Origin of the sequence: Pontibacter sp. HSC-14F20, from assembly GCF_019599265.1 — a bacterium.
In the GTDB taxonomy this organism is placed as follows: Bacteria; Bacteroidota; Bacteroidia; order Cytophagales; family Hymenobacteraceae; genus Pontibacter.
In genome coordinates this window covers 115,343-229,329 of record NZ_JAHZTC010000003.1, presented here as the reverse complement: position 1 = coordinate 229,329, position 113,987 = coordinate 115,343, and the positions used below count along the sequence as shown (strand labels likewise).

The 113,987-nt window shown below is 49.9% G+C and carries 107 protein-coding genes and 2 tRNA genes (1 of these 109 cut by a window edge); 54 read left to right on the top strand and 55 right to left on the bottom strand.

Annotated features, from left to right (window positions below; translation table 11 throughout):
* Window positions 1-47 precede the first annotated feature (47 nt).
* From K3G39_RS04910 to K3G39_RS04900, 3 genes are read right to left on the bottom strand one after another with little or no spacing between them, the layout of a single operon-like run.
* Entirely contained in the window at window positions 48-536 is a 489-nt protein-coding gene (locus K3G39_RS04910) for a GNAT family N-acetyltransferase (protein WP_220625055.1), read from the bottom strand.
* A gap of 10 nt (window positions 537-546) precedes the next feature.
* Window positions 547-1,176: an HAD family hydrolase gene (locus tag K3G39_RS04905; protein ID WP_220625054.1), complete on the bottom strand. Its 630-nt coding sequence runs from the start codon at window positions 1,174-1,176 to the stop codon at window positions 547-549.
* A 35-nt stretch (window positions 1,177-1,211) separates the two neighbouring features.
* Entirely contained in the window at window positions 1,212-1,580 is a 369-nt protein-coding gene (locus K3G39_RS04900; protein WP_255593990.1) for a nuclear transport factor 2 family protein, read from the bottom strand.
* Window positions 1,581-1,698: 118 nt separating this feature from the next.
* On the opposite strand from K3G39_RS04900, the gene K3G39_RS04895 reads away from it, so the two are divergent.
* Complete coding sequence (locus K3G39_RS04895; RefSeq protein WP_220625052.1) at window positions 1,699-2,322, top strand: YdcF family protein; 624 nt, start codon at window positions 1,699-1,701, stop codon at window positions 2,320-2,322.
* Window positions 2,323-2,469: 147 nt separating this feature from the next.
* Here K3G39_RS04895 and K3G39_RS04890 read toward each other — a convergent pair whose 3' ends face one another.
* Entirely contained in the window at window positions 2,470-2,757 is a 288-nt protein-coding gene (locus tag K3G39_RS04890; protein ID WP_220625051.1) for a DUF1330 domain-containing protein, read from the bottom strand.
* A 172-nt stretch (window positions 2,758-2,929) separates the two neighbouring features.
* Between K3G39_RS04890 and K3G39_RS04885 the strand changes: the two genes are divergently transcribed.
* The gene (locus K3G39_RS04885; protein WP_220625050.1) at window positions 2,930-3,472 is read left to right on the top strand and encodes a DinB family protein; all 543 of its coding nucleotides are present in this window, start codon (window positions 2,930-2,932) and stop codon (window positions 3,470-3,472) included.
* Window positions 3,473-3,484: 12 nt separating this feature from the next.
* Here the strand turns inward: K3G39_RS04885 and K3G39_RS04880 are convergent, their stop codons facing one another.
* The 5 genes from K3G39_RS04880 to pgk all read right to left on the bottom strand — a co-directional run bounded on the left by K3G39_RS04880 (window position 3,485) and on the right by pgk (window position 8,003).
* On the bottom strand, window positions 3,485-4,468 hold the full coding sequence (locus K3G39_RS04880) for an ABC transporter ATP-binding protein (protein ID WP_220625049.1): 984 nt from the start codon (window positions 4,466-4,468) through the stop codon (window positions 3,485-3,487).
* A 3-nt stretch (window positions 4,469-4,471) separates the two neighbouring features.
* Complete coding sequence (locus tag K3G39_RS04875) at window positions 4,472-4,858, bottom strand: SRPBCC domain-containing protein (RefSeq protein WP_220625048.1); 387 nt, start codon at window positions 4,856-4,858, stop codon at window positions 4,472-4,474.
* A 23-nt stretch (window positions 4,859-4,881) separates the two neighbouring features.
* Window positions 4,882-5,097 (bottom strand): VF530 family DNA-binding protein, encoded by a 216-nt coding sequence (locus K3G39_RS04870; RefSeq protein ID WP_220625047.1) that lies wholly within the window; start codon window positions 5,095-5,097, stop codon window positions 4,882-4,884.
* Between the two features lie 85 nt (window positions 5,098-5,182).
* Window positions 5,183-6,391 carry a porin gene (locus K3G39_RS04865; RefSeq protein WP_220625046.1) on the bottom strand — a complete coding sequence of 403 codons (1,209 nt, stop codon included), beginning with the start codon at window positions 6,389-6,391 and terminating at the stop codon, window positions 5,183-5,185.
* Window positions 6,392-6,803: 412 nt separating this feature from the next.
* Complete coding sequence (gene pgk, locus K3G39_RS04860; RefSeq protein WP_220625045.1) at window positions 6,804-8,003, bottom strand: phosphoglycerate kinase; 1,200 nt, start codon at window positions 8,001-8,003, stop codon at window positions 6,804-6,806.
* A 567-nt stretch (window positions 8,004-8,570) separates the two neighbouring features.
* Between pgk and K3G39_RS04855 the strand changes: the two genes are divergently transcribed.
* From K3G39_RS04855 to K3G39_RS04835, 5 genes are all read left to right on the top strand, one after another.
* Complete coding sequence (locus tag K3G39_RS04855) at window positions 8,571-9,215, top strand: transposase (RefSeq protein WP_220625044.1); 645 nt, start codon at window positions 8,571-8,573, stop codon at window positions 9,213-9,215.
* A 381-nt stretch (window positions 9,216-9,596) separates the two neighbouring features.
* Window positions 9,597-12,323 (top strand): D-alanine--D-alanine ligase, encoded by a 2,727-nt coding sequence (locus tag K3G39_RS04850; protein WP_220625043.1) that lies wholly within the window; start codon window positions 9,597-9,599, stop codon window positions 12,321-12,323.
* Window positions 12,324-12,518: 195 nt separating this feature from the next.
* Window positions 12,519-13,295 carry a PASTA domain-containing protein gene (locus K3G39_RS04845; protein WP_220625042.1) on the top strand — a complete coding sequence of 259 codons (777 nt, stop codon included), beginning with the start codon at window positions 12,519-12,521 and terminating at the stop codon, window positions 13,293-13,295.
* 51 nt (window positions 13,296-13,346) lie between these two features.
* On the top strand, window positions 13,347-15,158 hold the full coding sequence (locus K3G39_RS04840) for a T9SS type A sorting domain-containing protein (protein WP_220625041.1): 1,812 nt from the start codon (window positions 13,347-13,349) through the stop codon (window positions 15,156-15,158).
* Window positions 15,155-15,457 (top strand): rhodanese-like domain-containing protein, encoded by a 303-nt coding sequence (locus tag K3G39_RS04835; protein WP_220625040.1) that lies wholly within the window; start codon window positions 15,155-15,157, stop codon window positions 15,455-15,457. The genes K3G39_RS04840 and K3G39_RS04835 overlap by 4 nt, the downstream gene beginning before the upstream one ends.
* Before the next feature lie 516 nt (window positions 15,458-15,973).
* On the opposite strand, the gene K3G39_RS04830 is transcribed toward K3G39_RS04835, so the two are convergent.
* Both K3G39_RS04830 and K3G39_RS04825 read right to left on the bottom strand, forming a co-directional pair.
* A complete protein-coding gene (locus K3G39_RS04830; protein ID WP_255593983.1) occupies window positions 15,974-17,260 on the bottom strand; it encodes a site-2 protease family protein in 1,287 nt (428 codons plus the stop codon).
* The gene (locus K3G39_RS04825; RefSeq protein WP_220625039.1) at window positions 17,247-17,879 is read right to left on the bottom strand and encodes an HAD family phosphatase; all 633 of its coding nucleotides are present in this window, start codon (window positions 17,877-17,879) and stop codon (window positions 17,247-17,249) included. The genes K3G39_RS04830 and K3G39_RS04825 overlap by 14 nt, the downstream gene beginning before the upstream one ends.
* A 91-nt stretch (window positions 17,880-17,970) precedes the next feature.
* Here K3G39_RS04825 and K3G39_RS04820 point away from each other — a divergent pair.
* Both K3G39_RS04820 and K3G39_RS04815 read left to right on the top strand, forming a co-directional pair.
* A tRNA-Ile gene (locus K3G39_RS04820) sits at window positions 17,971-18,044 on the top strand.
* A gap of 1,810 nt (window positions 18,045-19,854) precedes the next feature.
* Window positions 19,855-20,397 (top strand): hypothetical protein, encoded by a 543-nt coding sequence (locus K3G39_RS04815; protein WP_220625038.1) that lies wholly within the window; start codon window positions 19,855-19,857, stop codon window positions 20,395-20,397.
* Window positions 20,398-20,482: 85 nt separating this feature from the next.
* On the opposite strand, the gene K3G39_RS04810 is transcribed toward K3G39_RS04815, so the two are convergent.
* The 6 genes from K3G39_RS04810 to K3G39_RS04785 all read right to left on the bottom strand — a co-directional run bounded on the left by K3G39_RS04810 (window position 20,483) and on the right by K3G39_RS04785 (window position 26,548).
* Window positions 20,483-20,881 carry a hypothetical protein gene (locus K3G39_RS04810; protein ID WP_220625037.1) on the bottom strand — a complete coding sequence of 133 codons (399 nt, stop codon included), beginning with the start codon at window positions 20,879-20,881 and terminating at the stop codon, window positions 20,483-20,485.
* 79 nt (window positions 20,882-20,960) lie between these two features.
* Complete coding sequence (locus K3G39_RS04805) at window positions 20,961-22,217, bottom strand: DUF6371 domain-containing protein (protein ID WP_220625036.1); 1,257 nt, start codon at window positions 22,215-22,217, stop codon at window positions 20,961-20,963.
* 125 nt (window positions 22,218-22,342) lie between these two features.
* Complete coding sequence (locus tag K3G39_RS04800; protein WP_220625035.1) at window positions 22,343-23,578, bottom strand: hypothetical protein; 1,236 nt, start codon at window positions 23,576-23,578, stop codon at window positions 22,343-22,345.
* Between the two features lie 206 nt (window positions 23,579-23,784).
* The gene (locus tag K3G39_RS04795; protein WP_220625034.1) at window positions 23,785-24,105 is read right to left on the bottom strand and encodes a helix-turn-helix domain-containing protein; all 321 of its coding nucleotides are present in this window, start codon (window positions 24,103-24,105) and stop codon (window positions 23,785-23,787) included.
* An 88-nt stretch (window positions 24,106-24,193) separates the two neighbouring features.
* Entirely contained in the window at window positions 24,194-25,243 is a 1,050-nt protein-coding gene (locus tag K3G39_RS04790) for a hypothetical protein (RefSeq protein WP_220625033.1), read from the bottom strand.
* Window positions 25,244-25,291: 48 nt separating this feature from the next.
* A complete protein-coding gene (locus K3G39_RS04785) occupies window positions 25,292-26,548 on the bottom strand; it encodes a tyrosine-type recombinase/integrase (protein ID WP_370627193.1) in 1,257 nt (418 codons plus the stop codon).
* A 202-nt stretch (window positions 26,549-26,750) separates the two neighbouring features.
* Here K3G39_RS04785 and K3G39_RS04780 point away from each other — a divergent pair.
* Window positions 26,751-26,814, top strand: a tRNA-Met gene (locus tag K3G39_RS04780).
* A gap of 309 nt (window positions 26,815-27,123) precedes the next feature.
* Entirely contained in the window at window positions 27,124-27,561 is a 438-nt protein-coding gene (locus K3G39_RS04775; RefSeq protein WP_220625031.1) for a hypothetical protein, read from the top strand.
* A gap of 295 nt (window positions 27,562-27,856) precedes the next feature.
* Here K3G39_RS04775 and K3G39_RS04770 read toward each other — a convergent pair whose 3' ends face one another.
* From K3G39_RS04770 to K3G39_RS04750, 5 genes are all read right to left on the bottom strand, one after another.
* Entirely contained in the window at window positions 27,857-29,254 is a 1,398-nt protein-coding gene (locus K3G39_RS04770) for a SusD/RagB family nutrient-binding outer membrane lipoprotein (protein WP_220625030.1), read from the bottom strand.
* Window positions 29,255-29,265: 11 nt separating this feature from the next.
* Entirely contained in the window at window positions 29,266-32,490 is a 3,225-nt protein-coding gene (locus K3G39_RS04765) for a SusC/RagA family TonB-linked outer membrane protein (RefSeq protein ID WP_220625029.1), read from the bottom strand.
* A gap of 177 nt (window positions 32,491-32,667) precedes the next feature.
* Window positions 32,668-32,859, bottom strand: a complete 192-nt coding sequence (locus tag K3G39_RS04760; RefSeq protein ID WP_220625028.1) for a CsbD family protein — start codon at window positions 32,857-32,859, stop codon at window positions 32,668-32,670.
* A 77-nt stretch (window positions 32,860-32,936) separates the two neighbouring features.
* On the bottom strand, window positions 32,937-34,622 hold the full coding sequence (locus K3G39_RS04755; protein WP_220625027.1) for a response regulator: 1,686 nt from the start codon (window positions 34,620-34,622) through the stop codon (window positions 32,937-32,939).
* Between the two features lie 36 nt (window positions 34,623-34,658).
* Window positions 34,659-37,103 carry a bifunctional aminotransferase class I/II-fold pyridoxal phosphate-dependent enzyme/GNAT family N-acetyltransferase gene (locus tag K3G39_RS04750; RefSeq protein WP_220625026.1) on the bottom strand — a complete coding sequence of 815 codons (2,445 nt, stop codon included), beginning with the start codon at window positions 37,101-37,103 and terminating at the stop codon, window positions 34,659-34,661.
* 67 nt (window positions 37,104-37,170) lie between these two features.
* Here K3G39_RS04750 and K3G39_RS04745 point away from each other — a divergent pair, with 67 nt between their 5' ends.
* Entirely contained in the window at window positions 37,171-37,572 is a 402-nt protein-coding gene (locus K3G39_RS04745) for a hypothetical protein (protein ID WP_220625025.1), read from the top strand.
* 53 nt (window positions 37,573-37,625) lie between these two features.
* Here K3G39_RS04745 and K3G39_RS04740 read toward each other — a convergent pair whose 3' ends face one another.
* The 3 genes from K3G39_RS04740 to K3G39_RS04730 form a co-directional block, all read right to left on the bottom strand.
* On the bottom strand, window positions 37,626-40,121 hold the full coding sequence (locus K3G39_RS04740; RefSeq protein ID WP_220625024.1) for a TonB-dependent receptor domain-containing protein: 2,496 nt from the start codon (window positions 40,119-40,121) through the stop codon (window positions 37,626-37,628).
* A gap of 695 nt (window positions 40,122-40,816) precedes the next feature.
* A complete protein-coding gene (locus K3G39_RS04735) occupies window positions 40,817-41,230 on the bottom strand; it encodes an OsmC family protein (protein ID WP_220625023.1) in 414 nt (137 codons plus the stop codon).
* A gap of 63 nt (window positions 41,231-41,293) precedes the next feature.
* Window positions 41,294-42,013, bottom strand: a complete 720-nt coding sequence (locus K3G39_RS04730; protein ID WP_220625022.1) for a hypothetical protein — start codon at window positions 42,011-42,013, stop codon at window positions 41,294-41,296.
* Between the two features lie 170 nt (window positions 42,014-42,183).
* Between K3G39_RS04730 and hpf the strand changes: the two genes are divergently transcribed.
* The 4 genes from hpf to K3G39_RS04710 all read left to right on the top strand — a co-directional run bounded on the left by hpf (window position 42,184) and on the right by K3G39_RS04710 (window position 44,614).
* Entirely contained in the window at window positions 42,184-42,489 is a 306-nt protein-coding gene (hpf, locus tag K3G39_RS04725) for a ribosome hibernation-promoting factor, HPF/YfiA family (protein ID WP_220625021.1), read from the top strand.
* 105 nt (window positions 42,490-42,594) lie between these two features.
* On the top strand, window positions 42,595-43,377 hold the full coding sequence (locus K3G39_RS04720; RefSeq protein WP_220625020.1) for an SDR family NAD(P)-dependent oxidoreductase: 783 nt from the start codon (window positions 42,595-42,597) through the stop codon (window positions 43,375-43,377).
* Between the two features lie 37 nt (window positions 43,378-43,414).
* Window positions 43,415-44,068 (top strand): DsbA family protein, encoded by a 654-nt coding sequence (locus tag K3G39_RS04715; RefSeq protein ID WP_255593977.1) that lies wholly within the window; start codon window positions 43,415-43,417, stop codon window positions 44,066-44,068.
* 186 nt (window positions 44,069-44,254) lie between these two features.
* Window positions 44,255-44,614 carry a DUF1801 domain-containing protein gene (locus tag K3G39_RS04710; protein WP_220625019.1) on the top strand — a complete coding sequence of 120 codons (360 nt, stop codon included), beginning with the start codon at window positions 44,255-44,257 and terminating at the stop codon, window positions 44,612-44,614.
* On the opposite strand, the gene K3G39_RS04705 is transcribed toward K3G39_RS04710, so the two are convergent.
* A complete protein-coding gene (locus tag K3G39_RS04705; RefSeq protein ID WP_220625018.1) occupies window positions 44,601-45,527 on the bottom strand; it encodes a cation diffusion facilitator family transporter in 927 nt (308 codons plus the stop codon). The two genes, K3G39_RS04710 and K3G39_RS04705, sit on opposite strands and share 14 nt — an antisense overlap.
* A 117-nt stretch (window positions 45,528-45,644) precedes the next feature.
* Between K3G39_RS04705 and K3G39_RS04700 the strand changes: the two genes are divergently transcribed.
* From K3G39_RS04700 to K3G39_RS04685, 4 genes are all read left to right on the top strand, one after another.
* Entirely contained in the window at window positions 45,645-46,325 is a 681-nt protein-coding gene (locus K3G39_RS04700; RefSeq protein WP_220625017.1) for a response regulator transcription factor, read from the top strand.
* On the top strand, window positions 46,322-47,719 hold the full coding sequence (locus K3G39_RS04695; protein WP_220625016.1) for an ATP-binding protein: 1,398 nt from the start codon (window positions 46,322-46,324) through the stop codon (window positions 47,717-47,719). The genes K3G39_RS04700 and K3G39_RS04695 overlap by 4 nt, the downstream gene beginning before the upstream one ends.
* A gap of 150 nt (window positions 47,720-47,869) precedes the next feature.
* Window positions 47,870-49,441, top strand: coding sequence for a SulP family inorganic anion transporter (locus tag K3G39_RS04690; protein WP_220625015.1), 1,572 nt, complete (start codon window positions 47,870-47,872; stop codon window positions 49,439-49,441).
* 14 nt (window positions 49,442-49,455) lie between these two features.
* The gene (locus tag K3G39_RS04685) at window positions 49,456-50,082 is read left to right on the top strand and encodes a carbonic anhydrase (RefSeq protein ID WP_220625014.1); all 627 of its coding nucleotides are present in this window, start codon (window positions 49,456-49,458) and stop codon (window positions 50,080-50,082) included.
* Between the two features lie 442 nt (window positions 50,083-50,524).
* Here K3G39_RS04685 and K3G39_RS04680 read toward each other — a convergent pair whose 3' ends face one another.
* Window positions 50,525-51,148 (bottom strand): porin family protein, encoded by a 624-nt coding sequence (locus tag K3G39_RS04680; RefSeq protein ID WP_220625013.1) that lies wholly within the window; start codon window positions 51,146-51,148, stop codon window positions 50,525-50,527.
* Between the two features lie 192 nt (window positions 51,149-51,340).
* A complete protein-coding gene (locus K3G39_RS04675; protein ID WP_220625012.1) occupies window positions 51,341-52,342 on the bottom strand; it encodes an SWFGD domain-containing protein in 1,002 nt (333 codons plus the stop codon).
* A gap of 434 nt (window positions 52,343-52,776) precedes the next feature.
* On the opposite strand from K3G39_RS04675, the gene K3G39_RS04670 reads away from it, so the two are divergent.
* Window positions 52,777-53,178: a hypothetical protein gene (locus K3G39_RS04670; protein WP_220625011.1), complete on the top strand. Its 402-nt coding sequence runs from the start codon at window positions 52,777-52,779 to the stop codon at window positions 53,176-53,178.
* Window positions 53,179-53,218: 40 nt separating this feature from the next.
* Here the strand turns inward: K3G39_RS04670 and K3G39_RS04665 are convergent, their stop codons facing one another.
* The gene (locus tag K3G39_RS04665; protein ID WP_220625010.1) at window positions 53,219-55,666 is read right to left on the bottom strand and encodes a type IA DNA topoisomerase; all 2,448 of its coding nucleotides are present in this window, start codon (window positions 55,664-55,666) and stop codon (window positions 53,219-53,221) included.
* Between the two features lie 112 nt (window positions 55,667-55,778).
* Between K3G39_RS04665 and K3G39_RS04660 the strand changes: the two genes are divergently transcribed.
* Window positions 55,779-56,000 (top strand): DUF2905 domain-containing protein, encoded by a 222-nt coding sequence (locus K3G39_RS04660; protein WP_220625009.1) that lies wholly within the window; start codon window positions 55,779-55,781, stop codon window positions 55,998-56,000.
* 65 nt (window positions 56,001-56,065) lie between these two features.
* Window positions 56,066-56,830 carry a YdcF family protein gene (locus tag K3G39_RS04655; RefSeq protein ID WP_220625008.1) on the top strand — a complete coding sequence of 255 codons (765 nt, stop codon included), beginning with the start codon at window positions 56,066-56,068 and terminating at the stop codon, window positions 56,828-56,830.
* 20 nt (window positions 56,831-56,850) lie between these two features.
* Here the strand turns inward: K3G39_RS04655 and K3G39_RS04650 are convergent, their stop codons facing one another.
* Complete coding sequence (locus K3G39_RS04650; RefSeq protein ID WP_220625007.1) at window positions 56,851-58,215, bottom strand: NAD-dependent succinate-semialdehyde dehydrogenase; 1,365 nt, start codon at window positions 58,213-58,215, stop codon at window positions 56,851-56,853.
* A 256-nt stretch (window positions 58,216-58,471) separates the two neighbouring features.
* Between K3G39_RS04650 and K3G39_RS04645 the strand changes: the two genes are divergently transcribed.
* From K3G39_RS04645 to K3G39_RS04625, 5 genes are read left to right on the top strand one after another with little or no spacing between them, the layout of a single operon-like run.
* The gene (locus K3G39_RS04645) at window positions 58,472-59,092 is read left to right on the top strand and encodes a DUF2064 domain-containing protein (RefSeq protein ID WP_220625006.1); all 621 of its coding nucleotides are present in this window, start codon (window positions 58,472-58,474) and stop codon (window positions 59,090-59,092) included.
* Between the two features lie 59 nt (window positions 59,093-59,151).
* On the top strand, window positions 59,152-59,487 hold the full coding sequence (locus K3G39_RS04640; protein WP_076422597.1) for an arsenosugar biosynthesis-associated peroxidase-like protein: 336 nt from the start codon (window positions 59,152-59,154) through the stop codon (window positions 59,485-59,487).
* Window positions 59,488-59,490: 3 nt separating this feature from the next.
* Complete coding sequence (gene arsS, locus K3G39_RS04635) at window positions 59,491-60,555, top strand: arsenosugar biosynthesis radical SAM (seleno)protein ArsS (protein ID WP_220625005.1); 1,065 nt, start codon at window positions 59,491-59,493, stop codon at window positions 60,553-60,555.
* 7 nt (window positions 60,556-60,562) lie between these two features.
* Entirely contained in the window at window positions 60,563-61,081 is a 519-nt protein-coding gene (locus tag K3G39_RS04630) for a rhodanese-like domain-containing protein (protein ID WP_220625004.1), read from the top strand.
* Window positions 61,074-61,679 carry a TIGR04282 family arsenosugar biosynthesis glycosyltransferase gene (locus K3G39_RS04625; protein ID WP_220625003.1) on the top strand — a complete coding sequence of 202 codons (606 nt, stop codon included), beginning with the start codon at window positions 61,074-61,076 and terminating at the stop codon, window positions 61,677-61,679. The genes K3G39_RS04630 and K3G39_RS04625 overlap by 8 nt, the downstream gene beginning before the upstream one ends.
* A 3-nt stretch (window positions 61,680-61,682) precedes the next feature.
* Here K3G39_RS04625 and K3G39_RS04620 read toward each other — a convergent pair whose 3' ends face one another.
* The gene (locus K3G39_RS04620) at window positions 61,683-62,849 is read right to left on the bottom strand and encodes a murein L,D-transpeptidase (protein ID WP_220625002.1); all 1,167 of its coding nucleotides are present in this window, start codon (window positions 62,847-62,849) and stop codon (window positions 61,683-61,685) included.
* A gap of 203 nt (window positions 62,850-63,052) precedes the next feature.
* On the opposite strand from K3G39_RS04620, the gene K3G39_RS04615 reads away from it, so the two are divergent.
* Entirely contained in the window at window positions 63,053-63,736 is a 684-nt protein-coding gene (locus K3G39_RS04615; protein WP_220625001.1) for a DUF2461 domain-containing protein, read from the top strand.
* Window positions 63,737-63,820: 84 nt separating this feature from the next.
* On the opposite strand, the gene K3G39_RS04610 is transcribed toward K3G39_RS04615, so the two are convergent.
* The 5 genes from K3G39_RS04610 to K3G39_RS04590 all read right to left on the bottom strand — a co-directional run bounded on the left by K3G39_RS04610 (window position 63,821) and on the right by K3G39_RS04590 (window position 69,114).
* Window positions 63,821-64,237: a hypothetical protein gene (locus K3G39_RS04610; RefSeq protein WP_220625000.1), complete on the bottom strand. Its 417-nt coding sequence runs from the start codon at window positions 64,235-64,237 to the stop codon at window positions 63,821-63,823.
* Between the two features lie 121 nt (window positions 64,238-64,358).
* Complete coding sequence (locus K3G39_RS04605; protein ID WP_220624999.1) at window positions 64,359-65,384, bottom strand: hypothetical protein; 1,026 nt, start codon at window positions 65,382-65,384, stop codon at window positions 64,359-64,361.
* A gap of 181 nt (window positions 65,385-65,565) precedes the next feature.
* Window positions 65,566-66,924 (bottom strand): hypothetical protein, encoded by a 1,359-nt coding sequence (locus tag K3G39_RS04600; protein WP_220624998.1) that lies wholly within the window; start codon window positions 66,922-66,924, stop codon window positions 65,566-65,568.
* On the bottom strand, window positions 66,921-68,402 hold the full coding sequence (locus K3G39_RS04595) for a cellulose synthase family protein (RefSeq protein ID WP_220624997.1): 1,482 nt from the start codon (window positions 68,400-68,402) through the stop codon (window positions 66,921-66,923). Before K3G39_RS04595 ends, K3G39_RS04600 begins: the two co-directional genes overlap by 4 nt.
* A gap of 19 nt (window positions 68,403-68,421) precedes the next feature.
* On the bottom strand, window positions 68,422-69,114 hold the full coding sequence (locus tag K3G39_RS04590) for a glycosyltransferase family 2 protein (RefSeq protein WP_220624996.1): 693 nt from the start codon (window positions 69,112-69,114) through the stop codon (window positions 68,422-68,424).
* 137 nt (window positions 69,115-69,251) lie between these two features.
* On the opposite strand from K3G39_RS04590, the gene K3G39_RS04585 reads away from it, so the two are divergent.
* Complete coding sequence (locus K3G39_RS04585) at window positions 69,252-69,740, top strand: peroxiredoxin (RefSeq protein ID WP_220624995.1); 489 nt, start codon at window positions 69,252-69,254, stop codon at window positions 69,738-69,740.
* A gap of 88 nt (window positions 69,741-69,828) precedes the next feature.
* Here the strand turns inward: K3G39_RS04585 and K3G39_RS04580 are convergent, their stop codons facing one another.
* The 4 genes from K3G39_RS04580 to K3G39_RS04565 form a co-directional block, all read right to left on the bottom strand.
* Window positions 69,829-70,425 carry a hypothetical protein gene (locus K3G39_RS04580; protein WP_255593975.1) on the bottom strand — a complete coding sequence of 199 codons (597 nt, stop codon included), beginning with the start codon at window positions 70,423-70,425 and terminating at the stop codon, window positions 69,829-69,831.
* A gap of 134 nt (window positions 70,426-70,559) precedes the next feature.
* Window positions 70,560-71,144 (bottom strand): hypothetical protein, encoded by a 585-nt coding sequence (locus tag K3G39_RS04575; RefSeq protein WP_255593974.1) that lies wholly within the window; start codon window positions 71,142-71,144, stop codon window positions 70,560-70,562.
* Window positions 71,145-71,287: 143 nt separating this feature from the next.
* A complete protein-coding gene (locus K3G39_RS04570) occupies window positions 71,288-71,527 on the bottom strand; it encodes a hypothetical protein (RefSeq protein WP_220624994.1) in 240 nt (79 codons plus the stop codon).
* Window positions 71,528-71,739: 212 nt separating this feature from the next.
* Window positions 71,740-73,089 (bottom strand): neutral/alkaline non-lysosomal ceramidase N-terminal domain-containing protein, encoded by a 1,350-nt coding sequence (locus K3G39_RS04565; protein ID WP_220624993.1) that lies wholly within the window; start codon window positions 73,087-73,089, stop codon window positions 71,740-71,742.
* A 238-nt stretch (window positions 73,090-73,327) separates the two neighbouring features.
* On the opposite strand from K3G39_RS04565, the gene K3G39_RS04560 reads away from it, so the two are divergent.
* From K3G39_RS04560 to K3G39_RS04505, 12 genes are all read left to right on the top strand, one after another.
* Window positions 73,328-75,580: a Tex family protein gene (locus tag K3G39_RS04560; protein WP_220624992.1), complete on the top strand. Its 2,253-nt coding sequence runs from the start codon at window positions 73,328-73,330 to the stop codon at window positions 75,578-75,580.
* 208 nt (window positions 75,581-75,788) lie between these two features.
* The gene (locus K3G39_RS04555) at window positions 75,789-76,427 is read left to right on the top strand and encodes a porin family protein (RefSeq protein ID WP_220624991.1); all 639 of its coding nucleotides are present in this window, start codon (window positions 75,789-75,791) and stop codon (window positions 76,425-76,427) included.
* Window positions 76,428-76,579: 152 nt separating this feature from the next.
* On the top strand, window positions 76,580-77,329 hold the full coding sequence (locus K3G39_RS04550) for a YgaP-like transmembrane domain (protein ID WP_220624990.1): 750 nt from the start codon (window positions 76,580-76,582) through the stop codon (window positions 77,327-77,329).
* Between the two features lie 143 nt (window positions 77,330-77,472).
* Window positions 77,473-78,081: a hypothetical protein gene (locus K3G39_RS04545; RefSeq protein WP_220624989.1), complete on the top strand. Its 609-nt coding sequence runs from the start codon at window positions 77,473-77,475 to the stop codon at window positions 78,079-78,081.
* Between the two features lie 134 nt (window positions 78,082-78,215).
* Window positions 78,216-79,124, top strand: a complete 909-nt coding sequence (locus tag K3G39_RS04540; RefSeq protein ID WP_255593973.1) for a membrane-binding protein — start codon at window positions 78,216-78,218, stop codon at window positions 79,122-79,124.
* Between the two features lie 103 nt (window positions 79,125-79,227).
* Window positions 79,228-79,950, top strand: a complete 723-nt coding sequence (locus K3G39_RS04535) for a head GIN domain-containing protein (RefSeq protein ID WP_220624988.1) — start codon at window positions 79,228-79,230, stop codon at window positions 79,948-79,950.
* Window positions 79,951-79,964: 14 nt separating this feature from the next.
* Window positions 79,965-80,558 (top strand): hypothetical protein, encoded by a 594-nt coding sequence (locus K3G39_RS04530; protein ID WP_220624987.1) that lies wholly within the window; start codon window positions 79,965-79,967, stop codon window positions 80,556-80,558.
* Window positions 80,559-80,778: 220 nt separating this feature from the next.
* Window positions 80,779-80,988 (top strand): hypothetical protein, encoded by a 210-nt coding sequence (locus K3G39_RS04525; RefSeq protein ID WP_220624986.1) that lies wholly within the window; start codon window positions 80,779-80,781, stop codon window positions 80,986-80,988.
* Between the two features lie 55 nt (window positions 80,989-81,043).
* Window positions 81,044-81,979: a M28 family peptidase gene (locus tag K3G39_RS04520; RefSeq protein ID WP_220624985.1), complete on the top strand. Its 936-nt coding sequence runs from the start codon at window positions 81,044-81,046 to the stop codon at window positions 81,977-81,979.
* 201 nt (window positions 81,980-82,180) lie between these two features.
* The gene (locus K3G39_RS04515; protein WP_255593972.1) at window positions 82,181-82,954 is read left to right on the top strand and encodes an outer membrane beta-barrel protein; all 774 of its coding nucleotides are present in this window, start codon (window positions 82,181-82,183) and stop codon (window positions 82,952-82,954) included.
* Between the two features lie 122 nt (window positions 82,955-83,076).
* Window positions 83,077-84,096 (top strand): SDR family oxidoreductase, encoded by a 1,020-nt coding sequence (locus K3G39_RS04510; protein WP_220624984.1) that lies wholly within the window; start codon window positions 83,077-83,079, stop codon window positions 84,094-84,096.
* 61 nt (window positions 84,097-84,157) lie between these two features.
* Complete coding sequence (locus K3G39_RS04505) at window positions 84,158-84,670, top strand: NUDIX domain-containing protein (RefSeq protein ID WP_220624983.1); 513 nt, start codon at window positions 84,158-84,160, stop codon at window positions 84,668-84,670.
* 71 nt (window positions 84,671-84,741) lie between these two features.
* Here K3G39_RS04505 and msrA read toward each other — a convergent pair whose 3' ends face one another.
* The 3 genes from msrA to K3G39_RS04490 form a co-directional block, all read right to left on the bottom strand.
* Entirely contained in the window at window positions 84,742-85,284 is a 543-nt protein-coding gene (gene msrA / locus K3G39_RS04500; protein WP_220624982.1) for a peptide-methionine (S)-S-oxide reductase MsrA, read from the bottom strand.
* Between the two features lie 96 nt (window positions 85,285-85,380).
* Window positions 85,381-86,079: a hypothetical protein gene (locus K3G39_RS04495; RefSeq protein ID WP_220624981.1), complete on the bottom strand. Its 699-nt coding sequence runs from the start codon at window positions 86,077-86,079 to the stop codon at window positions 85,381-85,383.
* Window positions 86,080-86,162: 83 nt separating this feature from the next.
* Window positions 86,163-88,046, bottom strand: a complete 1,884-nt coding sequence (locus K3G39_RS04490; RefSeq protein WP_255593971.1) for a glycoside hydrolase family 3 protein — start codon at window positions 88,044-88,046, stop codon at window positions 86,163-86,165.
* Between the two features lie 228 nt (window positions 88,047-88,274).
* Between K3G39_RS04490 and K3G39_RS04485 the strand changes: the two genes are divergently transcribed.
* The 4 genes from K3G39_RS04485 (at window position 88,275) to K3G39_RS04470 (ending at window position 91,366) form a co-directional block, all read left to right on the top strand.
* Window positions 88,275-89,060 (top strand): rhomboid family intramembrane serine protease, encoded by a 786-nt coding sequence (locus K3G39_RS04485; protein WP_220624980.1) that lies wholly within the window; start codon window positions 88,275-88,277, stop codon window positions 89,058-89,060.
* A 43-nt stretch (window positions 89,061-89,103) separates the two neighbouring features.
* The gene (locus K3G39_RS04480; protein WP_220624979.1) at window positions 89,104-89,826 is read left to right on the top strand and encodes a TVP38/TMEM64 family protein; all 723 of its coding nucleotides are present in this window, start codon (window positions 89,104-89,106) and stop codon (window positions 89,824-89,826) included.
* Window positions 89,827-90,224: 398 nt separating this feature from the next.
* On the top strand, window positions 90,225-90,737 hold the full coding sequence (locus K3G39_RS04475; protein WP_220624978.1) for a hypothetical protein: 513 nt from the start codon (window positions 90,225-90,227) through the stop codon (window positions 90,735-90,737).
* Between the two features lie 65 nt (window positions 90,738-90,802).
* Window positions 90,803-91,366: an HD domain-containing protein gene (locus K3G39_RS04470; RefSeq protein WP_220624977.1), complete on the top strand. Its 564-nt coding sequence runs from the start codon at window positions 90,803-90,805 to the stop codon at window positions 91,364-91,366.
* Window positions 91,367-91,426: 60 nt separating this feature from the next.
* On the opposite strand, the gene K3G39_RS04465 is transcribed toward K3G39_RS04470, so the two are convergent.
* Entirely contained in the window at window positions 91,427-91,618 is a 192-nt protein-coding gene (locus K3G39_RS04465) for a hypothetical protein (protein ID WP_220624976.1), read from the bottom strand.
* A 196-nt stretch (window positions 91,619-91,814) separates the two neighbouring features.
* Between K3G39_RS04465 and K3G39_RS04460 the strand changes: the two genes are divergently transcribed.
* On the top strand, window positions 91,815-92,819 hold the full coding sequence (locus tag K3G39_RS04460) for a sterol desaturase family protein (protein ID WP_220624975.1): 1,005 nt from the start codon (window positions 91,815-91,817) through the stop codon (window positions 92,817-92,819).
* Window positions 92,820-92,876: 57 nt separating this feature from the next.
* Here the strand turns inward: K3G39_RS04460 and K3G39_RS04455 are convergent, their stop codons facing one another.
* Window positions 92,877-93,311 (bottom strand): hypothetical protein, encoded by a 435-nt coding sequence (locus tag K3G39_RS04455; RefSeq protein ID WP_255593970.1) that lies wholly within the window; start codon window positions 93,309-93,311, stop codon window positions 92,877-92,879.
* A 129-nt stretch (window positions 93,312-93,440) separates the two neighbouring features.
* Window positions 93,441-94,571, bottom strand: coding sequence for a nucleoid-associated protein (locus K3G39_RS04450; RefSeq protein WP_255593969.1), 1,131 nt, complete (start codon window positions 94,569-94,571; stop codon window positions 93,441-93,443).
* A gap of 210 nt (window positions 94,572-94,781) precedes the next feature.
* Here K3G39_RS04450 and K3G39_RS04445 point away from each other — a divergent pair, with 210 nt between their 5' ends.
* The gene (locus tag K3G39_RS04445; protein ID WP_220624973.1) at window positions 94,782-95,462 is read left to right on the top strand and encodes a porin family protein; all 681 of its coding nucleotides are present in this window, start codon (window positions 94,782-94,784) and stop codon (window positions 95,460-95,462) included.
* 77 nt (window positions 95,463-95,539) lie between these two features.
* Here the strand turns inward: K3G39_RS04445 and K3G39_RS04440 are convergent, their stop codons facing one another.
* Both K3G39_RS04440 and K3G39_RS04435 read right to left on the bottom strand, forming a co-directional pair.
* Window positions 95,540-96,256 carry a response regulator transcription factor gene (locus K3G39_RS04440; RefSeq protein WP_220624972.1) on the bottom strand — a complete coding sequence of 239 codons (717 nt, stop codon included), beginning with the start codon at window positions 96,254-96,256 and terminating at the stop codon, window positions 95,540-95,542.
* Window positions 96,257-96,324: 68 nt separating this feature from the next.
* Complete coding sequence (locus K3G39_RS04435) at window positions 96,325-98,499, bottom strand: ATP-binding protein (RefSeq protein ID WP_220624971.1); 2,175 nt, start codon at window positions 98,497-98,499, stop codon at window positions 96,325-96,327.
* A gap of 142 nt (window positions 98,500-98,641) precedes the next feature.
* Here K3G39_RS04435 and K3G39_RS04430 point away from each other — a divergent pair, with 142 nt between their 5' ends.
* Both K3G39_RS04430 and K3G39_RS04425 read left to right on the top strand, forming a co-directional pair.
* The gene (locus K3G39_RS04430) at window positions 98,642-99,736 is read left to right on the top strand and encodes a T9SS type A sorting domain-containing protein (RefSeq protein WP_220624970.1); all 1,095 of its coding nucleotides are present in this window, start codon (window positions 98,642-98,644) and stop codon (window positions 99,734-99,736) included.
* A gap of 127 nt (window positions 99,737-99,863) precedes the next feature.
* Complete coding sequence (locus K3G39_RS04425; RefSeq protein ID WP_220624969.1) at window positions 99,864-100,859, top strand: alpha/beta fold hydrolase; 996 nt, start codon at window positions 99,864-99,866, stop codon at window positions 100,857-100,859.
* A 20-nt stretch (window positions 100,860-100,879) separates the two neighbouring features.
* On the opposite strand, the gene K3G39_RS04420 is transcribed toward K3G39_RS04425, so the two are convergent.
* On the bottom strand, window positions 100,880-101,107 hold the full coding sequence (locus K3G39_RS04420) for a hypothetical protein (protein ID WP_220624968.1): 228 nt from the start codon (window positions 101,105-101,107) through the stop codon (window positions 100,880-100,882).
* A gap of 203 nt (window positions 101,108-101,310) precedes the next feature.
* On the opposite strand from K3G39_RS04420, the gene K3G39_RS04415 reads away from it, so the two are divergent.
* On the top strand, window positions 101,311-101,682 hold the full coding sequence (locus tag K3G39_RS04415; RefSeq protein WP_220624967.1) for a hypothetical protein: 372 nt from the start codon (window positions 101,311-101,313) through the stop codon (window positions 101,680-101,682).
* Window positions 101,683-101,758: 76 nt separating this feature from the next.
* On the opposite strand, the gene K3G39_RS04410 is transcribed toward K3G39_RS04415, so the two are convergent.
* Window positions 101,759-103,165: a DEAD/DEAH box helicase gene (locus tag K3G39_RS04410; protein ID WP_220624966.1), complete on the bottom strand. Its 1,407-nt coding sequence runs from the start codon at window positions 103,163-103,165 to the stop codon at window positions 101,759-101,761.
* 295 nt (window positions 103,166-103,460) lie between these two features.
* On the opposite strand from K3G39_RS04410, the gene K3G39_RS04405 reads away from it, so the two are divergent.
* On the top strand, window positions 103,461-104,039 hold the full coding sequence (locus tag K3G39_RS04405; RefSeq protein ID WP_220624965.1) for a helix-turn-helix domain-containing protein: 579 nt from the start codon (window positions 103,461-103,463) through the stop codon (window positions 104,037-104,039).
* 138 nt (window positions 104,040-104,177) lie between these two features.
* On the opposite strand, the gene K3G39_RS04400 is transcribed toward K3G39_RS04405, so the two are convergent.
* Window positions 104,178-104,594, bottom strand: a complete 417-nt coding sequence (locus K3G39_RS04400; RefSeq protein ID WP_220624964.1) for a two-component system response regulator — start codon at window positions 104,592-104,594, stop codon at window positions 104,178-104,180.
* 2 nt (window positions 104,595-104,596) lie between these two features.
* The gene (locus K3G39_RS04395) at window positions 104,597-107,944 is read right to left on the bottom strand and encodes a PAS domain S-box protein (RefSeq protein ID WP_220624963.1); all 3,348 of its coding nucleotides are present in this window, start codon (window positions 107,942-107,944) and stop codon (window positions 104,597-104,599) included.
* Window positions 107,945-108,239: 295 nt separating this feature from the next.
* On the opposite strand from K3G39_RS04395, the gene K3G39_RS04390 reads away from it, so the two are divergent.
* Complete coding sequence (locus K3G39_RS04390; protein WP_220624962.1) at window positions 108,240-110,474, top strand: cation-translocating P-type ATPase; 2,235 nt, start codon at window positions 108,240-108,242, stop codon at window positions 110,472-110,474.
* Window positions 110,475-110,510: 36 nt separating this feature from the next.
* Entirely contained in the window at window positions 110,511-110,720 is a 210-nt protein-coding gene (locus K3G39_RS04385; protein ID WP_220624961.1) for a heavy-metal-associated domain-containing protein, read from the top strand.
* Window positions 110,721-110,771: 51 nt separating this feature from the next.
* On the opposite strand, the gene K3G39_RS04380 is transcribed toward K3G39_RS04385, so the two are convergent.
* The 3 genes from K3G39_RS04380 to K3G39_RS04370 all read right to left on the bottom strand — a co-directional run.
* Window positions 110,772-111,164, bottom strand: coding sequence for a transmembrane 220 family protein (locus K3G39_RS04380; protein ID WP_220624960.1), 393 nt, complete (start codon window positions 111,162-111,164; stop codon window positions 110,772-110,774).
* Between the two features lie 134 nt (window positions 111,165-111,298).
* Window positions 111,299-112,315 (bottom strand): type IX secretion system membrane protein PorP/SprF, encoded by a 1,017-nt coding sequence (locus tag K3G39_RS04375; protein ID WP_220624959.1) that lies wholly within the window; start codon window positions 112,313-112,315, stop codon window positions 111,299-111,301.
* A 6-nt stretch (window positions 112,316-112,321) separates the two neighbouring features.
* Window positions 112,322-113,987, bottom strand: partial view of a gliding motility-associated C-terminal domain-containing protein gene (locus K3G39_RS04370; RefSeq protein ID WP_220624958.1) — the final stretch only. 4,871 nt of this gene lie beyond the right edge of the window; 1,666 of the gene's 6,537 nt are visible here — the last part of the coding sequence; its start codon lies beyond the right edge, outside the window; the stop codon is at window positions 112,322-112,324.

Below are 113,987 nucleotides of genomic sequence, written 5' to 3'. Positions count from 1 at the left end.
CCTATATAGTGGTACGCAGCGTTTCAGCTTCAGTTTACGCTTTCAGATTAGTTTTTTTTCGAATTTCCGGACTCCTGCAAAGGCAGTACCATGTGTTGCGTAGCGGGCGTAAAACCCAGCGATTCCCAGAAGCGAACACCCTTCGGATTGTGCACGGACACCTGCAGTTCCAGGTGGTCTGCCCCCCGGTCGCTCAGCCACTTGCGGGCGGCTTCAAACAACTCTTTTCCAATCCCCTTGCCACGAAATTCCTCCCGCACTACCGTCTCGCCAATGTAGCCTTTGTCAGAAAGTTTGAAGCCCGCTGAGCCGTGCCGCAGACTGGCCACCAGCATACCTGCCCATATGTCATCGGACTGGTACACAAACACACGCGTGCTTTTGTCTTTGAGTCGATTGAGGAGTTCTGCCTTTAAGGCCTGCTCACTGCCCGGCTTATACCTGAACACGACGTGATAGGACTGTTGCATATCAAGCAGCAGGCGCCATAGCTCGTAGAGTTCATCAATATCATCAGGTTGGGCTTGGGAGATCATAACAGGGATATTAGAAAAGTGTGGTCAGGTCGCTGATGCGCTCCAGGCGGTGCTCGAACTCGCTTACCTCCCGGTAGCCATAGCTGGCATGAATAAACGGTACGCCCGCTTTTTGTGCGGCTTCCAGATCACCGGGGGTGTCGCCCACATACACGGGAGCCTGCAGATTGTTGCGCTCTACTATGTCTTTCAGGTTAATAGCTTTGGAGTTACCTGTTCGGCCGGAGCACTCGAAGTCACCAAAATACCTGCCCAAGTCGTGTCGCGCCAGAAAAGCCTCAATGTAGCCGTCCTGGCAATTGCTCACGATGAATAAACGGTACTTGCCGTGCAGGTACTCAAGTGTTTCTTCCAGACCCTCGTACAAATCGCCGCCGTTTTCCTGGATGCTGCGCATTTCTTCTTTCGCGCTTATCTCCATCAATTCCTGCTGCTGCGCAGGGCTCAGTTGCGGGAAAAGCATCGGGAAGATCAGGTTGTGCTGCGTGCCGGCAATAGAGCGGACCTTGTCGGGTGTGATCTCCTGAATCTGGAAGTCAACTTTCTTGCGGGCCGCTCTCCAGGCTTTGGCTACGGTTTCGGCGGCGTCCCAGAGGGTACCGTCCAGGTCGAATATGATACTGTCTATTTGGTTCGTCATCAATCAGGTATAAGTGTAGGTATGGCAGGTATAGATTATTGGTTGTGAGGCGGTATAAAAGTCACCTCCACGATCAGTCCGTCCTTTACGCGGTATACGGCAATGGCGTCGGTGCGTGGCTCGCCTTTTTTGCGCTGCACCTTCTCCTGGTCAATCACGACATCGCCCGCCACAATGCGGTTCACAATCTCGCAATGCAGATCCGGGGTGTTGGCAAACATAGCACTGTAACGTTTGTGCAGTTCGTCGCGGCCCTGGTAGGTGAGTATGCCCGGCTGGCGGTATACCTTCACGGTGTCGCTGAAGGCGCTGGCAAACAGGTCGATATCGCGGTTGTTGTAACCTTTGAGCTGCAGTTCAACAGGTTTTACAACGACAGGGGTTTGGGTTTTTGACTGGCTCATGGCGGTCATGCTACTAAATAAAAGAAAGGTAAAGGGTAGCAGAAATTTGATCATGCGCAAAATTAGGCAATTTTGCGAGTATATACCTTGCGCATTTCTGTTGCGTATAAGCGGAGCTATGATAGAAGAACTCATCATTCGCGCACTTTGCGATACTATACCTGACGAGTCGGTGGACGGCTTGTTTCTGTTCGGACAAACCGAAGATAACCAGCAGGCAGCTTTTGAAACGGCTCAGACTTTTTTGCAGAGCGGCCGCACCGATAAAGTGCTCTGCCTCGGCACCAAAGCCATGAGCGGCTACCCCGGTTTTGAGGTATGGAAAAAGGAGATGAAAAAGCGAGGTATAGGAGAGGAGCAGCTTATACCAGTTCCGGCTGTACCCGCCGCTACCGACCTGCTGCATACCTTGATCGAGGCAACCTCAATAGTGCGTTTCGCAAAGGAGCAGGGCTTCAAACGACTGGTCGTGACTGCGGCCCCTTTCCAGCAGCCCCGCGCTTTTATGACGGCCATCACGGCCGCCCTTCGTGAGTTTCCGGAGCTATACCTGTACAGCCTGCCCGGTAAGGCAATGCCCTGGCAGGAAGAAGTGACGCACTCGCAAGGCAAAGTAGAAGACACCCGCGCTGGACTCATAGCCGGAGAGATGGAGCGCATCCGCTGCTACCACAAACAAAATGACCTTATTTCGGTGAAAGAGGCGCTCGATTACCTGAACAGAAGGGGGTTGAACTGTTGATGATTAAATTGCTGCCCTTGAACGATTAACTTATCCCTCTCAAGTGAGGAATTTCGGTGCAGGATTCGGACAGGTTGTGACTTGTCCCTGCAGACCCGAACTCGCCTTTCAACAATTTAACCATCAACAATTTAGCAATTCAAAAAATTAAAACCCCTCCACTGCGATCATCTGGGTGCTGGAGGCACTTTGGCGCAGAACTTTTGCTGGAGCGTATTCATCAGAAGAGTGCCAGGCTTTGGCCTGCTCTATGGTTGGGAACTCCAGTACTACAATTCGGGTTGGGCTCCAGTCGCCTTCCAGGTTTTGAGGATTACCGCCGCGCACAATAAACTTGCCGTCGTAAGGCTGCAGCGAGCCTGGCGTCAGTTTTTTGTACTCCTCATAAGTAGCGTTGTCTGTTACGTCTATGTCTAAAATAATGTAAGCTGGCATAAAAATCAGGTATAGGTTATACAATAGGATGGCTGCATATTAGGTATAATCCGTGGATGGTGCAAACAGAAATTACGCTGGTCGTGGAGGTATAAGAGCCTTAAAAAGTCAGGTTAGGTAGACTGTTTATTGTTTGATTGCGTACATCGCTCATATACAAGCCCTTCATCTTATGACACAAACCAAGAACCTCGAAGTATGGCTACGCGGACCGCTGCCTGATGTACCCGCCTTGTTGCAACCGGTTGCGCATGCGTTGCTGCAGGCCCGTGAAGAAGTCGGAAGTTTTATGCAGGATTTTCCGGATGAACTGCTTTGGGAGCGGCCCGCCGGCGTAGCCTCGGTTGGCTACCACCTGCAGCACCTCACAGGTATACTGGAGCGCCTGTTTGTCTACGCCGGCGGTGAGCAGTTGAGTGAGCAGCAACTGGCCTCTCTGTATGCAGAAGGAAAGCCGGTAGGACAAGACAAACAGTCTGAAACGCTGGTGCAGAACTTTAACGAGCAGGTGGACAAAGCCATGGAGCAATTGCGGCAGACAGACGAAAGCAGCCTGACAGAAACCAGAAGGGTAGGGCGTGCGCAGGTAGAATCTACGGTGATGGGCCTGCTCTTTCATGCCGCCGAACACAGCATGCGGCACGTAGGACAACTGCTCGTTACAGCACGGGTGCTACGCGAGCGGGAAATAACGAATGGTAATATGGTCGACTGAGGCTATACCTGATCAGATAAAGCTCACATGCTCCCGCTCTACAGTCAGGTATACCTGATCGCCTGTGCCGGCAGGTATAGCCTGTGTTCTGACTGTGATGCTTATACCTGATAATTGTACCTGCACGTCATAAAACCCGCCATAGAACATCACTTTTTGCACGGTGCCAGTCAGGGTACCGCTGGTTTTATCAACAAACTTAAAATGCTCCGGGCGCATCAGCAGGTCGCGACCTTGATGGTCTATACCAAGCTTGGCTGCAAATTCCGAAGCGAAGTCAGCAGCTATAAGGTTGTAGCTGCCGAACAGTCCGGCGGTATAAGCATCTACAGGATGGCGGTATACCTGTTCAGGCGTGCCTTGCTGTATAATGCGGCCACCTTTTATCACAAGTATGCGGTCAGCCCAGGAGAGGGTGTCATGCGGGTCGTGGGAGATGAGAATGCAGGTGATGGCAAGCCGCTCAGTGATGTCGTGGATGACTTCTTTCAGTAATTCCTTGTGGCCTTTGTCGAGGTTGGAGTAGGGTTCGTCGAGCAGCAGCAAACTGGGCCAGGTACTGAGCAGGCGGGCCAAAGCGATGCGCTGGCGCTCTCCACCCGAAAGTTGATTGGTTTTGCGCTGCGCCAGGTGACTGATGCGGCATACCTCGTACAAAGTTTTTGCTTCGTCGCCTTGCAGCATGTTAGCGTAGCGCAGCACCTGCTCCACCCGTAAAAACTGCGGTAAGTCGTAATGCTGCGATAGGTAGGCTATGCCTTCATGACCCGGCACCAACTTGTCGTGCGGACCGATTATGCGATTGCCTTCAAAAGTGATGTGACCGGTGCTGGCCTGTACTAATCCGGCAATGGTTTGCAGCAAAGTGCTTTTACCAGACCCGGTTTCACCGGCTATCACAATTTTCTCATACTCGCCTTGCTCAAAGCTGATGGCGTGCAGCACGGTATGGCCGTCTTCTTGCACTCTGATGCCGGATACTTCTAAGAAACTCAAAACCTAGAACTCGTCCTCGTAAAACTCGATCAGGGCGCCGAAGTAGGCCTCATTCCAGCCTTCCACGATGTCGTCATAATCCTCGTCAGGTATGTTGATGTGTCGCAGTTCGGCGGAAGTGCCATGCTTGTGGGGGTGCAACTTAATGGTCACAATAGATTTATCTGCTTGCTCGCCGAAATACCACTCCTGCACCAGCATCTTTCCTTCCTCAAACTCCATATTTTTGCCCACGATGTTGCCTTCAAAAAGCGAGAACTCCGAGCCCGGTTCCGTCGACATTTCAGCCGGGTCGCCAGACCACAACTGGATCGTGTTGGGATTGGTCAGGGCTGCGTATACCTCTTCAGGATCAGCCGGAATGATATAATATTTCTTGTAGTCTTTCATGTTGATCACTTTCGAAATTGTCCCTAGCTGAAGGTTCTGATGTAGAGTTCTTCTACTTTCTGTCTCGCCCAGGGTGTTTTGCGCAAAAATTTCAGGCTGGAGTTGATGTTTGGGTTGCTGTTGAAACTGTTGATGTTGATCTTATACCCTAGCTCTTCCCAGCCATAATAGTCTACAAGTTGCACCAGTATGCGCTCAAGCGTTTTGCCGTGCAGGGGGTTATTTTTCTGTTCTTCCATACGGAGGTGTTTGGGCTTGCAAGTTCCACACATTATCGGGAATACGCAATTAAATTAGCAAAGGCCCGCTATACCTGCAAAAGGCTTATATGCCAAGCTCAATCTGTACACCGGCTGTCCAGTGGTAGTCGTTGTTGACAGACAAATAAGCATTTTGTGAATGATAGGCCACATTGCCCTGTACTTTCAAACGATGTGCGCGCAGGTACTTGGTCACGCCTGCCACATAAGCCTCCTCGGTGTTTTCAAAGGCGCTCACTTCTCTGTTTGGCGTGATGCGCGAGTAGCGGCCAGCCAGTTCCACATTATTTCGGAAGATGTAGCTCAGTTGGTAATTCTGCCCATATCCGGTCAGGATGTGGCGTTGCTCACCTGCAGCATTGAAAGTCAGCGGATTGTCTGCCTCCCGGGCCATAAACTCAGCATACAAGGCCATACCTCTGTACTTGAGCAAGCCATCGAAAATATAGGTCTGTATATCGGTTTGCTCGTACAGGTCGCGACCTGTTTGCGCGCCGGTGCGGCGGGCATCTTCGTTATGGCTCATACCTCCGGCCAGCGACAACTTGGGGCTCGGTTCGCGTTCCAGATCGCCTTCAAAGTAATCTCCTCCGTTGGTAAATTTACCCAGTGGCAGAATCTCCACACGTCCGGTATAGGCGAGCCCTTTGTCTGTTGAGAACACATTGCGACCCTCGCCAGAGGTAAGTGCGCCCTTGATCAGGTAATGAAAAGTGCCGAAACTATTGTTGTACACCGCCTGAAAACCAAAGTCGCGGTCAACGTTAAAGCCAACGTTCACAAGGGAGCGGTCAATAAACTGTTGTTCGCCTGAAGACACTACACGTTGCCGGTTGCCGGGTAGTTTGGTCTGCCCGAAGGCGAACTGCCACTTGTCGTTAGGCTTGTAGTACACCACAGCATCGCGCAGCAAGTTGGGACTGTTGTTGATGTTGGATTGATCGCGCATGTTCCAGTCCATGTCGCCGCGCGAAAAGGAAAGCTGAATGTTGTAGGTCAGCTTGGGCGAGTACATAAAACCCTCGAAACGCAGGCGCAGGCGGCGCACCCGCATTTCATATTGCGACACGCCAAGATCGTCGCTGGAGATTGAATTATACTTAGCCCGGCTCTGCATACGGAAGCGCATGTTAACCGAGAAGGAGCTATCGGGAGTCACGATACCTACACCGCGTTTAAAATTGAAAAGTGGAGGAGTGCCATCCGGCGACTGTGCCACAGCAACTGCAGGGCATGCCAGCACTAGCGCCAGCAACAGGGTATAAATTCTCATGTTAAGTTTTTTGCTCTTGTGAAATTCATCCGGGCTTCAGAGCTAAACAGGACCGGTGTAAAAAGGTATAGGTTTTAGTAATCAGTGAAATCCCCCGCTACTGAAGAGCAGCGGGGGATTTAAATTTTAATATTTATAGAAAGTACACGATTGTCATTCCCTTTATTCTAAATTTTCTGCTAAATCATGGCAATAAAGTTGAAAACTAAATTCCCCCATGAGGACAAGTGTGCACACGCGAGTCGAAACTTGCTTACGAAGTTCTTGTAGGGGTGTTGGAGCCTGTGTAAGCTCTTCACATCCAATTTTACACTCCCATAATCCCTTCAAAAAGTTAGTTTTTGTGACAACGTATCAGCTCTGTCAACTAAAGGGGCAAAAGGATACGGCACTAAAGCATTGGTTTCGACTATTAATAATCATCCCGTTCGATGGCAGCCACACCTGGCAAGGTCTTACCCTCCATGTACTCCAGCAGCGCACCACCACCAGTCGACACGTAAGACACGCGATCAGCGTAGCCTAGCTGGTTCACGGCGGCAGCAGAGTCACCACCACCAATCAGCGAGTAAGCACCGCGGCGGGTTGCGTCTACCACGGCTTCGGCCACAGCTTCTGTACCAACTGAGAAGTTCGACATTTCGAACACACCCATCGGACCGTTCCACAGGATGGTCTTAGAGTTGCGGATCACGTCGGCATACATTTCGCGGGCATTAGGTCCGATGTCAAGTCCCATCCAAAGTGGCTTGATGTGGTGACTGAGGGATGTGTCTACGTTGGCATCGTTGCTGAACTCGTCGGCGATGATGGAGTCAACCGGGATCATCAGATTCACGCCTTTTTCTCTTGCCATCGCGATGAGGCGGCCGGCCAACTCAACTTTATCTTCTTCCACCAGCGAAGAACCAATCTGGCCACCGTCTGCCTTCACGAAGGTATAGCTCATGCCACCACCAATCAGTAGGTTGTCTACGCGGTCCATCAGTTTCTCTATTATCAGGATCTTATCGGAGATTTTAGCTCCTCCCATAATGGCGGTGTAAGGGCGCTCGGCATTGTCCATTACGCGGCGGGCATTGTCGAGTTCAGCGTGCATCACATAACCCATCACTTTATCGTTCGGGAAATAGCGGGCGATCACAGCCGTAGACGCGTGCTCGCGGTGAGCAGTTCCGAAGGCGTCGTTCACATACACATCGCCTAGTGTAGAGAGTTCTCTTGCAAATTCCGAGTCGCCTTTCTCTTCGGCTTTGTGGAAGCGCAGGTTTTCGAGCAGCAGGATTTCGCCAGGCTGGAGATCTTTCGCCAATTGTGCCGCTTCAGGGCCTATGCAGTCAGTTGCAAACTTAACAGTGGCATTGAATTCTTTTGAAAGACGATCCACGAGGTGACGCAGCGAGTATTTTTCTTCCGGCCCGGTTTTCGGACGGCCCAGGTGCGACATCAGGATGACTGCGCCGCCATCGTCTAATATTTTCTGGATAGTTGGCACGGCCGCACGGATACGGGTGTCGTCGGTGATGCGGTAGTCAGCATCCAGCGGAACATTAAAGTCCACCCGGACGAGCGCCTTCTTGCCGGCAAAGTTATACGTGTCTACAGTTCTCATGATTTGTCTTTTTCGTTAGTCTTACTCGTTTTTCGTTTTTACGGAGTTTTTGTTTCCGGTAAGCGTAAATGGGTGTACAAATATAGCGAAAAGGGTATTCGTCTGAATCAGGATTTTAGGATTTGCAGGATTTTTACAGCCATAGGGTTCAACCGCCCGGTATTTTGTTATCCCACCCGCCGTTCCCCTACAAACAGGGGTGGGAGCGTGCACGATTAACATCCCCTGCCCCCTTCAAAGGAGGAATCTCTGTAACTGCCAGTTGTTAGGTATAGCTTTATAGCAAATTGCTCTGGCAGGTAAGCAAGACTAACTTTTACACTTACTATGAAGCAGATCGCTTAGCCAAGTGCACTTTACGACACTCCACTGTTGGGGGTGAAGGGGTCCCCCTGTCAAGAGCGGTCAGCGAGTGGGGTAGGGGCCCTCGATTTGGAGGGTCTTGTTTTTTTGCTTACTGGGGGTAGGGGCTCTCTATTTTTTCATTATCGAGGGCCCCTAGCCACTACTGTTCGAAACCTTGTCAAGTTCGTATTATGTAACGGGCATACATGAAAGGAGGCTGATATGAAGGCGAAGGATTTACTGGCATTTATCCCTGACCAGGACCTTGCTCAGCTGGCGGCCCGGACGCGGGTGGACCACCAGGTCAAGAAGCTCAGCGGGCGGGTGATGTTTCAACTGCTGCTGCTCTCGCTGTTGGAGGGGGGCAAAGCAAGCCTTCGGGTGATGGAGGAGCTGCTGGCCGTGGGGCAGCAGCCCGAGGGGATGACCCTCACCGTGCTGAGCGATGCCTGGGTGAGCTTCCGGGAAAAGCCCGGAAGCTACCTCGAAAAGCCCCTGCGCCTGGTCAAGGCCACCCTGGAATCGGGGGAGCAGATCTGCTTTGTCACCAACATCGCCTGGCTGGATGCCTACCAGGTGGCTGCCCTCTACAAGGAGCGCTGGCAGATCGAGGTGCTCATCAAGTTCTTAAAACAGCACCTGCAGCTCGAGCACCTGCTCACCCGGGATGTGAACGGCATCCAGGTCATGCGCTACATGACCCTGATCGTGGCCCTGCTGCTCATCGTCTACCGCAAGCTCAACAAGCTCGACAGCGACCGCCGCGCCAGGCTGCGCTTTGCCCAGGAATTGGACGTGGAAATAGTCAGACAGATCGTGCTGCTCTGCGGAGGGGACCCTGCCAAAATGGAAAAATTCGTCACTTGACAAGGTTTCGAACAGTAGTGCCCCCTACCCCCATCAAGGAAAAAAGTGAGTGCCCACCGCACAGGCGAAGCTATAAAACAAGTCGGTTTGATATACCTATAATTGCAGTTGCTAGAAAGCAAAGTAAGCTATACCTATACCTGGGCCAGAGACCCCACAATACCAGACACGAGGATAGACGCTCGCGGCAAGAGGTATAATACTCCCAACTGCCCGCCTGGCAAACCACCTTCCTCTTGGTTAAACATCGAATTTCTACACCACCTCCACCGTTATAGGTATAGCAAGCATCATAAATCCCGATTTTACTATGTAAATCCAAAAGCATCCTGTATCTTTTGCCCCTTAAAATACTGAGTGTATTTGTTACCTTTGCATACCATGAAAGTAGGAATAATATTTGGCGGACCATCCCGTGAGCGGGAGATTTCATTTGCAGGTGGCCGCACCGTGTACGATAACCTCGATAAAGCCCTTTTTGAAGCCGTTCCGGTGTTTGCCGACAGCCTTGGCAACTTCATTTTGCTGGACTGGCAGTACATTTATAAAGGCACTATCCGCGACTTTTATCCGCCAGTGGAGGCCCTGCCGGAGAGCGAGCACGGACTCCAGATTTACCTGGAGTCGCTGGGTGAGCTAAGTGTGGAGGAGCAGGACCGCATTATTGCGAGAGCCGGTAAGCGCCTGTTGCCACACGAATTCAAAAATCATTTCGACTTTGCTTTCCTGGCCCTGCACGGACCGTACGGCGAGGACGGCAGCATTCAGGGTTTGCTTGAATGGTACCATATTCCGTATTCTGGCTCAGGTATACTTCCCTCAGCGATAGGTATAGACAAAGCCGCGCAAAAGGAGATGCTCAAACAGCATGGCTTCCCGACGCCGGATTACCGCAAAGTGCAGTACGCTGAGTGGAAAGACGTAAACGACCGCCAACAGCTATTCGAGTCGCTGGTAGCGGATCTGGGTCTGCCGCTAGTACTCAAGGCACCGCATCAAGGTTCTTCGATTGGCGTTTCCATTGTGAAGGAGCACAACTATGACCTGTTCGAGCAGGGCATGGACCGTAGTTTCTTTACCAAGAATATTTACAAGGCGCAATGGCAGGCGCTGGGCGAGGAGAAGCAGGTGGCCAGCATGAAACAACTTGTGGATATCCGCGAGGGTATCGGCATGCCGGTGGTGCTGGAAAACGGCACAATCCTTTATCACCCGGAAGAGTTGCTGAACCACATCAACCATACCTTCGCCACAACCGATACCGAAACCATCGTGCTGACCAGCGTAGAGCATGAGCAGCAGGTGCTGGTAGAGGCTTTTATCAACGGACGTGAGTTCTCTTGCATCGTGGTGCAGGACGAAGCCAGTCAGCCGATTGCTTTGCCACCGACTGAGATCGTGAAGGGCAATGAAGTGTTTGACTACCGCTCGAAATACCTGCCGGGTCTGGCACGCAAGATCACACCGATCAATTTACCAAGCGATCAGATCCAGGAGATACGCAAAGCCTGTAGCAAACTGTTCGTCGACTTGGGCTTTAACGTGTACGCCCGTCTTGACGGTTTCATCACCGAGGAAGGCAATATTTTCCTGAATGATCCGAACACGACATCGGGTATGCTGCCATCGTCGTTCTTCTTCCACCAGGCAGCGGAAATCGGCTTGAACCCATCGCAGTTCCTGACTTACATCATCCGTACCTCCGTGGCCGAGCGCCTCAAGTCCGGTAAAGACACTGTGACGCTGACCAAACTGCTGAGCAAACTCGACAATGCCATCCGCGAGGAAAACGCCCATCGCCACGACAAGATCCGGGTGGGGGTGATCATGGGTGGTTATTCATCCGAAAGACATATTTCGGTGGAGAGCGGTCGTAACATCTACGAAAAGCTTTCTTCCTCTACTAAATACGAGCCACTACCGATCTTTTTGACGGGCAGCAACGAGGCGCACCGTCTGTACAGCATTCCGATCAACATCATGTTGAAAGACAATGCTGACGACATCAAGGAGAAAATCCATCACTTTGAGGAGGGCGGTAAGCCGCATCCTGTGCTGCAGGAGATCATTAGCGAAGCCGAAAGCATTACCCGCAAGTATACGGGCAAGAGCCTTGATGAACCGAGCCGTCTGACCTATAGCCAACTGCAGAACATGGTCGATGCCGTGTTCATTGCCCTGCATGGTCGTCCGGGTGAGGATGGTGCTTTGCAGCAGGAGCTCGAGAAGCTGTCTATACCTTACAACGGTTCCGGCATCAGCTCTTCGCAGATCACGATCAACAAGTACGAAACGAACGAGATCCTTGCCAAACATGGCGTGCCGGTAGCGCATCACCGCATGGCTTGGAAAGAGGACTGGCTGAAAGACAAAGAAGCTTTTTACCAGAGTCTTGAAACCGAGTTCCGATATCCGTTTATTGCTAAGCCGGCCGACGATGGTTGTAGCTCTGCCGTGAAAAAGATCAAAAACCGCGCGGAACTGGACGCTTTCACGACTCTGATCTTCCGTGAAATGGAGGAGCTGGACACGGAATGCGCCAGAACACTGTCGCTGGGCTTCAAAGAAGAATTTCCAAACAAGCAGGGCTATCTGGTGGAAACGCTCATCAGCAAAAATGGCGCAAAGCACTTCCTGGAAATTACCGGTGGCTTACTGACTACCTATGCACCGGATGGCACTGTGGCTTACGAAGTGTTTGAGGCATCCGAGGCACTGGCTGAAGGCGAAGTATTGTCGCTGGAAGAGAAGTTTCTGGCAGGAGAGGGGCAGAACATTACCCCGGCCCGTTATGCTGCTGATCCGGAGCGGCGTCAGAAAATTTCTGACCAGGTAAAAGAAGACCTGAAGTCAGTGGCCCAAATTCTGAACATTGAAGGCTATGCCCGCATCGACGCCTTTGTGCGCGTACTGGATAACGACGAGGTGGAGACGATCATCATCGAGGTAAACTCCCTGCCAGGTATGACGCCGGCAACCTGCATCTTCCACCAGACCGCCATTAACGGCTACAAGCCTTACGAGTTCATCGACCGCATCCTGACATTCGGTGTGGAGCGAAACGAGCGAACCAAGGAATTGGAAGGGTATAAATCGAGGAACGTGTAAGTTTAGAAATTAGTGATTGAGTGAATTAGTGATTCAAGGTTTAACTGAGTTTTTGGAAAAACGAATCTTTGTTCGACTAACTGTCTGAGTTAATTTATTATTTTCGGATATCTAAATTCACTAATCGCTCAGCCACTAAATCACTAAAACAAAATAAAAAAGTCCCGCAGGGGCAGACAATCAATAATAAATTAAATGTTAAAGACGAATTCATTTGTGGGGGTGCTGGTACATCTGGCTTTGATGGGGGTGATCGTGGCCGGGTTGATTTTCGGATTCTTCTACCTATACCTGCCGTCGGCCACCAACCACGGCGAGACTATTTCAGTACCGAAAATTACGGGCATGCAGCTGCCAGATGCGGAGCCATTTCTGGAAGAACAGAACCTGCGCTACTTCGTAAACGACTCCAGCTATCATCCGGAGTACAAGCCTTTTGAGATTATGACGCAAGATCCTTCACCGGGCTCCAAAGTGAAGGAGAACCGCAAGATCTACATCAGCATTAACATGAAAAACCCGCCGATGATCAAGATGCCAAAGCTGATTGACGGGTCCGTGAAAAATGCAGAGCTGATCCTCAAAAGTTATAACCTACGTCGCGGGAAAATAACCAATGTGCCTGATCTGCAGCATGGCGCCGTGCTGAAGCAGTTTGTGAACGGCAAGGAGATACAGCCGGGCGATCAGGTTCCGAAAGGCGCTGTAGTAGATCTGCATGTGGGCGATGGTTTGGGTAACACCGAGTTTGAAGTGCCAGATGTGGTAGGTATGCCACTCGACGAGGCTTCGGTACTACTGGTTGGCCAGAAACTACAACTCGGCAATATCATTTATGTGGCAGGCAGCGGTAAGCCGGACGGTACGATTGTACGTCAGCGCCCGATTGCTGATGTGAAAGCCAAGATACGAACAGGTGAGTTGGTGGACCTTTGGGTGGCCGGCGAAGAGCCTGTGCAAGGTATAGACTAACAGATGCGCCCGCTGCTCACCGTGGCGGGCGCATTTTATATAAGTTAAGGTATGGGTGTAAGACGGTTTCTGTTGACGATGGTACTGTTCTGCTGTGGCTCTTTTGCTTCGGCTCAGGGCGTACTGATGCCTTTACAACAGGACCCGCAGCGTATACCTGCCAGCAGTCCTTATCAACTCCGCACTGAGAACAACCCACTTTCGCTACCGTTTTTTGATGATTTCTCCGGAGTTATGATCACCCCTGATCCGGCTTACTGGATCAACGGCGGCACTTACGTAAACAATCGCTTCGCCCTTCGGCCGGTGACACGCAACGTAGCCACATTTGACGGACTCGATGCCCAGGGCAACCCTTATGGCAGTAACATCGCTGGTCCAACCGACACACTTACTTCACAGCCTATCCGGTTAGGAGGACTCACGCCAGCAGATTCTGTATACCTGAGTTTTTACTGGCAGTCTGGTGGACAGGGCAGTGCGCCGGAACGAAACAATAACAACCCTCGCTTTTTGCGCCTGGAGTTCAGAGATGCCGACAGCAACTGGGTACAGGTATGGCAGCAGACCGCGCCGGGGCTGGTGACGGAGTTTGCACAGGCTTGGGTAGCAGTTCGGGAGCAACGCTTTCTGCACGACGAGTTTCAGTTTCGTTTCCGAAGCGAAGGAATCCGCAACGCCCTGCGCGACGTCTGGAACCTGGACTACGTGGAGCTGGACCGCAACCGCCGCCAAGGCCAAAACGCGACCCGCGACGTCGGCATCAGCGAAAGCGTATCGGCGTTAATGGACTACAACGCAGTGCCCGCCCGTCAGTTTCTGGCTAAACCCGAGCTATACCTGCGCGACGAGATATCCGCCAGTCTGAATAACCTTGGCGACCTGCCAGGAGCCATTGCCTGGCGTGCATTTATACAGCAGGTTGGCGCTTCTCCGGTTGATACTTTTCTGCGTGAAGAAGGACTCATACCTGGCCAAGCACGCCAACACACCATAACCGCAACACCACGCATCAGCAATCTCAACCTCAATCCGGAGAGCTTTGTGCTGGAGCACGGTTTCTGGCTCGATACAAAAGAACAGAACGCCCGGCAGCTCGCCAACGACAGCACTCTGCAACGCACCACCTTCAGCGATTACTTTGCCCTGGACGATGGCACAGCTGAGGCCGGTTATAGTAGTCTCTATACCTATGGCAACACCCAGGTGGCGCAGCGCTTCGAAGTAGCTGCTCTGGATCAGGTACATGCATTCCGGGTGCATTTCCCGCAGGTGGGTGTGCAACATAACAACATCTCCATCGTCTTCCGCATTTGGGCTGATGACAACGGACGTCCCGGTCGCACCTTGCATGAGCAATCTTTTCAGGTGCAGCAGAATGAGGGACTCAATACTTTTTATGAAGTGGAGCTGAACCAGCCGGTTCCGGTTGAGGGTACTTTTTATGTTGGCTTTAGTCAACCCGCCACATTATTCCTCAATATTGGCTTTGACCGCAATGCCGGAACCACCGGACGCCTGTTTTACAACACAGTAGTGGGAGGCTGGCAGCAGGATTCTGTCAACGCAGGTGCTGTTATGTTGCGCCCTGTGATGGCCGGGCAGGCACTAGGTCTGGAAGAAGAGGCGCTTGAAGCAAGCTTTAAGGTGTACCCGAATCCCAATACTGGTATTTTACATTTCTCAGATTCCTACCGCTCTTTTTCGCTCTACGATGTAACAGGGCGAGAGATTCTGCGTCATACAGCAACAACATGGCAGGAACCGGTTCGCCTCCCAAGGCTTTCGCCGGGCTTATACACTATCCGCATAGAAACCGACCATCATACATTTATCACCAAACGCATCCTACTAAAATTATGATTACAACAGACATCACGGCCGAAGAACTCAAGGAGCGATTGGCCAATGGCGAAATGCCCGTTATCATCGACGTTCGCGAAGACTGGGAGCATCAGGAAAGCAGAATTGAAGGCGCACAAAACATCCCGCTGGGAGCACTGCCGCAACGCCTCGACGACCTAGAAGACTATAAAGACATGGAACTGATCGTGCATTGCAAGTCCGGCATGCGTTCGGCTTCTGCCAAGGCTTTTCTGCAGCAGCAGGGGTTCAAGCAGGTTCGTAACCTGGTTGGGGGAATTACTGGCTACCAGGGGTAAGAATGAGTATGGCGTGAGCGTTCTCGCTCTTGTCTGCTATGGAAGGGGCTTTTGGCCCCTTTTTCTTTTAGGTATTACTTGCTCTCGTTAATGTGGATTAGGCTGTTGCAGGTATAGCAACCCGTGTTGCTTTGTAGCAACAGCTTTATCTTTAGCAACCTGACTTGTTTTATAGCTTCGCCTGTGCGGCGGGCACTTACTTTTTGTCTTGACACAAAAATCGAGGGCCCCTACCCCCACTCGCTGAACGCTCTTGACAAGGGACCCCTTCACCCCCAACAGTGGAGTGTCGTTTGGTGCACCTGGTACAGGTGATCTATTTCATAGTCTAAGGGGCAAGTTAGTCTTGCTATACCTGACAGTGGTAATTTGCGATAGCACTTATACCTATAAAGAAGTGGTAGTGGCTGAGACTCCACCTCCGAAGGGCAGGGGTGGGTATAATTGAGCACGAGAATCCTATCAATCCGTGGGGTAGGGGCTCTCTTTAATCCTGTAAATCCTGATTCAGACAAGTTACTCAATAACAAAAGGCGTTGGACTAAAGCAAAGCAGGAAAATCACGAAAGCCAGTATTCCTAAGACCTTACGGCCTGGCGTAAGTGGTGCTTCATTCGGGCAGGAAGGGTGGAAGATGCCCATGAGGCGAGAGAGCAGCAGACCAAAAACCAGCCAGCCGCTATATCCGTCCGCCATTGGGTATAGCCAGGCAATCGCGACTTGCGCTGTCACGACAATCAGCACCAAGTATACAGTAAAGCGCAGTTTCGGGGTGGCGGGCTCCAGCACAAAGAACAGGTAGAGCACATACAGCGGCCATACCCAGATGTAACCTGCCATCTCTGGAAAGGTCTCAGCCAGACTGTACTGCGCCAGCAACATCCCCAGCGCTGCCATAAGACCTTGGGGGTTGTCGTGCAGGATACCCCGAAAGGCAAAAAACACGAAAGGAGCCAGTACTACCAAAAGGCTGTCATCCCAGAGCGGTTCGCGGTGCGGCGAGATCATCCCCATACCGGCATACAGGATAAACAAAGCAAAGAAAATCGGCGAAAGCTGGTTGAAGCGTTTATACCCAATCAGGCCATAGAGCACGTGCCCGCCATCCAGCTGACCGATAGGCAGGAGGTTGAGCGCTGTGAAGAACAAAGCCAGGTAGCCCGCAAAGAGTAGCGGGTAATGGATCACCTCATAGGCATTGGGAACCAGCGCCGGGTCTGCCACATAGCGTTCAAAGAATAGAAAAAGCAGGTTCTTGCCGAGCGAGAAATTACCTTCACCCTGGTATATATACTGGGCATAGTCGAGTCCGAATTGTTGGTACTCCGGATGGATCGTGAAAATATAATTCGGGTCGGGCAGGTGCGTGAAGCTATACCATAGCAGCGGGATCGCCACCATAAAGCCGGCCAACGGACCAGCAATGCCTATGTCGAAGAACTGCTGCCGGGAGAAAATGCGGCTCCTGATCCGGATGAAAGCCCCCATGGTGCCGATGGAAGACGTGATGCCGAACCACAGCGGGATATAATAAGGCAATGATACGTCGGCCCGGTATCGCTTCGCGGTGAAATAATGCCCGAACTCGTGTACCGTGAGCACGCCCAGGAAAGGTATAGAGAAGTACAGCCCGGCTGCCAGTTCGGCCAAGGTAAAAGAACCCATCCATGAAAAGCCCTCCGGCCCCCAGAAGAACAACTTGCCAAAGCGCCACTCGGCCCCGGCAATAGTCGTCGTGACCAAAGTGAGCACAAAGAGCAGCAAGTGCAGGCTATACCTGTTTTGCTGTTTAGGAAACTGCATCCTTAAACACCTGGTTGATGGTGAGCAGCGGCTCCAGGAAGAGCGTCTGCAGACCCACCTTTCGGGCACTCTCGATGTGCTGAATGCTGTCGTCTATAAATAGCGTTTCTTCGCGCTTCAGGTCGTTCTGCTCCAGTATCTGCTCAAACACAATGGCGTCGGGCTTGCGCTGCCCGATCAGGTGCGAGTAGTAGGCCTGCTCAAACAGCGCGTCAAGGCTCGGCATGGTAAAGCTGTGGGCTACCATCTCGTTGAAACGCTTCAGATGGATGGCGTTGGTATTGCTAAGCAGGAAGATGCGGTATTTTTTGCCTAACTCACGGAGCAGCTCAATTCTTTCTGCCGGAATATCAAGCAGCATGGCGTTCCAAGCATCGTCGATCTGCTCGTCGGTGGCGTCGAGGTGGTAGGCTTCGCGCAAATGATGGCGAAACTCCTCGGGGCTGCTGTTGCCAGTTTCGAAGAGGTCAAACAGGTGAGACTGTGCGCGTTGGCTGTACTCGATGGTATGGCCTTCGGTGCAGTACTGCTCCAGTTCGCGTATACTTTTATGGTAATCTATGTTGATGATGACCCCGCCAAGGTCGAAAATGATGTTTTTAACAGTTGTCAGGTCCACGAAATTTTTTTGTCTGGTATTTGAAATTGTCAGCACAAATATGTAGAATTGCACTCCCAAATCAAAGGAAGCACCTTTTTTTAAGGGGAACGGGCCTATAGCTCATTCGGTTAGAGCAACTGACTCATAATCAGTAGGTGGCTGGTTCGATTCCAGCTGGGCCCACACTGATAATCAAACACTTATCTCGTTTATTCGGGTTAAGTGTTTTTTTATGTACACACAATTTGCACACAGACAGTCTGTATATTTTGTAATAAACACAAAAAAGCCGCCCGAGGTGAGCGGCTTGTTAGACAATAAGAGTTATACAGTCGTGCTTTACAATAAGAGCTTTACAATGCCGTGTCTGATAATGTGCCTGGGTAACACATTTAGGTAAAGGTAGGGGGTATCAAGCCATCTATCAACGTGCTACGGTTATACCGCTGGACCGTGAATTTATCTCACTGCCAATATTAAAGGAAAGGGGGTAAAGGCAGGGGGTATCTGATCATCTATTAACTTACTGATCCTATACCGCTGGGTAAGCTTATACGTGTACGTGCAACTGAGAAGCTTTTTTTGGGCTTATCTCCTTTTGTGCTTTTTGGGTGCTGTCCGGTTCCAGCCATGTAAATTTCTGCCTACATACTTTCTTTGCTTGTCGTGCAGCCAACCGCCTATAATTACAGCGGGAATCATTATAAGCCATTCATACCATTCCATAGGGGCACGACAAAAGGAGTGGTTTAGAAGTTCAAAAAGGCAGGGGGAATTTTGTTGATTTTGTGGCCTGTTTTCCCCTTAAAAAGGTGCGTTCTGTGTTGTCAGAACTTGTCGGTATTGGCAGTTTTATAAGACCGTAGGAAGATTTTTTCACGGTCATTACGCGGGTGTGTGCAAGGCAGGTATAAAGTAATTGAGTATTGCCTTTTAGGTGCTGAGTTTTCGTGCATATAAAAAAGGGGTATACTGAGTTTTCCGGTGTCACTATACGCGCGGGTATGCTAAGTTTTGCTAAGTTTTATTGAGTTTTCGGAAACCATAAAAAGGAGTAAAACCTGACAAAACTTAACGATTTGAACACTATAAAAAAGGAGCCGGTCAGTAAGGTTTTAACACGGTCATTACGCGCGCGCTTTCCAGGAACTGAACAAACCGAACACTATAAAAAGGAATGCAGGTTGCTAGGGGATATGTACCCCCGGTGCGCTTTCCGGTTGCTGGCAGGTATACAGAATTCCACAAAAACAACACCCTTTTAAAAGGGCTGAGTGCTGTCAAATGTAGACATTCCCGCGCGTACGTGTGATGTCCGCAAACTCAATGTTATTCACTGTTAATCCACTGTTAATGGCTCCCGATCGGTACGGGTCGGGTGTAATTCTTACAGTCCATAAAAAGGGCTGCTTATTGTGATTTTTGTGACTGTTTAGCCCTAAAAAGAGCGGGGTGTTTTTCGGTTTTTTCCGTCTGTTTTGCCCTTAAAAAGGTGGTTAGGACGTGAGAAAACGTGAGATCTTGCGCACAAAAACGAAAAGGCGGGCTGTGTTTTAGCCTATCATACGCGAGTACTTATGTCGGTAGGCGGTCAGTAAGGTATATTGAAAGGCAGGTATAAGGTAACAGAGCATTAGGATATGGAAGCATTGGAGTTAAGACCGGGTGTGTGGCTCATGGTATTCTGTGACTACTGGAGCATGAGGAAAGCAAAGGAGCATTGTGAAAAGAGGCGACGACCTGTCTTGTATGGATGGGAGCGCGGTCAAGCGAAAGAATACCAGATTAAGCATTGGGTTCTTCGCATCGTGCCTGGCAGGTGGCGGAACTATCAGGAATCATACAGCAAAAACCCCTGTCTAACGGCGAAGGAATCGCTCGAATCTGCCATCAAGGTCTTAGAGGAGAAAACGGGTATTGACTACACTCATATACTGGTAGCTCGTAGTTTCTAAGCAAGATAAGTTATATTCGCAGTGTAAATAATGCCTTTATGATTAGAGCTTTACTTATTACAGCACTTATGCTGTTACCTTCAGTAGGAATAGGGCAAGCCAAGCCTTACAAATTGACGCTAAAACAAATGATCGACTTGTTAGACAAGGATGATTCAGAGGTAAATGACTACCTGATAGAGCGCAATTGGGTTTTCTATGAAGCCAAAAAGCCAAGTAAGGACGCATACGGCGGGATAACTTGGAGGTATGAGCCACAAGGCTCCTTCAGTGACAGGGCCGTTGCATTCTTCATATTAAATCTTGATGACCAGACAATTTTAGGTGAGCCTCTAAGAGTTCGGATGAATGCATTTTACCAGCACCATTCTCCGGACATCCAAAAAGCATTGAAGGCTGAGGTTGCTTCGTATGGGATGAAACAGATAAAATCAGATTTCTTTAATGATGGAAGCATGTACACTGATTACGCGGGCAAGAATTATGTTTGCAGGTTCCGTACAGCAAAGGGAGATAATAGTAAACAGGTTTTCACTGTGTATTTGTATAAGAAATATAACTATGAATTATATCGACCATAATGACAGTACATTTTGCGCAAAAAATCGCAAAGTGGTACTGAGTTTCAGCCTATCATACGCGCGTATGATAGGGAGAAACTCAATGTTATAGCTTTAGCGACATCCCCAATCCCTTGTTTCCAGAATACAGTTGTAATTTTCTGCCAGCTTTTTTTAACTGGCTATCCCCTCGTAAACCGAAATAAATTGCTGCTAAAACACCGGCTGCACTTACTCCATATCCAATTTCGTCATGATCACTTTTAATTATCAGTATAGCTCCGGCCGTTCCTAAAATAGCGGGTGTGAACTTTGCCAAAGAATAGCTCTCAGATGCCGCAATAAGGTGATCGCCTGCCTCAGTAATGCTGCCTTGTTCAACTACACTTGATTTAGCTTTTGGTAATGAGTTGTACATTGGGTCATTGCCTGTCTGAGTTTGTGCAAAAGATCCTGTTATCACACTTAATAGGATAACAATGATGAGTGTAGATGTTTTTTTCATTCTGAATTTTTAGTGTAAGAGTGAAATATAACTCTGATTCTGTTGGAATCAATAACTAATATATGTTAGTTAATATACTTTAGCAATTAATATAGTGATTTTGATAGGTGGTCAGGAGTTGGCAGGTGTGCAGAATGTAGGTTGTGCAGGATCTGAACTGCCTTGCAAGCTTTTTATAGTATTCCGCCTTTGCCCGTGCCCCATCTCTGCCCAATTCCGCTATTAGCTCTGTATAACTCATGTGGTAGTACTCTCGTTTTGCTTGGGGGCTTGGTGCGGCCTGCTCTGGTTTAACGCCCCACGCTATTAGGTAATCTGCCAGATCTAAGCCCGCTTTTATCTCTAAGGCTGTGGCCCTGCTCTGTAACAGGGTCGCTACGGTGCAACTCTCTGTTATGTCCTGCATCTGTTCAGCCTTTTTGCTCCAATCCTCAAAGCCGTTAGTATCGGGGTATAGCACTACCCTACGCCCTTTGAGTGCCTGCCATTTAGCGGGGGTCAGGCCCTGCATTCCTCCCGATGCAAGCCAGATATAGCCAGGCACAAAGGCACTTGCTATCATAGCGGTTTTTTCGCTCTCAACTATGGCAACGGTTTTACTGGGTTCAGTGCTTAGCAGGTGTTCGCCAAAGAAACACTGTTCTAAGGTGTAGTCTTTCAGTTTTAGGGCCGTGTGCAGGTATGTAAAGTGGTCCTGTGGCTGTTTTACCCGTTTGCCTGTGTTGGGGTCGTAAAGCATTACCTTGCCTGCTCTGATACGTCCTGCCTTATCTATCTGATAGAATACCGTTGCACCCTGCCAGTGCTTAGAAGTGCCTACATAGTAACGGGCTATCAGTTGCGCTGTGATGTCAGCTCCATACAGGCGGTTTAGGAACTGTATAAGGTGGTTTGCCTGATATGCTCTTAGCGTGGCCTTAAACGTGTCCGTAGGTACGTAGCTCGTTTGCTTAAAGGGCTTTTCAGCCTTTGGGGGTGCTACCCGTGCGGGTTTGTTATCCGGTTCGGTCTTTCGGGTTTTCTCGTGTTCCTTAGGGGGCACTTCGTGATGCTTGCAGGTATGGCAGTACCCTAAGTGGTCATCTACATACGTGTTCCCGTCCTGGGTATCTATGTACCTGCTGAATGCGCTTCGGCTGTGGCATTCGGGGCACGTGTGCGGGGCTATGAAGTTAAGCCCGCAACTGTGGCAATGCCCCCTGTCATCATACCCGATATAGGGGGCAAACTTCCCGTCATTGTTATTCTTTCCGCACGGGCAATGTGCTACCCTGGTGCGCTTCTTGTCAAACTTATAGTCTGGCAGGGGCTCCAATACGTATCTATACAACATCATACAGCTATTGTTATGGGATAGGCAATGTACGTTTGCAGCTTGCAAATGCGTATATAGGGGTTTGCAAACCTGCAAACGTGCAAAGTAGTCTTGCAAAGGTGTTTGCAATCGTGCAAACGACTTGTTTACAGGGGTTTGGCAGGCTTAAGGCTGTACAGTATCTCTTTTTGCGCCTGTTCCTTGTGCAGCCAACATGAATTGCCCTCGTTATCGTATAGCTCCATCTCTGAATCTACAATGCTCTTAAGGCGGTCATCTATGGTCCTGTCTTTGGCTCCAAACTCTTTGCATAGCCTGTCCATAAGCTCGCGTCTTTTCATCTTGCTACCATCGCCTAAGTACATCTCAATATGCTCTATCATGTCCTCAGCGGGGGCCTTGTGTTTGCGGGTGTTTATCAGGCCTGCTACCTCGCTATCGTCTGCCAGGACAAGCCCTTTAGCTGCATCGCTGTACTTCATGTAAAACGGGGTATGTCTGGCAGTGCTACGGCACTTTAGGTACTTAACCCGTATCAGGTCGGTATCATTCTGGCTTGCGTCTTTCTCAAAGCCTACCTGCATAACCGTACTGGCTTTGTTCATCAGCTCTGTTCCAAAGTGCCCCCGTGCCTTATCACTTTTCGGGTTTTCGTGTATCAGGCAAAGGAATATCACGTCATGCTCGTTAATGGCAATATTCATCAGGTCTATAAGCTCCATGCTCTTATCTACCTTATTGAAGTCCTCTATACAGTCCGTAGAAACGTCTAACACAATAAACAGGGGGGTGCTTATCCGGTGCTGTAACTGTTCCAGGTACTTAGCCAGTGTTTCAAAGCGGTACTTTCGGGGCACTTGCAAAAGGCTCAGGTACTCAAAGTTTGCGGGGTGGTCTGCCTTTGCGTACCCTGCTTTAAGTTGGATTGATTGCAGGGCAAAGGGTAGCTGCTCTGTTAGGTTCCGCTCCGTATCTGAATACACGGCTGTATACTTTGCCGCAAAGGGGTGCAACGTGATGTTTAGAAGCTCGTGCCTGCAATCGGGTAGCTTAATGATAGCTGCTACAATCATCTCTGCCAGTCTGCTCTTATGCGAGCCCGCAGGGCCTTGTATGACGTTTATAGTGTGCGGGAATATGATAGCGTTATCATTTTGCAGTAACACGGGGTCAGAAAACTTGATGTCCTGTGCTTTGCGCTCCCTAAGCACTGCCTGAGTAGTCAATACCGTTTCTAAGTGCTTTTCTATCGGGTCCTCATCTGCTTTGCCCTTTTCAGCTTTCCCCTTTTTGGAGGGCTGCTTTTGGAGTTGCTCGGTTTCCTGCTTTACCTCATCAAATGATAGAGCCCCAAAATTGAAGTTCGGCTGTGGGTTATCCATTTGTGCGGTCCTCCTTTGCCTGGTACTTATCTATATGCTCTTGCAGTTCGCTTACTGTAATACTAAATCGCTTGGCAATGTTAGTTAAACCCGTTGGTGTGAAGTCCAAGTAGGGAACAGCTTTCAAGAAGTGTCGAATTTTGGTATCTTTACTTACTTCAAATAAAGATTTACCCGAATTAAGGTTATGTTTCGTCCGCATAACCTTAATTTTTGGGGTTTACATTAATTGTCGATTTCGCTGCAATCTCTGCAGCTGTGAGTTTGCGCCCACTTTTCACGTAGTCAATTAGCTCCAGCTTCGAGAAATACAGACGACCGCCTCTCTTGCTCACAGGCAGTTCCCTAGTTTGTACTTTTGCGTAAACTGTTGCCTGTGATATTTTCAGAAATTCTGCCGCCTCCTGAACTGTATATAGTTCGTCGGTAGTAAGGATGTTTTGTTGGGGTGCGCTGCTTATGGCCTGATGCACCGCCCCTTGAATAAGTCGGCTTAATTCGTCGCCTGTGAGTTGTAGAATTACCATTATGACAAGTGTTTAGATTAAACTTATCGTAAAGGTCAAGTACTACAAAAACGGTAACTGGTGATAACTGGTTAAAAGTGGTTATCTTTTAAAAAAGCTCGTTTTCTATAATCATGTTTATTTCTTCCAGTTCGCATATTGCTAATTCTCTTTTGTGTTCTGGTAACATTTGAATTGCATTCTCAATAAGTTTTGCTTTGTTGCGCATCTTTGTTTTGGTGAATGGAATTGTTCTGCCAATTCTTTCGGACTTATTACAGAAAGTTCCGAAATGCTGGTAGAGTTTACGACCTGATTTGTATTCATACTTTGCAGCAAACACCTCACAATTATCTAAAGAGATAGAATCGCCATTATAAAAGTGAAACAATGCGATAACTTTTTGTTTGGTATCGCTTGATGGCTCAAGCAATTCTGTTTTCACTTTGTATGAATCTATTTCAGGTATAACATTAAATAACTGTGGCTGCTTGCTTTTAGAATCTTCTTTAAACCACATTAGCCACTTAAGGTATGCAGAATATACTACATAGGAATATGCTGAATCTTCGTCTAAATCATTGCTTAGAGCAATTTCATATTCCGTATTTTCTGTATCAGACTCAATATTGGCATTTAAATATAATCTTGTCTGCTTAGCTGTGAGCAATGTGCTAAGAGAGTATAAATTCATTTGTCTGATATCATACAAAACGTCTTTAGATTCAATTTGATTAATTCTTTCTTGAGCTATACTTATAGCATAATCTAAAATTTTATCAGGTATTGCACTAATATTATATACAGGAACGAAAGCATTTTTAAGGCTAATTATGCCATTGTTAATGTGGTTTTGGTTAGCGGTAAATCGCGCATCATAAATCTTATCATACTCTTCACTTGGTAGATATACAGCGTCCTGATACTCCTCAATAGGTTCTAAAGGAAACCTTTCATGTAGCCAATCCTGAAAAGTGTATTTATGCTTTACATAAGTCGTATCTAAGAGTCTAAGGTTTTTTTTAGCTTTTGTTATTTTGGAATTATAGTAGAGTAGAGTCTTTAAACTAAAGTAATAGTGATGATGCGATATAACTAATGTTGGAGATATAGGCTTGTATATACCTCTTTTTAGACTTTCAATTACTTTGTTGTCCATCGTTCCTAATGCTATGCTCTTTTAGATCTGTATTCGTGTTGAGGTGGGCTATTCGTTCTCTTTTGAGAATGCAGTTAATTGTGCTGTATATTGCTGTTTTACATTGTCTTCAAAACTATCTAAATAAGAGGCGGTAGTGCGTAAATTCCCATGCCCAAGTGATTCCGATATAAACTCAATAGGTGCGCCTGCTCTTTTTAGAACAGTAGCAAATGAATGCCTGGCAGTATAGCTGGTTACTTCTTTTTCAATCCCTACTGATGCCGCTATTCGTTTCATGTAGTGATTGAGTGTTTTAGTAGCCTGTTTAATCAGTGCAAGTTCTTTAGTGGGGGTTATACCCTCTTGCAGGATAGGAAATACATAATTGTCGGGGTGCGTTGGCTTCGTGCCCCACCGGTCTATAATCTTCTGTGCCTCTGTTGGGATCATAGCGACGATTGATTTAATATTCTGCCTGTTTGTGCGCTCCGTTTTCGCTCTGATGAATGTTACTCTGTTACCGTCAATATTGCGGTATTTAAGGCGGGCTATATCCTTTATGTTAATGCCACTGGCTAAATAAGAGAATACCCATAAATCTCTTGCTTTCGCCTCGCTATCGGTTTTAGGTTCGTAACTAAATATCTTCTCTATGTCGGCAATGGTTAGGGCTTTTTTGATGTTGCGCCCTGCTGGGATCTGATATTTTCTTTTGCCAAACGGGTACAAGTCCGGGCTAACCTCCCCATCTGCAATAGCACTGTTATACATAGCACGAACCGCTCTAAGGTATATCCCGATTGTAGTAATGGAATTACCGTTGTGCAGCATCCATTTCTCATAATCTGAGAGAAAGTCGCTTGTAATAGAAGAGTAGGGTAAAGGTTTTCTTTTGGCTAAAAGTTGTTCGCGCCTCTCAAGGGCTTTCTTTATTGTGATTCCCTTGTTTTTAGTCAGTGGCTCTTTATGGATAAACGACAATAGAGACGTTCCTGCATTTTCGTAACTCTTGGCGGTTCCTACTCTTCCAGAGGCTATCAACTTTTCTGAATGTCTGTCTAATGCTGTGAATATGTCATTTTTGGAAGCAATATTGTAATACCTCTTTTCAAATTCATCAAAGGAAAAAACGGGCATTTCTTTAATGATGTTGAGTGCTTTCTGCTCAATAGCCTGAAATGCTATCTGTAATTTTTTGTATACTTCACGGGGTTTGGAGCCCTGTGTTTTCTCGAACTCTGATTCAGTTAGAGTACAGTTGACATTATTGTAAACAGCATTGTAGTACTTCCGCTGTCGTAGGTAAGTGATTCTTAGTTTCACGGGGTATGTTCCGTCTTTCAGTTGCCTGCGAGTATCAAGCATTATGGAAGTGTGTACAGGTAGCATTGCTGTGTGTTTATTCTATTTGCACACACAATTTGCACACAAAATATATTAATAACAAGTAAAATAACGTATTATATAGTAACTTTGTATTGTTTAAATCGTTGTTTTTAAGAGTGTTACTAAATATATAGGAGCAATGCTAAATGTTAAGTGTATGACTCATAATCAGTAGGTGCCTGGTTCGATTCCAGGTGGGCCCACACAAAATCAAGCACTTATCTCGCATAGAGGTACGTGCTTTTTTGTTTGAGACCTACCCAATGCTTCTTTTATTCCAGAATCGATCTCCAATTAATTACAGAAAAAGCGCTGATTAGCTTGATGTATAAAAAAATAGTACAACATTTAATGAGGGAAGAAACGTTTCTGGATTTGACTTCGTTTAGCAGAAGAATTACACTTTAATACACTTATAACGAGTAAATTGTATTTTGCCTACTGACTTCACCCGCGAAGCTAAGACTATATTTTTTATTTAACCGACGTACCTGCTAGCAGGTGCAACTATCATGAAGATTACCATTACTCCACCCAGCAACTCACAACAGGTCAGTCTCCTAGCTATGGATTATGTGGAGGTCCTGCACGATACCTTACACAGGCTGTTGATCGTGCGCTGGCTGCGGCCGGTAAAGAGCCATGAGTACCGCTTTGGGATAGAGGAAACGGGGCGCTTCCTGCTGGCGTTTGGTCTGGAAAAGTTGCTGGTGAACAACCAGCGCATGGGCGTACTCACCATGGACGATCAGGGATGGCTGGCGTCTATCTCCATCGAGGTGATATCCAAAAGCAACCTTGAAAAACTGGCCATTATCTCCTCCACCGACTTTCTGCAACAATTCACTAACGAGACCCTCGATGTCAGGGTAAAACAGGAAACCCCTTTTTTCGACACCCAATATTTCCTGGAAGAGCAGGAAGGTATAGAATGGCTCACGCAGGGCTAGGCTGGAACAAGTTTTATACCTGATCTATATTCATGCACCGGTATCGGGCCAGTCGAGCTGGCGGCTGAAAATCACTCCAGCTGACGGCAAGAAATACAATCCGGACAGTGACCCGGAGGTACTACCATTAATCCCTGGTGGCCAGAACGACCCTGTAGCGGCTGGCGGAAATACTTTCTGGAGACCTTAAAGCTGCTTATCATCCCAGCAATTCAATTGAGTTACATCCCCAAAATAAAAAACGCCGCCCTCCGAAAGGAGGCGACGTTTTTTAAACACTTAACTAAACAAAATCTTACTTATCCCACCACACGCGGCCATACAGGTTGTCCTGTCCGCCGAACTGGCGCTGAACTGCCTCGTTGTAGCTGGCGGCGTTGTTAAAGGATTCTGTTGCCGGGTAGCTGTTGCGGAGAGGGACCGCTTTACCGTCAGGCTCTACCAGGTTGGCAGGGTAGCCGGTGCGGCGCCACTCAGCCCAGGCCTCGTAGCCGTGCATGAACAGGTGCACCCAACGCTGTGTCGCGATCTGCTCGATGGCGTTGGCCGGGTCGTAAGCAACACCTTCCTGGCTCAACAAATCTGAAGTACCAGCTGCGCTGCCCGTCCACTGCACAAGCGACTGCTCGATAGCTTTATTGTAATTAATTTCAGCTTCTGCATCGCCACCGGCTATCCAGCCACGCTTGGCGGCCTCTGCTTTTGCAAAAAGAGCCTGCGCGTAGGTTACCAGCTGTATTTGTGCATCCTGTTTCCAGATGGCAGGTCCCATCAGCGAGTAGTTGGTTACGTTTGGCAGACCTTCCACTGTGCCAAAAGGCAGACCTCTGTATTCGCCAGAAGTACGGGCCGGAGCACCGTATACCTCCAATCTTGGGTCATCTACTGGCTTCAGCTCGTTGACAAGCGTTTCGGTCAATGCCCACCACTCCCGGTTCTGGTTCGATACCTGTCCGTACCAGTAACTCTGGTTGTTGGCATCGGCCAGGTGACGGAACACCAGGTTGTCTGCATTTGAGGTCATGATACCGGCCTCCAGGGCCTTGTTGAACTCAGCGGCACCTTTGGCTGGGTCAACTTCCGACAAGCGCAGGGCCATCAGCATACGGATGGTATTACCAAGGCGCTTCCACTTGTTAATATCCCCGTTGTACACGATGTCGTTGGAAATATTACCGGTCGTGATCTCGCTATTGGCCTGGTCAAGCAAGGTGAACAGGCTGGTGTAGATCGACTCCTGGGTGTCGTACTTCGGCGTGAAGTTTTCGGCGCCTTGCAGGGCCTCACTGTAAGGTACATCACCCCAGCGATCCGTCATGTGCCAGAAATAGTAAGCCTTCAGAATCTTGGCCACTGCCATCTGGTTATTTACCGGTCCTTCGGTCGCGCTCAGATTAGCAGTCGTCAGCACTGTTTCCAGGTTTATGAGTGGCCCCTGATAAATCCAGTAGAAGCTGGTACCGCCATCCGGGTAGAGGGATGCGCCCGGGTACTGTGTCTCGGACAAATACTGAGCATGAAACTGGGCCGAAGGCGTGGCACTCAGGCTCGACAGCGAAAGCGCCGCATTGGCGATCAGCTGCGTACCCGAGGAAGTGCTCGGCTGATTCGGGTTAATATTAATATCCTCGTCAAACTTATCGCAGCTCGCCAGCAAAAAGCACGACAAAAGAACTGCATATATTTTCTTCATTCTCATCTTCCTTATAAAGTAATGTTTAGGTTAATGCCGTAAGAGCGAACTGAATTGGTCATACCTGACTCGTACCAGCTGATGGACTGAGAACCAGTTGAAATCTCGGATGGGTCAATGCCCTTCGGAGCTTTCTGCCACAGTTGCGCTACGTTACGGGAGATCAAGGCAACACTCACTGTCTGGAAAGGCAGGCGGCCCAGCATAGACTTGTCGAGGGTATAGCCCAGGCGCAGTTCGCGCAGCTTGATGTAAGAAGCGTCGTAGAGCCACTCTTCGTACACGCGGCGTCCCACTATAGTGTTGTAGTATGACTGTGCGTTCACGTAGTTAGAGGCCGGCTGACCGCTCACATCCACACCACCCACGGTCGTGCCCGGTGCATAGATACCTTCTACTTTTACACCGCCACCTGCTTCAAGCGCGTCACGCACGTTAGCGCCACGGTCGTTGGTAGCCACCGTGATCGGGTCCTGACCGGTACGCACTGCCAACATTTTAGAACGGCTGAAGAACTGACCGCCAAACTGGTAGTCGATCATAGCAGAGAGGTCAAACTTCCAGATCTTAAAAATGTTCTGCCAGCCACCTGTCGCATCAGGCTGCACTGTACCGAAGTTGTGGGTAGCATCGGTATAGAGCGGCATGCCGTTGGAACCGATCAGCTTTTGGCCGGTAGCAGGGTCACGCTGGTAAGCCTGGCCTACAAGGCTACCATAAGGCTGGCCTTCGTAGGAGTTGAGATAGGATGTAACAGAGGAGTAAGTGGTCGAGTAATGCGTCAGCACGTCAATTTCCGGGTGAAGCTCAACTACCATGTTACGGTTGCGACCTGCATTGAAAACGGTGTTCCAGGTAAAGTTGCTCGACTGAACCGGCGTACCGGATAAGGCCACCTCTATACCTTTGTTTTCAATCAGACCGGCGTTAATAGTTGTGGAGCTATACCCGCTTGTACCGGATACCGGCAGGCGCAGGATCTGGTTTCTGTTTTTCTGCTGATAGAGCGTCAGGTCCAAACCTAAACGGCCATTAAGGAAGCGTACGTCCAAACCAGCCTCATACGAATGTGCGAATGATGGCTTTACAAACGGGTTGTTCAGGTTGTCCGGCACCGACAGGGTGTTCACGCTGGTTGCTCCTGCATACACAGTGCCCACGGTATAGAACGGAGAGGTTTCGTAAGGACCAAGGTCAGAGCCTGCCTGCGCGTAGCTGGCGCGGATCTTACCGAACGAAAGCGGCGACCAGTCGATCAGCTCACTGAATACCACACTACCAGACACAGATGGATACCAGTACGAATTGTTGTCCGGCGGCAGGGCAGAAGAAACGTCGTTACGCAGGGAGGCGTCGATGAAGTACGTGTCTTTATATCCTACAGATGCCATACCGAACATACTGCGGATTTGCTTGCGACGCAGATACTGGTTCGTGCTCGGACGGTCAATGGAGCCGTCGATGTGGTAGAAGCCCGGTGTAGCGAGTCCGCCCACCGATGCCATAGAAAGGTAGGTATAGCGGGTGTCGAAAATGTTGCCGCCGGCATTTACGTTGAGTGAGAAGTCGCCAAACTCTTTGTTGTATTGTGCCAGCAACTCGTAGTTGGTATCGCGACCCTGGTACTTACCTGTTGTGAAAGCCGGTACTCTTCTGCCACCAAAAGCCTGGCGGGTCTCGATGTTCTGGGTATAGCTGTCGTTGCGCACAAAACCGCTCACTTTCAGCGAAGGTAGGATCTGGTAGGTCAGGCCTACGTCGCCGAACACACGCTCGCGGTTATCGTTGCTGATGTTCTCGTATGCCTCGAAGTAAGGGTTGTTCCAGTACAGTGCTTTAAAGTTCGTAACCTCACCAGTAGCTGTGCTTGGTCTGCTCAGGTTCCAGTTCAGGAAAGTACCGTCCGGGTACACGTAGTTCTTCATACGCTTCATATCCACGTTACGCTGGAACCACTGCACCATGTAGCGAGCGCCGTACTCCGAGCCCTGAGAAGGACGCTGGGCATTGTTGCGGGCGTAGTTGATGTTGGTAGACACCGTCATCTTTTTAGAAAGGTCCAGGCTGCCGCTCAGTCCCACGTTGTTTCGGTTGAGGAAGGTGTTTGGTTCTACACCCTCTACGCGGGTATCGTTCACGCTCAGGCGGAAAGTACTGTTCTCGTTACCACCTGTGATAGTCACACCATTGTTCAGGTTATAGCCTGTCTCGTAGTAGTCCTGTATGTTATCAGGATGCGGTACAAAAGGCGTCAGCTGGCCGTACTCCGGATCCTGTGGGTAGAAGCTGTATACCTGACGAACGGGCGTGCCGTCCATCTTAGGTCCCCAGCTTTCATCTACAGACAAGTCCACGTATTTGTCGCCGTTTGGCAGAGTGCGCCAGGTCTGGCTGGAACCACCACCATACATGTTCTGTAGCGGCATAAAGTTCACAGCTTTTTCTACTGAAAAAGCGGAGTTAATCTGTACACCTACTTTTTTCGGTCCTTTCTGGCCTTTCTTGGTCGTGATCATAATCACACCATACTGACCGCGTATACCATAAAGGGCAGAGGCAGCAGGGCCTTTCAGCACGTTGATCGACTCGATATCTTCCGGGTTGATGTCTTGCGCCAGGTTACCGTAGTCGGCTTGGTCGGCGCCGGCAAAGTTGGCGTTGGAGATCGGGGTGCCATCCACCACAATCAGGGGCTGGTCGCCACCATTGAGGGAGTTTACGCCCCGGATCTTAATTTTTTGGGTGCCGCCCATGCTGGCGCCGGAAGAGCCTGTTACCTGCACGCCAGCTACTTTACCGGACAGGGAGCCAAGCACGTTCTGCTCTTTGGTTAAAGTCAGGTTTTCGCCCTGCACTTGCTGCGTGGCATAACCCAGTGAACGCTCACTACGCTCAATGCCCAGTGCCGTCACAACCACTTCATCGAGCTGGCGGCTGTCGGTTTGCAAACTGACACTGATAGTACTTTGGTTGCCCACTGCTACTTCCTGTGTGATGTAGCCCAGAAAGCGGAAAACAAGCGTAGCGTTGGCCTCAGGTACTCTAATTTGGTAATTGCCCTCGGCATCGGTGGCGATGCCGATCGTGGTGCCTTTGACAGCTACACTCACCCCGGGCAGGCCGCTGCCCGTCGAGGCTTCTGTCACTTTACCGCTTATTGCCCTGTCCTGGGCAATGGCGCTGGCGGACCAGAGCACCAAAAGCGGCAAAATGATGGATAGTAGTTTTTTTCCCATAATTCAACAAGTGTGTTTAAAGGTGATTAGGTTAGTTTTGTTGAATATAGGATATATTTAATTAATATAAAAGCAATATTGTTATAACATGGTGCGTATTTGTGCAGTTATAAAAAAACACCCCGCAGCAGACCGTAGTCTGAGCGGGGTGTTTATACTTGTTAAAAGGCTGTCAGCTTACAGCGAGTCGATCCATCTTTTGAGGTCGCCCTTTGCTTTGCCGGTTTTCTGCTGCAGTTTGCCGAGCCACTCGTCTTCCTTGCCTTCGTTGTAGGTCAGGTCGTCGTCGGTCAGGTCGCCGTAGCTTTGTTTGATCTTGCCTTTCATTTCATTCCAGTTTCCTCTGGTTCTATATTCAGTTTCGTTCATCGTATTCAAAGTTTAAAATTAAATAAATCTTATACCTGGGTGTACGAACGAAACGGGTCAGTGGTTCGGAATTGCACTTATACCCACTTCCGAAGCAGCCCTATCAGGTCGTGTTGCTCAAAGGGTTTGCAGAGGTAGTCGTTCATACCGGAAGCCAGGCTGTTTTCGATGTCACTGCTGTAGGCGCTTGCCGAGAAGGCAATGATCGGCGTGGTGTATTTTTCCTGGCGCAGGATGCGGGCAGCTTCCAGGCCACTGATTCCGGGCATCTGCACATCCATAAAGATCAGATCAAAATGTTTCGCTTGCACCAAGTCAATCGCTTCTTGTCCGCTGGAGGCGGTGGTTACCTGCGCACCAAAATTCTCCAGCACTGTTTCGAGCAGCATAACGTTGATCTCATTGTCATCCACCACCAGCAGGTGCTTGCCCTCAGGCACTCTATAGTTGCCATCGTCAGCTACCGCTTGCTGCTCGGGCTGACTGGTCTGCATACGCTTCATACGGATCGTGAACCAGAACAACGAGCCTTTCTGCTGACCGGGCAGCGGACTGATAACCTGCAGGTCACCTTCAAGCAATTTAGCAAGTTTCTTACTGATGGCCAACCCAAGCCCGGAGCCACCGTATTTGCGCGAGGTAGACTGGTCGGACTGGGTAAAGGACTCAAACACCATGGCTTGCTTGTCGGCAGGTATACCAATGCCCGTATCGCGCACAGAGCAGTAAAGCAGCAGCTCATCTTCGGGTAGTTGCTCAGCTTTGAATAAGACATCGATGCTACCTTCTTCTGTAAACTTGATGGCATTGCTCACCAAATTGACTACTACTTGGTTGATGCGGGTAGGGTCGCCGATGGCCCATTGCGGCACAGAAGGATCAAAAGTGCAGGCAAACCGCAGTCCCTTACTTTCGGCCAGGTGCTGGTAGGGGCTCAGATTGGCTTCTAACCCTTCGCGCAATTCAAACGGAATGGCTTCCAGGTATATTTTATTCTGCTCCACCCGGTGCAGGTCGAGTATGTCATTGAGGAGTTTGGTGAGCGTGACACCCGACGATTTGATCAGGTTGATATACTGCTTTTGGGTGTCGTTGAGGTCGGTGCCCGACAACAGGTCTGTAAAACCCATAATTCCGTTGAGCGGCGTCCGGATTTCGTGACTCATGCTGGAAAGAAAGTTGCTTTTGGCTTCGTTTGCCTCCTCTGCCTTCCGTTTTGCCTTGCGCAGCGCTTTCTCGGTTTGCTTTATTTCGGTGATGTCTTTGGCTACGATCAGTACACCCTCCACCTTTTTGTGGCTATTACGGATGTGCGAGAAAGAACAGGCAACAGGAACTTCCTGATTTTGCTTCGCCCTAAAGATCAGTTCCTTGTTCAGGCACTTGTCCTGCGAGCGACACTGCTCCATCAGCGAGACAAGAGAGGGGATCTGTTCTTTGGGTAGCAGAACAGACAAATGCTTGCCTTGCAGCTCTTCCTCCTTATACCCCAGTGCTTCTCCCACCGACCCATTGGTGGATCTGATGGTAAAATCCGGATTAAGAATAAACATCATATCTACCACACCCTGGTAAATGCTCTGCATAAAATCCCTGGACACGGTGGAGCTCTTAAGCTCCTGCCCCAGCATGTTGATGCCTGCAATCACAGCATCCATCTCGTCACCTGTTTCGGAAGTTTCGATCTGGTAGTCGAAATTTCCGTTGGCAACCTCCGTGATAAGTGTGATGATCTCCTCTATTTTTTCTTTAAGTACTTTCACTCGCTTTATTTTTTCACCGCGTGTAGCAGTGTGATACTACTCTTTTTCAATGGCAAATGTGGCGCCCATCATTTCCAGCGCAAAATTGTCCTTGCTCTGATAATAACCGACTTTTGGGTATGGTGTTGCGCCGACTTTCTTTTTTTCGATAGTGGCCGATATACCCATGTTCAGCTGTGAGCATTGCAGGGCATTGGCGCGCTTTATCACCTGGTAAAGCGTTTGCCTGTATACGCCATAAGTCATCAGATACTCATAATCCATCCCGATCAGCATAAAACTGTACACATTTGCAGCATTTTTATGGCAGAATGCTACTGATACGGGCTTATGGCTGATGGAGTACTCTTCTTTAATATAGAGTACGATAAACTCCCAGGACCTACTCTCGTTGAGCAGGTGAAACATCTTCTCCGGAAACAGGAAATTATTGATGGCGAAATTGTTATCCTTCACATTGCGGAACAAATCCATGGCGTATTTCAATTCTTCGTCGTCGAACTGATCTTTAATAACCACTTCGTAGAAGTGCTCGTTACGCTTGATCTTCTGCACAAAGTTCTCTCGTCCTTTTTTGGAGAGCGTTTTTCTGAAACCTTCCTCGTCTGACCAGTTCAGGTTTTCGACCACGCAAGATTCCGGCAAGTGCATTTTCACAAAGTCCTGCTCCACCATAAACTCGTCCATTTCCGGGTCTAGGTCGTCAAGGTCGCGCAGCAGGATGCTGCTGGCTTGGTTTGTTTCCTGTTCCTTGTTCAGTTCGGTCAACAGTGCTTTCAGTGCCTCTTTCCAGTAGGGGCTGCTGCGGTCCAGGTATAGGTGGTTGCCCTCGGTGAACAAACTGCCCAGCACGATGCCGGTGGTGGTGAGGTAGTAGGGGTTGGCCTCCCGTTCGCGCTCGAGCGCTTTGGAGATAGACGCCTGCGAAAACATGTCTTCTTTTAGCAAAGCGATAGCCGCAAAAGTCATCAGCACAACTTCTCCCTGCGGTCCTTGCACGGTATAGTAGCGGAATGCCCAGTTATTTTCCTTTTCCGGGTTGTTGCTGAACGAATCTTCCAGAAAGCGCATACCTTCCCAATCGAACATCGCCCGGTGGCCCAGGTATTTGTTCCACAAGGTAGCATCGAGCTCGGTGACAGAGGTATAGCGTTGTAGACTGACATCATTAGTAGATGCTTTTACAGTGGCCGGTGGTATGACAGGCTGAGCCAGCACTGGCATTTTAAAGGCTTTCCGGATGTTTTCCTGGGTCTGGTTCGTGACGTTCAACGCCAAGTGGAAATGATGCTGCAGCTTGCGCACCAGCTCCTCTATGTCTTCATCAGAATTAGTGAGCGAAATGGTGATGCGCACCCCAATGTTCTTGGCAGGCACCGCCGGAAAAGTAGCCAGGTTCACATAAACGCCGTCCTGCAGCAGGGCCTGCACCAGGTGGTTGCCCATTTCCATCGTGCCGGTACCGATGTAGAAGATAGGGCTTTCGCTTTCATGCACCAGCGGCAGATCCGTTTGCTTAAGCAGGGAGTTGAAATAGGCGATTTTGCGTTGCAGTTCCTGCTGGTAGGTATAAATTTCGTCACTCAAGTGGATTTTGGCAGACGCAATGGCGGCTCCAAGCGTAGCAGGCTCTATCTGTACCGAAAAAGTAAGCGGTCCACCGAAGTTGTTGACCCTGTTATACCACTCCTCATTCGGGAAAAGCGACAAACCGCCGCAGGCTCCGAAGGCCTTGCCCATATTAGCAGTCAGGATCATTTTACGGTACAGGCCTTCCGGCATTTGGCTCATGGCATAGCCTGTGCCGTTTTTTCCGGCCCAACTTGCGCCATGGGCGTCGTCCACGTACAGGTATAGCTGCTCGTATTTTTCGGCCAAAGCGATGAGTTCTTTAATGGGAGCGAAGTCGCCGTACATAGAGTACACGCTGTCGGCCATGTACCAGATGCGCTCAAACTTGCCGCGCTGCTTTTTAATGCGGTCTTCGAGCATCTCGAGGTTGTTGTGGCGCACCATCTCCACGGTCACGCCCTGACTCAGCAGTTTTTTAACCGCTTCCTGCACGCTGGCATGAACCTGGTGATCGAGTATAACAAGGTCTGACTGACGGATGATACTAGGTATAACAGTGAGGTGCGCAAGTGTACAATTTTTAGAGATAACGACCGGTGCATCATACATTTGCCTGATCAGCGTCTCCAGTTCGCTGTAAAGTGGATTGGAGATGTAGGTGCGCGACATCGGAAATTGTGTACCGTAACGCTCAATCGCATCGATGGCCCCACGCTTCACCTTGGGGTGGTGCTCCAGCCCGAGATAGCCACAGGTGCCGAAGTGCAGTACCTGCTTGCCATGCAGTGTTAAGTGCTGACCACTAAGTGTTTGGTCCTCAGCATGCAGGTGAATAATTCCTTTCTTTTTAGAAACAGAAAGTACAGAATCTACTGTATCAATGATGTTATTATGTCTTATCTTTGCCATGTGTTTTACCGGGTTCGCTATGTCGATATGGTTGAACACGCAAACAGTAGATCCAATTCAAATTTGAATGACAAATTTCGGAAAAGAATACGACAAGAGTCCAATTAAAACAAATTGCCTCGAACTTTATTTGAAGGGAGGGATTTTGTATTGTATTTATAACGAGATAAGAGAGCTAAATCTTGATAATGCCCGTGAGTGCGTCCAGGACCGACTAAACTACATTGGCGAGCAGGTTTACCCCAGTTTGTTTGACATTACGCGTGTAAAAAATTCTACGAAAGAGGCACGCGACTATTTGGCCAACGAAGGTAATGCGGGTGTTGCAGCCAGTGCAATTTTGGTGAGCTCACCAATGGTGAAAATGGCGGCCAATATTTATATACATGTGAACAAGCCAAAAAACCCCACCCGCATGTTCACGAACAAAGAAGAAGCCGTTCAATGGCTCTCACAATATAAGGGATAAACAAAAAGCCCTCCTGTTCGGAGGGCTTTTTGCTGGTTAAGGGTTATAGGTTTTTAGTTCATGCCATTGCTGTCGCCCTGTTTGGCGTCATCGTTACGGATGCTTTTCTTACGCTTAGGCGGACGCTGCTGCTCCATCTTACCGAAATTGTAGTTGAAGCTCACGCGCACACCACGGTTAAAGTTGTTGATGCGGATCTGCTGGGTATAGGCTCTCGGGTTGGTGGGCGATTCCTCCACGCGCACATCGTTACGCATGCGCATGCTCTCTCTGAACGGGTTGTCCAGGCCCAGGCTTATACCACCTTTCTTGTCGAACAGTTCTTTTTTGATGGCAATAGTATGGTACGAGAAGGCGGCAAATTCACCCAGCAGCTGGATGCGGCGGGAGTTGAAACCACCGTTAAACTGGGCTGATATACCTTTGCCGAAGGTATAAGATGAATTGGCGTTGATGTTGTACATCCAACCGCTATTGCTGACATACTTACCATTCAGGTCTACATAATAGAAGTTAGAGCTACCGCCGATGGTCCAGTTGTTGGTTGGTTTGGTGCTTCCGAACAAGCTCACGCCGTAGGTTTTGTTATTAGCGATGTTATCGAAGGTAAGGGTTGTCACGTCCACAGGCAAGCCATTGGCGTCTGTCTCCCTATCGATGGTTGCTACCGTTTCGATCGCATTATCTGTCTGGCGCATATAACCGGTCACGCTGAGCGAGGTGGTCTTGAAGAAGGTGCTGTAGCCCAGTTCGAACAGGTCAGTAAGTTCGGCATCGAGGTTCGGATTACCTTGCACACGGGTGTTGGAGGTCTGCTCTTGTACGTAAGGGTTCAGGTAGAACAGGGAAGGACGCTGTATACGCTGCGTGAAGTTGGCACGGAAGGTATGCTTCTGTTTCAGGTTGTAAGACACAGCCACGCTAGGTATAAAGTTGTCGTAATCTAGGCTGTAGTCGTTGTCTCCCTGCAGGTCAGCGTTGATGTCGGTGAACTCGTAGCGACCGCCCATTTTCACGTTCAGTTTCTTCTTGAGCATAAAGCCATACGTCATGTAAGTAGCATACACATCCTGCTCGTAGAAGAAAGCGTCAGTACGGCGGGTTTCGTCTCCGGAGCTGAGAATGTCGCGGTACAGTGCGTCACTTTCCACATCACGGAAAATAGACTTGGCACCCAATTCCAGCATGGTCTTATTGGCAAACGGATGGGTATAGTCGGCCTGGAAAGTCAGTTCTTTGTTAGCACCTTCGTTCAGGTTGCGCTTCAACAGGTATGGGTCTTCACTTTCGTTCAGGTAGTCCTGGCGAATATCGTTATCCGTGTTAGTAACTGAGTAGAGCGACAGGAGCGCAAGTTCCTGACCCGGCTTGCTGAACGTGCGAGTGTAGTCGAGGTTATAGTCGGTGCCAATGCGCTGGTTGCGGTTGCGGATTTCGTTGCGGAAGTCCTGGATCAGCATATTGTCCTCGCGGCTGCTCACCTCCTGGTCGTTTTCCATCCGGAAAGTACCACCGTTGCTGCGGATGCTGCCCGAGATGTTATTCTTCGGTGTGAGGTCGTAGTCAAAGCCGATCAGCGCGTTCATGAACTTACCATTGATGCGGGTTTTGCCATACTGGAAGCTGGTGGTGTTTCCGGCGAACAGGGTGTTGCTCATGTTGCCATGGTTGTAGAACATGTTGCCACCAAAGGTACCGTTAATGCCCAGTTTACCGCGACGAATGTTGAGGCTGGCGTTGGCGTTGCTGCCGCGCGTACCTGCTGTGGCTGCCACCGAACCAGTTACTCCCTGCAGACCACCGTCTTTTTTAGTAATGATGTTGATGATACCGGCTGTACCTTCCGCGTCGTATTTGGCCGAAGGGCTGGTTATTACTTCCACAGACTTGATCTGGTCGGCTGGTATTTGCTTAAGGGCATCAGCCACACTACCCGCCATGATCGCAGACGGCTTATTGTTGATGAGCACGCGCACATTAGCGCTGCCGCGGAGCTGTACGTTGCCGTCGCTATCCAGCGCCAGCGAAGGTACTTTCTGCAATACGTCCGCTGCGTTACCACCTGAGTTTGTGATATCCTTCTCAGCATTATACACCGTGCGATCGATTTTTTCTTCCACCAGTGGTTTCTCACCTGTGATCACTACTTCGCTCAGCTTTTTGGCGTCAGAAGCAATAGTAACGGTACCCACATTTACGCTGGCATTGTCAGACGAAACAGTCACATCCTCAACCAGCTTCTGCTGATAACCCAGGAAGCTCACCTGCAGTCTATACTTACCAACGCCTACCTTGCTGATCGTAAAACGGCCTTTGTCATCTGCCATCGCACCATCGATCGGTTTACCCGTCGCCAGGCTGATCAGGGCAACAGTAGCGAACTCTACCGGCTTTTTAGTGTCAGCATCCTGCACGATGCCTGCGATAGTGGCATTGCCACGCGGTGCGGCCATACCTGCAGCGGCTTGTTGTGGAGCAGCCTGCGGTGCCTGCGCGAGAGCCGGTACAGTGCTTAGCCCCAGCAGGGCGAGCAGCAGGCTCTTTTTCATTGTTTTTTCTAGTTGGCGTAAATGTGCTTTATTCATATCTCCGGTCTCCTGTAATTAATGCTTCAACAAAGGAAAAGCTAGTTTTTGAGTCCGAAAAACAGAATATACCAAGGCGCTGCATTTCTATATGAATAGCCTAATATAGCCTATTAGCCTTTCGTCGGGAAATAGGGGAGGTTGGTGGAGGGAAAGGGGGTTTGTAGGTCTAGCTACTGTTGTTGCAGGTATAGCAAAGCGCAACTTGTAGATGTGCATGGAGCAAGTTTGTAGCTGGAGTAGCTTACGTTTGCAGGTATAGCATACTAACTTGTTTCATAGTTTGCCCTGGCCGGGCGGGCACTCACTTTTTGTCTTGCCACAATAATCGAGGGCCCCTACCCCCACTCGCTGAACGCTCAATCAGTGGGTAGTCGTAAGGGTGCACTTGGCCTGTGTAGTTGGTTTTATAGGTTAAGTGTCAAGTTACACTTGCTATACCTGCCAGGGGTTTTTGCTATAATACTTATACCTCTGAAATGGCGATGGCGGAGATTCCTCTCTCGGGAGGGACAGGGGGGTGTTATAGCAACTGGTTAACCTCCCTTCAACTAAGATTCTTTCAGGATGACAGAGGGGAACTGATATACCCCACACTAGCCTTCCCCTGTTTTTAGGGGAAGGCTAGTGTGGGGTAACACATATTGCGCAGCGACTAACTACACAATCTCAAAAGAATGCGTGATCGTGGCAGTTTTATACAGAATCGCAGCGACAGAGCAGTATTTCTCCAGTGAAAGTTCAATCGCGCGGCTCACCTTGTACTCATCTAGTTGACCACCTAGCTTGAAGTGAATGTGGATGGTGCTGAACAGGTTGAATTCCTGCACCTTCTGACGCTCGGCTTTCACGTTGATGTCGAAGCTTTCGATCGGCTGGCGCTGCTTTTTGAGGATGCTGATAATATCAATAGCACTGCAGCCGCCCACGCCCATCAGCATCAGTTCCATCGGGCGGGCACCCTGGTTGTGGCCCCCGATTTCGGGGTTGGCATCTATGTTAATGGCGACGTTGGCCGCGCCTCTGGCTTCAAAATGATAGTCCTGGTCTACGCGGGTGAGGTTGATTTCCATGCTGGTCTTTTCGTTTTCTGATGGCCGAAGGTATAAATTTATACCCTTTGCACCAAGTCCGACTCAGGCAGCCAGCTGACTCACATACTTCACCAGCGATCGTTTGGCAATGGGTAGCAAGGCATTGTCCAGCGGGCAGGGCACCTTGGCGACTACTACAAAGGTAGCTGGGTTCGGGAGTTCCTGGTTTTCTTTGACCAGTTGTACCTTCAGGTTTTCGTGTGTCAGTGAAAGGCCACGTCGTACAGTGCGGAGTAGTTGTGTGTTTATGCCGCGGTACTTTTCATAGGTGTTCTCAAAAACGGTGATGCGGTACACGTATACCTGTGTTTCCTTGCCCGGGAAAGCGTCCAGAAACAGGTAGCCCTCATTAAAGTACATCGGCGTGATGCCCACCGGATTGATCTCCAGGTGACGCTCGATGAAATCATACAGTTCTCTGCCTTCGCTTACGGCCTCGGTAAAAAGCGGTGCAGCGTACTGAATCACCTCCTCAATCTGGGCCATGGTTTCGTCATCTTTCACGATCTTTTCATATACCAGCTCCAGCTTCTCAAAGTCGGCGCGGGTTATTTGCTGCGGGAAAGACTCGTACACCAGTTTCTTGTGCTCCCGTACCTGCTGCAGGTGGCGGTAGTGCATGATCAGGTCAGAGAAAACAGGGTAGAGGCGCTGCTGCCCAAACTCAGACCGCACAGTCTGCAGGTAAGCCAGCAGCCGGTACTTCTTATACTCAAAGTCAAGCAATCCTTCTGTCAGCCAGTTAATTGGTAAGTTTTGCATAACGTTAAACAGTGGGTGAATATGCATAAAAACGAGCCGGACTGCTGCTATGTTGCTTCTCAGAGAGTGTTTGCCTGCGTAAACTTTAATACCTGTGCTCCGTTTAATTTCAGCATTGGGATTCCGCTTAAACGGCTTCTAACACACAGAAAATACATTTAAGACAGAGCATGAACTATACAGAGAATTTTGAAGGAATAAAGATTGATGTGCAGGCTGTAGACATTTCGATCTCAGACGACGTGCAGCAGCACATCCGCAACACCATCACCAAACTAAAGCGCCACGCCAAAAAGATCGACTCCGTGGACGTGTACTTTAAAGAAGAAGCTAACCACGCCACAGATGCCAAGAAACTGAGCATGCGCGTAGGTATACCCGGCAACGACGCGTTTGCCGAAGACGATGGCGACAACTGGTATGAATTGCTGAAAAACGTAGAAGAAAAACTCAAGCGCCAGCTCGAGAAAAGATAAGCCGACAGGCACCACAAATCAGACCCGCTGCAGGATCAGGTATAGCACCGTCCGGCAGCGGGTTTGCTGTGAGGTATAGGCAGGTATAACATCATCAATCGAAGTATGGCTAGAGGCGATTACAAAGACAAAATAGTGTTGATTACCGGCGGCGCGCAAGGTATAGGCTTAGGTATGGCGCAGGCTTTCGGGCAGGCCGGCGCACAGGTCGTAGTTGCGGATGCGGACAAGGAAGCAGGACGTGAAGCCCTGCAGCGCTTGCAGAGTCAGCAACACAAGGCTGCTTTTATACCTTGCGACGTTAGTGTGGAGCACGAAGTAATTGCCTTGATGGAAAAAGTAAAAGAAGAGCATGGCCGTCTGGATGTGTTGGTAAACAACGCAGGTATAGCCGATCCGTTTGCAGGTAACCTGGACGAAATGCAAATGTCGGAGTTTGACCGGATACTGGCTGTGAACCTGCGTGGCCCGGTACTCTGTGCTAAATATGCCCTGGCGCTGCTGCGCCAGGCGGAACATCCTGCTATCCTCAACATCACGAGCACACGGGCTTTTATGTCTGAGCCGGACACTTTTGCTTACTCGGCCTCCAAAGGCGGACTCGAAGCGCTTACCCATTCGCTGGCCGTTAGCCTAGCACCAGACCGCATCCGGGTCAATGCCATTGCGCCGGGCTGGGTTGAGACAGGAGCCTGGCAAAAAGAAAAGGAACGCTACGAACCCCAGCATACCCGCGAAGACAAGGAACAGCACCCGGCCGGCCGGGTAGGGGAGCCGCAGGACATCGCCGAAGCAGCACTTTTCCTTTGCTCTGGAAGGGCCGGTTTCATTACGGGGCAGCACTTGGTGATAGACGGGGGCATGACGGTAAAGATGATCTATACCTGAACCTAAGCAACCGCATTGGGGTACAATATTTAAGGAAATGTCTATTACGCTTATGGTCAACAGTCCTTATAACCCGGTATTGCTGTATGTAACCGACCCAATGTGTGCCTGGTGCTACGGATTCACGCACGTCATCCGTCGGTTGCGCGCCTTGTGGCACGGGCGTCTGACTGTCGAAGTCATAGCCGGAGGGCTTCATCCTTTTGCACGGGAACCCATTTCGCGGGAGCAGAAGGAACGACTGGCCGTGAGCTGGCACCGGGTACAGGAGCGCACCAGCCTGCCTTTTAACTATAACCTTTTCCTGAAAGAAGATTTTGTGTATGATACCGAACCTGCCTGCCGCACCCTGCATGTGGTCCGCCGGCTAAGACCAGCCCTCACGCTCGAAATACTCCGGGCGCTGCACTCCGCTTTTTACGCCGACGGCCTTAACCTGGCAGACCCGCAGGTACTGGCCCATGTCGTGCGCCCTTTTGGCATACAGGAAAATCTGTTCTATACCTTGTTTGAGGCTGATGAAATTATCGACGCGACAGAGAAAGAATTTGAGTTTGCGGAGATGCTGGGGGTGACGAGCCTGCCCAGCGTATACATGGAGGGTGGCCTCGGACCGGAACTACTTAGCAGCGGCTTTTGCCAGCTCGACGAGCTCGAAGAAAGGTTGCTGCGGCACCTCGAAATGGTATAAACTTCATGCCAAGGTATAAGTGGTTGTAAACGATAGACTTATTTGCCTGCCTATACCTTCGGACAGGTATAATAGTCCTCTAATCGAAGTAACCACATCGTCAGATTTTTTGCATAAATATTAAAAGATATGTATGTTTAGCTGTAAATTAACGGCTCTGGCCGCTAAGGCCAATACATACCCTGTATGAGAAGCAAGATATCTACCAACCAGGTCGATGAGTATATCGACAAATTATCACCTGAGAAACAGCTGTTAGCGCAAGCAGTACGCCAGATCATCAACCAGACAGCAGCCCACCTGGAGGAGTGCGTGCGCTGGGAAAATCCCTGCTATTTCTTTTACGGACCAGTATGTTACTTCTCCTCTTCCCGTAGCGGATTGCATTTCGGTTTCTTCCGCGGAAAAGAGCTTAACGATACAAATAAGCGCCTGGTGAGCCGCAATGGCCAACTGCCGCATATCAAACTGCGCACGCTCGAGGACATAGACGAAGAATATTTCAGCGATCTGGTTCGCCAGGCCGTGTTGCTTAACCAGAATTAGGCAGCTCCGGCGTGCAGTGCTCCTGACTACATTCCTGTCCCGGCATTTCCAGCTCTACCGTTACGTGATCTATGTGCGCATCCTGCATGGTATCGCGTATGCGCTGTTTCACTTCATGTGCCTCTTCCAGATCCAGGTTATCTTCTACAACGGCGTGCATGGTCAGCACATGGCTGAGTCCATCCAAAGTCCACAGGTGCAGGTCGTGTACGGAGCGTACCTCGGGGAGTAGCTCCAGGCGGCGGCGCACTTCCTGTAAACTAATATTGGCGGGAGTGCCCTGCAGTAGAATTTGAAGGCCTTTGCGCAGGTTGCGCACTACATTGTAGAGAATATAACCCGTGATGAGTACCGAAAGCAGCGGGTCAATGATAGGCCAGTCGAAGAAATAGAGTAGGATACCGCCCACGAGCACGGCCGCCCAACCCAGCACGTCCTCCATCAGGTGCAGCATGGCCACCCGTTCGTTCAGCGACTCGCCCTTGTTAAGGCGCAGGGCTGCCACTCCGTTTACCAGCACACCCAATATGGCGAAGCCAATCATGCCTGGGGCATGCACAGGCTCCGGATTCATCAGACGCGGGACCGAAACCCAAAGCACTATACCTGAACCAAGCAATAGCACCACCGAGTTGATGACGGCCCCGAGCAGCGAAAAACGTTTATACCCGTAAGAGAACTGCTGATCGCTGCCCTTGCGCGAGAGTCGTTCAAAGTACCAGGCCAGGCCCAGCGACAGGGAGTCGCCAAGGTCGTGCAGCGCATCCGAAAGGATAGCCATACTGTTGATCCAAAGTCCGCCAAATATCTCGATTACGGTGAAGCCAAGGTTCAGGAAAAAAGCCACCTTGATGTTGTTTCCTCCGTGGTGATGGTGATGGCCGTGGCCTTCGTGATGATGATCGTGTGCCATAAACTACTTATCTTCATCTAAAATATACAGATATTGGCGCAACTGCAAGCCACCGGACGGCGCAGAACTGCTTTAATTGTAACTTGTCCGGCCAAACACATAAATAGTGACAGGAATATGAGAATACTGCTGGTAGAAGACGAACCCAAAGTAGCTTCCTTTATCAAAAAGGGCCTGGAAGAACAGTCGTATGAGGTGGACCAGGCGTATGACGGTAACTTTGGCCTGAAGATGGCCCTGCAAAACGAATACGACCTGATCATACTGGATATTATCCTGCCGCATATGAGCGGGCTAGAAGTCTGCCAGGCCATCCGTAAGAAAAAAAAACAGCTCCCTATCCTGATGCTCACCGCGCTGGGCTCTACAGAAGACAAGATTACTGGACTGGATGCCGGAGCTGACGATTACCTGACCAAGCCTTTTGAATTCAAGGAACTGCTGGCCCGCCTCCGGGCCCTCGCTCGTCGCTCAGGCGACAACGCGGGAGGGGAAAAGCTCTCGATTGCAGACCTTGAAATGGACCTGGGCAGTAAAACCGTAACCCGTGGCGGAAAGCCCATCAACCTGACAGCCAGAGAATTTGCCCTGCTGCATTATTTACTGCGCAACAGAGGGCGTGTGGTGTCCCGCGTCGATATTACGGAGAGCGTGTGGGAGACCTCTTTTGATACCGGCAGCAACGTAATCGATGTGTACATCAATTTTCTGCGCAAGAAAATAGACAAAGGCTTCCCTGGTAAGCTGATCCATACCCTGGTAGGTATGGGCTATGTGCTCAAGGAGGACGAAGCATGACCATCCGCAACAAACTGACCCTGCAGTTTGCAGGTATATTCGCCCTGATCGTGATCCTTTTTTCGCTGGTGATCTACTACTTTACCTCCATTTACCGGCAGGACGATTTTTACAAGCGCATTGAGGGGCGGGCGTATGACACGGCAGCCCATGTACTGGAGGCAGACGAGGTAAGCGATAGAGCACGCCGCAGCAACCAGATCCGCTACTACCAAGTGCTTCCTTTTGAGAAGGTGAGCATCTACCGGCACGACGGCAGCCTATTTTTTTCGGACGGAGAAGGGGAGCTGGAGGTGGCTCCTGAGGTACTCGAACGCGTGAAGCGGGAAGGGAAGGTGCAGTACGAACAGGATGAGCGCCAGGTGGTGGCAATGCTTTACGAAGACAATGAAGGCGAATTTATCGTATTCACTTCTTCTGTGGATGCCTACAGCTTACGCAAACTTCAGCATCTCAAAATTATCCTGATCGTTGGTTTTCTGGGCTCGATGGTTGTGGTGCTGCTGGCTGGCTGGGCTTTTGCACGGGAAGCTTTGCGCCCCATTACTAAAGTGGTGAGTGAGGTAGAGAAGATCAGTGCCTCGGACCTGCACCTGCGCCTGAGTAACACTGGCGGCAAAGACGAACTGTCGCACCTGGCCCAGACTTTCAACAAAATGCTGGACCGCCTGGAGATGGCTTTTGAGATGCAGAGCACCTTTGTATCGAATGCTTCTCACGAGCTGCGCACTCCGCTCACTGCCATGATAGGCGAATTGGAAGTGGCCCTGATGAAACCCCGCGAGAAAGATGAGTATCAGCGGGTGCTGGCCTCTACCCTGGAAGACGCCCGACTACTGGCAGAGCTGTCAAATGGCTTGCTGCAGATTGCCCAGGCCAGTGTGGACACCTCTAAAATCAAGCTCTCGCATCTGCGCTTCGATGAGTTGTTGTGGATGGCACATGAGCAGGCACTGAAAAGGCATCCGGGCGCGCTGTATGATATTGATTTCGACAACCTGCCCGATGACGAAGACCGCCTGATCGTGAAAGGCAACGATGCCCTGCTGCTGATCGCTATTGTGAATGTATTGGAAAATGCAGCCAAGTTCTCGCCCAAAGGAGAGTACAGTACGGTGCGGCTTTCGGCTGACCGGCGCGAGGTGGTGCTACAGGTAACTGATAAGGGTGTGGGCATTGCTCCACATGATCTGCGGCATGTGTTTGTGCCATTTTTCAGGGCGAACAATGTGCGCAACATCACGGGGCACGGCATCGGTTTGCCCCTGACAGAGAGCATCATAAAACTGCATAAAGGCTCTATATCCATTGATTCCCGCGTGGACAAAGGAACGGTTGTAACATTGCGTTTACCCCAGGCAATCGGACTAATTTCAGCAAAAAACACATTTTAATTCGTTTTTAATGTGGTTTTAATTTTCCCTTAATACCTCCCCCGTACATTTGTGAACATAAGGTGAGTATTCTGACTTATGTTCCTGCTACTGGCCTTTTGGTCAGTGCAGGGATGTGAGTTGGGAAGCCTTCTCTTACAAAATTAACATATGAAAAATACTTCCTTAAAGCCAGACTACATGGCTAGCCTCGGTAAGGATATTCCGGCTGGCCTCGTTGTTTTCCTTGTTGCCCTTCCTCTTTGTTTAGGTATTTCGCTTGCCTCAGGCGCCCCGCTTTTTGCCGGAATTGTAACCGGTGTGATCGGTGGGCTGGTTGTTTCCTGGCTGAGCGGCTCGCACCTGAGTGTAAGCGGTCCGGCAGCTGGTTTAACAGTAATTGTACTAAATGGTATTGAAACCCTGCAGTCGTATGAGGCCTTTTTGCTGGCTGTTGTGCTGGCAGGTGTGCTGCAGGTAGCGCTGGGCTTTCTCAAAGCCGGTGTTATCGGTCTTTATTTCCCTTCTTCAGTTATCAAAGGAATGCTCGCTGCTATTGGTCTCATCCTGATTCTGAAGCAAATCCCGCATTTCATGGGAGCCGATGATGATTTCTTCGGTGAGATGAATTTCTTTCAGGCGGATGGGCGGAACACTTTTTCTGAAATCCTACATGCTTTCAGTGCCATACAGTTGGGCGCCTTGATTATAGGTATACTCTCCATGGCCGTGCTGATTATGTGGGAGCAGCCGTTTATGAAGCGCATTAAGCTGTTTAAACTGGTACCGGGTGCGCTGATCGTAGTGGTTGGTTCTGTAGGTATAAACTACCTCTTTATCAACTACTTTCCTGAACTGGCCATAGCAGGCACACACTTGGTAAATCTGCCGGAGATCTCTAGTATAGGAGCGCTCCAGAATGAGCTCCGCTTCCCGGCTTTTGATCAACTGACAAATCCATCACTTTATGTGGTGGCCTTCACGATCGCTATTATTGCCAGTCTGGAATCCCTGCTGAGCGTGGAGGCTGTCGATAAGCTTGACCCACATAAGCGCCGTACGCCAAACAACCGCGAATTGAAAGCGCAGGGCGTAGGTAACATCATTGCAGGTATGCTGGGTGGTATACCAATGACGGCTGTAATCGTGCGAAGCTCGGCTAATATAGCAGCTGGCGGTAAAACGAAAATGTCAGCCTTTATACATGGTGTATTTCTGCTGCTGGCTGTACTGTTCCTGGCTGGTTTCCTGAACCAGGTGCCACTTTCTGCGCTGGCAGCCGTGCTGCTGATGGTAGGTTATAAGCTGACAAAGCCAACGCTTTTCAAAGGGCAGCTTAAATTGGGGCATGAGCAGTTTATCCCGTTTGTGGTAACAATTGTGGCCATTTTGTTCACTGACCTGTTGGTGGGTATCCTAATCGGTCTGGCTGTCGGCATCTTCTACATCCTGAAAGCGAACTACAAATCACCTTACTTCTTCCATAAAGAAGATCACCGGGATAAAGAAACGATTCGTATTAAACTGAGTGAGCACGTGTCGTTCCTGAACAAGGCCAGCATTGTGCTGACACTTGAAAAACTACCGGACAATAGCCATGTGATCGTCGATGGGGCTAACTCTGAATTTATAGATTACGATGTACTGGAGGCCATACAGGAGTTTAAGAATACGGCCCACGAACGCGGTATATTTGTAGAAGTTTTGAACATAGAAGAAGTAAAAGTGCTGGATATGCACTAGAAATAAATAAAATCATGGAGAAGATATTTGAGAATAATAAGAAGTGGGTAGAGCGAAAGCTCGTCGAAGACAAAGACTACTTCAACAAGTTGGCCAATGGTCAGAAACCACGTTACCTGTACATAGGGTGCTCGGACAGCCGCATTCCAATAAATGAAGTAACTGGTACAGGCCCAGGCGAGATCTTTGTGCACCGCAACATTGCCAATATGGTGGTGCATACCGACATGAACCTGCTTTCGGTGCTGCAGTACGCCGTAGAGGTACTGAAAGTAAAAGACATCATCGTATGCGGCCACTATGGTTGTGGCGGTGTAGCGGCGGCGGCCAGCAACAAGCAGTTTGGCCTGATGGATAACTGGCTACGCAATATTAAGGATGTGATACGCCTGCATGAGCAGGAACTGATGAGCATCGAGGATGAGACCGAGCGCCATCGTCGCCTGGTGGAGCTGAATATTACAGAGCAGGTGTTGAACCTGTCTAAGACCTCGATCATACAGAACGCCATGCAAACGGACGATCCACCTAAGCTTTATGGCCTGGTATATGATTTGAACGAAGGCCTTCTGAGGGACCTGAATGTAATGGAGCAGCAGAACTGCATGAAGCGCTACGAGCACATTTACGGCCTGCTGTAAGATTCCTGAGAATAACAAAGAGACAACTACTACCTATACCTACCGATTGATCTTGATCGGACAAAACCCTCGCATTTGCGAGGGTTTTATTTTTTTAAGGCTTTTTTTATTTCGTTTTTTATGTTAATCTGAATGTGTTCTGTCAGTGCAGAGCTTACCACCGCGATTTTACTCAGGTATAAGGGAGGGGTGCTCTGATACTAAACAGAACATCCTGATTTTTGAGACTATTGTCTTCTTATGAGATAAGTCTATGACGAGTCAGTTTAAGCCGGGAAGACTAGGTATAGGTATAGGTATAGGTATAGGTATAGGTATAGGTATAGGTATAGGTATAGGTCGGCAAATGCTTGTGCTTGGCTATACCTGTAGCCAAATTACTGGAGTAATAAAAAAAGCCCTCCGTGATCGAAGGGCTTTCAAATATAAAGTACGGTGACTGTTATCGTCCGCCGAGTAGGTAGCTTAGCATCAGGCTGAAACCAGAATTGCGGCGTTCCCGATTAACAAATGCACCTTCGTCATCTATCTTCTTCAGGCCGCCGGTATAGCGCACTTCAAGGCCAAGGCCGTTTGTGGCACGGTAACCTACAGAACCTACGTAAGCAAAGTCGATGGTATAAGGGTTGTCTGAAATGTTGTGCTTGGTGGTCACAATCTTGTCGCCATTGCTGGAGTGTGCCTCATGCACATGGCTGGCGTTGTAGATAAAGGATACCTGCGGCCCCAGATCAAAGAATACGCCGCTGGCCGATACATGGAACAGCACAGGTATATCGATGTAGTTGAGCTTGAACACCTCAGCGGTCTGCAGGTTGCTGCCTGAGTAAATTTCCCGGCGGGCACCTTTGGAAGTATACAGGGCTTCCAGTTGCAGCCCCATCATGTTGTTGATGTGCTTTTGCAGAAATATACCGCCCGTGTACCCTACCCGATACTTGTAATTGTCGGTGTCAGCGCCGCTAAACGTGGTGTAGGTTGCGCCACCTTTAAAGCCGAGTTGCTGGGCAAAGCCAGTGGCTGACATAAGTGCTACGCAGCACAGAACCAATAAGAGTCTTTTCATAGGAAATACCTGTTTTTAAGGGTTGGTTTAATCGGGGTGAAATTACAGAGAAGGGGATAACAGGTCAATAGAGGATATATATAAATTGTGCTATTTTTCTCATGCAAAAAGCCCGATCTAAGCAGATCGGGCTTTTTTTATTGTATAAAGGTTTAAATCAGGTAATCGGCTTATAAGCCGCCCACCCGGTTATTACCATTCATAGTCTCTGCGGGAAGAGGAACCATAAGAGTACGGAGGGCCACTATAGGTGTTGCCGTAGCTGGTATGTGTTCTGTAGCGGCTGTTGTAGTCGCTGTCGTGATCCCTGTCGCGCATGTCGTCCATTCTTCTTCTGCGTTCTGCCTCTTCATCGCCGAACCATGATCTTACTTCGTCACCGGCACGGTCAAAGAAACCTCTGTCGTTGTCTCTGTCTGTATCACGATCCCAATCGCTGGAGCTACGGTTGCTTCTATAATTAGATGATCCATAGCTGCTGCCGCTACCATAACCTGAGCCATAACCGGTTGTGCCTGACCCGTAATTAGAGGAGCCTGAACCATAATTGCTAGATCCGGTTCCGTATCTAGAGGATGAGCCGTAATTAGATGCCCCTGTTCCGTAGTTGCCGGATGAGCCATAGTTCGACGAACCTGAGCCTGAGCCATAGTTAGATGAACCGGAGCCAGAGCTATAACCGGAACCAGCGCCATAATTAGAGCCGCTGTAATTGGATGAGCCGCTGTAACCACGGTTTGAGCGGTAGCTGTCGCTGCCACGGTCGCGCATGTCGTCCATTCTTCTTCTGCGCTCTGCATCATCGTCGCCGAACCAGGATTTTACCTCGTCCGAACCACGATCCCAGGCGTCGCGATCGCCATAGCGGTTAGAAGAATCCCAGTCGCTGCTGCCATAGCGGCGGTTAGAACCTGATCCATAATTAGAGGAACCTGAGGAACCGGAACCGTAGTTTGAGCTTCCTGCTGAACGACCGTAAGTTGATGTGCCGCCGTAGCCTGAAGAAGAATAGGTGTCGCGGCCGCTACCGAAATCACCTGAGCGGGAAGAACCCGAAGATGAACTGCCGTACGAGCCTCTCAGTCGGCTGGTTGGATCATAATCTCCTGAATAATAATTTCTTGCGGAGCCTCTGCTCTCCGTCCTAAAGTTGTCATTGTATGGGTTTGAGCCCGAATTTTCATAGCTTCTCATAGCTTTACTTAAATTTTTAGGTTTGAAAAAAGTACAAATCAAAGGCCCTCCTATAAACAGGTGCGCCGGTAATTTCTACGGCTACAAGGCTCATAAGTTATTTAAGTAACCGATAGCGGGAGAGGCGTTCCAGAACAGCAGGTATAACACAGCCTATGTTCAAAATATTTGAAATCATAAATTGTATTAAAATATTAATAAACAAAGTGTATGTATATAGCTTAAATTGAATTAATTAAAGTTGTTGTGGTTTGTTAAATCTGTATGTGTTTATTTATCTTGCTGTAATTTAATTGATTAAGCCTTTATTAGGTAGTTGGTTATTAATGCACTTCTGATCTGTCTATTGTATATTTTGTATTTTTTTATTTTTGTAAATTACATTGATTTAGTAAATTGCAGGCCTTAAGCCTATTTTTCTCTATTACATTCTTATGAAACTTACAAAATTGCTGGCCTCAGTGGTAGCTGTCATTGCTTTGACAGCGTGTGAAGATGTGTTTGAAGATGGAAGCCTGCAGCCGGATGGTTCAAATCCCGCTCTGACGATCCGGAATCCTACTAAGAACCAAAAGCTTGCGAAGTCATCAGGGCTGCGCATCAAGCTGACAGCTTCTGACAAAGACAAAGTGAAGGAGTTACACGTGCGTGTGCGGGCTGTAGGTGGTGATGCAGATCACATCAACTTCACGACCTTGCCAGATAAAAAGATTCTTGAATTTGACACGCTGCTGAATGCAAACGTACTGCCGCAGGGCGACTATACCTTAACGATTAACGCCACTGATTTCCGTACGAATGTTTCGACGGACGAAGTGCTCTTCTCAGTAAAGTAAGGCTTATACCTGCTGGCTATACCTGCAGCCGCACTGCTGGTTAGCTCAGCAGGTATACAACCTGCCAGTTGTCGTTGATGGTCAGGGCTGCATCGAAACTGTTGCCGGTCTTGGCTGACGTAAAGCCTTTTATTTTACCGGTTTTGCCTTTGGTGAGCAAAGTACCGATCTGTTTATCGGTGAGTTGTTTGCCGCCTATCTCGAAGGGCACTACAAACTGACAGCCCTCCCGAAAGCGGCTGCAGCCATAGGCTTTGGAGCCTTTGAGCATACTGCCCTGATTGCACCGTGGGCAGGTCGCGAAAGGGTCCACCTCCGGTGTTTTCTCCGCTTTCTCCAGTACCACCTGCTTATTGCCATCCAGCTTCAGGCTGGCGTCAAAACTATTGCCCTGTTCGTCTTTAAAACCTTTGATCACCGCGGTCTTGCCTTTGCTGAGCAAGGCCGTGATCTGTTTGTCGGTTAGGGTTTTGCCCTGCTGCTCAATCGGTATCAGGAAGCGACAGCCTTCTTTATAGCGGATACAACCGTACGCTTTGGAGCCTTTCAGAATATGGCCTTCGCCGCAGGCAGGGCAGGAGCCGAGGCCTTTGCCAGGTATAGCCTCAGCAGAGGTTTTAGGTTTTTTAGCGGTGGTTTTCTCTTTCCCAGCTCCTCCTTTAGCAGGAGTAGGGTCAGGCTGGGCCTCCATGGTCACGGTGGCCTTATCGTATTTCACTTCCTGCACCAGACTCACCACAAAGTCCTGCAACTCCTGCAAAAAAGCTTCGGCTTTAAAAGAGCCGCCTTCGATCTGACGCAATTTGCGCTCCCACTGCCCGGTCATTTCTGCCGATTTCAGCGTCTGGTTGCGGATCACACCGATCAGGTCGATGCCCATTTGGGTAGGTATAATCTTCTTTTTGTCTTTGCGGATGTACTGGCGCTTGAACAGTGTTTCGATGATGGCTGCACGGGTAGAAGGTCGGCCGATGCCGTTTTCTTTTAGTGCTTCCTTGAGCTCTTCATCGTCTATCTGGCGGCCGGCTGTTTCCATGGCACGTAACAGGGTCGCTTCAGTATACTCTTTTGGTGGGTTCGTCCATTTCTTATCGAGCAATGGCGCATGCGGTCCGTGCTCGCCTTTCTCGAAGTTGGGTAGTATACCTGCTGTTTCTTCGTCTTCTTTATTGTCCTTGCCAGTATTGCTGTCCGATTTCACGTCCTCAGCACCATAAAGCACACGCCAGCCCGGCTCCAGAATCTGCTTGCCGCGCACCCGGAAGGTATAGCCAGCCGATTCCGCCATTACGGTGGTGTTGCTCACGATACAGTCCGGATAGAAAGCAGCCAAAAAGCGCCTTGTAATGATGTCGTATACATCGGCCTCCCGTCCGTAAAGACTAGCTTGTGCGCCGGTAGGTATAATGGCGTGGTGGTCGGTTACTTTGTTGTTGTTAAATACCTTTTTGCTCTTCCGGATCTTACTCTGTAGCAAAGGCGCAACCTCCTGCTGATAATTGGTGAGACCTTGCAGAATACCCGGGATTTTCGGGTAAATGTCATCTGGCAGAAACACAGTATCAACACGCGGATAAGAAACCACCTTTTTCTCGTAGAGGCTTTGGATGGTTTTGAGCGTTTCGTCGGCCGACATGCTCAGCTTGTTGTTACATTCAATCTGGAGCGAGGTCAGGTCGAACAGCTTAGGCGGACTCTCGGTACCTTTCTTGGTTTCGATGTCGGTGATGGTGAGTTCATCCTGCTGGATGGCGGCTAGTATCTGTTGGCCTTCCTCCTCTTTGTGAAAACGGCCGTTAGTGCTCGAAAAAGTCGTGTCACGGTATACGGTTTTGAGCTCCCAGTAAGCCTGCGGCACAAAGTTGGCGATCTCGTGGTGGCGATTCACGATCATGGCAAGGGTAGGAGTCTGTACCCTGCCGATAGAGAGTGTATGCCTGCCCTGCGCATACTTAAGCGTGAAAAGTCGCGTAGCATTCAGCCCAAGAAGCCAGTCGCCGATCGCGCGGCTTTTGCCGGCCTGGTAGAGCGAGTCGAATTCGGACCCTTCGCGCAGTCGGGCAAACCCCTGGCGGATGGCGTCTTCGGTGAGCGAGGAAATCCAAAGGCGCTTGAAAGGCTTGCGGTAGTTGGCCTCGGTGAGCACCCAGCGCTGAATCACCTCCCCTTCTTGCCCGGCGTCACCGCAGTTAATTACTTCTTCGGCCTTGTCGAGGAGCTTTTTGATGATGTTGAACTGCTGCACCACGCCCTTGTCCTGCATCAGTTTGATGCCATACCTTTCCGGCAGCATGGGCAGGTCGTAAAGGCTCCAGCGCTTCCACTCGGGGCGGTAGTCGTCGGGCTCACGCAGCGTGCAGAAGTGGCCGAAAGTCCAGGTGACCTGGTAGCCGTTGCCCTCGTAATAGCCATCCTTTCTGGTTTTGGCACCAATTACGTTGGCTATCTCACGCGCGACACTCGGTTTTTCAGCAATGCAGACTTTCAAGGTATAAGGGGATATTTTACGTTGACTCTAACATTCAAATTTACGCTTTTAAGGTATAAATCCCTAAACTTGCTTTGCCGTAAGCAAAGGCAGACCCACTTAAAATAGAAATATGCAGCCGATCGGGAAATACATTGTGATCGCAGGTATAGCCATTGTTGTCATAGGCCTGGTCATTTGGCTGGCTGGGGACAAACTGGGCTGGTTTGGCAATTTGCCCGGCGATATTCGAGTGGAGCGGGAGAATTTCAAGTTCTACATGCCCATCACGAGTATGATTCTGATCAGCATTCTGCTCTCGCTGTTGCTTTGGTTGCTCCGGCGGTTCTTTTAATGTATAGCCTTTCAGGGATGCAGCTGCTTTTATACCTTTGCGGCTTCTGCTATACCTGAAACCCTATGTTTTTTGTGCTCTCCAAGCTGCTGCAATATTTCCTGATGCCCATCATCTGGATCGCGGTGCTTCTTTTGCTGGCCATTTTCCTGCGATCAACCAAATGGCGACGTATCATGCTGATTTCGGCTACTGTGCTGTTGCTGGTTTTTTCCAATCCATTTCTGGCGAATGTCACCATGCGAGCCTGGGAGCTGGAAGCAGTGCCGCTGGAGCAAGTGGATAATTACGATGTAGCCATTATCCTGACAGGTGTAACACAGGCCATCGGCTTTGCAGATGACCGGGTGCACACGAATAAGGGGGCTGACCGCTTTCTGCATCCGCTCAAGCTCTACCGCATGGGCAGGGTGAATAAATTTCTGATCACGGGAGGTATAGGTACCGTCGCGCTGGACCGCCGGCCAGAGGCCGAAATGCTGCAGGAGATTTTGCTGCTGGCAGGTGTGCCACAAGAAGATATTATCATCGAAACCCGCAGTGATAATACCTACCAGAATGCGATTTTCACTGGCGATGTGCTGCAGAATCATCCTGAGATGAAGCGTCGCCTGCTCGTAACCTCTGCCTTCCACATGCGCCGCTCCAAAGCCTGTTTTGATAAAGCAGGTATAGAAACGGACATTTTTCCGACAGACTTCTATACCTCAGAAATCCGCTACACCCCCGACGAACTGTTTATACCCAATCCCGACTCCTTCCGCCTCTGGCACCGTCTCATCCACGAAATAACCGGATATGTAGTGTACAAGGTGGTGGGGTATAATTAACAATTCAACCTACTAACAGTTTAGCCAATCCAAATACTCTTCTGGTTCGTGAATTCGCGGATGCCGACGTAGGAGAGTTCGCGGCCGTAACCTGATTTTTTGATGCCGCCGAAAGGCATTTCGGGGCTGGAGGCAACCATGGTGTTGACGAACATAGCACCTGTTTCTACCTGGCGGGCCACACGTAAGCCGCGCTCTTTGTCGCTCGTGAACACAGTGCCTGCCAGTCCATACCTGTGATCATTGGCGATCCGAATGCCTTCAGCTTCGTCTTTCACCACAAACACAATGGCAACCGGGCCGAACAGCTCATCTTCGTAGGCTGGGGATCCGGGTTTAGGGTTTTGGATGATCATTGGTTTGAAGTAGGCAGAGTCCTTGCCTTCACGGCCTCCATCCAGCACTACTTTAGCGCCCTTCCGGATCGACTCCTGTACCTGCTGCTCCAGTTCCTCGGCCAGGTCTTTGCGGGCCAGCGGACCGTAGTCGCAGTCTTCGGTGAGCGGGTCGCCGGTGCGGAGGGACTGCATTTTCGCTTTCATTTTCTCCAGAAAGCTATCGGCTATACCTTCCACCACAATAAAGCGCTTGGCGGCAATGCAACTCTGGCCCGTGTTCACCATCCGCGATTTTACGGCAACAGCAGCAGCCTCCTCCAGGTCCGCATCCTCCAGAATGATAAAGGGGTCGCTGCCGCCCAGTTCCAGTACCGTTTTCTTGATCTCACGGCCCGCTTTCTCGGCTACTTTGGAGCCTGCGCCTTCGCTGCCGGTCAGGGTTACAGCCTTTACAATAGGGTTTTCAATGATCGCATCGACCGCCTTTGACTCGACCAGCAGGGTATGGAACACATCCTTCGGAAAATCGGCCCTGTGGATGATCTCCTCGATGGCCAGGGCACACTGCGGCACATTGGAGGCATGTTTGAGCACACCTACATTGCCCGCCATCAGGGCAGGGGCCAGAAAGCGGAAAACCTGCCAGAACGGAAAATTCCAGGGCATCACTGCCAATACTACACCCAGCGGTTCATAGGCGATCAGGCTGCGGCTGGCTCCGGATTCGACTTCTTCATCTTTGAGGAAATCAGCGGCATTATCTGCGTAGTAGCGGCATACCTTGGCGCATTTCTGCACCTCGGCAATGGAGTCTTTGATGGGTTTGCCCATCTCCAGCGTTATGATGCGACCATACTTTTCGGCTTCCTGCTCCAGAATATCAGCGCAGCGGTTCATCAGGCGGGCCCTTTCGTCAAAACCGGTGTTTTTCCATTGCCGGAAGGCCTTATCGGCTGCTTTCAGTTTTTGCTCCACTTGATCGGAGGTATGTGCCTCGAACGTTTTGATGATTTCGTTGGTAGCGGGGTTTATGGTTTGTATAGCCATTCGATTCAGATTTTTGGTGAGGTGTGCTGTAAATATACGGAAGTCAGGCCATTTGTGCCGCCGCAGGTACTAAGCTGATAAAAATAAGGTTTAAAAATATGTTGATAAAGTGCTATTTGCGGGATTTTGCGTATATTGTTACCTCATTCGCGAATATTCCCTTTTATATCCCAGGTTTCTTATTAAATTGCTTCCTGTTAGAGCACCGGCAGGATTTTATTCTGAAAGGCACGCGCTATATTTTAAAACCACCTCCTTGAATACGCCTCAACACGATACCGTTATTTTGCTGTTCGCCCAGACTTCTGAGCAACAGGTCCGCTATCATACGTTCACAGAGGAGCAGGGGCCAGAAATGAACCAGCAAACAGCTGATCTGCTGCTGCAGCATACCTTGTTTGTGGCCAAAGGATCGGGTATACCTTTAGTGGTTATTTATCCGGAGCGACAGGAGGGAAGAAATTTTGGAGAGCGCCTGGCCAATGCTTTTCAGGAGGTGTATTTTATGGGCTATCAGCGTGTTATCTGCATTGGCTCCGACTGTGTGGACCTGACTTCGACTGACCTGATGCTGGCACAGGAGGCGCTTAGCACAGGACGTATGGTGGTTGGCCCCGGTACGAACGGCGGCGCCTACCTGGTAGGCCTGCACATCGACAGCTTCGACCCGGAGGCACTGGCCATGCTCAACTGGCAAACCGACGAACTGCTCAGCGAACTGGTGCTCTATGGGTACCGCATGCAAGCCAGCATGGGCAGCCTCACGGTGCTCGACGAAAAGACTGAAGCAGGAGATGGAACCGACCTTTCATGCCAGTTAAACATCCTTCCCGTATACCATCATCTGCACAGACAACTCAGCGCTATTCTGAGCTAATTAAAACCCTAGTCTGTAGTTTCTTGTTACCTTTAAGGTAAATAAGCCTTTATTTTTCTATGGATAATACGTATTACAATCCGGCAGACCTGAAGAAATTCGGAAACATATCGGAATTGCAGCCCGAGATGGGCCGCAAGTTTTTCGATTACTACGGTGAAGTTTTCAAGGAAGGCGCCTTGACCGAACGCGAAAAAGCCCTGATCGCCCTGGCGGTGTCACATGCGGTGCAGTGCCCTTACTGTATTGATGCCTATACCTCCGACTGCCTCGAAAAAGGCGCCGATGAAAACCAGATGATGGAAGCCGTGCACGTGGCCGCTGCTATTAAAGGAGGCGCTGCGTTGGTACACGGCGTGCAGATGATGAACAAGATCAAGGACCTGACGATGTAGCCCATGCCTATACCTGTTAAATCGCTGAAGGCGCAACACCACCCGTTTGCCAATCCGGCTTTTCAACTGGAGGTGTTGCAGCATGCGGGAACCGAGGAAGGCGATTTTCCACTTTTTGGAGCCAAGTTGCAGGAGCACAAGCTATACCCGCTACAGCCCACCGGCACCTCTATTTTGCAGGTGAATGTGGGCAAGATGTGTAACCAAACCTGCCGCCACTGCCACGTAGATGCCGGTCCGGACCGCAAAGAGATTATGACCCGCGACACGATGCAGCTCTGCCTCAATGCCTTGGCCAAATCCCCGCAACTCAGCACGGTTGACCTGACGGGCGGTGCGCCGGAGATGAACCCGGATTTTCGTTGGTTTGTGGAGGAGCTGTCAGCCATGGGGCGGCAAGTGATCGTACGCTGCAACCTCACTATCATTCTGGCTAACCCGAAGTATCACGATCTGCCGGAGTTTTTCAAGGAACATAGGGTGCAGGTGGTATCTTCGCTTCCCTATTTTTCAGCTTCCCGCACCGATGCCCAGCGCGGCGACGGCGTATTTGAGAAATCCATTAAGGCGCTGCAAATGCTCAACCAGGTCGGTTACGGACAGGAGGGAAGTGACCTGGAATTGAACCTAGTCTACAATCCATCAGGGGCTTTCCTGCCAGCCAGTCAAAAATCGCTGGAGGCGGAGTTTAAGCGGCGACTGAAGAGTGGCTACGATATCGTGTTCAACAGTCTGTTTTGCATCACCAACCTGCCGGTCAGCCGCTACCTCGATTACCTGGTGGAAAGCGGCAACTACAGCAGCTATATGGAGAAACTAGTGACAGCCTTTAACCCCGTGGCGGCAGCTAATGTGATGTGTCGCAATACCATTTCGGTTGGCTGGGACGGCGGTCTGTATGACTGTGACTTTAACCAGATGCTTGAGCTCAAGGTACAGCCCGGCACCCCACAGCATATCCGCGACTTCGACCTGACGCAGCTTGACCAGCGGCAGATCATGCTGAACCAGCACTGCTACGGTTGCACGGCTGGCGCCGGCTCCAGCTGCGGCGGTTCCACTACCTGATCTGACTATGCGCTATACCTGGCATCATCGGCTATACCTGACTTTGTCGCTTTGCCTGCTCCTTTCAGCCTGCAAACAGCCCCCGGATGCAGCTTATCACCTGATGCTCCGGCAGCTGTATAGTCATAGCGTCGACACCATTTCGGTAGCGCGAGTGCAGCAGCAACTAGAGCAAGGTATAGCACCGCTACTGCTCGACACCCGCAGCAAAAGTGAGTATGAGGTAAGCCATCTTCCCGGGGCCAGGTATGTGGGCTATGCAGACTTTGACCTTTCTGACCTGAAAGACGTACCCCCAAATACACCCCTTGTGATATACTGTGCTGTCGGCTACCGCAGCGAAAAAATAGGCGAGCAGCTACAGGCCGCAGGGTATACCAATGTTAGAAATCTGTATGGCGGCTTGTTTGAGTGGGTGAACCACAGCCTGCCTGTGTACAACGAGCAAGGCCAAACTACAAAAGTGCATGGCTACACCCGCGCCTGGGGTATATGGCTGCGCGAAGGAGAGAAAGTATATGACTGAGAAAAACCTGTTGATGCTCTTTGTTCGAAATCCGGAGTTGGGCAAGGTGAAAACCCGCCTGGCAGCCAGTGTAGGACCCGAAACGGCGCTCGACATTTACCTGCACCTGCTCCGCCATACCCGCGACATTACCCAGCACCTGCCCATGGACAAACTGGTGTACTATTCTGAAAAAGTAGAGCAGGACGACCTCTGGCCCGCGCAGCTATACCTGAAAAAACGCCAGCACCCGGAGGGTGACCTGGGCGAGAAAATGGAGAAGGCTTTTAGAGAAGCTTTTGCAGAAGGTTATGCCTCCGTGGTCATTATCGGGAGTGATTGTCGGCAACTCACTTCCGAGATCATCAACCAGGCATTTGAAGCGCTGAAAACGCACGAAGTGGTGATTGGTCCGGCTTTGGACGGCGGCTACTACCTGCTTGGCATGAAGCGACTGCACCCGGAGTTTTTTCAGAACAAACGCTGGAGCACCGAGCACGTTTTTCCCGACACGCTCCACGACATTGAGCGGCTGCACCTCAGCCATACCTTGCTTCCCGCCCTTTCGGATGTAGATGAACTGGAAGACCTGCAGGAAAACTGGCCGGATCTGTGCTGAAACTTACTGCCCCAGCTTTACCTCCTCCTGCTCATCGTACCCATAAATATCTTCCCGAAACTGGATAACCGAAGACTCGTCGGCCCATGCCGTCATGTAGACAATAATCAGGGGCACCGGCTTTTTGAGTCGGATGAACTGCTCGTCTTTGTCAGATGCCATCACTTTTTCGATGCGTTGGTCAGAAAGGCCGCTTCGCTCCTGCAGCAGGTATAGCGCCAGGTGGTCAGGGTTTTGTAAACGTATACAGCCATGGCTGAAGGCCCTTTTTTCGAGTGAGAACAGGTGCCTGTCTTTTGTATCGTGCAGGTATTGGCTTACGCGGGTATCGAACAGAAACTTCATGTGCCCCAGTTCGTTATGCGCCCCGGTTACCTGCACTATCCTGTAATTAAAGCTCGACGTGCTCACCATGCTCCAATCCACACTCCAGGGACTTATTTTCTGCCAGCCTCCCAGTGCAGCAGGCCGGAAAAGCTCCATGTCGCGACTGGCCAGGTAGCCGGGGTTGCGTTTAAGAATTGGCAGTATCTCTTTGGAAGCGATGGAGTTGGGGATATACCAGAACGGGTTGAAAACGATGGTATGTAGCTTGGTATGATTGACGATTGTAGGCAGTTTAGGCTTGCCTACAATCGTGCGCAGGTATAGCTGCACGCTGTCCTGGTCGATCAGGCGCAAGGTATAATCCGGTATGTTGACGATAAGGTAAGGCTGGGGCAAATCACGGCTGAATGCTTCCCAGCGGTAGAGGCTGTTCTGCAACTGCCGCAGTCGCTGGAGGGGAGGTACATTGAGGGCAGCCACCGTGCGCGGGCCAACAATGCTGTCTGCCTTAAGTGCGTGCCTGGCCTGAAAACGCACCACAGCTGTTGCCAACTGGCGGGTATAGTGCGTCGCGTTTTCGGCAGTATCAGTGCTTGCCAGGTCGCCGGTCAGGAGCAGGTTAGCGCGCAGGCCGGAGGTATGGCGGCTGGAGTCGCCGGGGCGAAGCAGCAGGTTATTGGGGAAGGTATGCCAGGTATGGTTGCCTATTTCTTCGTATTGCGCAATGGCCTGGCGGAGCTGTTGTTTCTGGTCCGGCACGAGCAGCCATACCTCCGTAGAATCGGCGGCTATACCTGGCAGTGCGTATAGTAGCAGCGATATCAGAAAAAGCAGGCGTGCCATGGGCGTTGGTTCAGCGTTGTTTTTGGGTCTACGCAATCGATTAAAAGAAGGCGTATTTATCTCTTTATTAACATCTTACAGCTGCAATTGGTTTGCTCACCGCAAAGGTATAAATTAGCTTATCGGCAAAGGCTATAAACAAAGCTTCCTGCCGGGGAGTATAAATAGCCCAAGGTATCGCTGAAAGTACGACAAATTAGTCCATGGCAACAACAATAGACAAAAGCACACTGGCCTTTCTGGCCGATCTGACGCAAAACAACAACCGCGAGTGGTTTCAGGAAAACAAGAAGCGCTACGATGCCGCCCGCAAAAACTACCAGGATTTTCTGGATGAACTGATGGAGGAAATGGCTCTTTTTGAACCCGTGGCGATCGGGCAGAAGGGCAAGGATCTGGTGTTTCGTATTTACCGCGATGTACGTTTTTCCAACGACAAGCGTCCTTACAAAGATCACTTCGGAGCATATGTAGCAGAGGGAGGGCGCAAGTCTATTTTACCGGGCTATTACCTGCACCTGGCCGCCAACAATAACTCTTTTCTGGCCGGGGGGCTGTGGATGCCGCCTGCAGACTATCTCAAAGCCGTGCGACAGGAAATTGACTATAACCTTGATGAACTGCAGCGTATCATTCAGGCACCTGACTTCAAAAACCGTTTTGGAGGTATACAGGGCGAGCAACTCAAAACTACACCAAAAGGGTACGACAAAGACAACCCTGCCATTGAGTACCTCCGATTCAAAAGCTGGAACGCCACCATGCCACTACCCGATAAAGTAGTACTCAGCAAAGATTTTATGAACACTTTGTTGGAAGGTTTTAAAGCTGTGAAACCGTTTAATGATTACCTGACAGCGCCGCTGCGGGATATTGGGCAAGAGTAAAAGGCTTTGTAAAACCAATAGCTGAGTCTGAACCGAACTTACTGCCTGAGCTTCGATGGGTTCATTGTTTTTCACCTGCACAACTTATCTTTCTATTTGGTCTAAAAGCAGGTGATAAAGCTTTTTCCTTCTCAAGATAATCGTTTTAAGCTTCTGACTTGAACCGTTCTGGAGTTGCAATACAATACCGTTCGGCACGATCCCAAAGGTATTTGTCCTTCTCACCGCTGCTATTTCGCTTCGAGGAATCTCTGTGATGCTTACTTGCTTGCGAAGAAATGTCTTGACAGGAGTAAAAATGAGTTTTGAATCAGTAACGGTGATGATTCCTCCTGGAGCTAAAAACTCACTCTCCTCTATAAAAGCACCGTATCTCGACAGCAGAATGCTTTCCTTTTGGTTTTCACCTCCCTTCGTGCCTACGCCTGCTGGTTGACAAATGTCTGTGTTTATCAGAAACAGGGCAGACGTTAAAATTAAACTCGGGACCTTTGTATGCATCTTTCAATAGGAGATGAGTATCAAATTGAAATACGAAAGCTTTCATGCTTTGGCTATTGTGAAACGGACTTGGCCATGAGGCGGCGGAGCTGCGTAAAGGTGTTGTTGTACAAATTTGTTCTTATACTTCTGCTAGTCTGTTTTGATAACCTAACGCCTTAATTCTGCTTTGTATCTCTTTATCTATTTTCACTCTTGAAGTATAAAAGCCGAATGTTTGCAATGATTCTGGTATTCGCTTCTCAACTAAACTGTCAAAGTCAAGTCCAGTCTTATAAATCCATAACCTTCTGAGTCTTTCTAATTTCTTTAATCCGTCCAAAAGGGAGAAGGACTTGCAATTCAGAATAGCTACTTCTTCAAGATGATGAAGCGTCTTGTCAAAGACCAGTTCAGTTAGCTGAATCTGGTCTTCAATTCGGAGCCTCTTTAGCTTTCTAAAGCGGGTAATGTTCTTTAACTCATTGAAGCCTCTTACTCGTATGATTTCAAGTTCTTCAATCTCGTTGGCTTCAATTTCATTGATATCGCTTCTACCTCCCAATATCAATTTCAGAGTCTTTAGCTTTTTTAAGTTATTTACAAAGCCGATAGGTGATTTGCTTATTGAGTTTAGTGATAGGTATTCCAAGTTGTTAAGCTCACCGATTGCTCCAATGTTTTTGGTGTGACTGCAACAAATCAGGTACTTAAGGTTTTGATACTCTCTCAGGTATTCTAAGTTCAAGGCTTTAGTCCTTGTGTCAGAAAGCAATAGCTTTTGAAGTGACTTTAAATTTTCAGAATTTAAGATTTCAGTCTCTTTTAGCTCAAAGAAACCAAGGCTGAGGGTATGAAGATGCTTCAGTTTTGTTAAGAAAGCCAAGTTCTTTGCATGGTAAAGGCAATCCACAAACAGGGACTTCACATCTGGCAGCTTTTCAAGAATTTGGCAGTCAAAGTATCCATTATCTTCATAATGCCCATAGAACCTAATCTCGAGTAGCTCGCTATTCCTTGCGCACAGCACATTAAGCTCAGCAAGAAGCTTGTCATCATAGACTCTTTCTGAAAACTGAATGACAACAGTTTTACCATCACTCAAGTCAGATTCTATTGAGTTGGTATCGAAAGAGGCTGGATTATGTATCCTGTTAAAGAGTATCATTTAATTTTGTACTACTAATGTATAGCAGGAGTACCTATTCCCACTATCTGTACTATGAATGGCATTACTGTACACATTTCATCCTCGATCATCTTGCAATGGATTGGGCGAAAATCACCCAGTCAGTTTAGCATTGTTTCAGACTTCATCCAAACGCTTTTACCGGGTTAGGCTCTTAAAATCACTGTGGTTGTGCCACACTTTGCCGGGGCAGGTTAGCGTGCTTTTTTTGCTGGCGATACAGGTATAGTTCAGCAAGCAGCCAAAGCCCAACCAAGGTATACTCCAGCGCTACAAGCCAGAGGTTTTCGGTATAGTCGCTGGTGCGGTAGGCGGAGTAGCTGAAAATAGCCAGGCAGCTCCAAACCACTGCATAACGGAAATGGCTCAGAGTGGTAAGGGCAACCAGTGTGGTGATGTACCAGGGGTGCACCGTGGTGGCCAGCAGCAGGTATATGGTGAGGGCTGCCGCCATGTAACCGGCCAGTCTGCGCACGGAGCCCAGTTTTTTCACCGCTGCCATCGACAAAATAACGACCAGTGCCGCCAGCGAGAGCAAAGGACCGATCACGGCAATCTGGTTATAACCTGTCAAGCGGTAGCCCAGCCAGCGGAGCAGGTAGTAGATACTGGCATTGAACTCAAACCGCTGAAAATACAGATCGATGCTTTGCCAGATGTTGCGCAGCACCTCCAGCGAAAGCAACGGCAGAAAAAGCAGCACTAATACAACTACCATCACTACTCCGAAGCCGATAAAGCGCTTCAGGCCAAACTTTCGCCACACAAAAGGCAGGAACATCAGAGGCAACAGCTTACTGGCAATGGCCAAAGCAAACGGCACTGCCGCAATAAGATATCGCTGGAAATGCAATTGGTAGAGGGTGAGCAGCAGGAAAAAAATCAGCAGCGCCTCCATGTGCAGGTTGCCGGTCAACTCAAGTATCACCAACGGGTTGAGGGCGTAAATATGCACGTAGCGGTCGGGCAGGGCCATGCGGCGCAGAAGGCGCAGCAAAAGCAGGATGGAGCCAGTCTCCGCAAGCAGAATAATAACCCGCATCACGAGCATACTCCCCGTCAGGCTTTCAGGGGAAAGCGCCGCTGCCAGCCAGAAAACACCCTGCAGTACCGGTGGGTATAAGGTATAGTAGTTCGGTGAATTGAGCTGCACAAACAGTTCTGCCGTGAGGCCAGGTATAGCCATTGCCTCTTTACCCACAAACTGCGAAGGCAGGTATAGGAAGGGGTTTTCACCAGCCAGCAACAGTCGCCCGTCCCACACAAAACGGAAGTAATCGTCGGACAGCGCAGGTATAGCAAACAGGAACAGCAATCTGAAAAACAGACCGGCCCCGATGCCGTGCCATACGTTCAGCTTCTGGTTTGTGACATAAGCATATATACCGAAAGCCAGTAAAGTGAGCAGGAGCAACTGTGTGAAGTTCTCGCGTGGCGTCGCGTAGCCTAGTGCCAGGTATACCAAGGCAGATATTCCCAGCAAGGAATAAGTTGCAATGTGCTTTCGGGCGAGGGTCATGCGCGGCGGCTGTGGTTGAGCGAGTATACGAAAACGGAGCCAAAACCGAGCATCAGCATTACATGGAACGGCATCAGACCATAATCCTGCAACCGAAATCCTACCAGGATACCGTACCCGAAATAAACTGTCAGCAACCCCTCCAGCAAGGTAACCGGATGGAGACTGGTGATGGCGTAGGCGTGCTGGCGCCAGGAGTCGCGGCGGTTCTGCAAGTTGTGCTTAGGTGTTCGGATAAAGGGCGTCTTACGGCCCAGGTAGCCTTCCAGTACCGCCACCGTGTTGTGCAGCGACATCCCCATCGAAAGAGACAAAAACAGGAAAAACTCAGGTATAAAGCGCTTGGTGGTGAGCCATGCCGAGCCAGTTTGCTGATACCGGGATGTCCAGTAAAAAACCAGCAGAGCCAGCAGACTGATGATCAGAAGGGAGCCGAGTGCAAAAAGGAGTTCAAGTCCCGGCACGCCGTGTTTCAGGTATAGCATCGGTGTGCTGAGCAGGGCCGTGAGCAGCACGCAGACAAATATGCTGCTGTTGAGCAAATGGAAAACTGCGTGTAGTCGGGTAGAAAGCGGCATGGGAGTTTGCAGCACTTTGCCCAAGTGTTTGCGAGCAGTTTCGGCAGCGCCTTTGGTCCAGCGGTATTGCTGCGACTTGAGCGCTCCCATGGCAGCCGGAAGTTCGGCGGGAGCGTTCACGTCCTGCAGGTAACGGAATTGCCAGCCCCGTAACTGGGCGCGGTAACTCAGGTCCAGGTCTTCGGTCAGCGTGTCGGACTGCCAGCCGCCGGCGTCAATGATACAGCTTTTGCGCCATACTCCAGCCGTACCATTGAAATTGATAAAGTGCCCGCCGCTGTTGCGCCCAACCTGCTCTATTGTAAAGTGTGCATCCAGCCCAAAGGCCTGCAGTCGGGTGAGCAGCGAGTAGTCTCGGTTCAGGTGACCCCAACGGGTTTGTACCACGCCCACCTTTTCATGATCAAAAGCAGGGATGGTGCGCTTCAGAAAGTCAGGTTGCGGAACGAAGTCGGCATCGAAAATGGCAATGAACTCCCCGGTAGCTTGCTGCAAACCATACTGCAGGGCACCCGCTTTGTAACCATTTCGGTCAGGGCGCCGCACGTGCTCCAGGCGCAGGCCGGTGCTGGCATAGCTATCAAACTTTTGCCGGATCAGCTCGCTTGTATCATCAGTGGAGTCATCGAGCAGCTGAATCTGCAGCAAATGAAGGGGGTAGTCGAGGGCGGCCACAGCGTCAATCAGGCGCTCTACCACATAGCGTTCGTTGTAAAGCGGGAGTTGAACTGTTACCGCTGGCCAGGTATAGCTTTCGTCAGGTATAGCCTCCGGAGCAGGCATCGTTTTCCGGCGGGTCCAGAAGAGGTAAGTGAGGTGCAGCTGCACCAGGCTGTAGGAGAATATAAAGGCCAGACAAAGACCATACACGGCAACAAGAAGAAGCTGAGGGATTGTCATGTGGTGGCGCTGGTTAAGGCTACAGGAGCTTAAATATAGTCAATAAAATTTTATACCCGGCCAGCACGGAGCCTTTGACCGTACCCGATACCTTGGACACGCCGATGCGCTTACGGTAGTTTACGGGCACCTCCGCATACCTGATCTTCTGCTTCGCCGCCCGCGCCTGCATCTCCACGGTCCAGCCATAATTTCGGTCGCGCATGCCTAGCTGCTGCAGGGTGCTGAACCGGATGGCCCGGAAAGGTCCCAGATCGGTATACCGGACGCCATAGAGCCAGCGCAGCAACGTAGTAGCCAGCCAGTTGCCGAAGATCTGCTGTGGCATCAGCGAGCCTGCTTCCCGCTGTCCCAACACCCGCGAACCAATTACCAGATCGGCTTTTCCGTCCAGAATGGGCTGCACCACCTGCGGCAGTTCACCCGGGTAGTCTGAGTAGTCACCGTCCAGAAAAACGATGATGTCGGGTTGCTCCTGTGCGGGCTTGGCGGCAGCGTAGGCTATACCTTTCAGGCAGGCGTTGCCATACCCGGGACGGGGCTCGTGGAGCACGGTGGCGCCCGCTGCCCGGGCAGCTTCTGAGGTGTTGTCCGATGAGTTGTTGTTTACCACGATCACTTCCTGTACCAGTTTGGCAGGTATGTCCTTGATAACGTGTGCGATCGATTTTTCTTCGTTGTAGGCAGGTATAATGACGGAGATTCGGAACATGGTGCAAATTTGTGCAAAAAAAATATGCTAAGCTATGTAGGATCAGGTATAGCTTTTGTGGGAATAAGAATATTACCTTTGCGGATTGAACCTTTCGGCAATCGGAAGGCTTTTAGAGATTAGCACTTTTTTATATTATGGGTAGAGATGTAGTTAAGATTGGAGACAAAGCTCCTGATTTTGAATTGCAGCGATTGGATGGTGGCTTTTTCCGGCTTTACGATTTGTTGAAGACGAAAAACGTAGTGCTGTACTTCTACCCGAAGGACAGTTCAACCGATTGTACCAAACAAGCCTGTGAGTTCAGGGATCACTACGAAACGTTTAAGGAACTGGGTACCGAGGTCGTGTGCATCAGCTACGACAAGGCCGATGCCCACAAACGCTTCGAGCGGATGTATCGGCTGCCTTTTACGTTGCTGAGCGATTGCGACGCCCAGATCCGGAATTTGTATGGTGTGCCGCGCAAGTTCGGCATCATGCCGGGCCGTTCCATCTATGTGATCGACAAAAAAAGGGAAGTGCAGTATGTGTTCAACTCGCTTTCAAAGCCGGCTGAGCACGTGCAGCAGGTACTGGATGTGTTATACGACATCAACCACGATAACGTGGCCCAGTACGTCTAAAATTTGTAAAACCTTATAAATGCTAAGGCCCGGTGTTATTCGCCACCGGGCCTTTGCTATGGTATAGCTTTATTATAGGTATAGCTTCTTATTCGAAGATCAGCTCCAGTTTCCTGTCATTGTGAAACTCCAGGCTCAAAAAGCCGCTCTGCTTGTTATACAGAATGCGCTTCAGGTTGGTCACCTTGCTGGCATCGTTGTTAAGCACTTCGTATACATCGTTATACACCACACCATTTACCTCCACAGCAGGGTAGGCAGGCTGGGTATGGTTTAGTTTGTACTCCCCGAGCTTATCCACGGCTAGCGACACTTCCAGGCTATTTTCGCGCTTTAAGAAAAAGGTCATGATGCCTGGGTTATTGCTGGTGCTTGTGCTTGTGCTTGTGCTACTCCTTGCAATGTCTTGCATGACACTGTAAGCCTGTATATCAAAATGGCCGATGCAGTTATCAGAAATATTATAGCCTTCGCCGGGTACATGGTCGGCTACCAGCGCGGTGTTGGCATAGGTTACGGTGTCGCCTATCTCGTTTAGAAAGCGGACGGTGTCATCCCGTTCATAAACAAGCCATTCTACATCTTTTTCATCAAATTGGGTGGTGGTAGTTTCGCATTCTTTGCAAGAGGTAAAAAGCAGGGTTGCGAGTATAAATACGCCTGCCAGTTTAATACTTTGTGTCATTAGGGTGAATTTTGTTTGTAATGGTAAATTGTTCCTTTGTGTCAGGTATAGCTATACCTATAGGTAGGAGTCAATTTGGGGGGGAAGCGTTGCAAGCAGTTGCAAAAATAATTGTTGTAACTTAATTCAGAGGCTTAGGGTGTGGGGGGAAGCCGCGTAAGGGTACGTTTATTCAGATAGGCAACCTGCAGAAAGCCATACTCGCGGTTGAACAGGATGCGACTTACCCCAGTCGCGCTACTGTCGGGATTAACGACATCGTACACATCGCTGTAAATCACACCCTCGAGTGGGTAAGTAGCATGATCCGGCGTGTCGATATTCGGGATCGGAAGTTCTGCTTTGCCGGCTACTACCAGGCTCACGCGAATAGAGTCGGGCATGCGCACAGCTATCACTGTTAAGGCCGGAAAACGTCGGTCGCTGTGCTGCATTACGCTGGTACGGCGGGTATAGTACTGCTCAATGCAGACATCAGCCGGACCAAAACCATCGCCAGGTATAGGATCGGAGTTAACACGGGTATTCACAAACACGCGAATGGAGTCTGGTGTTGTGCCATTGTCAACCATTTCGAGGGTGTCGCCGGAGTTATAAACGGTCCAGTTGCTGTCGCCGTTTTCAAACTGGGCCACTGTAGTTTCGCAGTCGTTGCAGGAGCTGAGCGAAAAGGAGGCCCCGAACAGCGACAGGTATAGGAGTAAGCGAATTGACTTCATAGGTATGTAGGCTATACTGCAAATTAACGAACTTAATCCGTTTGATAGTGTAGAAAACGCAGATTAGTGCCATGAGGCAGGTATAAAATGAAAACAGCCGGGTATAAACCCGGCTGCTGTTCAACTAAACATCATCATATCACTTACTCGCGCACCCTTACCCAGACAGGTTCTGGTTTCGGTGCCGGTCTGATCATCAGCCAGAGCACTACGCCCAGCAGGGTACCCGTCAGAAAAGTCGGAATAATTACCAGCCATCCCATCACACCGCGGCTTTCTGCATCGTGGTAGGTCCATACCAGCATAAAGATCACCAGCAAAGAATAAACAGTAAAAGTTAGAAAAAAGAACAAACTAGCTATATCTGGCAAATACGTTTCCATTATCGAAGATTTAAGTAACACAAAATGAGAACTATAAGCCCCATGTTATTTAAACCCGGATAGCTGCTGTTTTGTTTATAACAATTTCAATACAATGATATGAATATGAGTTATATGGAAATGGTATATTGTATTTATCTGGTTGATCAGGTATAAAAAGAAGAAAATGCCAGTATCAGGTATATACCTTTCTGCTTGTGAAAGACCAATTACTAAGGCTGCTGAAGCTTGTATTGTTGTATGATCCTGCTCAGAATATCTGTGAGGTAGCTTCCGCTATGCGGCCCGTAAAAATTCATGGACCGGGTTTCATACTTCTTCATTTGATAGTGCTGGTCAGGTGTGATATACCCGATGTACCCGCCATTGAACCCGGTCACGACCACAGGTAAATCCCGTTGCTCAAGCAGAGGCAATAGCTCGCCCGAATAATCAGCCGGAACGCCCAAAAGCACCGCCTCGCCCAACTGCATACTATTGATATAAGCAGGATATTTGCCGAACAGCCGGTTAAACAGGAAAGGGGCAAAGCGATAGTTGGTATGCAGGCGCCACTGTGGCTTGGGGAGCAGCAATGAATGCCTGGCATAGCCAAGGCGGGCCGTTTGGGTCAGTTCAACTGCCGGGAGCTTCTCCAATATGGCTGCCGCCAGTTCCTGCCCCACGGCAGCTGTGCTCTCATACGTATCGCCATGCGGTGCCATCACAGCCTGACTACCCACCGCACCAGCCGCAAAAGCAGCAAAGTCCACACTTTTTTCCAGCTGGTCTACCAATTCTCCCGGATAGTCACGCGAAAGCACCGCATCCATGGAAGGAAGAATGGTGGGGTGTGCTGCAAAAGTAGCCAGGACGGCCGTTTTACAGGAATCCTGTTCTATTTTGAAGAAGCGGATGGTGGTATCTCTACCAGTTAAGGAGCCCGTCAGACGATTGCGAACTAAGTGAGGGGCATAGGCTTTACTATAACCGATTTGGGAGGGCTGCTTGTTTTGCCGGGCCAGCTGTATACACTGTACGATATGAGCGGTGGTCTGCTGCACCAGCTGCTTGCTATACCTGCCTGCCATTAGTTTTCCCACCAACTTCTGTCCCCAGCCCCCGAAACTGCTATGCGTGTGGGTTGCACTCAGGTATACCTGCCCGGGACTCAAGCCTAAGGCTGCATATTCCTTCTCCAATGCAGCAGCGACTGTCATGGGAGCAATGAGCATATCGAGTGCGACGAAAATAACTTCTGTCTGGCCGTTGTCAAACGCGAATGTGCGCACCCACACCGAGTCGTGCACGGCGCTATACCTGAGCCCTTTGCGTTTGCCATAGCCCGCCAACGGACTACCAACAGGTGGGGTGATGTTCACTTTAGCCCAGCCAACCTGCAGCGAATCGTTTTTACTCGCAACTGGAGGTTGCTTTTCGAGCTCCTGCAGGGTATGGTGGTAGTAGTCGGTCTGTGCATACGGCGTGTGGTCGATGCGCTGCACTACACAGCTCTGCATCGTGCAAAGCAGCAGACTGAGCAGCACCCACAGGCGGAATGTATTATGTATCGGGAATCTCAAGCCTGCGAAGGTATAAAAATATTTAGCAAACAGTGTGACAGCCAATTAGGGTCTCAGGTCAATTTACAAGCGTCAGATGTTTCGCTTTCAGGCAATATCGTTTAAATTTGACGTTCCTTAGGCAAACAGGTATACCTTAAGACCGGGGAAATGTGCGGGAGAATCAGGAAGGGCTGAGTTTATACCTTCCGCTGTGCTTTTTTCCGCCTTACAGTCAGATTATTCTTTACCCAAATACATGGAATTAAACGTTGACCATTTAATCAAGATTGCCACCGAGCTTTCCATCACCATTAAGCAGGTGGAAGCCACGGCAACCTTGCTGGACGAAGGCGCCACTGTGCCTTTCATTTCCCGTTACCGAAAAGAAGCCACCGGCTCGCTCGACGAAGTACAGGTTGCCGCCGTGCGCGATCGTCTGGAACAGTTGCGTGAGCTCGACAAGCGCCGCGAAAGCATCCTTAAATCTATAAGAGATCAGGAAAAGCTGACGCCGGAGCTGGAAGCGCGCATCATGGCTGCTGAGACCATGGCCGTGCTCGAAGACATCTACCTGCCCTACAAACCGAAGCGCCGTACCCGTGCCACTATCGCCCGCGAAAAAGGACTGGAGCCACTGGCGCAGCGTCTGTTTGAGCAGGAAAACATAGACGTGACTGCTGAGGCCGCTCAATACATATCCGAAGAGAAAGAGGTAAAAGATGCCGAGGAAGCCTTAGCCGGTGCCCGCGATATTATGGCCGAATGGATGAACGAGAATGCTGAGGCTCGTGCCACCATGCGCCAGCTTTTCGAGAAGAAAGGCACTTTCAAGAGCCGTGTGATGATGGGCAAGGAAGAAGAAGGACAGAAGTTCAAAGACTATTTTGAGTGGGAAGAACCGATCGAGAAAGCTCCTTCGCACCGCATATTGGCAATGCGCCGCGGCGAAACCGAAATGGTACTGCTGCTCAGTGCCCAGCCAGACGAAGAAGAAGCCCTTGAGCGACTGGAGCGCATGTTCGTGAAAGGCAACAATGCCGCTGCGCAACAAGTGAAGCTAGCTGCTAAAGATTGCTATAAGCGCATGCTCAAGCTGAGCATGGAAACGGAAGTGCGCCTGACCTCAAAGAAACGTGCCGATGAAGAAGCGATCCGTGTATTTGCCGACAACCTGCGCCAACTGCTCCTCTCTTCGCCGCTTGGTCAAAAAACCGTGCTGGCGCTTGATCCGGGCTTCAGAACCGGCGTAAAATCGGTGGTGCTGGATAAGCAGGGCAAGCTGCTGCACAACGAAACGATCTACCCGCACACCGGTCAGCATAAGGAAAGTGAAGCGGCACAGGCCGTCAGGTATATGGTGACCCGTTTTGAGGTAGAAGCCATTGCCATTGGCAACGGTACCGCCAGCCGCGAAACAGAGGCCTTCGTGAAAAGTCTGAAACTGCCGGCTTCGGTGCAGGTAGTGATGGTGAACGAAAGCGGCGCTTCTATTTATTCTGCCTCTGACGTAGCGCGTGAAGAGTTTCCTGATCAGGATGTGACGGTGCGCGGAGCCGTTTCCATCGGTCGTCGCCTGATGGACCCCTTGGCTGAACTCGTGAAAATTGATCCAAAGTCGATAGGGGTTGGGCAATACCAGCACGACGTAGACCAGACCGCCTTGAAGCACTCTTTGGATGACGTGGTGATGAGCTGTGTGAACGCCGTAGGTGTGGAAGTGAACACGGCCAGCAAGCAGTTGCTGACTTATGTGTCGGGTCTGGGGCCATCGCTGGCGCAGAACATTGTAGACTACCGCAACCAAAACGGACCGTTTAGTACACGTGCTGAACTCAAGAAAGTGCCGCGCTTAGGCGATAAGGCCTTTGAACAGGCAGCAGGCTTCCTGCGTATTCGCAGCGCCAAAAACCCGCTCGACGCCTCTGCCGTGCACACGGAAAGTTACCCGATTGTAGAGCAGATGGCCAAAGACCTGGGCGTGAGTGTGCAGGAGCTGATTCAGAAAGAAGACCTGCGCAAGCAGATCAACCTGAAAAACTATGTGACTGATACCGTAGGTTTGCCAACTCTACAAGATATCATCAGCGAACTTGCCAAGCCGGGTCGTGACCCGCGCCAGACCTTTGAAGCCTTTAGCTTTACGGAAGGCATCAACGAGATGAAAGACCTGCGAGAAGGTATGAAACTGCCGGGTCTCGTGACCAATATCACTGCTTTCGGTGCCTTTGTGGACATTGGGGTGCATCAGGACGGACTGGTTCACGTAAGCCACCTGTCAGACCGCTTCATAACGAACCCGCATGATGTGGTGAAGGTTGGGCAGAAGGTAGAGGTAACCGTGCTGGAAGTGGACGTGCCGCGCAAGCGCATTTCCTTGAGCATGAAAGGCGATCCGGCTGCAGCAAGACCAGCTGGAGGTGGTGGCAAGAAAGGTGGTGCCAAGCGCGAAGAGGAGCCAATGAATGATTTTGCAGCCAAACTGGCTATGCTGAAAGGCAAGTTTAAATAAGCTATACCTTGTAACAACTATCTTAAAAGCCTCGGTAAACGCCGGGGCTTTTTTGTGCCGTGTCCTTCCTTTTATTTATCATATAAGTGCGGCATAATATCTCGGAAGAAGATTGTCTGCAATTAATGGATAAACATTAGTTCTGCGATATATTTTGTAATGCGAATATTTATGGTGTGTTTTGCGCACATTTTAACCAAACATTTTTATGAAAATCAAATTTTTACTTTCGCTGCTATTTGCTGTAGGTATAGGATTTACGACAATGGCGCAATCTGTTTCTTTCGGACCACGTGTAGGCGCTACTTTCTCAAAGATCAGCCTTTCAGATGGAGAGGGAGACGAAATGGAGGATGAGCTGAAGTATACTCCAGGTTTACAAGTAGGTGCAGTAGCCAATTTTGGAGTAAGTGAGTTGCTTTCGATTCAGCCAGAGCTTCTTTTCACTCAGAAGGGCTACAAAATTGGTGACAGTGATGCCTACATCAAAGGTACCAGCAATTACATAGAGGTACCTGTGCTCGCTAAAATTACTTTTGGTTCAGAGCAGGTAAAAGGCTTTGTAACAGGTGGCCCAACTGCAGGTTACTGGATCAGTGGCAAAACATCCATGAAAATTGCGAGTACCGAAGCCAGTGAGAGCTACGAATTTGAGGACGAAGATAATAGAGTGGAACTGGGCGCAAGCTTTGGCGTGGGCTTGGCTTACAATCTTGGTGCAGGAGCTCTTAACCTAGACGTGCGCTACGGATTAGGCTTATCTAGCCTTTATGAAGTAGAATCTGGTGAAAGCAAATCCAGAAACCGCGTACTAGGCGTTTCTGTAGCTTACCTGTTCGGAAAATAGTCATTCCAATTTCAGAGGTATAGCACAAGGCAGCCTCTAAGAGGCTGCCTTGTCGTTTTCAGGCCCTTAACCTATTAAAACCCACTTACAGTAACTATAATAGACCCAACCCACGTATCCATAATATCAAAATAGAACAAAACTAATAAGTTATGGATACATACAACCCCAATTACTCTAAGATGCTTCACACGGAGCACATTTTCCCACCGGCTTCCGGTTCAAGTCACATCAATGTAAGCCGTCCGGAACGGGTGCTTTCGGCAGTTGGCGGTGCAGCAATGGCACTGGTCGGATTGCGTCAATCAGGTACTGCAGGTATACTAACAGCCCTGGCCGGAGGCGCATTGCTCTTTCGGGGCTTTACCGGCTTTTGCCCGGTCAACCAGATGATTGGGCGCGATACGGCAGAGAATGAAGATATTTCGGTGGACATCATTAAGACCATCACAGTAGAGCGTCCGCGCACAGAGGTATACCAGTTCTGGCGCATGCTCGAGAACCTGCCTAAATTTATGGACCACCTGGAGAGCGTACAGTCCAATGGTCCGCAGCGCTCGCACTGGGTTGCTAAAATTCCGGGTGGCGTGGGCACCGTGGAGTGGGATGCAGATATCATCAACGAAAAGGAAAATGAACTGATTGCCTGGCGCTCCCTGCCTAATGCTGACATCGACAATGCGGGTGAAGTGCGTTTCTCTGATTCTCCCGACGGCCATGGTACCGTTGTGCAGGCTGTCATTTCCTACAGTCCACCGGCAGGTTCTCTTGGAGGATTAGCGGCCAAAATGCTTAACCCAATGCTCAGGAGTATGGTAGAAAAAGACCTGCGCTACTTCAAACGCTACATGGAGACCGGCGAGGAGAAGCACAAACACCACCAGCCACTAGGGGCGACCTGATCAGCAAAAACGACAGCACACAATTGAATTTCTGAAGCAGGTATAGCAATTAGCTATACCTGCTTTTTTTATGCTATACCTGAAACAGATTATGCCAACTATTGCGTTATTTGTATATCGTTATGTTTAGCAATCAGTTAGAGATGAACAAAATAAGGAACGTAGCTTTGCTGCTCATGCTGCTGGCCGGTTTTTCCTGCAAACAGGCGCAGGATATCAGGGCGTTCACGGAGGCAAAGTACAGCCTGCAGGGCGTACGCAATACCAAGCTGAACGGCATTGATGTAGAGCAGCGCATACAGGAGCGTAGGGGCTTTTCGAACGAGGAACGGGATAGTCTGCTGGCTGCCGTAACCAGCGGCTCGCTGGAGGTAAGCGCTACCCTGGCGCTGCATGTTACCTTGCAGAAGCAGAGCGAAGATAAGCCGAATCTGACCATCACTCGCCTGAAATGGCTGCTGGAAGTGGACGGAGAAGATGCCCTGACCGGCACCATTGAAGAAACCATGGTGCTGCAACAAGGAATGAACATGCTGCCGGTTACCACACCGGTGGGGCTGGCTTCTGACGGGAACCTGCCCAACTATACAGGCTTATCCCGGTTGATCACTTTGCTGGGACAGAAAACCGATATACGGGAGCGCATTACATTCAAGATCAAACCCACGATCCAGACGCCGGTAGGCAGCATCGAGTCACCTGCCTTTATCACTGTCAGCAAGCCAAGCGGTCTGGTGGCTTTCTTTAAATAAGGTATAGGTCTCCCCTTTGATAGAACAACAAGCACAATTCTGGCAAAGTACTTGCATTGAAAGGTATACCAGCTTCCGCCTTTTTTTCGTTTTGGGTATGCTGTGTTCATCCATCTACAGAAAGGGAAATACATATGAATTGCCTGAAGAAAATAAGCCTGGCACTGCTGCTGGCCCTGACTCCCTTTTTTGGGGTAATGGCCGAAGCGCTGCCTGCTCCTGAGCGCTATACCTTTGCCAAAGCCGCACCCCGCGATGTGATCGGTGAGATCATTGATGTGATTGGACTGAAGCCCCGCTTTGAAGTGCGCGCTGCCAACATCGAGAATGCTGCCGCTGTGATCTACAACGGGAAGCGCTACATCCTCTACAACGAACATTTCCTGGACGCTATCAACAACGCGGTGCATACCGACTGGGCCGGTGTGAGCATTCTGGCACACGAGATCGGGCACCATCTGAACGGCCATACCTTGTCGCGGCAGGGCAGCAACCATGCCGATGAACTGGAAGCTGATGAGTTTTCGGGCTTTGTGCTGCGCAAGATGGGGGCTGGTCTGGAGGAGGCACAAGCTGCCATTAAAGTGTTGTCTGATGAAAGAAGTTCGGCCACGCATCCCGGGCGCAGCTACCGCTTAGCTGCTATCAGCAAAGGCTGGGACAATGCCGATGCCCAATTAGTGGCCAGCATGAACGGACACCGTGAGCAACCTATCACGAGCAGCCAGCCACCGCGGCATGCAAGAGAGCAGCTGCGCCAGCAGCCAGCCAGAGCCAACACAATCTCACAGGGGCTGGATAGCCGGCTGGTACTGCGCAAAGTAGTGTTTAACAATGCACCTGCTGAACAGTTCTTCCTGACTACACGATTGCAACTGGTGCACATGACCGAACGCGGCGCACGCATCATCGGCAAGCTGGCCCGTACCAACAACCGCGATTACCCTTTTTACTTTGAGAGCGAGTACCTGCAAGGCCTTTTTGTGACAGAGAGCGGCGTACTGGTAAACCAGCGTGGTCAGAGAGTAGGTCACTTCAGCTAAAAATTAGTGATGCCACCAAAAAATTGAGCAGACGGAGCACAGGGTTTTAGGCAGCTGCTGCGGGATTATTTAACTTGCGATCTCATTTAAGCTACATAAAACTATGAAATCTACTAATATTGGGATCAGGGTGCTCCTGATCATCCTGCCCGTACTGCTGCTCATCTCCTGTGATGAAGAATCGGATTGTATTCGGGGAAGAGGCGATGTGGAAACCCGGGAGTTTAACTTGGATGCGGTCAGCGGACTGCGTGTGAACGGAGATACCCGCGTGTTTGTTAGACGAGGAGCTACGCAACGGATCGAGGTAAAAGCGCAGCCTAATGTGCTGGATGCGATCAATACCAATGTGTCAAACGGTGTATGGGATCTCAGCTTCGACAGGTGCCTGCGCAGACACAAGACAGTTGAGGTGCACATGACTGTAACGGAGCTGAGTAGTGCCGGAATGATCGGTTCGGGGCGTATAGAGTTGCAGGATGAATTTGAAACAGATGACTTCCGTGCTGTACTCGATGGTTCCGGCTATCTCCGGATAAATGCGCTGGCTGACAGAGTAACCAGCAGACTGACCGGTTCGGGTAACATCGATATGGTGGGAGAGGCTGGCATGCAGGATATCAGCCTGTCTGGCTCAGGCAGCATCAAGTCCTTTGGCATGCCTAGTGAAAATGCCGGCGTAACGCTGAGCGGTTCAGGGAATATAGAGGTAAATGCCGCCAACGAACTGGCCGTTTCGATCTCCGGAAGCGGAAATGTGTATTATCAGGGAAATCCAACTATTAATTCAACTATTTCAGGCTCAGGCAAAGTACTAAAGCGCTGAGCAGTATAAAGCAAATGACTAAAAAGACAAATCTCCTACGTTTCGCCCTATTGCTAGGTATAGCCTTATTCGCATTTTCGTGCGGCACCAAGAGCGACGTAGATGCTTTTAAGGAAGCAAGGTATAGCCTGTCAGGTATAAATGAAGTGAAGCTGAACGGCGTGAATGTGCTGAACAAAAAACGGCCGGAAGACTTTTCTTTCAGCGAGGCCGCACTGCTACTTTCAGCTTTCTCTGACAATGACCTATCTGCCTACTCCAGCCTGGGGCTGAACGTAGAACTGGACGAAGCTAACCAGGATCGCAGCATGACCGTAACCAAACTGAAGTGGCAATTGTTGCTGGATGGTAAACAAACCCTGAGTGGCATTGTAGACGAACCTGTGGAACTGCGCCATGGACTTAACACCATCAACGTGCGCACGCCGATTCAGATAGTCGAGGAAAATGGCAGACCTAGTTTAAATAACTTATTACGCCTGGTGACCATGCTTTCCGAAAACAATGGCAACAGCCGACCGGATGTGGTGCTCCAGATCAAGCCGACCATACAAACCTCGGTAGGCCCGGTAGAAGTGCCTGCTTTTATCGATGTGAAGAAAATGTAAAGAATTAGAATACAATTAGTTGCTAACCTGAATCGGGCCGTTCTTTTGATCGGCCCGATTTTTTATAGCAGCTTTTAGCGGCTTTCAGAAGGTGTTTGGATAGATAGGTAGTTTATTTTAAAATTATTGTAACATTTGCAGCTGGTGAACGTAAGTGGCACGCTCCTTGTTTAAATCACATCTGACAACCATTTGTAAGACCATTAAAACAGGAACGAACATGGAATTCGACGTAATTGAAGCAAACGACTTGCAGGCACTTGTAACCAGAGTACAGGACTACGTTAAAACAGGCTGGGTGCTGAAAGGCGAGGTATTTGAAAAAGACGGAAACTATACGCAGGAAGTAGAACGCCGTGTAGCTGAGCAACAGAAGAAAGCCTCAGCACGCCAGAAAAGCTGGATCTCCTGGCCCGTTGTGAACAACTAGTATTTTGTAGGGGCAAGCTTGCGATTTTATAGTAAATTCGCTCAAAATTAAACCTATGAAACGCCATCTTTCCTTTGTCTTCTTATTTGTTTGTGCACTACAACTGTCGGCGTTCGCTCAGAAATCGGTGCTCGATTCGCAGGTGCTGTTACGCGACGTGCAGGTACTTGCGGCTGACTCAATGGCAGGCCGTCTGAGCGGCACGGAGGGCAACCGGATGGCGCAGGAGTACATCGAGAAGCGTTTCAACGAGATCGGGCTACAGGCTTATAACAACAACTACCGCCATACCTTCCGCCTGGAGGGTAGAAGCGTTGTAGTAGAAGAGGCCATAAACCTGATTGGCTTTATACCTGGCAAAACCGACAAAACCATCGTCCTGACGGCGCATTACGACCATGTGGGCGTGCGCAAGGGCGAAATTTATAACGGAGCCGACGACAATGCCTCCGGTGTTGGAGCACTGTTAGCGGCTGCCGCCTATTTCAAGAAAAACAAGCCTTATTATACCTTGATCTTTGCTGCGCTTGATGGCGAAGAATTGGGTCTGCAGGGTGCCAATGCCTTTCTGGAAAATCCTCCGCTTGCCCTGGATCTGATCCAACTGAACGTGAACATGGATATGCTCAGCCTGAACGATAAAGGCGAGCTTTATGCCAGCGGTGCGTACCATTATCCGGCCTTTTTGCCACTACTGCAACAGGTAAAGCCACGACAGCAGGCCAGATTGCTAACAGGCCACGACCGGCCTGAGCAGGGTAAAAATGACTGGACCAGACAATCAGATCATTATCAATTCCACAAGCGCCAGATTCCTTTCATTTACTTTGGCGTGGAGGACCATCCGCACTACCACAAACCGACGGATGTGTACGAAAATATCAACCCCACCTTTTATCCGGATGCGGCTGCCCTCGTGATCGACTTTGTTAAGTTGCTGAACAAAAAACGCCCTTCTCTTCGTGTAACTACTTCAGAAACTGGTGCTTAATGCCGGTGTTGACCATCAGTGTAGATAATACTTAACACAGGCAGGTATAGCACTGTGTATATTATCATGGCTATATTATAATGTATTCATAAATTTTAATGATCCTTTCTTTTAGCCTTGCGTAGATAGGGGAAGCAGGCCTGTAACAACCAGTGCCCGGCTGCAAGCCACACAAACCATAAAGAGAAACCTGTCTGAAGCATGAACAGGAGCAGATACTTCCTTCTATTATTATTCTCGGCCACCCTTTTATTTTGCACCACTGCCCAGGCGCAGGACAGTGTTATACGCCGCATGGGTGTGAGTAAAATCCCGGAACGCGGCCTGGTGATTCAGGCTGGCGCAGGTGTAGCCGCCGTGAAAAGCGATATATGCGGAAGCTTTGATTGCAACGACATTGGTCCGGCGTTCAGCATCGGTGCCCTGTTCAAGTATAACCCTTTCTGGTCCATTAGTGGTGAGGTGGAGTACATCAAGCTGGGTGCTTCTGAGAAAACCTTTCAGGATAATGTTACTTTCGAGTCAAGGGTGATTGAGGTGTCCGGGATGCTGGTGTACAACCTGATGGATAGCTATGCCGGTTCCAATAATTACCGCTCAACCCGTAAGCGCTTTGCCGTACCTTTTGTAAAGGGCGGTATAGGTTTTGTGTACTATACTCCGAGTTCATATCCTACCAACCGGACTCCTAACTCTGATATCACCTACGACCGTTTGCGGTCATATCCAGCCATCGCCGGGGTTATTCCATTTGGTGGAGGTATACGCTTCCGTTTTTCCGATCAGTTCAGTGTGGCACCCGAGGTTATGTATCACATCACCACCACAGACTATCTCGATAATATTACCCGAATTGAGGACAACAAAGATCACTATGGTGTGGTATCAGTCAAACTGCTGTATACCCCGATGCCTAAAAACGAGGTATTTACGAGCAAGCGACAAGGTATAAAGCCTTTCAAAAAGAAGAAGTAAGCCCCGCTATACCTAAGCGTTTCCGGTTCACGAACCTACATCACTCACCTTCCCGTAGACAAAAAAGCCAGATCAGTTGCCTGTATGCTGTGTCCGGCTTGATTTGCTATACCTGAAATTCTATGAAAACAGAACAGAAAAAAAACCTGTGGTGGCTGGCAGCCGGAGCTGGTGCTTTGCTCGCAGCACGTGCCATTACCCGCAAACTCAATGCTTATAGCTTCCGGAACAAGACGGTGCTGATAACCGGCGGCGCCCGCGGGCTGGGCTTTGTCATGGCGCGCCAACTGGCCAAAGAAGGCGCCCGGCTGGTGCTGTGCTCACGCGACGAAATGCAGCTGGAGGATGCCCGCATGGAACTGGCAGGTAATGGGGCTGATGTGATGGTGATTCCCTGCGATGTGACCCAACAGGCCCAGGTAGAGCAGATGATCGAACGGGTGCAGCAGGAGTTCGGGCAGATCGATGTGCTGATCAATAATGCGGGTATCATCACGGCGGGTCCGCTGGAGGAGATGACTGTAAAAGATTTTGAGGAGGCCATGCAGACGCATTTCTGGGGACCTCTCTATACCACGCTGGCCGTGCTGCCTTCCATGAAAGCCCGCGGCGGCGGACGCATCCTGAACATTGCCTCTATTGGTGGAAAACTGGGCGTACCGCACCTGGTGCCTTACAGTGCCAGCAAGTTTGCTCTGGTCGGTTTATCAGAAGGTTTGCGTGCAGAGCTGAAGCAGCATAACATTGTCGTTACCTGTGCCTCACCGGGCCTGATGCAGACCGGCAGTCCGCGGCATGCCAACATTAAGGGGCAGCACGAAGAGGAGTATACCTTGTTTAAAATTGCTGACTCAAGTCCGCTCACGTCCATCAGCGCAGAGGATTCGGGCAGGTCGATACTGGATGCCTGCCGACACGGAGATGCCGAGGTGGTCACGTCAATACCTGCCAAGATCGGTGCTTTCATTCACGGACTCTCACCGGAAACCACGACCGATGTGTTTGCTGTGCTCAACCGCATGTTGCCCGGACCCACCTGGGAGCAACGGGCCAAGAAAGGCTACGAAAGCGAAACACCACTTTCCATGTCTGGTCTGACGGAGCGCACCCAAAAGGCAGCCTTCCGAAACAACGAACTGTAACAAGAACATTAACCTGTACCTAAAGGCAGGCTATACCCTGGCTTTGCCTATATTCGCCCTTATGGAAATTAAAAAAAGAGAAACAGCCTACGATGGCTACTTCAAGATCTATAAACTGACGGTAGCGCAAAAGGGCCATACCTTTACGCGGGAACAATTTGACCGCGGCACTGCAGTAGCTGCCATGGTATACGACACCGAAAAGCAGCGCTATATCCTGACCCAGCAGTTTCGGGTAGGTTCTGAATCGGAGCTGGTGGAAGTGGTGGCAGGTATGGTAGACGAAGGAGAGAGCCCGGAAACCAGCATTGCCCGCGAAATAGAAGAAGAGATTGGCTACAGCGTAGACAGCCTCCAGCACCTGCATACCTTCTACTCATCGCCGGGCGGCACCACCGAAAAAGTGTTGCTGTATTACGCCGAAGTTTCGCACCAGCACGCCGAAGGCGGTGGCAAAGACGATGAACACGAGCATATTGAACTGGTCAGCTATACCCGCGAGGAACTCCTCAAAGAAAGCTTTGCCGATGCCAAGACCATTATTGCCCAGCAGTGGGTGCAGTTGCAGGGGTAATTCCTGCTGCTTAAAATAAAAAAGCGTCAGCCACCCTTTTGGGTAGCTGATGCTTTTTTATTTGTATTGACTTATCTGGCAGCTCCGGGCTTCATTTTGTCAGCAAATACTTTTCTGAACTTATCAACTTTCGGCCGGATCACAAAGCTGCAGTAAGGCTCGTGGCCGTGGGTGTTGAAGTAATTCTGATGATAGTCTTCGGCCGGGTAAAATTCCTGCAGCGGTTCTACTGTTGTCACGATCGGAGCATCGAAGGCACCGGAGGCATCAAGTTCTTTCAGGTATTTTTCGGCTTTCTCATGCTGCTCATCATTGTGATAGAGTACGATGGAGCGGTATTGCGGCCCGATGTCGTTGCCCTGTCTATTCAGGGTGGTCGGATCATGGGTATTCCAAAAGACTTCCAGGAGTTCGTCGTAGCTGATAGTATCCGGGTCGTAGGTGATCTGCAGTACTTCAGCATGTCCAGTCGTGCCGGAGGTGACTTGCTTATAGGTTGGGTTTTCCATGTGCCCGCCCGCATAACCTGATTCTACTTTCTGTACACCGGCTAACTCCTGAAACACTGCTTCGGTACACCAGAAGCATCCTCCTCCAAATGTCGCTTTTTCCATTGTTTTCGCTTTAAATTAGGTATAGACAATCAGCCAAAAACGACTGGCTATACCTGTGCAAGGTATAGCGTCTAAACCAGAAAACCCTCAGATAGTTTAATTACGCATGTTACGCACCGTGCTTTGGGCGTCTGCTGCCCCCTCCAGGGTCAGGTATTCTGCCTGCAACGCTCTGATCTTGAGCTTATCAGTGTTCGAGATCTGGTTCTCTACCTGCCCGCGGCGCTGGTTTAGTTGCCCGTAAACATTATCTACGTAGTCCCAGTCGTGCTGGGTCCAGTTGCGGCGCTTAGCCCGGATCACACCCATAAAAGTGAGGTAGGCTTCGCGCATATCTTTCGGTTCGATGTTTTCGATCTCCTTAAATTCGCGGAGTAGTTGCTCTTCCCATTGGTCCAGTTCAGCACGGTCGAGCGGCGTGTTCAGGCGTCTTTCCTGCCTGTTTTCCCAGCGTTCGTAGCGTTCCTTCAGTCGGGCATATTCTGCTTTAGAGTCGGCGGAGAGGCTGTCCAGGTTCTGCTCGATCTCAGTAGATCGTACCCGGAAATCTTCTTTTATACCTGGCATCTCGCGTTGGATGGCGGTGTCACCACGCTCTACTTTCTCGTTCATCCAGCCCCGCAGCGACTCCAGGCGCTCGCCCACGGTGCGGCCGGTGCGCTCTACACGGGCGGTGTCAGCGGGTACGTCTACGGTTATTTCTTCTGTTTCCTGTGCGGTGCGGTTTCCCTCGCAGCTCCAGAGCAGCAGGGCTACCACAAAGCCAATTATGTAGGTTGTTCTAGAATTTAGCATTTATTTTTCAAAGTTTTAGGGTTGGCGTTTCAGGCAGTGCCTATACTTGCCATCATACGCAAAGCAATCTGACAAGATACTAATCAAGGGTTTACGGCCAGCAGGGGTTTGTCTTTGCTGATGCCATGCCCGTACTGGTAGTGCTTGTTTACGGTGACGGGCAGCTTGCCACGTGCAGGTATTTTCCCAAAAAGCAGTTTAGCCGCTGCCACCTGTGCGTGCATGTGGGCCTGATACGCCAGCACCAGTACCAGGCTCTTGTGAATGTCGGGAAACTGATTCAAGGTATAGGGATTATCAAACAGCGTGATGACGGAGCGGTTGGAGCGGGCCAGGTCTGTCACAAATCCGACTGCTTCTTTGGAATAGCCCAATCGGTTGCTTGGCGTCACACTTGGTCCGTAAAGCCCTACCAGCACCAAATCGTAGCCTCGGAGTTTCTGCTTCATTTGCTTTACTTCTTTTGCAGTGGCCTTACGCGACAGTACAAAGTCAGTGTCGATGCGGGCATATTTGTTAACCTCGCGCTGGAAAATGCTGGGGCGTACCACGCCAAAAGAAAGCGTGGCGATGCGTTGGCGCTTTTTCTGGCGGATAGGCAGAAAGTTCTTCCGGTTGTTGAGCAGTGTCATGGCGGCCTCGGCGAGTGCATGGTTGGTGCTGTCTGCTATACCTGGGTTCAGGTCTTCGTACAGATTCTCCAATTCAATAGGCTTAAACCTGTCCAGGCCTACCCAGGCCTTAGCGGCCAGCATTTTCCTGCAGCGGCTGTCTATCTCTTCCTGCGAAATGTACCCCTGATCAATAGCGTGCTTTATAGCCTGGATGGCTTTTGGAACGCTGTTGAGTCGCTCCAGTACATCGTTGCCTGCTATCAGGGCGCGAGCCTCGGCCTCACCCGGGGGAAAGTACTTGGTTACGCCTTTCATCACCATGGCATCTGTAAAGACCAGTCCCTTAAACTCCAGCTGGTTTTTGAGCAGGTTGGTCACGATGGGTTTGGAGAGGGTAGAAGGCAGGTTCAGCGTCGTGTCGAGTTGTTCCATGTGCATGTGCGCCACCATGATGCCCCCGATGCCATGCTTGATCAGCTCCCGGAAAGGGTATAGCTCCAGCGAGTCGAGGCGGGCACGGTCATGCGGAATAACAGGCAGGTCGTAATGCGAGTCTACATCCGTGTCGCCATGGCCGGGGAAGTGCTTGGCTACCGCAATGATGCCATTTTCCTGCATACCCCGCATATAGGCCAGGCTTTTGGCTGTCACGTCCAGCTTGTTTTCTCCAAAAGCGCGGTAACTGATAATGGGGTTCTGCGGATTGTTGTTGATGTCGGCTACCGGTGCGAAGTTGACGTGCATACCTAATCGCTTAAATTCCTCTGCCACCTCGGCCCCCATGCGGTAAATCAGGCCGTTGTCCTCTATGGCGCCCATCATCATCTGAAACGGATACTGCACCGTGCTGTCCAGTCGCATGCCCACGCCGGTTTCAGCGTCCATCGAGATCAGGAGCGGCACTTTGGAAGCGGCCTGCAAGCGGTTGTTCAGGACTGCCTGTCGTATGGGCCCTCCCTGAAAATAAATGACGCCACCTACTTTATACCTTTTCACCAGGTTCATCACATCGGTCTCATACTTTGCACCTTTGTTTGAAAACGCCTCAATGATAATCAGCTGCGCGATGCGCTCCTCCGGACTCAGCGTTTGAAAGACAGAATCCACCCAGGGGGAGGGATTTTCGATTGCCTCCACCAGAGAGCCTGGACGTGTATAGGCAACTTCTTCCGGGAAAAACTCACGCTGTTTCTCCTCATCCCGCGCATAAGATGCTCCTTTGGTGTCGGTACTCTCGCAGGAGCTTAACAGCAGGAAACAGCAAATCAGGCTAAGGTATAGCCTGGGCATTATCGGGTGAAGCGGGTTAACGTGCATGGTACGCGTGGTGAAATCACCTTTATTACTTCTCAATATCGGATTGGGTTTAAGGCTACAAGCTTTATACGTTTCAGGGCAATGGCTGAAATGGAACTGATACGGTATAGAACGTGAAAAGTACGGATAACGCATACGAATTTTCACTGACAGCCTGTATCTTGCTACTGTGCAGGAATTATTTCATCATGACCTGGAATCCTCTTGTACGTATAGCCTGACCATAACAAAAGGAGCCTTTATACCTGCTCCAGACAAATCCTTATGATGCGAGCAACTCCTTTGCCGAACCGCGAAGACCTGAAAGCCGAAAATGAGCGTTTTGCTTACAGTTTTTTGCCGGGTACTTTGTTCGTCGGGCTGATCTGGCTCGTAGCGCTGCTCTCTTACCTGAACGATGTGAACCTGGCCTGGCTGGGCATTCATCCGCGTGACTTCCTGGGCCTCACTGGCGTTTTCATGGGGCCACTCATACACTCAGGGCTCATACACCTGCTATCCAATTCGTTTCCGCTGGTACTGCTTTCAGGCTTCATTCTTTTTTTGCATCGTTCGGTTGCACTACGTGTATTTGTGCTGGTATACGTGTTGAGCGGCTTGTTTACCTGGTTCATCGGGCGGGATGCTTACCATGTGGGGGCGAGCGGAGTGGTATACGGCCTGGCTGGTTTTCTGCTGTTCAACGGCATCGTGCGCCGTGACAGGGCCGGCCTGGCTGTTTCGCTGGCTATCTTGTTTCTGTACAGTGGCCTTTTTTATGGCTTGTTTCCATCTGAAGAACGCATCTCATGGGAAGGACACCTGGGCGGAATACTGGCAGGATTGGTAGCGGCCGTACTTTACGGAGAGCATGTCGACAAGAAGCAGCTCGCTATACCTGCAGAGCCAGCGCTTAGTCAGCAGGAGTTGTCGGCGCAGCAACAGCACCAGAGCAGCACGCTATCCGGTGCGGGCTATACCTGGCGCTATACCCTGGCAAAAAATGAACCACAGACGAGGTACGAACAAAAAGCACGGCTCAACCCTAAAACAGGTATGCTGGAGGCTTAACCCAAATAGTTTAAGCTACGTCTATACACAGAAAAGAATACCTATGGCGCAAAACACAGCTACAGAACAAGAAGACGTAAAACAAAGCAAATGGCCACTGGTCGTAACGGCAGGAATTTTTGCGCTGCTGATCCTCTCTTATTTCATCTTTCCCGGTTTTCAGGCGAGTATCAAAGAAGGCTGGGATGTGCTGTCGAGTGGGGATGAGGAACGTATTTCAGGTTGGGTAGAGCAGTTTGGCTTCTGGGGGCCGTTCTTCATTGTGCTGGCTATGGTTGCCCAGATGTTTCTGCTGGTTGTAAATGTGGTGGCCCTGATGCTGGTCGCCATCATTGCTTATGGTCCGGTCTGGGGCTCGGTTATCGCGATTGCCGCTGTGCTGGTAGCTTCTACTATCGGTTATTTAATTGGCCGTGGACTGGGCGAGGCGGGGGTGCGCAAAATTATTGGGCACAAAGCTGAGGACAAAGTCTGTGGGTTTGTATCAGACTACGGGATCTGGGCTGTGATTATTGCCCGTATCTCTCCCTTTCTGTCAAACGATGCGGTTAGCTTTGTGGCAGGTCTCACTAAAATGAGTTATTTTAAATTTATAGGAGCCACCCTGGCAGGTATAACGCCGCTCACTGTGCTGCTGGCCTGGCTCGGCGAAGATAACGATCGCCTGATGAACGGATTGATCTGGGTAGGCGGGGTAAGTTTAGTGCTTTTTGTTGGTTATGTGGTCTACGACAAATACATCAAAAAGCAGAAGCAACAAAACTAATCTATACCTGTCGTAAAGGCTCCTGCAAACGGGCTTTACAAATTACAATTTTGGATCTGATAACTTGCGGAAAACTCGTTTTTGTTAGAACATAATTATGACACTATTCTATTTTTTACTGTGATATTTTAGTGATAATTTTAAATTTCATTCTTACCCGACCTCTTGGCCTTGAACTTTAAATTTTGAATCCATTGCCTGTATATAGGGTTTTTTATGACTTAAATTTCCGTTTTTTAACTGTCCTAAATTTACCCATTTCATAAAACCTAATTTCTGTACCCGCCGTTTAAGCGGTTTATTATTATAGAAATGATGTTTCACGAAATGGATTACATATGTTTAGGGTCAAAATACTCGCAGTAGTGATTTCCATTTTTGTAACTTTTTTCGAAGAAATGGATTTCCTGAAACCCGAAGTTTCAAATCCTCCAAGTGAGGAGAAGGTACCAGAACTGATATCACCCCGATTCATAGAAAAAGTACAAAAACACCCAGATTACCCCGAATACCCGGAAACTTTTAACGTTACGGCCACTGTTTACTACCCCGAAGTAGGCCAAACCGACGGAAACCCCCTCATCACAGCCGACGGCTCCCGCATTAACCCCAAAAATCCTAAAAAACACCGCTGGATTGCCCTTTCACGTGACATGCTGGCACGCTGGGGCGGCGATATTCAGTATGGTGATACTGTGTGGGTAGATGGCATTTCAGATGACCTGGACGGGCAGTACATTGTCCGGGATACCATGAACCGCCGATTCCGAAACCGTATTGATATACTGGTGGGTCGCAAAGACAAGATCTACGGCAGATGGGATAACGTCAGAATTGCCCGATCGGAATTTCCCGCAGACCAGGAATTTGATTTCCAGCCGAGCGACTATGGCTTTGCAATGAAGGATTAAGCTTGTCAGATGCGCAGGTATAAGCTGAATTTACTACATTCGGTTTGTAAAAGCCCGTACTACTTATGACAAGACAAGAAGCCCGCGCCATACTGGAGCAAATGACTACCAGCGAGAGTCTGCTACGCCACGCCCGCACCGTGGAACTGGTAATGGAGGCCTACGCCAACAAACTAGGTGAAAATACCGATGAATGGGCCATTGCCGGCCTCCTGCACGATGCCGACTACCAGGCCTACCCGGAAAAGCACCCGAACGTAATCGTTGACTTGCTGCGCGAAAAAGGGGAGGAGCGAATTGCTCATGCCATATCAGCGCATTATACCCACTGGGGCGTACCCTACGATACCACCCTTGATAAAGCCCTGATCGCCTGCGACGAGATAACCGGTTTTATTGTCGCATGCGCGCAAGTGCGGCCGCAGCGACTGGAAGGGCTTGAGGCTAAGTCAGTGATAAAGAAACTGAAAACAAGTGGTTTTGCCGCTTCCGTGGACCGTGAAGAGGTACGTATCGGCGCCGAACTTTTCGGTGTGGATCTAAAAGAGCATATCGATTTTATCATCGGCGTGCTGCAACAGCACCAGGCAGAGCTGCAATTGGCGCCTATAGCACAGGACGAGGCCTAGAAAAACCACTAAAATCTCAAAAGCCGTGTAGGTGCATTCGCTGCGCCGGCACGGCTTTTTTTATGCAAGATAGTACTGCAGCGCTTCCATACCTTTGGCACTGTCCTCGGCCTCTACCACTTCATCAATCACAAACTGGATTTCCTGTTCGCTCCAGTTTTCCTTCTCGGCGGCTTTCACAAATAAGGCGATGGCGGCATAGCGATCCGTGCCGGCAGGTATGTGCATTCTTACTTTTTTACGGATGTTCATATAGCTAAACCTTTTGACAAGATTACGCAGGCTTTTCCATAAAATCAATGTTTGAGATAGCCTTTGACCCTGTACTTTAAGTCCAAAGGAGCTGTCTTCCGGACTATGGAGCAGGATCTTGCCGGTATTTTCTTACTTAACCCTTTGCGAAAGGCGTCGTTACTAAAGGCTATACCTGTGCACGAACGAATAGCTTATGGAGAAAAAAGTATTTACAATGGATCAACTAGCAGAGCTGGACAACATAACTATTATGCACCTGGCGGCACCTATTATTATAGCCTCTGTATTGATTGAATGGTACGTAGGCGTAAAAAAGAAGCGGAATTATTATGAAAAAAAGGACTTTATGGCTGCGCTCGGGATTGGTGCAGGCAGCGCCATCGTGGGTGCCAGTCTGAAGATCGTGTTTTTCACTGCTTCTATGATGATATACAATGCTGTGCCATGGGCTATACCCAGGTCGTGGTGGGGTTTTGTGGTCGGATTTATAGCAGTTGATTTTTTAAGGTACTGGGCACACCGCATATCGCACGAGCAGCGGCTCTGGTGGGCAACACATGTAACGCACCACTCTTCCGAGAAAATGAATTTTGCGATATCCCTGCGCACCAGCTGGACAGCGCCCATTAAGTTCCTGTTTTTCCTGCCGGTGCCTTTTCTGGGCTTTGATCCCTTCACGTTTTTTGTTTGCCATCAACTAGCGGTGCTCTACCAGTTTTGGGTGCATACAGAACTGATCCGGAAGTTGCCTGCGCCTTTTGAGTATATTTTCGTGACGCCTTCGCATCACCGCGTACACCATGGCTCAAACCCCAAGTACATCGACAAAAACTACGGATCCACTTTTATTTTCTGGGACAGAATGTTCGGTACTTTTCAAAAGGAAGAAGAAAAGCCAACCTACGGACTCACTACCCCGGTTTCGTCCTACAACCCCTTCTATCTTGTTTTTCATGAATGGGTGGATATCTTCAAAGACCTAAGGTATGCCCGCTCACTCAGGGAGGCCTGGGATATCCTGTTCAAGCCGCCCGGCACTGTTGTAACGGCCAATCAGCGGGAGCGGGATGCGCGGACAACGCAGGAAACGGAGACAATTGATGTGGCGCCAACCCTGCATGTGGCGGCTACGGCTGTACCTGCCGACCTGGAGTTGGAAGAGCGGCTAAGTCAGCCTGAAAACCGACGGGTAGGTTAAAATAAAAAAAGCATGGCGCATGCCATGCTTTTCCGTTAAAACGCTTTACTGTAGCATCTAGTAATTATTGTCGTACTGCTGGCCGGGGCCCTGGCTGGGGTTAGTTCTGGCTTCGCGTGGCACGCCCATCTTCTCTTCGCGGCGTGACTGGTACTGGGCAAACTGCTGCTCAGTAAGGATGTCTTTGATCTGCGAAAGCCTTGTCTGGCTGATCATGTCCATTTGCGCGGCCAGTTTAGGTGGATTATCACGATGCTTTTTGCGTGCCTCCTCGGCAAACTTCATGCTGTTGCGGTTTACGTCCTTCAGTGCGGTCGCTTGTTTCGGGCTTAGGCGCAGGTTCTTTACCATACCTGCCGTTATCTCATCGGCGCGCTGTTCCAATGTCGAGGGTGCGCTTTGTGTTGTACCAGCCTTTTGAGCGGGTCCCTGTGCAAATAAGGCGGTCGCGACGAAGGCAAAAAGTAAAGTGGCAAGAACTGATTTTTTCATATCTCTTTTAAAGCTAATCATAGGTGCTTTCTTCTCTATCAAATACTGTTCCGGTATTTTGGTGCAGGCTAATCAGCAACAAAGGGCGTTCAGGTATAGTTTCCATACCTGCTTGTCCGGCACATAACGCTATGACTCAGAGTGGAAGTACACCTTGTAGAAGTGCATACCACGCTCCTGATCGAAGCCGCGTTCTACATATTGCTCGCTCTGTTCCGGGTTATACCCACTGAACTTGATTTCGATCTGGGTGTCGAGTTTGATGAAGTTGCGGAACTTGCGCTTCATGTTCTTCACCGTGTTTTTGTTGATGGCAAAGTCCGTAAAGCCCTCGATGTCGCGCTCTTCGGCAAAGGCCTGGGTATAATTCTTGAATCGTTCGGCCGTTTCTGGCTGGTCTATTACGCTGCTCGTGAACTCCTCCAGATCAAAAGTTTCGCTTTTTGAAAAGTAGTCCACGGAGCGGCTGATGAAGTCGACCTGGGCCTTTTTGCTGTCGGTCTGGGCAAACACTTCTTCCGAGAAATCCTTGCAGAGGTTAAGCGCTGTCTTGGTGTTAAAGTTGGTATCCTTGAGTTCAGTGACGTGCAGGAAATCCTCTTTCCAGAACACGGCGTCGGTGCTGTTGGCATCCACGATTTTCACTCGGAAACCATCCTCAGCCTGGGTATTGAAAATTAAACAGCCTTTGTCTACACTTTTAATGTTCACCCCGAAATGGTAATTCATGCTCAGGTCATCGTCATCTTCCTGGAAGGTCAGGAACGTATCTTTGTTCTCCGACTTAAAAATGCCGATTGCGTCCACAATGTCGTCTTCCATCAGACAGCCAGACAGATGCACCACGTATAGTTCGCCGCTTTTTACTTTGGGGTGGTCCGATTGCTCGTACAGGTGGTTGAGCACATGCACCGAATACTCCAGAAACTTTTGTGGTTCCGTGAACATCAGGGCCGCATAGGCGAACATTTCGTTCAGGGCCAGGTCAGAGGTATGATGGAAACGGAAAAACTCTTCCTGCTTAAAGGGAGCCAGAAAGTAATTCGTCAGTAAGTCCGTCAGTTGCTCATCCCGCAGATCGACCAGTTCTTTTGAAGCGATCACGCCCTCTTCTTTTGCCTTGTTGCCTACTCTGTGCACAGCCAGCCTGTTCAGCCGTACCTGTCTTTTGTCGTTCATCTGCTTTGCCTTTATACCTAGTCTATACCTGTTGTTGAGGGCCTGCAAAGGTAAGGTGCAAACAGGTCGATAGCCAAACATGTAGAACAATTAAGCAAGGGTATTTTTGTGCTGTTTCCTGAGTGTATAAATTATTTTATAATCATAATTAACTGATTTTGAATTATTTATACCTGTTTATGAACTTTTTTTCATTTACCTGATTACAAATTGGCACGGTTCTTTCATATCCCTCATCAAGCAGCGCAGCTTAGAGTTTAAAAGGATTTCAACCAATAAAGGATAGGAGTGATGAAAAAGATATTTCTACTACTGGCCGTCGTTCTGGGAATGGCGGCAACTCAGGCAAATGCGCAGCAGAAGCAGCCCGTGCGCATCGGTATAAAAGCGGGTGTAAACTTATCGGAATGGCAGGGCGAAACCATCAATACTGCCCAGGATCTGATGGAGATGACCAACGGAGCCCTTAACCGTGAGATGCGGGAAGGTTTTCATGTAGGGGGTGTGGTGTCTATACCTGTCGCACCTGGTTTCGAGATTGAGCCAGGTCTGCTGTATTCTCAGAAAGGGATGCGCCTGACAGGTAAAATCCCGATGGAGCAGTTCGACTTCCTCAATGCTGGAGTTACCGTGACCAACAAAGCCGAATACATTGACATGCCGATTCTGGCAAAGATTTTCATAGGTGAGGGCTTCCATATTTTTGCCGGACCTCAGTTCTCATACCTGCTTTCTAACAAAGTTCATGTTAAGGCCGGAGCATTGGGTTTCAACGCCCTGAACCAGGAGTGGGACGTAAACAGCGGTTTCCGTGAGCTGGATGTGGCGGCAACAGGAGGTATAGGCTACCGCTTTGCCAGTGGCTTTAACGTAAGCGCCGGATACGACTACGGCCTGACAACTGTAGACGCCAACCGTAACTTCGATACCTTCAACCGGGTGATCAAAGCCTCTGTAGGATTTACTTTCTAAGAAAAGAATTTAACTGTTTGTAATAGTGTTTTGGTGAAACACACAGGCCGCTACTTCTGGTAGCGGCCTGTTTCATTTTATAACATTACCCCGTTGTGAGCGCACAATCTGTAGCCTTGCCCGTGTATGTTAATGATTTCTACTGTAGGGTCCTGGCGGAGGTATTTGCGAAGTTTGGCAATGTATACATCCATGCTGCGACCAGTAAAGTAACTGTCCTCGTGCCAGATGCGCAGCAGCGCTTCCTCGCGTGGCAGCACGTCGTTCAGGTTCTGGCAAAGCAGGCGCAGCAGTTCGGCTTCTTTTGGTGAAAGCTTCTGTATATCGCCGTTGTAATGCAGCAGGCGCAGCTTGTACTGGAAACGATATTGCCCGATAGTATATTCAGTTACTTCCGGCTTTTCTGTTATTGGGTTTCCACCCTTGCGGTGCATAATTGCTTTTATTTTGTAAAGCAGCACCTCCGAGTCAAACGGCTTGGTGATGTAGTCGTCGGCACCGATTTTAAAGCCTTCGAGCATATCCTCCCGCATCGCTTTGGCCGTCAGGAAAATGAGGGGCATCTCAGGCTCTAGTTTTTTGATTTCGCGGGCCAGCGTAAAACCATCCTTACCAGGCATCATCACATCGAGTATGCAAAGGTCAAAGCTTCCTTTCCGAAAGGCCGTGATGGCCTGGCAACCGTCGGGGCACAGCGTTACCTCGTAGTCATGCAGCTCCAGGTAGTCGCGCAGCACAATCCCGAAATTGGGGTCGTCCTCGGCAAGCAGTATGTTCAGTCCTTTGTCGCTCATATGGTGCCAGATTCAGGTATAGGCAATTCGTTAAAGATACGCTTTTCCGGTTTTTGTTGCATACAGGGTTAAGCGCTTGCAGGTATAAATATTTCAAACCGGCTGCCTTTGCCGGGCTCGCTTTGCAGTTTTATTGTTCCGTTGTGGGCTTTTACGATGGCCTTCACGTAGCTGAGTCCCAGGCCAAAGCCTTTTACATTGTGCAGGTTTCCGGTTGGCACCCGGTAAAACTTATCAAATACGCGCAGCTGTGCGTCCCGTGTCATACCCATCCCTTTGTCCTCCACAGCCAACAAAATGCCGCCAGTTGTATTGTAGGTATGTATGCGGATGGCAGGAGGACCCGGGGAGTATTTGTTTGCGTTGTCCAGCAGGTTGCAGATGACGTTATAAAAATGCACTTCGTCCAGCTCAATATCCGGGCCCGTGGCTTGCAGATCGGTTATGATGGTGCCTTGGCGTTCTGCTACCTGTAGGTATATGCTTTCAACGGCTTTGAGCACCAGAGCATGCAGATCGGTCCGGATCAGGTTCATCTCGTAGTCGTTCTTCTCGAGTCGGGCTATCTGCAACACGTTCTCCACTTGGGCGTTCATGCGTTTGTTTTCCTGCCGGATGATGCCGGTATAGTATTGTACCTTTTCCGGGCGGGCGTAAATCTTGGGATTTGAGATGGCGTCGGCGGCGAGCGAGATAGTGGCGATCGGTGTTTTGAACTCGTGCGTCATGTTGTTGATGAAGTCATTCTTCATGTCGGAGAGTTTCTTCTGCCTGAAAATGATGTGAATGGTGGTGCCAAAAGTAGCCACCATGATCAGGGTAAAGAGTGCAGAAAAGCCCAGCATCATCCATAGTGACCTGATGGCGTAGGCCTGGCTGTCAGGAAAGTATACGGCGAGGTAGTCAGATTTATCAAAAATGTCGTTGGGGAACAGGCTGGCTTTGTAAGTGGCAAAGGTATTAATACCGCTGACCGGCAAGTGGCTGGCCGCTACCGTATCCTGCTGGTCGGATAGTACCCAGTAGCCGAAATCCAGTGCGATGCCTTTGTCCTGCAGTTCGGTTTGCAGCATGGGCTTCAGGTCGTCGAAATCCATGCGTTGCTCCAGGGGAACATCTTTCGCTACATATTCCACCACCATTTTCTCAACTACATCGTTCAGTTTTTCTTTTTTCGCCTCTATTTTGGCAGGATCAGGTGTGGCCACACTGGCCTTTGCTGCATTTTGTGCAGCCTTAACGGTAGCATCAGGTATAGCGATCGGTTTTTCCCTTACCTGGCGCACTGCCAAGCGAGGGGAAGTTTCCTGCACGGACTTTTTCTCTTCCGGCCTGTGAATACTCCGGAAGATAATTTTACTCCCTGTGATAATAGTCGGGTCTGCTGCTGTTGCCTCCGTCAGGTTGTTGCTGCCGCGGGCTACACTGCCTTTTCTGAAAATGAACACGCTGTCTTTCCTCACATTAATAGAGGCTATTTCGGAGGGAGAGAGCGTTTGGCTAAAGTAATTGTTTCGGCGAAGGCTGTCTAGTTGCAGGGCAATGAACTGCAGGGTATCGGCAGAGAAGTGCAGACTGCGGCCGTTAACCTGGCGGCTATACCTGACTGTACTATCTGCCAGTCGCCTTATCCGCAGTGCGTTGTTTTGGCTCATGCGCTGGGCACGGGCCTGCATAGAATCTGCCTGTGCCTGCCAGGCCGCCATGTACTGCATATGTTCTATCGGGAAGGCTGGCATAGCGGGCATACGAATTCCGTCAGCCAGCATTTGTTGCATAGCTGAGTCCAGGGCATTAAACTCAACCCGGAATTTGTGACCGCCGGCATTGGGAAAGGGGCGGGCTTTTATACTGCTGGCCAGCTTGGGTGCTTCCGGCTGCTTTTGCGTGGCGGCTATACCTGTGGGTTTGCTCGGCGGGATAGGCTTGTTAATAGTGTGGGGCTGGTCATCAGCCTCGACCTGGCTGTTCTTAATGAAGGTTACCTCAGGCTGCGTTTTTGTTTCCGGAGCAGGTTCTGTAGTGGGCTGTTGAAGCGTAGCTATCCCGCTTGCCACCGCCGACACGGCCTCCTGCGTTTCCAGCTTCTCCACTACACGGGTTAGTGCTTCGTGTACGCTGCGGTCAAACTGCTCCTGCTTCACCTGTATGGCATCCGAAATCCAATACAGCTGAAGTCCGACCATACCTAGTAACGATATGCTCATCAGCACGATAACACCTATGATAGTCAGCTTACTCACATCACAAATTTACGTATTTCGTCTGGCTTGTCCATTACTTTAACTTTTCATTAACAGACTTTAACCTGGCTTTAACGCTTGGGAGATCCGGGCTAGCGTACATTTGTAGAAACGATTCACTAACCTCTTATACCTGATCACTATGAATCTCTTCCTCAACTTCCAACCCTTGCTCAGACTGGCCCTGGCCTTGCTGATGGGACTTCTTCCCCTGTACGGTGCCCTGGCACAGGAGTCAGGACAGCAAAAGCGTAAAATGCACATCAAGATGATCCGTACCGTGGATGGCAAAACGGAGGTTATCGACACTACCATTACAGCCGAGACGGAAGAGGCCATTGCCAAAGCCCTGAAAGCTGCCCGGCTCGATACAGCGCAATTGCGTCTGATGGACGAGAAAATAAGAGCTTATACCTTGGGCAAGGAGGGGGATGCGGTATTTAAAGCCAGAGTGCACAGCCTTAAAGCCGACACCGCTATGAGAAGAGCCATGAAAGAGGTGCATGTGCTCACTTTGTCGGCCGATAGCCTGAGCAAAGAGATGGTGAAGCGCTTCAAGGTCATACAGGGCGACTCGCTGCTGATGGGTGCTGGACCACGGGTGTTTATGCAACGTTTCCCTGATTCCGCTTTTGTTCATTTCGAAGAAATGGGCAAGGCCATCAACATCAACCCGAAAGAGATAGAGCGCATTATTGTGAGCGCGATGCCAAGCCAGGAGCGCATCGACTCGCTGATGAAACTGCACGAGAATGTGAACTTTAAAGTGATTGTAAAAGACGGTCAGAAGAAGGTATACCGCATCGATCGTGACGGAAAAGAGGAAGAGGTGACAGGCGAGGAGGCAGGTTTCCACTTTGCCAGACCCGGCCGGGCTATTTTTATTGTGCGCAAGGCCAAAGTGGAGGATGTGACGAAAGCTGATAAAGAACAGTTGAAGGCCACGGGCGCTCCCGTCGAAATGAAGTCACGGGAAGAGTTGAAAATGGAAGAGATCCACTTCTCTCCAAACCCAAACAACGGGCGCTTCAACCTGAAGTTTTCACTCAAAAACAAGGGTACCACCGTGGTGCGGGTAATGGATGACAAAGGCCGGGAAGTGTTTGTGGACACGGTAGAAAACCTGACCGGAACTTATGAACGCGACATCGACCTGACGCCTTTTGGCCGGGGCCTTTATTTCCTGCAGCTAGCGCAGGGAGACCGTTATCATACCAAAAAAATACTGGTGCAATAGAACAAGTAAACATACCGTAAAATAGATTGATTCAGTAGAGAAGCCCGGCGCCCGAAGTGCCGGGCTTTTGTATGATAACTCTTAGGGCCTACACAAAGTAAAAAGAGCTGGACCTATACCTGCGCTGATGAAAAACTTGCTATACCCCTTCTTCTTCCTTTTGCTTTTCCATTTTCCGGCTGCGGCACAATCGCAGCGGACCTACAATGCCACTCTGAGCGACTACGCCTACCGTTACCCGGTCAATTACCTGGAAGTGGAGCAGGAGGGGCAGAAGTATCGGATGGCTTACATGGATGTGTCTCCGCCCACCAGTTTCAAAAATCCGCAGACAGTGGTGCTCCTGCATGGCAAGAATTTTCTGGGAGCCTATTGGCAGCAAACGATGAATTTTCTGGCAGGGCAAGGCTATCGGGTCGTAGTGCCGGATCAGCTGGGCTTCGGCAAGTCAGACAAGGCGGAAGTGCATTACAGCTTTCATCAACTGGCGCAGCACACGCGTCAACTATTGGATCATCTCAAAATCAGGGAAGCAGCGGTAGTCGGGCACTCCATGGGCGGCATGCTCGCCACACGCTTTGCACTCATGTATCCGGAAACAACCGCTAAGCTGGTACTCGAAAACCCGATCGGGCTGGAAGATTACCGCCGCATGGTGCCGTACAAGAGTCTGGACGAGTTATACCAGGATGAGCTGAAACGTACGGAGGCAGGTATTGGCGACTATCATAAAACCTACTATACCTCCTGGAAGCCAGCCTACGAAGAGTGGGTGCGTATACCTGCCGCACAGCTGCGCAGTCCGGATTACCCGCAAGTAGCCCGCGTGGCTGCGCATACCTATGCCATGATCTACGAACAACCGGTGGTCTATGAATTCAGCGACCTGAAAATGCCGGTGCTGCTGGCTATCGGGTTGGAGGATCGCACGGTGGTAGGCAAGGCCTATATCAAAAGTGAGGAGGAGCGGAAGCTGTATGGGCAATATCCGCAATTGGGCCAGCAGACGGCCGGTGCAATACCTAACGCACGATTGCTGGAGTTAAACGGGGTGGGGCATATCCCGCACATCGAGGCGCCGGACCAGTTTCACAAAGCGCTGCTGGAGTTCCTGAAGCAGTAAGCTATACCTGATGGCTCTATTTAATGATGGTGGTGATGATCGTGGTCACCGGGCTTGCTGTTGAAATTGGCGATGGTACCCGCCCCAAAGAAAACAAACCAGCACAGGTATAGCGCATTAAAATTCTCCACTGTCTTACCGATGAACAATAAGATGACGTTCGCCAGAATGGTCATTACCAGGCCCGTCATGGCCACAAACTGGTAAGAGTTCATTTCCCGCGGATCGTATATTTTTGATAGTTTCATAAGTTTTTTTGCTGCCGGTTCTTTCTGTAACGCTATCGGGCTGCCATACGTGCCATCGGCTTATCTTATTTCGCTCAAAGATAATTGAAAGAAACGGGAGATGTATAAAAGTGATTGGTTGAATTTTTATGTTAAGTAAAAATTGTTATACCTAACTGATCTCCGGGGGGAGCGTATACACAGGTAAACAAACGAATTGAATTATGGCAACCAGAGATGAAGATATACAGAACACGCCCAACAGGCCTAAGAATGTAAACGATGAGCACCGCAAAAGCCAGACCATGGGCAACAGCCCCGATCCGTCTGCCAAGCGCAACGTAGGGTATGGAGGAGCGCTGGAGCGAGACGACCAGAAAGACAGTCTGGAAAACCTGCACATACAGGGAAACGAAACGACCGGCTATGGCGCCAATAACCCTAAGAGTACAGAGGAATTTGCCCAGGGCCCCGGTTTTGAATACGAGGGCAGCGATACGGCCATGGACGATGATGTAAACGGGATTCGCACCCGCCAGCAGCCTTTTGGCGAGAACGACACTGAACCCAACGACAGCGACCAAAGCCGCATTTAGGGTATAGCCTATACCTGAATATAGCAAAAAGCCCCGCCTCTTTACGAAGAGGCGGGGCTTTTTATGTTACGAAAGGCTAGTATTCCAGATTTCCGGATGGTCTGCTTTGACCACTGCCTTTTTTATCGCGCCAGTTTCTGCGGTTGCCGTTAGCTGAGCGGCTACTAGTGCCTGCGCTTGCTGTTGCACGGCTGTTTCCTTCGCTTCTGCCTGATCGGTTATTACCGTTTCCGGATGGTTTGTTACCACTTGCAGCACGGTTGCTGTTGCTAGAAGCTGTTTTGTTGCGGGGCTCTCTGCCAGCCGGGCCTTTCGGTTTCTTGGCATTCTCCAGGTTCACCGATAAGTGCTTCGGCAAAGCAAACGGATGGTCTGCATCTACCTTGATCTGCTTGTTGATCAGCTTCTGGATATCGTGCAGGTAATAGCGTTCTTCTTCATCGCAAAACGACAGTGCTATACCTTCGTTGCCGGCACGGCCTGTACGACCAATGCGGTGTACGTACGTTTCGGGCTCGTTTGGCAACTCGTAATTGATTACGTGCGACAGCTCCTCCACATCTATACCTCGGGCGGCTATATCTGTCGCCACCAGCACGCGTGTTGCACCTGCCTTAAAATTACCTAAAGCACGCTGACGCGCATTCTGCGATTTATTGCCATGAATGGCTTCTGCCTGTATGTTAACTTTGTTGAGATCCTTCACAACCCGGTCGGCGCCGTGCTTTGTTCTGGTGAACACCAGCACGCGTTCTATATCCTGATCAGAAAGCAGGTGACGCAGCAGGTCGCGCTTATCGTTTTTCTCTACAAAATATACCGTTTGCCCAACTTTTTCAGCTGTAGACGACACAGGAGTTACCTCTACCTTCACCGGGTTTACCAGGATAGTATCGGCCAACGCCTGAATAACAGGAGGCATCGTGGCAGAGAAGAACAGCGACTGGCGCTGCTTCGGTAGCATTGGTATAATGCGCTTGATGTCATGGATAAAACCCATGTCGAGCATACGGTCTGCTTCATCGAGCACAAAGAATTCCACATGCTTCAGGGAAATAAAACCCTGACCGATCAGGTCGAGCAGGCGGCCTGGCGTAGCGATGAGCACGTCGATGCCACGCTTCAGTTCCTGTACCTGCGCATGCTGCGATACACCACCGAAAATAACGGTATGGCGCACGTCGGTGTTTTTGCCGTAAGCGGCAAAGCTTTCATTTATCTGTATGGCCAGCTCCCGTGTAGGAGTCAGGATAAGCGTTTTGATCGTTTTGGGTGCTCTGTTTTTCTGGTTGTGCAGCATCTGCAGCACAGGTATGGCAAAGGCAGCGGTCTTGCCTGTACCCGTCTGGGCGCAGCCAAGCACATCGGTGCCCGCCAAAAGATGAGGTATAGCACGTTCCTGTATAGGCGTAGGCTGTGTATAGCCCTCTGCCTGAAGCGCCTTCAGGATCGGTTCTATTAAATTTAATTCGCTAAATGTCATGTATGATTGATTATTGCAAGCTACAAAGGTAAGTCTATTATTCCGGCTTGCTCTTATTTTATTTGTGAGCCCCGCATACCGCTAGCAGGTATAGCTGGGGTGAATAAGGCTACAACAGGAAGTGTATTGTAATAATTCAAAACAGGCGCCGGGGCGCGGCATGATTTGCAGCAGGTACCAGGTGTGGTGGGGTGATATGTTTTGTTAGATTTGCGTAGGTATAGGCAGGTATGCACCCAAGGCAGAATGTTGTTTTCAGGTATAGCTGTCCTGTAAAAATGTCAACATAGATAAAATGACACAGCCACATACATTACACATCCGCAACATGGTTTGCCCCCGTTGCCTTAAAGTGGTAACCCAGGAACTCGACAAGCTCGATTTACAGCCACTGGCCATACAATTGGGCGAAGTGAAACTTGAACAGGAACCCTCAGCCGAACAAATGCAACAACTACGGGAGGCCTTGCAGGAGAATGGCTTTGAGCTGATAGAAGACAAGAAGGCGGAGCTCGTCGAGAAGATCAAGATCGCCATCATCGAACTGATCCGCTCGGGTGAGGTGGAGAACCTGAAGATCAACATTTCGGACTACCTGGCACAGCAGCTCGGTCGTGACTACCACTACCTGAGTGCGCTCTTTTCAGCGGAGGAGGGGCTCACAATTGCACGCTACGTGGTATTGCAGAAAGTAGAACGGGTAAAAGAACTTATGGCCTACAACGAGTTGAGTCTGAGTCAGATCAGCTTTGAGTTAGGGTATAGCAGCGTAGCGCACCTGTCGGGCCAGTTCAAGCAGGTAACCGGCATGTCGCCATCAGAATACAAGAAAGCCGCAGCTCCAATGCGGAAGCCGCTTGATAATGTAAACTAAGGTATAGCAGGATCAGAAAAGATCTGCAGGTATAAGAAGCATTAAGACACTACTAAATGGGGAGAACTTCCAAAAAGCAAAAGCGCATGCTAAGTCGGTAAAGACGGGGCATGCGCTTTTGCTGCTGAAGGGGGAAGCTTACTCTACACGCACCAAAAATTCTTCTTTAATGAATTCGAGGATTTCCGGGGAAAGTGGCTTCGAGAAAAATTCTTTTACTTCTTTGTGGCTGCGGGCACACTGAATGTCTTTGCGGTCCACGGCCGAGGAAAGCATAAACAGGCTGCACTTTTGGGTCGCGTACTCCGGCAGTTTGCGGTACTCCTCAATAAAATTCCAACCGTCCATTCCCGGCATATTAATATCTAGAAAGATCAGATCAGGAAATTTGTCTCCGGTTGATTCAACAGAAGATTTCAAAAAATCAAGGGCTTCTTCAGCGCCTTGAAAGCTGAAGACGTCCTTTGCAAAGTTCTCATTTCGGATGATGCTCTCGCAAACAAAATTATTTACCTCATCATCATCAATCAAAACAACTCTTTTCAATGTATTCATTACTACAGGGTGTGTCTAAAATAAATATTAAAAGTAGTACCCACATTCACTTGGCTATCTACTTCCACTTTGCCGCCTAGCAGCTCAGTCTGGGTTTTGACAAGGTGTAACCCCAAACCCCGTCCTTCTCCGTGAGAATGGAATCGCTTGTACAAACCGAAAACCTTTGCTTTGTCCTTACTCAGATCGATTCCGAGACCATTATCTGTTACGCTGAGACAAATATAGTTAGGAATAGTGAAAGTTTTAAGCCGCAGATGCAAATTTCTGTCAGGCGATCGGTATTTCAAAGCATTTGTTATAAGATTGTACATAATACTGTGCACATAACTTCGAACACCTATAACAGTAGGCGCCTCTTCAAAGTCCCGCTCCAACCACATGTGCTCACCCAGCAATTCTGCCGGTAGACTCTCATATACTTCTTTGAACACACTCTCAAACCTCATCTCTTCCCGCAAACTGTTGAGTTCGCTCCTGATCGTGAGGATGTCATTCAGGTCGCGTATCGTTGTATCGAGGAGTTTTGCAGATTTAAACAGGTTCTCAATCACCCGGGGGTTCATAGGCGAATCGGGCTTGTGCTTGTTGTAGATGGTGGTAAGGCCCAGTATGTTAGCAATAGGAGCCCTCAGGTTATGCGACACAATGTAGGCGAACTGCTGCAGGTTCTGATTCTGTTTCAGCAACTGGTCGGTGAGTTCGTCGCGTTTCTGCTGCGCCTCTTTATACGAAGTCATGTCCGAGGCAGAGCCATCGATGCGGTACACCAGCCCCTTCTCATCTTTTCTGGGCGAGACCCGCAGCATCAGCCATTTACACTGCTTATCCTTTGTTATAATGCGCATTTCGTAGTGAAGCGGTTCCCCTCTGTTTAGGGCTGGCAGTATGTGTTGCTCCATGTACACCCTGTCTTCGGGGTGAATGGCATTATTCCAGAGGTCGGGCTGGTTTATAAATTCTTCTTCGGTATAACCTGTCAGCTCGTGGCATTGCGGACTCACATAGAGCATGCTAAGCGATGAATCTGCTGAAAAAATCATTTCCGGGATGTTCTCCAGCGTTGATTGCAGCAGATTTTTTGCTTTCAGTGCTTCCTGCTCTGTTCTTTTACGATCTGTGATGTCCTGTACAGAACCGTGAAAGCGCACCAACCTGCCGTCGGCATCATATTCTGGCTCGCCTATTTCATAAACGGTGCGCCTGGTGCCGTCAGGTTGTACAATGGTGTGTTCTACTGATAAAATCCTGTTCTTTTCAGAAGCTTCTTCTATGGCTGCCAGTAAATGTGCATGCTCAGCCTCTGGTACAAAATGCATAACATTCTGTCGCGACGGAACAAAGGACATGTTGCTGATACCGTAAATGTTGTATACGCTGTCAGACCAGGTGATTACGTCGCGCTCTATGTCAAGCTCCCAGTTGCCGAGCTGTGCCAGTTGCTGTGCCCGCGCCAGTTGCTCCTCGTTGCGCTTGATGGTTTCCAGAGCCAGCTTGCGTTCCGAAATATTGAGCACACTCAGGGCAACGGCCAGCACGCGGTTATCTGACCCGAGTACAGGGCGAAGTGCTATCTCATGCCAGAAATCGCCATGGCCGTCTTCATACAGGATCGTCTCGCCTTTCATGGCCCGTTTGTGCTGCTCCCGGAACTGCTGTACTTTTTCATCACATACCAGCTCCTGAAAATCCATACCAGCTTTCAGATCGGTTATCAGCATGTTTTGCACGTCTTTCCTGGCCACAGCATTGCACATCACAATGTGCATGGATTCATCGAGGAGGTAGATTGCCTGGGGTGAGCTGTCAAGCAGAGCCCTCAGGTTAGCCTCGCTCGCCATCAGTTTGTCCTGTGCTATGATCTGGTCTGTAATATCGATCAGGGTACCGTTCCAGATCACACGGCTTTCCTCTTTCCAGGTAGGAAGCCCATGGGTTTGTACCCATTTCCATTTGCCGGCCTGTGGCTGCCTGATCCGGAAACTTACTACTAGAGGAGATAAGTTTTGGTATGAGTCGCTGATGGCCTGCAGCAGCTGCGGGATGTCTTCGGGCTCAATATGCCGGTATAGTGCTGTCGCGCTGTTATATACCTCTTCAGGGCTTATATGGAAAAGATCCCGGATACCATCGCTGACGAACGTGAAGTGGTATTGGGACTGACTCATCATCTCCAGCTGAAAAACGGCTCCCGGTATGCTGGAGCTTATTTCCCGCAGCTGTTGCTCGCTTGTATGCAGCTTTTCAATCATCCCCAGGCGCTCGTCTACGTTTATGGCAACCACCAGCCGCGGCATACTTTCGCCGATGCGAGGAAGAGCATGAGAAATAACTTCGACCTTAAACGTGCTGCCATCGCTGCGTTTATGTCGCATCCTGCTCTGTCGCGATTCCAACTTTTCTATCTGGTCCAGCCTTAATTTTAAGAGCGGAACGTCCTCCTCTGGTCTGATATCTAATATGTTAAGCGATAGAAATGCTTCCCTGCTGTAGCTATACTCGCGCAGGGCAGCCTCATTCACATCCAGAAATTGCATGGTGAGCCGGTCATACACCCACATGGGCATCGGGTTCAGGTCAAACAGCATTTTGTACTGGAGCTGGCTGTCGAGCAAGGCTTTTTGTAGTTCCTGCCTTTTCTCCACTTCGGCATTGAGTAATTTGTTGTCGTGCCGGAGCCGCTGGATAACGTTGCGAAGCAAAAGCAGTGCTGTGATACTCATCAACACTATAATGGCCAGTATCAGCCTGTGGTTGTCGATGAACGAAGAAATGGACTGCGATGCCAGCTGACTGTTCTGTCGGGTAGCCTGGCGTAAACTTTCGCTCAGCTTGTTGAGATTTGTCTGGTGCTGCTCATATGCGGGAGTGATCACCGTGCGGTTGTAGGCAAGCGCCTCTGCTATTTTTCCGCTGCGGCTCAGCTGCAGCAGGTGCGAGATCAGGGTGTCATGCGCAGCTGCTTCAATTTCGAAATCGCGGAGTATGTGCTTGCGCTGATCGTTCTCTATCATAGCCATTAACTGGCTGATGATAGCAGCATTGTGCGGTTGTGTAGTCTGAATATCCTGCTCGTACCTGGCCTTTTCGGCTTTGCTGGCAGTGGTAAGATGCAGCAGGACTGCTTTGTGAATGGCATCGTCGTTGAACTGCAGGTCATCGATCAGCTCAAGTTCCTGGAGCGCCTGCACCACATAAGCATTGTGGCTAAGCTGAACCTGACGGGCCTGAAAGAAGGTGTAGGAAGTTAAAACAAGCAGCGTAATCAGCAAGCACGCGAATGCAAACAACACAAGATAAGTCGTGCGCGAAGCTGCATGCAGGTGCGTAGGCTGATTTGGATTCAACATAGGAGAGATGCAGGTGCTTATTGAATTACGCAGCGCAAGTACTTGGGTAGCGGATTTTGCACCGATTATTATCAGTGTTTATTTCCGAACATAATCAATTATGCAACTAAAAACAATTATTCCTACTTTTTTAATTTGTATTTGTCTGATTTTTAGGTGATTATGATGTTGTATAATGACAGAGTAAATAATTAAATCTTAATAAATGTGTAAACCTTTTAAAGATTATTGTAACACCTGGAGCATAGACGAGGCGTAACTTTGTATTAATTGGGAGATAATCCAATAACATAATATGGAAACATTAGCAAAAACAGCCTATAAAAAAGATACTTTTCCGGTAGAGGGGATGACTTGTGCCTCCTGCGCTTCAAGTATCGAGAGTATGCTGCGCACAGTGGACGGTGTGCAGGAGGCCAACGTGAACTTTGCGGGCAAGACCGTGCAGGTTGCCTATGCGCCAGCGCAAGTGAAGCCTGATCAGCTGCGCGATACTCTGCACGAGATCGGCTTTGAACTGCTGATCGGAGAGCACACTGAGGAAGAATTGGATGTGCGGCAGGAGAAGGCGCTGGCCGTACTCAAGACCAAAACCATCCTGGCAGCTGTGCTGGCATTCCCGGTTTTTGTACTGGGCATGTTTTTTCACAATACCTTTAGCTGGGGCAACTGGGCTATGCTGGCCTTTACTGCGCCGATTCTGCTTTGGGCCGGCCGTCACTTTTTCGTGAACGCCTGGGGCCAGGCCAAATACCTGCGCGCCAACATGGATACCCTGGTCGCCCTGAGTACAGGTATAGCCTTCACTTTCAGTTTGTTCAATACGGTATATCCGCAGTTCTTTCTGAGCCGGGGACTGGAGCCGCACGTGTATTATGAAGCGGTGGCCGTGATCATCGCCTTTATTTTGCTGGGCAAATACCTCGAAGAGGGCGCTAAAAGCCGAAGCTCTGCCGCCATTAAGAAACTGATGGGCCTGCAGCCCAAGACGGTGCGCGTGCTGCGCGATGGCGTGGAAGCAGAGATCCGCTTGGAAGAGGTATGCATCGGGGACCATGTGCTGGTGTTGCCAGGCGACCGGGTGCCGGTGGACGGAGAAGTGCTGTCGGGCGGCTCGTATGTAGATGAAAGTATGCTAAGCGGCGAGCCTTTGCCTGTGCAGAAACAGGTGGGCGATATGCTTTTTGCCGGTACGATCAACCAGAAAGGCAGTTTACAGCTAGTTGCCCGCAAAACAGGTGGAGAAACCATGCTGGCCCATATCATTAAAATGGTGCAGGAGGCGCAGGGCAGCAAAGCACCAGTGCAGAAACTGGTTGATAGGATAGCGGGTATTTTCGTGCCTGTTGTGCTGCTGATCGCCATACTGACCTTCTTGGCCTGGGTAGTGTTTGGTGGCGAAGCGTACGTATCGCAGGCGCTGGTGTCGATGATCTCGGTGCTGGTGATCGCCTGTCCTTGTGCGCTGGGTCTGGCTACGCCAACTGCTATCATGGTAGGCGTGGGCAAGGGTGCTGAAAACGGTATCTTGATCAAAGATGCGCAAAGCCTGGAGGATGCCTACAAAGCAAATGCTATCCTGCTCGACAAAACCGGGACGATCACCTTGGGCAAACCTGCTGTTACCGATGTGGTATGGGCCGAAGGTGTAACAGAGCAGGAGCGACTGGAGCAGCTTTTCTTTTCAATTGAGGCCAAGTCAGAACACCCGATTGCGCAGGCCATCTATACCTATTACAAAGAGCAAGGTATAGCTACGCTGGAGCCGGAGTACTTTAACAGCGTAACCGGTATGGGGGTGGAAGCAAGCTTTGGAGGAGAGAAATTCTTTGCGGGTAACGAAAAGCTGCTGCGCCAGGAAGGTATAAGCATCGGGAGCCAACTTGCTGATGCCGCCCGACAACTGCAGGAAAACGCGAAAACGGCCGTATACTTTGCCAACGGACAAAAAGCGCTGGGCGTGTTTGCGGTGAGTGACCCGTTAAAACCAGCTGCCACCGAAGGTATAGCCCGTATGAAAGAGGCCGGCCTGGAGGTATACATGCTCACCGGAGACAATGCTCAAACAGCCGCCGCCGTATCCCGGCAGGTAGGTATAACCCATTACGAAGCCGAACTACTGCCGGGCGATAAGGCTGATTTTGTGAAGAAACTGCAGGAGCAGGGCAAAGTAGTGGCCATGGTAGGAGACGGTATAAACGATGCACAGGCTTTGGCCACTGCTGATGTCAGCATTGCGATGGGGCACGGTACCGATGTGGCCATGGATGTGGCGGGTATTACGCTGATGCGCTCTGACCTGGTGCAGGTAGCGGCCGCAATTAACCTTTCGAGGGCGACGGTGCGCACGATCCGGCAAAACCTGTTCTGGGCCTTTATCTACAATGTGATCTGTATACCTGTGGCTGCCGGTTTGCTGTTCCCATTTACAGGTTTTCTGCTCAACCCGATGCTGGCCGGTGCCGCCATGGCCCTCAGTTCCGTTTCGGTGGTAAGTAACAGCCTGCGCCTGCGGGGCAAGAAACTGTAAGAATTATTATTAATCAGTTTATATATTATGTTAAATATGAAGACCTATAAATTTAAAACGACCATTAACTGCGGAAGCTGCATAAAAGCTGTGACACCTCATTTAAATAAACTGGAAGGGGTGCAGGATTGGAAAGTGGATACTGACAATCCGGACAAAATTTTGGAAGTGAACACCGACAGTTTGGATGCCCAAACCATCAAAAGCACAGTGGAGAAAGCCGGTTTCAAGGCAGAGCAGGTATAGCTAACTGCTCAGATTGAAGTTTTTCGAAAAGGAAGTGGGCAGACTGAAATATCAGTTTGCCCATTTTTTTAGTTTGGCGGTCACATGGCCCGGCGCATGGGGCGGATGCAGGCTGGTGCTTCGTTTGCTGATGATAACCAGAAGGAGCATGGCAAAAGATGCAAAAACCAGTGCCCAAAATCGGAGTGTACCGTTTACGATTGCTATACCTTGCGACAAGGCAGCTTCGCCTGGCCAGAAATAATAGGCCGCCGCTGCATAGGCTACAAAAGCCATCCACAATATAACACGATTGATTCGCTCTAAAGCTGTCGTGAAGCTAAAGATAGCAGCAGCCAGGAATATAGCGATCCAGATAGCGGCATCGGGCCCCTGGTATTGTAAAGCTGCCAACACCACAAAGCACAGACCCAACAAAAATGCAGTCAGCTGTTTAAAAGACATCTTAGTAATTTCTATTGTCTAGTAAGATACTGCAATAAATTATAAAAGTTTTGCAAAAACAAAAAGTATTTTAACAGAAATAGCGGCTTGCGGCCGCTATTTCTTTCAGACTTATGAAGTGGTATAAAAGCCGTTTACCAAGCCCACTGCGGACAAATGATCTTAGCAGTATTGCGCAGTTTTAAGCCCAGTACCACTTCGTGGCTACCAGAGTTAGTGCTCCCCAGAGGGGAAACACTGGCATCATAAGAATAGCTCAGGTCCATCAGGTAACTGATGTTTATACCTGCCATCACAGCCACAGACTCATTATGACGGTAAGAGGCTGCCGCCCAGATGCGATCGCTGTACAGTGCCTTGAGCGTAGCGTCAATCGACACAGGGCTTGGTTGCGCCATTTTCACCATCACCGAAGGTATAAGTGCCAGGCCAGGCGACACGTCTAAACGATAACCACCCGTCAGGAAATAGTGCTTCTGTAGTCGGCCACTATTATCGGTTGCGGTACCGGTAGTCAGGTGTTCGCGCTTGCTGGGCACAAGTTGTGCCCCTGCTATACCTATGTAATAGTTATAAGAGTAAAGCCACAGCCCCATGTTCAGGTCAAACTTCATCTCGTTGATCCTGCCATCGTTTATTGCTTTATCGTTTGGGTTGATGACACGCACGGCCGACGGATCGAGGTTATACTGGATCAGGCCTGGCGACACGCCCGCAGCTACACGTAAAGTGCGCGAAAGGGGCTGGTGGTAGGCATAACTCACATTAAAACTGCTGCGCTTGAGCGGGCCTGTGGCAGTTGTCATAGCCATAGCGCCCAGACCGTGGTGGGGCCTGATGCGTCGGTAGGACTTTGGTTTTTGGGTGGTAGCCTCTTTTGCCGGTGAACTGTTGCGCTGAGCCGCTGTAATAGGGGAAACTTCTTTCATGATCGGCGCATGAAATGTGGCGTAGTACGATACCGGGGCTCCCTCCAAGCCTGACCATTGCTGCCTGGTACCGATCTTCACGTCAGCATAGTCCTCTATACCTGCAATCGCCGGGTTGAGCAGGTAATTGTTGAGCGTGTACTGCGAGTACTGCGGCTTTTGCTGCGCCATGGCCTGCGTAGCCAGCAGAAGCACAAATCCTAAAGCTAAAAGTTTGTTCATAGATTGTTATTTAACAATTGTCACACTTCCTGAAAGCGGTTTTTCCTGGTTGCCAAGCTGAATGAGGTAATAGTAAGTGGCGATAGGCAGTTCCTTGCCGTTCTGGCGTCCGTCCCATGGCAATTTATAGCCTTCGGAGCTGAATACCGTATTGCCCCACTGGTTGAACACCTGCACTTTACAGTTCGGGTATTGTTCAATGTTGAGGATCTCCCACACATCGTTCACACCGTCTTGGTTTGGCGTGAAGGTGTTCGGCACGTAAACCAGCTGCTGCACCCTAATCGTAACCTCGTCCGTAGACACGCAGCCCGCTTCGTTGGTCACGGTCACGGTATAGGTCGTGGTTTTCTCGGGCTTCGCGTGTGGATTGGCGATATTCGGGTCGCTCAAGCCTTCAGCCGGAGACCAACTATAGGTTGTACCGCCACTGGCCTGTAATTGCACACTTCTGCCCAGCATCAGGGTTTGGTCTATACCTGCGGTGGCACTTGGAGCCGGCACTGTTACAGTCACCTCACGACGCTCACTGGCGCAGGACGAAGCTACTTCCTGTACATAGTAGGTGGTGGTATTGGTCAGTATTGGCGTTGTAAAGGAGCTCCCGACGAATATAGGTTTGCCGCCTGTTGCCTGGCTATACCACTCCAGTCGCCCTCCTTTACCGGTTGCTGTTAATGTGGTTTTAGTACTGTGGCAGATGGTGTGGCCACTGGCTACCGGCATGTCTGGCAGCGGGGTTACAGTAACTTTTATTGCTTCACTCACCAGGCGCTCACACGACTCCGACGTCACGATCCTCCTGAACCAGGTGGTTTGGGTAAGCCCGGCCGACTGGAAATCTTTGCCATCGTTTTTTCCAGCTGCTGTCGTAAAGCCATTGTCCGGGCCGCTGGTGCTGCTTTCCCAGCTATAGGTATAGTTGCCGCTACCACCTGTTGGCAGGGTACCAACTAACACAGATGGTGCCGTGCTAAAGCAAACGGTTTGGCTGGTGCTGATGCGGTTGTTGGCCATCGGCGGTCGCACGCTGATGAACACAGCAGAACTGGTGTCTGGCTTAGGGCCGGAAAGCACCACACGGCGGAACCAGGTAGACTGCGTGAGGGTCGCCGGGTTGTAGTCTTTGCCCGTGCTCTGGCCGGTAGCCGTCATGAAGCCCGTTTTGGCGCTCTTTGTACTGGCCAGCCACAGGTATAGGAACTGTCCGTCGCCCCCCACTGGTACTGAGCCATTAAGCATTGCTGGTTTGTTGCCCGCACAGATCACCTGATCGCTGTAGATGTTGTTGTTCGTCACGCCTTTGTGGACCTCGATCAGCACCGGATCGGATGTGGTTTCACAACCTCCTGAGAACACACGGCGACGGAACCAGGTCGATTCGTGCAGTGCCTCCGGGGTATAATGACGGCCGTTGTTTATACCTGCTGCCGGTTGGTAGCCGCCCTGCTGGGTATAGCTGCTCTCCCACAGATAGGTATAGCTGCCTGCTCCAGCGCCACCGTTTGGATTTGTGCCCGAAAGCGGAGCCGGTGTCTGGCCTCGGAAGATACTCTGGTTCATGCCGATGGTATTATTGCTGATAACAGGCGATACCGTAATAGTGACCACATTCGACACCTGCTGGCACGGACCGGACTCCACTATGCGGCGGAAAGAGGTCGTCGTGGTC

Excerpts from the sequence above, each read along its gene's own strand:
- K3G39_RS04910 (WP_220625055.1), bottom strand. The coding sequence starts at position 536 with ATGATCTCCCAAGCCCAACCTGATGATATTGATGAACTCTACGAGCTA.
- K3G39_RS04905 (WP_220625054.1), bottom strand. The coding sequence starts at position 1,176 with ATGACGAACCAAATAGACAGTATCATATTCGACCTGGACGGTACCCTC.
- K3G39_RS04900 (WP_255593990.1), bottom strand. The coding sequence starts at position 1,580 with ATGAGCCAGTCAAAAACCCAAACCCCTGTCGTTGTAAAACCTGTTGAA.
- K3G39_RS04895 (WP_220625052.1), top strand. The coding sequence starts at position 1,699 with ATGATAGAAGAACTCATCATTCGCGCACTTTGCGATACTATACCTGAC.
- K3G39_RS04890 (WP_220625051.1), bottom strand. The coding sequence starts at position 2,757 with ATGCCAGCTTACATTATTTTAGACATAGACGTAACAGACAACGCTACT.
- K3G39_RS04885 (WP_220625050.1), top strand. The coding sequence starts at position 2,930 with ATGACACAAACCAAGAACCTCGAAGTATGGCTACGCGGACCGCTGCCT.
- K3G39_RS04875 (WP_220625048.1), bottom strand. The coding sequence starts at position 4,858 with ATGAAAGACTACAAGAAATATTATATCATTCCGGCTGATCCTGAAGAG.
- K3G39_RS04870 (WP_220625047.1), bottom strand. The coding sequence starts at position 5,097 with ATGGAAGAACAGAAAAATAACCCCCTGCACGGCAAAACGCTTGAGCGC.
- K3G39_RS04865 (WP_220625046.1), bottom strand. The coding sequence starts at position 6,391 with ATGAGAATTTATACCCTGTTGCTGGCGCTAGTGCTGGCATGCCCTGCA.
- pgk (WP_220625045.1), bottom strand. The coding sequence starts at position 8,003 with ATGAGAACTGTAGACACGTATAACTTTGCCGGCAAGAAGGCGCTCGTC.
- K3G39_RS04855 (WP_220625044.1), top strand. The coding sequence starts at position 8,571 with ATGAAGGCGAAGGATTTACTGGCATTTATCCCTGACCAGGACCTTGCT.
- K3G39_RS04850 (WP_220625043.1), top strand. The coding sequence starts at position 9,597 with ATGAAAGTAGGAATAATATTTGGCGGACCATCCCGTGAGCGGGAGATT.
- K3G39_RS04845 (WP_220625042.1), top strand. The coding sequence starts at position 12,519 with ATGTTAAAGACGAATTCATTTGTGGGGGTGCTGGTACATCTGGCTTTG.
- K3G39_RS04840 (WP_220625041.1), top strand. The coding sequence starts at position 13,347 with ATGGGTGTAAGACGGTTTCTGTTGACGATGGTACTGTTCTGCTGTGGC.
- K3G39_RS04835 (WP_220625040.1), top strand. The coding sequence starts at position 15,155 with ATGATTACAACAGACATCACGGCCGAAGAACTCAAGGAGCGATTGGCC.
- K3G39_RS04830 (WP_255593983.1), bottom strand. The coding sequence starts at position 17,260 with ATGCAGTTTCCTAAACAGCAAAACAGGTATAGCCTGCACTTGCTGCTC.
- K3G39_RS04815 (WP_220625038.1), top strand. The coding sequence starts at position 19,855 with ATGATTAGAGCTTTACTTATTACAGCACTTATGCTGTTACCTTCAGTA.
- K3G39_RS04810 (WP_220625037.1), bottom strand. The coding sequence starts at position 20,881 with ATGAAAAAAACATCTACACTCATCATTGTTATCCTATTAAGTGTGATA.
- K3G39_RS04805 (WP_220625036.1), bottom strand. The coding sequence starts at position 22,217 with ATGATGTTGTATAGATACGTATTGGAGCCCCTGCCAGACTATAAGTTT.
- K3G39_RS04800 (WP_220625035.1), bottom strand. The coding sequence starts at position 23,578 with ATGGATAACCCACAGCCGAACTTCAATTTTGGGGCTCTATCATTTGAT.
- K3G39_RS04795 (WP_220625034.1), bottom strand. The coding sequence starts at position 24,105 with ATGGTAATTCTACAACTCACAGGCGACGAATTAAGCCGACTTATTCAA.
- K3G39_RS04790 (WP_220625033.1), bottom strand. The coding sequence starts at position 25,243 with ATGGACAACAAAGTAATTGAAAGTCTAAAAAGAGGTATATACAAGCCT.
- K3G39_RS04775 (WP_220625031.1), top strand. The coding sequence starts at position 27,124 with ATGAAGATTACCATTACTCCACCCAGCAACTCACAACAGGTCAGTCTC.
- K3G39_RS04770 (WP_220625030.1), bottom strand. The coding sequence starts at position 29,254 with ATGAAGAAAATATATGCAGTTCTTTTGTCGTGCTTTTTGCTGGCGAGC.
- K3G39_RS04765 (WP_220625029.1), bottom strand. The coding sequence starts at position 32,490 with ATGGGAAAAAAACTACTATCCATCATTTTGCCGCTTTTGGTGCTCTGG.
- K3G39_RS04760 (WP_220625028.1), bottom strand. The coding sequence starts at position 32,859 with ATGAACGAAACTGAATATAGAACCAGAGGAAACTGGAATGAAATGAAA.
- K3G39_RS04750 (WP_220625026.1), bottom strand. The coding sequence starts at position 37,103 with ATGGCAAAGATAAGACATAATAACATCATTGATACAGTAGATTCTGTA.
- K3G39_RS04745 (WP_220625025.1), top strand. The coding sequence starts at position 37,171 with ATGACAAATTTCGGAAAAGAATACGACAAGAGTCCAATTAAAACAAAT.
- K3G39_RS04740 (WP_220625024.1), bottom strand. The coding sequence starts at position 40,121 with ATGAAAAAGAGCCTGCTGCTCGCCCTGCTGGGGCTAAGCACTGTACCG.
- K3G39_RS04735 (WP_220625023.1), bottom strand. The coding sequence starts at position 41,230 with ATGGAAATCAACCTCACCCGCGTAGACCAGGACTATCATTTTGAAGCC.
- K3G39_RS04730 (WP_220625022.1), bottom strand. The coding sequence starts at position 42,013 with ATGCAAAACTTACCAATTAACTGGCTGACAGAAGGATTGCTTGACTTT.
- hpf (WP_220625021.1), top strand. The coding sequence starts at position 42,184 with ATGAACTATACAGAGAATTTTGAAGGAATAAAGATTGATGTGCAGGCT.
- K3G39_RS04720 (WP_220625020.1), top strand. The coding sequence starts at position 42,595 with ATGGCTAGAGGCGATTACAAAGACAAAATAGTGTTGATTACCGGCGGC.
- K3G39_RS04715 (WP_255593977.1), top strand. The coding sequence starts at position 43,415 with ATGTCTATTACGCTTATGGTCAACAGTCCTTATAACCCGGTATTGCTG.
- K3G39_RS04710 (WP_220625019.1), top strand. The coding sequence starts at position 44,255 with ATGAGAAGCAAGATATCTACCAACCAGGTCGATGAGTATATCGACAAA.
- K3G39_RS04705 (WP_220625018.1), bottom strand. The coding sequence starts at position 45,527 with ATGGCACACGATCATCATCACGAAGGCCACGGCCATCACCATCACCAC.
- K3G39_RS04700 (WP_220625017.1), top strand. The coding sequence starts at position 45,645 with ATGAGAATACTGCTGGTAGAAGACGAACCCAAAGTAGCTTCCTTTATC.
- K3G39_RS04695 (WP_220625016.1), top strand. The coding sequence starts at position 46,322 with ATGACCATCCGCAACAAACTGACCCTGCAGTTTGCAGGTATATTCGCC.
- K3G39_RS04690 (WP_220625015.1), top strand. The coding sequence starts at position 47,870 with ATGAAAAATACTTCCTTAAAGCCAGACTACATGGCTAGCCTCGGTAAG.
- K3G39_RS04685 (WP_220625014.1), top strand. The coding sequence starts at position 49,456 with ATGGAGAAGATATTTGAGAATAATAAGAAGTGGGTAGAGCGAAAGCTC.
- K3G39_RS04680 (WP_220625013.1), bottom strand. The coding sequence starts at position 51,148 with ATGAAAAGACTCTTATTGGTTCTGTGCTGCGTAGCACTTATGTCAGCC.
- K3G39_RS04675 (WP_220625012.1), bottom strand. The coding sequence starts at position 52,342 with ATGAGAAGCTATGAAAATTCGGGCTCAAACCCATACAATGACAACTTT.
- K3G39_RS04670 (WP_220625011.1), top strand. The coding sequence starts at position 52,777 with ATGAAACTTACAAAATTGCTGGCCTCAGTGGTAGCTGTCATTGCTTTG.
- K3G39_RS04660 (WP_220625009.1), top strand. The coding sequence starts at position 55,779 with ATGCAGCCGATCGGGAAATACATTGTGATCGCAGGTATAGCCATTGTT.
- K3G39_RS04655 (WP_220625008.1), top strand. The coding sequence starts at position 56,066 with ATGTTTTTTGTGCTCTCCAAGCTGCTGCAATATTTCCTGATGCCCATC.
- K3G39_RS04650 (WP_220625007.1), bottom strand. The coding sequence starts at position 58,215 with ATGGCTATACAAACCATAAACCCCGCTACCAACGAAATCATCAAAACG.
- K3G39_RS04640 (WP_076422597.1), top strand. The coding sequence starts at position 59,152 with ATGGATAATACGTATTACAATCCGGCAGACCTGAAGAAATTCGGAAAC.
- arsS (WP_220625005.1), top strand. The coding sequence starts at position 59,491 with ATGCCTATACCTGTTAAATCGCTGAAGGCGCAACACCACCCGTTTGCC.
- K3G39_RS04630 (WP_220625004.1), top strand. The coding sequence starts at position 60,563 with ATGCGCTATACCTGGCATCATCGGCTATACCTGACTTTGTCGCTTTGC.
- K3G39_RS04625 (WP_220625003.1), top strand. The coding sequence starts at position 61,074 with ATGACTGAGAAAAACCTGTTGATGCTCTTTGTTCGAAATCCGGAGTTG.
- K3G39_RS04620 (WP_220625002.1), bottom strand. The coding sequence starts at position 62,849 with ATGGCACGCCTGCTTTTTCTGATATCGCTGCTACTATACGCACTGCCA.
- K3G39_RS04615 (WP_220625001.1), top strand. The coding sequence starts at position 63,053 with ATGGCAACAACAATAGACAAAAGCACACTGGCCTTTCTGGCCGATCTG.
- K3G39_RS04610 (WP_220625000.1), bottom strand. The coding sequence starts at position 64,237 with ATGCATACAAAGGTCCCGAGTTTAATTTTAACGTCTGCCCTGTTTCTG.
- K3G39_RS04605 (WP_220624999.1), bottom strand. The coding sequence starts at position 65,384 with ATGATACTCTTTAACAGGATACATAATCCAGCCTCTTTCGATACCAAC.
- K3G39_RS04600 (WP_220624998.1), bottom strand. The coding sequence starts at position 66,924 with ATGACCCTCGCCCGAAAGCACATTGCAACTTATTCCTTGCTGGGAATA.
- K3G39_RS04595 (WP_220624997.1), bottom strand. The coding sequence starts at position 68,402 with ATGACAATCCCTCAGCTTCTTCTTGTTGCCGTGTATGGTCTTTGTCTG.
- K3G39_RS04590 (WP_220624996.1), bottom strand. The coding sequence starts at position 69,114 with ATGTTCCGAATCTCCGTCATTATACCTGCCTACAACGAAGAAAAATCG.
- K3G39_RS04585 (WP_220624995.1), top strand. The coding sequence starts at position 69,252 with ATGGGTAGAGATGTAGTTAAGATTGGAGACAAAGCTCCTGATTTTGAA.
- K3G39_RS04580 (WP_255593975.1), bottom strand. The coding sequence starts at position 70,425 with ATGACACAAAGTATTAAACTGGCAGGCGTATTTATACTCGCAACCCTG.
- K3G39_RS04575 (WP_255593974.1), bottom strand. The coding sequence starts at position 71,144 with ATGAAGTCAATTCGCTTACTCCTATACCTGTCGCTGTTCGGGGCCTCC.
- K3G39_RS04570 (WP_220624994.1), bottom strand. The coding sequence starts at position 71,527 with ATGGAAACGTATTTGCCAGATATAGCTAGTTTGTTCTTTTTTCTAACT.
- K3G39_RS04560 (WP_220624992.1), top strand. The coding sequence starts at position 73,328 with ATGGAATTAAACGTTGACCATTTAATCAAGATTGCCACCGAGCTTTCC.
- K3G39_RS04555 (WP_220624991.1), top strand. The coding sequence starts at position 75,789 with ATGAAAATCAAATTTTTACTTTCGCTGCTATTTGCTGTAGGTATAGGA.
- K3G39_RS04550 (WP_220624990.1), top strand. The coding sequence starts at position 76,580 with ATGGATACATACAACCCCAATTACTCTAAGATGCTTCACACGGAGCAC.
- K3G39_RS04545 (WP_220624989.1), top strand. The coding sequence starts at position 77,473 with ATGAACAAAATAAGGAACGTAGCTTTGCTGCTCATGCTGCTGGCCGGT.
- K3G39_RS04540 (WP_255593973.1), top strand. The coding sequence starts at position 78,216 with ATGAATTGCCTGAAGAAAATAAGCCTGGCACTGCTGCTGGCCCTGACT.
- K3G39_RS04535 (WP_220624988.1), top strand. The coding sequence starts at position 79,228 with ATGAAATCTACTAATATTGGGATCAGGGTGCTCCTGATCATCCTGCCC.
- K3G39_RS04530 (WP_220624987.1), top strand. The coding sequence starts at position 79,965 with ATGACTAAAAAGACAAATCTCCTACGTTTCGCCCTATTGCTAGGTATA.
- K3G39_RS04525 (WP_220624986.1), top strand. The coding sequence starts at position 80,779 with ATGGAATTCGACGTAATTGAAGCAAACGACTTGCAGGCACTTGTAACC.
- K3G39_RS04520 (WP_220624985.1), top strand. The coding sequence starts at position 81,044 with ATGAAACGCCATCTTTCCTTTGTCTTCTTATTTGTTTGTGCACTACAA.
- K3G39_RS04515 (WP_255593972.1), top strand. The coding sequence starts at position 82,181 with ATGAACAGGAGCAGATACTTCCTTCTATTATTATTCTCGGCCACCCTT.
- K3G39_RS04510 (WP_220624984.1), top strand. The coding sequence starts at position 83,077 with ATGAAAACAGAACAGAAAAAAAACCTGTGGTGGCTGGCAGCCGGAGCT.
- K3G39_RS04505 (WP_220624983.1), top strand. The coding sequence starts at position 84,158 with ATGGAAATTAAAAAAAGAGAAACAGCCTACGATGGCTACTTCAAGATC.
- msrA (WP_220624982.1), bottom strand. The coding sequence starts at position 85,284 with ATGGAAAAAGCGACATTTGGAGGAGGATGCTTCTGGTGTACCGAAGCA.
- K3G39_RS04495 (WP_220624981.1), bottom strand. The coding sequence starts at position 86,079 with ATGCTAAATTCTAGAACAACCTACATAATTGGCTTTGTGGTAGCCCTG.
- K3G39_RS04485 (WP_220624980.1), top strand. The coding sequence starts at position 88,275 with ATGATGCGAGCAACTCCTTTGCCGAACCGCGAAGACCTGAAAGCCGAA.
- K3G39_RS04480 (WP_220624979.1), top strand. The coding sequence starts at position 89,104 with ATGGCGCAAAACACAGCTACAGAACAAGAAGACGTAAAACAAAGCAAA.
- K3G39_RS04475 (WP_220624978.1), top strand. The coding sequence starts at position 90,225 with ATGGATTTCCTGAAACCCGAAGTTTCAAATCCTCCAAGTGAGGAGAAG.
- K3G39_RS04470 (WP_220624977.1), top strand. The coding sequence starts at position 90,803 with ATGACAAGACAAGAAGCCCGCGCCATACTGGAGCAAATGACTACCAGC.
- K3G39_RS04465 (WP_220624976.1), bottom strand. The coding sequence starts at position 91,618 with ATGAACATCCGTAAAAAAGTAAGAATGCACATACCTGCCGGCACGGAT.
- K3G39_RS04460 (WP_220624975.1), top strand. The coding sequence starts at position 91,815 with ATGGAGAAAAAAGTATTTACAATGGATCAACTAGCAGAGCTGGACAAC.
- K3G39_RS04455 (WP_255593970.1), bottom strand. The coding sequence starts at position 93,311 with ATGAAAAAATCAGTTCTTGCCACTTTACTTTTTGCCTTCGTCGCGACC.
- K3G39_RS04450 (WP_255593969.1), bottom strand. The coding sequence starts at position 94,571 with ATGTTTGGCTATCGACCTGTTTGCACCTTACCTTTGCAGGCCCTCAAC.
- K3G39_RS04445 (WP_220624973.1), top strand. The coding sequence starts at position 94,782 with ATGAAAAAGATATTTCTACTACTGGCCGTCGTTCTGGGAATGGCGGCA.
- K3G39_RS04440 (WP_220624972.1), bottom strand. The coding sequence starts at position 96,256 with ATGAGCGACAAAGGACTGAACATACTGCTTGCCGAGGACGACCCCAAT.
- K3G39_RS04430 (WP_220624970.1), top strand. The coding sequence starts at position 98,642 with ATGAATCTCTTCCTCAACTTCCAACCCTTGCTCAGACTGGCCCTGGCC.
- K3G39_RS04425 (WP_220624969.1), top strand. The coding sequence starts at position 99,864 with ATGAAAAACTTGCTATACCCCTTCTTCTTCCTTTTGCTTTTCCATTTT.
- K3G39_RS04420 (WP_220624968.1), bottom strand. The coding sequence starts at position 101,107 with ATGAAACTATCAAAAATATACGATCCGCGGGAAATGAACTCTTACCAG.
- K3G39_RS04415 (WP_220624967.1), top strand. The coding sequence starts at position 101,311 with ATGGCAACCAGAGATGAAGATATACAGAACACGCCCAACAGGCCTAAG.
- K3G39_RS04410 (WP_220624966.1), bottom strand. The coding sequence starts at position 103,165 with ATGACATTTAGCGAATTAAATTTAATAGAACCGATCCTGAAGGCGCTT.
- K3G39_RS04405 (WP_220624965.1), top strand. The coding sequence starts at position 103,461 with ATGACACAGCCACATACATTACACATCCGCAACATGGTTTGCCCCCGT.
- K3G39_RS04400 (WP_220624964.1), bottom strand. The coding sequence starts at position 104,594 with ATGAATACATTGAAAAGAGTTGTTTTGATTGATGATGATGAGGTAAAT.
- K3G39_RS04395 (WP_220624963.1), bottom strand. The coding sequence starts at position 107,944 with ATGTTGAATCCAAATCAGCCTACGCACCTGCATGCAGCTTCGCGCACG.
- K3G39_RS04390 (WP_220624962.1), top strand. The coding sequence starts at position 108,240 with ATGGAAACATTAGCAAAAACAGCCTATAAAAAAGATACTTTTCCGGTA.
- K3G39_RS04385 (WP_220624961.1), top strand. The coding sequence starts at position 110,511 with ATGAAGACCTATAAATTTAAAACGACCATTAACTGCGGAAGCTGCATA.
- K3G39_RS04380 (WP_220624960.1), bottom strand. The coding sequence starts at position 111,164 with ATGTCTTTTAAACAGCTGACTGCATTTTTGTTGGGTCTGTGCTTTGTG.
- K3G39_RS04375 (WP_220624959.1), bottom strand. The coding sequence starts at position 112,315 with ATGAACAAACTTTTAGCTTTAGGATTTGTGCTTCTGCTGGCTACGCAG.